This is a genomic window from Williamsia sp. MIQD14 (assembly GCF_051025635.1).
GTDB lineage: Bacteria > Actinomycetota > Actinomycetes > Mycobacteriales > Mycobacteriaceae > Williamsia_A.
Genome location: NZ_JBPFDG010000004.1, coordinates 451,953 through 567,295, shown reverse-complemented (window position 1 = coordinate 567,295; position 115,343 = coordinate 451,953). Strand labels below are relative to the sequence as shown.

The window sequence follows — 115,343 nt, the reverse complement described above, 5'->3', positions numbered from 1 at the left end:
GCATCGACATCCTCTCCGAGTGCAACTTCTATCTCGACGACGGCGAGATCGTCGGCATCATCGGACCCAACGGCGCAGGCAAGTCGACCCTGCTCAAGGCGCTGTTCGGACTGATCCCGATCCGTAACGGCTCGGTTCGCCTGCGCGAGAAGGACATCACCTCGGCCAAGGCGCACACCCTGGTCCAGGCCGGGGTCGGGTACGTCCCACAGACACAGAACGTGTTCCCCGCCTTGACCATCGAGGAGAACCTCGAGATGGGGATCTACCTACGACCCAAGAAGTTCGCCGAACGGTTCGACGTGGTCGCCGACCTGTTCCCGCTCCTGTCCGAACGACGCAAGGTCAAGGCGGGATCGCTCTCGGGCGGTGAGCGCCAGATGGTGGCCATGGGCCGGGCACTCATGATGGAACCGTCAGTGCTGCTGCTCGACGAGCCGTCGGCGGGTCTCTCACCGATGTTCCAGGACCAGGTGTTCATCCGCTGCAAGGCCATCAACGCCACCGGGGTCTCGATCATCCTGGTGGAACAGAACGCTCGGCGCTGCCTGCAGATCTGCGACCGCGGCTACGTCCTCGACCAGGGGCGCAACGCCTACACCGACACCGGCGAGCGGCTGCGCAACGACCCGAAGATCATCGAACTGTACCTGGGCACCCTGGCGGGTAGCTCCGAGAAGTGATGCGCGGCAGGGCTTGTCTGCCTTCCCGCGTTCACCCCGTGACACGACACGACCCCGCACCCCCTCTCGGGGATGCGGGGTCGTGTGTACTCGTGGGTTACTTGCCGGCGACCGAGACGTACTTGCGGACGGGGCTGAGCAACTTGTTCGAACCGTCGAACTCCAGGATCCCGTAGGAGCCGATCGACGGTTCACCCGCCTCGTTGAAGTCGAGGGTTCCGGTGACACCGTCGTAGTCGATGTCGCGGCCCTGGTTCACCAGGTCGAGGCACGCCTTGTACGAGGTGCACTTCTCACCGCCGGAGGTGACCGAGTTGATCTGGGCGGCGATCGCCCGACCGTTCGTCGACTTCGCCTGTGCCGCAGCCAGAGCCGAGATGACGGTGGCGTCGTAGCTCTCACCGCCGTAGTTGAAGTCGATGAGCGACGGGTCGACCGACTTGAGTCGCTGCTCGAACTCGGCGCCGGTGTTGGTCAGCGGTGTCGTGCCCTTCATGCCCTTGAGCACGCCTGCGCCCACGGCCTTGCCGAGTGCGTTGCCCATGTTGCCGTCGACGCCGTAGACCGACTTGCCGTCCGTCGGTCCGATGCCCACCTCGTGCATGCGGGTGATGATCTTCGCGCTCTCGTCGAATCCGATGACGGCGATGCCGTCGGGGTTGAAGTTCTTCACCTGGTCGACCTCGGCGTTGAACGACTGCGCGTTGGGGTCGTAGATGATCTTCTGGATCTGATCGGCCGGGATGCCCGCGGCCTCGAGGTTGCTGATCGCCTCGGCCGCGAGCCCGGTGCCGTAGGGGTCGTTGAGAGCCAGCACCGAGACGCGCTGGACGCCGTCGGCCGCCATGGTCTGCGCGAGCGCCTGTCCCTGCAGGGTGTCGGCGGGGGCGGTACGGAAGTACTGGCCCTTGTCGCGGTAGCAGGTGAACTGGTCGGAGGTGTTGGCCGGGGAGAACATGACGACGCCCGCGGTCGCGACCTTGTCGATCACCTTCAGCGACACCGACGAGGAGGCGGCACCGATGATGACCTGTGTGCCGGCACCGATCTCGCGGTCGACGGTCGCGTTGGCGGTGTCGGTGGTGGTGTCTCCGGAGTCGCCGGTGACCTCTTCCACCGGCTTGTTCAGCACGCCGCCGTTGTCGTTGATGTCCTTCACCGCGAGCTTGACGCCGGCGAACTCCGGCGGGCCGAGGAAGGCCAGGCTGCCGGTGGCGGGCAGGAGGGTGCCGACCTTGAGCGCCGCGGTGCTCACCGGGCCCGGTGTCGCCTTCTCGACCGAGGGGCAGCTCAGTTTCTGCGCGAGGCCGAGGCCGGCGGGTGCCGGTGTCGACTCGATGCTCACACTCTCCGACGGTGCGCCCGAGGACTCCCCGGAACTCCCGCTGTCACTGCTGCTGCACGCGGCCAGTGTCATCACCGACACCGCCGCGACCACTGCACCACTCATGAGATGGCGACCCGACATCAAAATGTTCTCCTTGCGACAAGACGGCCGAGGAGGCATGCATCAGCATCCGGACCTTCCCTCGGTCCGGTAAAGCTAGCGCGGTCGTGTTGCCCGTGAGTAACATTCGCCGAAAACCGGCGGTCTACCCCTGAGCCGCGGTGTCGAGGGTCTCGATGACGACCACCGCGACGGCCTTCATGGTCGTCCTCCGGTCCATCGCCGCACGTTGGATCCACGTGAACGCCTCGGGCTCCGTTAATGATTGACTGCTCATCAACAATCCTTTGGCGCGCTCGACGAGCTTGCGTGTCTCCAAACGCTCGGCCATGTCGGCGATCTCGCCCTCGAGCGTCGTGAGCTCGGTGTAGCGACTCACCGCCACCTCGATGGCGGGGACCAGATCGGCCTTGCTGAACGGCTTCACCAGATAGGCGAGAGCCCCGGCGTCACGGGCCTTCTCGACGAAATCACGTTGCGAGAACGCGGTCAGCATGACGACCGGCGCGAGGCGTTTCTGCGCGATCTCGGCCGCGGCGTCGATCCCGTCGCGCACCGGCATCTTGATGTCCATGATGACGAGGTCGGGACGGAGCGACTCGGTGAGCTCGACCGCGATCTGTCCGTTCGGCGCCTCCCCGACGACGTCGTACCCCTCCTCGCGGAGCATCTCCATCAGGTCCATCCGGATCAGCGAATCGTCCTCGGCGACCAGGACCCGGTGCGCCGGACGACTGCGTGCCGCACGCTGCTCGGGAGCGGTGGGACGGGCGGGTTCGGCGGGCGACGCTGATGTCACAGGAGGACCTCCACGTGGTTGCACCCGGTCGACGCCGGGGCGGACCCGATCACACGACGGGTCCGATTCCCCAGGACAGTACCGGTTGGCAGGTGCGGTCGCCGATCCACTACCGTGGTCCCTCGTGCCACCGGCCGCCCTGCGGCGGCCACGGCACCGACGCGCCCCCGTAGCCCAATTGGCAGAGGCAACGGATTCAAAACCCGTCCAGTGTCAGTTCGAGTCTGACCGGGGGCACACACACCGACTCACGACGGCGAGTTCGGACGCCCCTGTACCGCCTCGATGCCGCCCAGGATGATGTCGACCGAGGTTTCGATGACCTTGTCGTCGGGTACCTGCCCGTGCATCAACGCCGGACAGACCACCACACCCGAGAGCAGATGGATCGCCGACTCGGCGATCACATCGTCGGCGATGCGCGCGAACATGGCGCGGGCGACGCCCTCGCCGTCGGCGATCAGCCGCGTGCGGATGTCGGCGATCTCCTCGACCGAGGTGCCCCACTGCGCGAGCACGATGAGGATCCGGTCGAGCTTGATGTCGACCACGGCCGCCCGGAACTCCCGCAGTTCGTTGATCAGATCGGTACGGATGTCACCGGTGGGCACCGAATGCGGCATGTCGCCCAGCGCGTCGAGGGCGAGACCCACGAGGTCGATCTTCGAGGGCCAATGGGTGTACAGCGTCGTCTTCGAATACCCCGCGACCCGCGCGATGTGGGCGTGGGAGACGGCGTCCCACCCCTGCTTGGTCAGGACCTCCAGAGCAGCGCGCGACACGTCACCCCGGGTGCGCGCGACACGCGCGTCCTCAGATGTGTCGGTCATGTCCTCAGCTCTGTCGGTCGATGTCGGTCCCTCCACTGTCTCACCCGCGTGGAGTGTCGCCCTTCCACCGTCGCACGTTTTTCCGATGCAAACCTATTGAACTGAGAGACCGTTACTGTACTGTTGGATCAGAAGCAACGGGTCTGGCGTGGAAACCCAACGGCGCCAACACCTTTGGTTTGGTGTGCCGCCCACACCCATTCACATCGTTTCACGCGCCGGCCGCCGGGACCCCCGCTTTCGGGTCACACCGCCGCCGAGTCCTCGCCCACACCCCTCGAAAGGCCACCATGCCCGCAATCCTCTTCGGCTCCATCAGCACCCTCGCCGACACCTCTGAGCTGCAGCGACAGGCTTTCAATCAGGCCTTCGCCGAGCACGATCTCGACTGGACCTGGACCCGTGACGACTACGTCGGCATGCTCGGCTCGAACGGCGGTGCCGACCGCATCGCCCAGTACGCCTCGGCGCGCGGCGACGACGTCGACGCCGGAGCCGTACATGCGACCAAGTCGCGGATCTTCCAGACGCTCATCGGCGACGCCGGCCTGGCGCCCCGTCAGGGAGTCGTCGAGACCGTGGAGGCCGCGAAGTCCGACGGCGTGAAGCTCGGGTTCGTCACGACGACCTCCCGGGAGAACATCACCGCGCTGCTCGACGCACTCGCCCCGGCCATCAGTGCCGACACCTTCGACATCATCGTCGACTCCGACAGCGTCGACACCCCCAAGCCCGACGCGGCCGCCTACCGCTTCGCGCTCGACGAGCTCGGTGAGCAGGCGGACCAAGCCGTGGCCATCGAGGACAACGAGGGTGGCGTCGCCTCCGCGGGTGCCGCAGACGTGCGGTGCATCGCCTTCCCCAACGAGAACACCGCCGACGGCGACTTCGGCTCCGCCGTGGAGGTCGTCGAGGTCCTCGACGCCGCCCGCGTGCGCGAGCTCGCCGCCGGCACCGCCTGACCTCTCCCTTCCCCGTCAACCCGCCGCCGATGACCTCGCGCGGCACACATCCTGGAGCACCACTGTGAGCAATCTGCAAGCACAGGTCACCTCGACCGACCGCGCCTTCCACGTCGAGGGCTACGAGAAGATCGAATACGACCTGATCTACGTCGACGGCGTGTTCGCCGTCGACAACACCGAACTGGCCGACAGCTACCGCCCCTACGGCCGGGCGCTGATGGTCATCGACGAGACCGTGCTGTCGCTGTACGGCGACGCGATCCGCACCTACTTCGACCACCACGGCCTCGACCTCACCGTGGTACCGGTGCAGATCCGCGAGACCGCGAAGTCGTTGGAGACCTTCGAGACGATCGTCGGCGAGTTCGATGCTTTCGGCCTGGTCCGCACCGAACCGGTCCTCGTCGTCGGCGGCGGTCTCACCACCGACGTCGCCGGGTACGCATGCGCGAGCTACCGCCGCAACACGCCCTACATCCGCATCCCCACCACGCTGATCGGCCTCATCGACGCCAGCGTGTCGATCAAGGTGGCGGTCAACTACGGCAAGCACAAGAACCGCCTCGGCGCCTACCACGCGTCGCAGAAGGTGCTTCTCGACTTCTCCTTCCTCGCAACACTTCCCGAGGATCAGGTCCGTAACGGCATGGCCGAGCTGATCAAGATCTCCGTGGTCGGGAACTCCGAGATCTTCGACATGCTCGACGAGCACGGTCCCGATCTCCTGCGCACCCGTTTCGGTCACCTCGACGGGTCGGCGGAACTGCGCGCGGTGGGTGACCGGCTGACCTACGCCGCGATCGCCACCATGCTCGATCTCGAGGCTCCCAACCTGCACGAGATCGATCTCGACCGCGTGATCGCGTTCGGCCACACCTGGAGCCCGACCCTCGAGCTCACTCCCCCGGCGCCGTTCTTCCACGGTCACGCGATCAACATCGACATGGCACTCTCGACCACCCTGGCCGAGCAACGTGGACACCTCACCGTGGCCGACCGCGACCGCGTGCTCGGCGTCATGAGCCGACTCGGTCTCGCCCTCGACAGCGAGTACCTCACCGCCGACCTGCTCGCCGAGGCAACCGGTTCGATCCTCAAGACCCGCGACGGGTCGCTGCGGGCGGCCATCCCCGACCCCATCGGCAGCTGCCGGTTCCTCAACGACGTGACGACCGACGAGTTGGCCGACGCGCTGCAGATGCACAAGAAGCTGGTGGAGGAATTCGATCGGGCCGGCGACGGTGTCGACATGTTCACCGGTGCGCATGACTGATACCCACCCCGTGGAGGTGTCGACACCGGCCGCCCCGCGGCCGGTCACACCGTCGACGATCCTCGCCGAGGTGGTGTGCGACATGCGGACCCGTCTGGAGGGTGTCGACGGGCTCGACCGGTCGATCCTCACCGCGGCGGCACGCGCCGAGGCGCTCGCCGCGGGACTCGATCCGTACCTCGACCTGTGCACGACCGCCGAGACGCCGGCACTGGCCGATCTCGCGCTGCGGACCGCCCACCGTGACTGGGACGCGAACCCGTCGTCGATCCCCGAGGTACGACTCGAGCAGGAGATGCTCTCCGGGCACGTGGAGGGCCAGGCGCTGAAGTTCCTGGTGTTCGCGTGCGCGGCGCGTCGGGTGCTCGAGATCGGGATGTTCACCGGCTACTCGGCGCTGGCCATGGCCGAGGAACTCGACGACGGCGGCGAGGTGGTGGCGTGCGAGATCGACGCCGACGTCGCCGCGTTCGCACGAGAGTGTTTCGACCGGTCGCCGGCGGGGAAACGGATCTCGATCGAGGTCGGGCCGGCGGGTGAGACGCTGCGGCGTCTCGACGACCGATGCCGCTCCGGCGACGTTGCACCGTTCGACTTCGTCTTCATCGACGCCGACAAGCCCGGATATCTCGGCTACCTCGACCTCCTGTTGGAGGGGTCGTTGCTCGCCCCCCGGGCCCTCATCGCCGTCGACAACACGCTGTTGCAGGGCGAGCCGTACGCGGTGGACGCCGTCCCGTCGACGAACGGGTCGGCGATGGCGACGTTCAACGCCGCACTCACCTACGACGACCGTGTCGAACAGGTGGTGCTGCCCCTGCGCGACGGGCTCACCCTGATCCGGCGGGTGCCGGACCGCACGCGGTGACGTCCCTACGTGAGGCCGACGCCGCGCGCACCCTCGGGGTGCTCGCGGCGTTGACGGTGACGCTGCCGATCGACGCGGCCGTCGTGGGCGTCGCCTGGGCGGCCGGTCGTCTCCGTCCCGGGGACACCGCCCACCCGAGTCGCCGTGCACAGCGCAAGACCGTCCTGGTGACCGGCGGCAAGATGACCAAGTCGCTGGCGCTCGCACGCGCGTTCCACGCCGCCGGCCATCGCGTCGTGCTCGTCGAGTCGACGAAGTACCGCTGGACCGGACACCGGTTCTCCCGCGCCGTCGACGCCTTCCACTGCACGCCCGAGCCGACCGCGCCCGGTTACGCAGAGGTTCTGCGCGACATCGTCATCGCCGAGGATGTCGATGTCGTGGTGCCGGTCTCGAGTCCCGCGTCGAGCATTCACGAGGCCGCCGCACACACGCTCCTCGACGCGCACTGCGAGGTCGTCCACGGCGACGAGAAGACGGTCCACATGCTCGACGACAAGGACGAGTTCTCCGCGCACGCAGCATCGTTGGGATTGGCCGTCCCGCATTTCGCACGGATCACCGATCCGGCGCAGATCGACGACTTCGACTTCCGTCCGGGCAGCGAGTACATCCTCAAACGGATCGCCTACAACCCCGTGGGACGGATGGACCTCACCCGGTTGCGCCGCGAGACGCCGCGCGAGAACGCAGCATTCGCCTGCAGCCTCGGGATCACGCGCGACGATCCCTGGATTCTCCAGGAGTTCATCGACGGTACCGAGTACTGCACGCACGGCACGGTGCGCGACGGTCGTCTGCAGGTGTACGCCTGCTGTGAGTCGTCGGCCTTCCAGATCAACTACGCGATGGTCGACAAACCCGACATCCGGCGCTGGGTCGAGACGTTTCTCGAGCCGCTGGATCTGACCGGGCAGGCCTCCTTCGATTTCATCGAGGCCTCCGACGGCACCGTCTACGCCATCGAGTGCAACCCGAGGACGCATTCGGCGATCACGATGTTCTACGACCATCCGGACGTGGCGGCGGCCTACCTCACCGACGACCAACCCACCGTGGTCCCCACGGCGTCGTCGCGCCCGACGCACTGGATCTATCACGAGCTGTGGCGCCTGCTGACCGAGCGCGGACGTCGTGCACGGCTGGCCAGCATCCGCCGCAGCACCGACGCCATCTTCGACCGCGACGACCCGCTGCCGTTCCTGATGGTGCACCACCTGCAGATCCCGTCGCTGCTGGTGCGCAACCTGCGGGCCCGACGTGGTTGGAGCCGCATCGATTTCAACATCGGCAAGTTGGTGGAGAACGGTGGTGACTGACCCCGTGACCGCGCCCGAGCGCACCCTCGTGCTGCACCTCGTGGGGTCGCCGGTCGACGAGGCGTTCGCCGACCTGTCCCGCCTCTACGCGTCGGGCTGTCTGTCTGCCCTGCGCGCCGACGCGCGATACGACAACCGGATCGCCCACGTGTCGCCCGGGGGCACGTGGTCGTTCCCCGACGACCTCACCCCGTCCGCGATCGCCGCCGCCGACGAGCTGTCGGCCGGGCGTGCGCTGGCGATGATCGAGTCGTGGGGTGTCGACGTCGTCGTCCCGCAGATGTTCTGCCGACCCGGGATGACCTCGTACCGTTCGGTGTTCGATGTGCTCGGCATCGGGCGGCTCGGCAACTCCGGCGAGGTGATGGCCATCGCCGCCGACAAGGCGGCGACGCGTGCGATCGTCGCGACGGCGGGTGTCGCCGTACCCGACGGGGAGGTCGTGCGGCGCGGCGAGATGCCCACGGTGTCGTTGCCCGTGGTGGTCAAGCCCGTCGATGCCGACAACTCCGACGGCGTGACTCTGGTGCGGGACGCCGCGGACCTGCCTGCTGCCCTGGATGTCGCTCTGACACTGGGGGATTCCGCCCTGGTCGAGTCCTATGTCGAGCTGGGGCGCGAGGTGCGGTGCGGCATCATCGTCCGCGACGGCGAACTGGTCTGCCTCCCGCTCGAGGAGTACGCGGTCGACCCGGAGACGAAACCGATCCGCGATCGCGCCGACAAGTTGGCGCGGTCCGACGACGGGGACCTTTTCCTCGTCGCGAAGGACGCCGAGCACGCCTGGATCGTCGACGACGACGATCCGATCGTCGCCGTGGTGCACGAGGCCGCGCGTCGCTCACACCGCGCACTGGGGTGCCGGCACCACAGTCTGTTCGATTTCCGGATCGACCCCGACGGCACACCGTTCTTCCTGGAGGCGGGGCCCTACTGCTCGTTCGCCCCGGGAAGCGTGATCGCGGTGATGGCGAAGGCCGCCGGTATCGGGCTCGACGAGGTGTTCGCCATCGCGCTGGCAGAACTGCGCGCCGAGGAGGAGAGACGATGAAACACACCACTCTGACGCCCCTGGGCGCCGAGGTGACCGGCGTCCGCGTGGGGCCGCTCGGCGCCGCGGACACCGACGAACTCCGATCGCTGCTCGCCGAGCACGGTGTGGTCATCCTGCCGGACCAGGACGTCGACGACGACGACTTCCTGGCGTTCCTGCGCAGCTTCGGCGAGACGGTGTTCACCGTCGGGGAGACACCCGTACCGGGGCGTCCCGAGTTGAACGTGATCAGCAACGTGGGACGGTCCACCCCGCCCCGATCGCAGTTCCATGTCGACACCAGCTACATCCGGAACCCACCCGTGTACACCGCGTTACGGGCGGTCGACGTGCCCGCCGAGGGTGGCCAGACCCTGTTCAGCAATCAGTATCGCGCGTTCGAGTCGTTGCCGGAGATGGTGCGCGAGGACCTGTCCGAGCGCACGGTGACCCATGTGGTGTCCGGTCTGGAACTGGACGACGACGCCGAGACGTCGGCGGTGCACCCGCTGTGCGCGACACACCCGATCTCGGGCCGGACGTCGCTCTACCTCTCCACACCCCAGCGGTGTGCGGAGGTGAGTGGCCTGAGCGAGGAGGAGGCCGCCGACACGGTGGCATCGCTGCTCGAGCACAGCACGCGTCCCGACAACGTCCTCGCTCACCGCTGGTCGCCGAACGATGTCGTGATGTGGGACAACCGCTGCGTGATGCACAAGGCGGACCACTCGGGTGTGGTGGGTGATCGCGTCATGCACCGCGGGATGGTGGGCGGGTAGGACCACCGGACATGGTGGGTCGGTGGCGCGTCGGGGATGTTTGAGCCGGGGGACGCCGGGTACTCCGAGCACACGGGTGTCGGCACAACGGCACCGCGGACGTCGACGTCAGAGGTGACAGTGCTCCTCAACTCCCCCCTCCTCCATTTCCCCACACAGATGACCGGTGTGCTGCCGCCCGCGCGGTCGGTGCGGCGTGCGGCCGCGACGCCGGCGACGGAGGGGTTGCTCCCCCACCGGTTCACGCTGGGTGATTCGGTGTATGCGCCGCAGGAGGATTCGTTTCTGCTGATCGAGGTGATGCGCGCGGAGGTCGCGGCGATCGCGGGTCGGCGGGTTCTCGATCTGTGCTGCGGCAGCGGCGTCATCGGTATCGCCGCGGCACGTCTCGGTGCACGGGAGGTCGTCGCCTTCGACATCAATCCCGAGGCCGTCCGCAGTACGGCGGTCAACGCGGCGGACGCCGGCGTCGTCGTCGATGCGCGGCAGGGTTCCATCACCGATGCGCTCGCCGCGGGGCCTTTCGACGTGGTGCTCAGCAACCCGCCGTACGTCCCGGCACCGGATGGCGCGACCGGCGTGGTCGCCGGGGGCGGTGACATGACGACCACCGCGTGGGACGCGGGCTCGGATGGCCGCTCGGTTCTCGATCCGTTGTGCCGGGCCGTTCCCGATCTCCTGGCGCCGCAGGGTATGTGTGTGTTCGTGCATTCGGAGACGTCAGGTGTGGACACGACCGTGGCGATGTTGGCCGCGGGCGGTATCGCCGCGGAGACCGTGGCGTCCGGTCACATCCCGCTCGGACCCGTCCTGCGGGAGCGGGCCCAGTGGCTCAGCGCCCGCGGACTGCTCCCACCCGCGGCGCAGTCGGAGATGCTCGCGGTCGTGCGTGGCCGACGATGACCGATCGTCGAACGGTGCGGATGGTGCCGGGCGGTCCGATCATGGTGCAGGGCCCGGTGCGCATCGAGATGCCCGACGGTGCGGTGGTCGAGTCGGACCGGTTCCTGGTGGCGATCTGCGCCTGCAAGCGCAGCAAGACCTTTCCGCTGTGCGACACCAGTCATCGGCGTCGGGCGCGCACCGCGGAATGACGCACATGTCGCATGCGGTGCGCGGCACGGACTGACCTCAGTCGAGGTCGATCGCCCGCTCGCCGCGCTGCCACGACTCCATCATGTGGTCGGCCAGACGCCTCTCGACGAGGTCGAACGCCCGCATGCCGAACAGCACGTCGTCGTGGAGTTCCGGTTCCGTGGCGACCAGATCGCCGACCACGTCGGTGCGCATCACCTGTTCGTGGACCGCGTCGGCCTCGACGTGCTCTCGGTAGAACGCCGCACACGCGGGCGGCGCATCGAGGCGTTCGAGAGCCTCGGCCAGACGTCGTGAGCCGGGCGATGAAGTGATCTCGGTGGCGGCGAGGTGTCCCACCGCCGCCCCACGCAGGGTGCGGTGCAGCCCGATCATCGACATCAGGTTCACCGTGACCAGGGCCTGCGCCGGGGCGCGGTCGAGGTATCCGAGGTACGTCGAGTCGAGGTCGGCGGCCTCCATCAGGTCGGCGAAGAGTTGCTGATGCATCCGGTCACCCCGCCCGCCGCCGTATTCGTCGAACTCGACGGCGACGAACGCCGCCTTGCTGCGACCCCGCAGACGCGGGATGGCCCAGGCATGCGGATCGGCCTCTTTGAGGTGGTAGAGCGACCGAACGGCCAGGTACTCGCGCATCTGCGCCCAGGTCCCCTCGTCGCGGAGAAAATACGAGGGGCCGGTGCCGTCGATGGGTTCCACCGACATCGCCGACATCTCGCGAGCGACGTCGTCCTCGGGACCGATGGTCGCGATGTCGGCCTCGAGAGCCGCGTGAAACCGTGTCTCGAGCCGACGCCGGACGTCGAGCAGCCCGGGCTCCCATTCCCACTCGGGGTCGACGTCGGCGAAGCCCCGGTAATGCAGCTCGTAACAGGTGTAGAGCGCGAGGTGCAGGTCGATGCCGTACGGGTCGGCGTCGGCGACGGCGGCAAGCGCTGTCGACGACACCGCGGCAGGCCGGTCGCTGCTCGGTCGACCGCCGGCGAGCAGGTCGACGACCGTCGACGACAGGACGCCGCGCCCCCTCGGCAGCGGCGGGCCGGCGAACCGAACCGGTTCCTGGATCGCGATGCTCACGGACTCTCCTGACGTAGCGGACACAGGTTTCCCGGGTAGCCCGTACGACGACGACTCAAACCTCGCGCACGTCACGGCGACGGCGCGTCGGAATCGGTCTCGATCGAGCGCACCTTCGCCAGTCGCACCAGCACTTGGCGATCGGGGGCGACCCCGGCCATGTCGATGGTGACCGAATCGGCGACGGATCGCACGACGTGCCATCCGAATCCGTCGGTCGAGATCGTCAACCCCGACCGCAGGACGCCGCGCATCTGCACGGCCACCCCCGCCGGTCCGGCGAGCAGCGAACACTCGACCACGTCGGTGTCATGCGAGCGCGTGATGATCTGGGTCGCGATCTCGTCGACGCCGAGGAGCACATCGGCGACATCGGTGATCGAGAAGTCCTCCGTGAGCAGGACGCTCTCCACCAACGATCGGATGACGGTCAGGCTGGTGAGTGTTGCGCCCACGACCAATCGGACCGGGACGCCCTGCTGCGCAGAGACCTGATCGATGTCACTCGTGCGAACCACCGATCACCTCCTGCTGTTCCGACCTGCTGGTCCGGCCAACGATCACCGCGCCCCGAGTAGCCCGATGTGGTCGGCCCCAAACGCCCGGACCGGCTCACCGCCTCGCGGCCGCGGTCACCCCCGTGGCCGTTTCGTCGGTGCCCGTCGAGGGTAGTCGGGGTGCCAGGACTCGAACCGTGAGAGGAATCCGATGACGTCATTGTGGTTGCAGGACAGGTCCCCGGGGCCGACGACGGAGCTTCCCCAGGGGGCGCGGTACGACCACGTCGTCATCGGCGCCGGGATCACCGGCCTGGTGACGGCGGTTCTCCTCGCGCGATCGGGTGCGACGGTGGCGGTGCTCGAGGCACGTCACCGGGGCGCGGTGACCACCGGCAACACCACCGGGAAGGTCAGCCTGCTGCAGGGGACGCGGCTGTCCTCGATCGCGTCGCATCACGGGATGCGCGCGGTGGACGACTACGTGACCGCCAACCGCGAGGGTATGGACTGGCTGCTGCGCTACTGCGCCGACCACGGCGTGAAGGTGGATCGTGAGTCGGCGATCACGTTCGCCGCCGGCACCGAGGGCGCGCAGTCGGTCCGATCGGAGTTCCGCGTGGCGCGCGAGGCCGGCCTCGACGTCGAGCTGATCGACGACACCGAATTGCCGTTTCCCGTGCAGGCGGCCGTCGAACTCCCCGACCAGGCGCAACTCGACCCCATGCCGCTGCTCGATGCGTTGGCCGACGATCTCCGTGCTCGCGGCGGGACGATCGTCGAGGGAGTGCGCGTGACCGGGGCCGGTCTCGTGCGTCCGGCGGTGCCGCGCGGCGGCGACATCACCGTCACCACCGAGCGCGGGCAGGTGACCGCGGGGGCGGTCGTGGTGGCGACCGGCATGCCGATCCTGGACCGCGGCGGGCATTTCGCACGTCTCACCGCACAGCGGTCCTACGCGGGCGCCTTCGAGATCGATGAGCCGATGCCCCGGTCGATGTACCTCGGGGCCGACTCGCCGTCGGTGTCACTGCGGTATGCCCGACGCGCCGACGGGACGACCTACCTGCTCGTCGGCGGTTTCGGTCACGAGGTCGCGCGAGGTGGATCCGAGCGTTCGCACGTCGACGATCTGCTCACGTGGACGCGCCGGGCGTTCCCGTCCGCGCGGCTCCACGCGCGCTGGTCGGCCCAGGACTACAGCTCCTTCGACCAGATGCCGTATGTGGGTCCGATACTGCCCGGCGTGGACCGGGTCCTGGTCGCGACCGGGTACGCGAAATGGGGCATGTCCAACGGCGTCGCCGCAGGACTCGCCATGTCGGCCCATCTGTTGGGCGGCGACATCGCCTGGGCGCGCTCGTTCCGCAGTTCCCGGCCCTCCCAGGCGTTGTCGCTCCCCTCGGCCGCGTCGGCCAACGCCTCGGTTGGCCTGCACATGGCCCGCGGGTGGATCAAGGTGGTCACCTCCACCGATCCGGGCACGCCCCGCGAGGGCGAGGCGCTGACCGGGCACCGCGGTGGTCGGCCGGTCGCGTCGTGCACCGTGGAGGGCACGACGCACACGGTCTCCCCCGTCTGCCCCCATCTGTACGGGATCGTGGAGTGGAACGACGCGGAGAAGTCGTGGGACTGCCCGCTGCATGGTTCACGGTTCAGCGCCGACGGCGAGGTGCTCGAGGGGCCGACGACGTCGCCGCTGCGACCGATGTGAGTCCATCGGGTGGTCAGACGCCGTCGAGCGCCGCGTCGTCGAGGTCGGCGCGCAACGCGGCCAGCGTCTTGGACAGGATGCGCGACACGTGCATCTGCGAGATGCCCACGCGCGCGGCGATCTGGGATTGCGACATCGAACCGAAGAACCGCAAGCCCACGATCTGACGTTCGCGATCGGTCAGGCGCGCCAGCGCGGGCCGCAGCGTCGCGACGTGCTCCACCGTGCCCATGTGGGCGTCGAGGTCACCGAGGGTGTCCTGCACGCGCATGGTGGACGCATCACTGGTGATCTCGGCGTCGATCGACGCCGCGTGGTACGCCGAGCGGGCGACGAGCCCGTCGACCACGGCGTCGAGGTCGAGATCCATCTCGGTCGCGATCTCACTCGGCCGAGGAGCACGACCCAGACGCTGCAGCATCGCGTCGGAGACCTTGGCGATCTGCAGGTAACTCTCCTTCGTCCGCCGGGGCACCCGTAGCGACCACGTGGCGTCCCGGAAATGCCGACGTACCTCGCCCATCACCGTGGGCACGGCGAAGGACAGGAAGTCCGAGCCACGCGTGGGGTCGAACCGGTCGACCGCGTTGACCAGGCCGAGTCGAGCGACCTGGACCAGGTCGTCGAAGGCCTCGCCTCGTCCGCCGAAACGGCGAGCGATGTTGTCGGCCAACGGCAGGCAGCGAGAGATCACATCGTCTCTGCCGCAGGTGAACTCGCGCGACGAGCCGTCGAGCTCGGCCAGAGCGGCGATGGATTGCGCGACGTCGGTGTAGTCGTCGTCGCGGCGCGAACGCCGGGGATCGGGTCGTCGTCCGGGTCCGGCCGGCTGGGGAGATGTCGTCGATGAGGGGAGATTGTCGGGGTGCATGGATCACCTCGTCACACAGAGAGGGAGGTGGGCACATCCGCGTCGAGGTCTACGAAGCAGGACGGGGGGGTCGTGGAGATCGACGCCACCGAGGGCCCTGAGCTGTACGAAGGGGCTCATGCCTCAACCGGTCCGCACGTGGTGTTGATCGTGCCATGCCCGTGCCGAGATGGCCACCCCCTGCGACCGGTGGGCGCGTCGGCGCATGGCGATCCACCGGTGTTGAACAGCCACATCGGTTCGCCGTACGGTTGAGGTGTCGCGGTCGAGCTCGAGCTGCGCGTCGACGTACATGTCGACCGTGTCGGCGTTCAGATATCCACGCCCCCGCTCCCGGCACGAACCCATCTCGCAGGAGTCGCCGTGACCGAGATCGCCGATCCCCCGTCCCCCATCCGGGACCAGCCCCTCCCTCTCGTCGAGCACTACGACGGAAACATCGATCTCACCGACAGCGTCGAGCTCTCCGTCTCGCTGGATCGCATCGTCAATCACGGCGGCACAGTCGTTCTCGACATGACGACGGTGGAGTTCCTCTCGACGTCCGCACTTTCGCTGCTCTCGCGGTTCGGTCGCTCCCGTCGTCGCAGCGGCCTCGTCACCCGGGTCGCCGCCGGGCCACGGCTGCGCCGTTCTCTGGAGATCTCCGGCGTGACCGACTGGATCTCGGCTGCCGATCACAGCGTCTGAGACCAGTTCCGTTCCGGCACAGCCGATGTGTGATCACGGCCGGCCGCAGTGGGGCACCGCGACGGCCCCGGCGTGTTTGACCGGCCTTACACCCGGGTACATCGGCTGACCGATGGTGTCCGGCGACGACGTCGGCGGCGGCGATGCGACGCGATCGCGACGTACCTGCGCCGACCATCACCCCACGAGGAAAGGGCATGCACATGAGAGCAGTCACCTGGCAGGGACGGCGACAGGTGTCGGTCGACGAGGTCCCCGATCCGACCATCATCGATCCGACCGACGCCATCGTCCGGATGACGACGACGAACATCTGCGGGTCGGATCTGCATCTGTACGAGGTGTTGGGCGCCTTCATGAACCCCGGCGACATCATCGGGCACGAACCGATGGGTGAGGTGGTCGCCGTCGGGTCGGCGGTGTCGACGGTGAACGTCGGCGACCGTGTGGTGATCCCCTTCCAGATCGCCTGCGGGAACTGCTTCATGTGCGGGCACGGATTGCCCACGCAGTGCGAGACGACGCAGGTGCGTGACCAGGGGATGGGCGCAGCCCTGTTCGGGTACTCCCAGCTCTACGGGTCGGTTCCCGGCGCGCAGGCGGAGTACCTGCGTGTGCCGCATGTCGACTTCACCCACATCACGGTTCCGCAGGGTCCGCCGGATTCGAGGTTCACCTATCTGTCGGACGTCCTCCCGACGGCGTGGCAGTCGGTCGTCTACGCCGACATCCCCGACGGGGGCACGGTCGTGGTCCTCGGCCTCGGCCCCATCGGCGACATGGCCGCGCGCATCGCCGCGCACAAGGGATTCCGCGTGATCGCGGTGGACCTGGTGCCCGAACGTCTGGCGCGGGCGGCCGCCCGCGGCATCGAGGTGATCGACCTGTCGACGGAGTCCGGCGAGCCGGGTGATCTCATCCGCGAGATGACCGACGGGCGTGGGCCCGACTCGGTCATCGATGCGGTCGGGATGGAGGCTCACGGATCACCGGGTGCGAGCGTCATGCAGCGTCTGGCGGCGCACCTGCCCGACGCCGTGGCCGAACCGTTGATGAAGCAGGCCGGCGTCGATCGCCTGGCCGCGGTGAACTCGGCGATCGACATCGTCCGACGCGGCGGCACGATCTCGTTGATCGGCGTCTACGGCGGGGCCGCCGACCCGCTGCCCCTGATGACCATGTTCGACAAGCAGATCGCGTTGCGCATGGGCCAGGCCAACGTCCGCCGCTGGGTCGACGACATCATGCCCTTGCTCGGCGACGACGACCCCCTCGGTGTCGACACCTTCGCCACGCACGAGTTCCCGCTGTCGGAGGCTCCCCACGCCTACGAGATCTTCCAGAAGAAGCAGGACGGAGCGGTCAAGATCCTACTCAAACCCTGATCGGTCAGCGGTCGCCGATGATCGCGGCGACGGGTCGCAACATCCGACCGGCGGGACCCTGCCAGGTCCCGCCGGTCAGTCGCGTCAGCACGTCCAGCAACCGGCCGTCCACACCGACGACGATGCGCCGGCGACCTCGCATCACACCCGCGAGGATGGTGCGGGCCGCCCTCTCGGGTCGGGTCGCCGGGATCACGTGGTCGAACACCGTGGTGACGCGGCGGCGCACCCGCGAGTCGGTGTAGCGGGCTGTGCGAGCGATTCCGGTGCGCACCGCACCGGGGCACACACAGTGGACACCGACCGGTGACCGGTCGCGCAGGAGGTCCAACTGGATCGACTCGGTGTACCCCCGTACCGCGAACTTCGATGCGCTGTAGGAACTCTGGAGCGGTGCGGCGCCGAGACCGAAAGCGCTCGACACGTTGATCAGGTGCCCCGAGCCCGCGCGTCGCATCTCGGGCAGGAACGCGTCGGTGCCGTTGACGACGCCGTCGAGGTTGACCTCGAACACCCGTCGGCCGTCGGCATCACGTTCGTTCTCGATCAGCGCGATCGTGGTCAGGCCCGCACAGTTGACCACCAGCTGCGGCACGCCGAGCAGGTCGACCACCGACCGGGCGTGGGCGTACACCGCGTCACGATCGGAGACGTCGAGTCGGTGATTATGCGCGTTCGTCCCCCGCGCACGACACCGGCGTGCGGTCTCCTCGACACCTGCCTCGTCGATGTCGCTGACCACCACCTCGACCCCGTACCCGGCCAACGTCTCCGCCATCGCGCGACCGATCCCCGAGGCCGCCCCGGTGATCACCGCCGGCCCCCGGTGCGCCCAGCTGTCCACCGTCTCCCGCAGTCGGTCACGTTCCATCATCGATCGGAGTACGTCCATGTGCGCGGTGTACCCGTCGGACGCGGAACGCAATCCTCCCCCGGCGGTCGCTGCGACCATGTTTGACCGTTCCGACGGTGGGTACACCGCCGCGTGATGGACACACTTGTGGCGGTGCAGACCGCGTGAGCGCTGTGGACGCCGTCGTCATCGGCGCCGGACACAACGGGCTGGTCGCCGCGATCCGCCTCGCCGACGCGGGGTGGGATGTCGTGCTGCTCGAACAGCACGAGTCCGTGGGTGGGGCGGTGCGCAGCGCAGAACTGACGCCGGGATACGTCTCCGACCTCTACAGCGCGTTCTACCCGCTGGCCTCGGTGTCACCGGCCCTGCGCGGCCTCGATCTGGGCCACCACGGACTGACGTGGAGCCGTGCGCCGATCGCCTTCGGCCATCCCCTCTCACCCGACGACACCGGCCCGGCTGTCGTCCACCGGGACGCCGGGGTCACGGCGGCCGCGCTGGCCGCTCACGACGCCCGCGACGGTCGGACGTGGGTCGAGTTGACCGAGCAGTGGCGGACGATCGGCCCCGCACTGATCGACACCCTGTTCCGGCCGTTCCCACCCGTCCGCGGGCCGTGGGGTCTGCTGCGCGCGCTCGAGGCAGGCGACCTGCTCCGACTGGCCCGCTTCCTCACCCTGCCCGCATCGCGCATGGTGACCGAACTCTTCCGGGATCCTCATGCGCAGATCCTGTTCCTGGGCAACGCCATGCACGCCGACATACCCCTCGACGCGCCCGGCAGCGGTCTCATGGGCTATCTGCTCACCATGCTGGGACAGGACACGGGATTCCCGGTGCCGGTCGGCGGCGCGTTTGCGCTGTCGGAGGCGCTGGCCTCCCGCGCCCGTGCCGCCGGGGTCGAGATCCTCACCGGGACCGCAGTCGACCGCATCGACATCGAGGACGGTCGGGCACGGGGTGTCCGCACCCGTGACGGACGTCGGTTCCGCGCCCGGCGAGCGGTTCTCGCCGACGTCGATGCCCCGACGCTCCTGACGCACCTGGTCGGTCCCGCGAACCTGCCCGCCCGTGTCGTCGCCGATCTCGAGCGGTTCGACTGGGACATGCCGGTCGTCAAGGTGAACTACGCGGTGCGCGCGCCGATCCCCTGGACCGGTCGCGCGCTCTCCGAGGCGGGGACGGTGCACCTCGGTGCCGATCGCGACCAGATGGTGCGATGGATGGCCGACCTGACGACCGGCGTGGTGCCGCGCACCCCCTTCCTGCTGTTCGGGCAGATGACCACCTCCGACCCCACCCGCTCGCCCAGCGGAACCGAGAGCGCCTGGGCCTACACCCATCTCCCGCGGGGGATCACCGACGAGGCGGCGGCGCAGACACTCGCCGATCGCGTGGACGAGGTCGTCGAGGCACATGCGCCCGGCTTCACCGATCTGCTCGAGGGGCGACACGTACAGACTCCCCGCATGCTCGCCGACGACGATCCCAACCTGCACGGAGGCGCGGTCAACGGCGGAACCGCACAATTGCACCAGCAGTTGGTGTTCCGTCCGGTACCCGGGACCGGCCGGCCCGAGACCCCCGTCGACCGGCTCTACCTCGCCGGCGCGTCAGCCCACCCCGGGGGCGGCGTACACGGCGCATGCGGCAACAACGCAGCCCGCGCCGCGCTCGCCGCCCACGGCATCCGAGGGCTCCCCCGTAGGACGGTCATCTCGCTGCTCGACCGACGGCTGACGAACTGACCCCCATCCCCGCACACCCACCGCACGACGATCAGGAGGCCCCATGCCCGCAGTGTCCACCCACACCACCGCCACCCCCGCCCAGGTGTGGTCGGTCCTGTCCAACGGATGGTTGTACGCGTCGTGGGTGGTCGGCGCCTCACGCATCCGGGGCGTGGACCCCGATTGGCCCCAGGAGGGTTCGCGGATCCATCACTCGGTCGGCGCCTGGCCGCTGCTGCTCGACGACGAGACGCGGTCGCTGTCCTCGGGCGCCGGCACTCTCGTCCTGTCGGCGCACGCGTGGCCCTTCGGAAGGGCCCGCATCGAGATGGCGGTCGTCAAGCACGAGAACGGTTCGATCGTCACGATGGACGAGACGGCCGAGACCGCTCCCGCGCGATGGGTGCCCGACGACGTACAGCGGGTGACGATGGCGCCGCGCCTGCGCGAGTGCCTGCAGCGCCTGGTCTACCTGGCGGAGAACGACGGCGCGTGACACGGCGGCCGTCGACTCACCCGGGCAGGGTCTCTCCCCCGATCGGCGCCAGCACCTCGCCGCTGTAGTACGACGAGTACAACTCAGAGGCGAAGAAGACGTACGACGGCGCGATCTCGTCGGGTTGCGCCGCCCGGCCGTACGGCACCTGCGCACCGAACTGTCCGACCTGTTCCGGGGGCATGGTCGCCGGTATGAGCGGGGTCCACACGGGTCCGGGCGCGACACAGTTGACGCGGATACCCCTGTCCATCAACGACTGTGCGAGCGAATATGTCAGCGCGGTGACCGCGCCCTTGGCGGCGGAGTAGTCGATCAGCGACTTGTTGCCGCGCAGACCGTTGATCGACCCGGTGTTGATGATGACGCCGCCGCGGCCGAGGTGGGGAACCGCGGCCCGTGTGGTGTGGAAGAAACTGTCGATGTTGACGTCGAAGGTCCGTCGCCACTGCTCGGGGGTCAGCTCCATGAAGTCCTCGACCGGGTTCTGGAACGCCACGTTGTTCACCAGGATGTCGATCCCGCCGAGGTCGGCGACCGTGGACTCGACGATCTGCGCGCAGTGCGCGGGGTCGGCGAGGTCGCCGGGATAGAGCACGCCGCGGGTACCCGCCGCATCGACGAGGTCGCAGGTGTGGGTCGCATCGTCGGTTTCGTCGAGGTACGCGATGGCCACGTCGGCGCCTTCTTTGGCGAAGGCGACCGCGACGGCGCGACCGATACCGGAATCGCCTCCGGTGATCAGCGCCCGACGTCCACGCAGGAGGTCGCGTCCGCGATAGTCGCGCATCTCGTCGCGTGGCCGTTCCGACATCTCGGCGGTCTCGCCCGGGTAGGAGATGTTCTCCGACGGGTGGTCACTCATCTCGTGGCTCCTCTGGTGGTCTCGAATTTGTTGATGATGTTGGTGCTCAACGGGTCCCGACGATGTCCGACGCGATCGAGGCCAGCCGCGTCTGCGCCGCGGAGACGACGCCGTGACGGTTCCTGTGGGCTTCCTCGTAGGCGACCACGGCGCGGATCGACCTCGGATCGTCCAGTTCGCGGATCGCGGCCACCACCTCGGGGACGGTCAGGTCGTCATAGCCCTCGATGGGGAGGTCCTCACCGATGGGACCGCGCCGGCCGCGGACGGCGGACACCGCCTCGGAGGCGCCACGCAGCATCTCCACGACCCTGTCCATCCCGCCGACCGCCACCGACGCGGGCGCCGATGCGGCCCGCAGTGCGACCCCCGCGCCCCACTGTCCAGGGCCACGCCGCAGAGCGACCGGTCCCCCGAGTGCCTCCTCGGCCAGAACGGTGGTGAGCCAGTCGACGGTGGCCTCGTGTGCACCGACGAGGCGTTGCGCGAGGTCGCGGACGGTGTCGTCGCCGGCCGACGTGGCGAGTGCGAGGAGGTATCGCGAGCGATCGAGCAGCTGGTGCTCCAGCGCGAGGTCACCGAGCAGTGCCTCGTCGAGGGGTGCGACCTGCTCGGCGAGGGCCTTGCCCAGGGCCGCGAGGCGACCGATCAAGGGTCGCAACGCCGTCCGAGATGCACCCTGGTCGCGGAGCACACGCTGGATGGACTCGGCACGCCCTCGGGCGTTGTCCGCGTTCTGGGTCAACTCGCGGCGCACCGCGTCGGTGCGGGCCTGCGCGACCCGCGTCTGGGCCACCTGGATCTCGGTGTGGGTGAGGGCGAGGATCGCACGGAGCTGATCGGGGATGGTCGACGTCGAGACCGTCATGGGGGACTTCCTTTCGTCTGAGAACAGGACGTGGTCGTCGGGTTCCCGACGTCCGGCGGGCCCAAACCACCGCCCCGGGAGGGTTTGAGCCCCCGCACGGGTGGGGCACCCCGATCGCGAACGCCCGGCAGAGACCGTCGCCGAACCCCACACCGCGTGACACGCCGGTTCCCGGCTGTGCGCAACGGATTCCGGGGGCGCGCGCTCCCCCGTCAACGAGAGGTCTCCCATGTTCCGACACACCGACCATCTGCAATTCGACGTCGCCCCGGAGAAGCCGGACCCGGTCTACGCCCACAAACTGCAGGAACTCATCGGCGGCACCTTCGGTGAGATGACCGTGACCATGCAGTACCTCATGCAGGGTTGGAACTGCCGTCTCAAGGGCAAGTACAAGGACCTCATCATGGACGTCGCCACCGAGGAGATCGGTCACGTCGAGATGATCGCCACGATGATCGCGCGCCTGCTCGAGGGCGCTCCGGCCACCGACGCGACGAAGAACGCGGCGGGCGATCCCGTGGTCGCCGCGGTCATGGGTGGCATGGATCCGCAGCAGGCCATCGTCGCCGGCGGCGGGGCGATGCTCGCCAACAGCAACGGTGTCCCCTGGAACGGCGGTTACATCGTCGCGAGCGGGAACCTGTTGGCGGACTTCCGATCCAATGTGTCGGTCGAGTCCCATGGGCGGCTGCAGACCGCTCGGCTCTACCACATGACCGACGACCCCGGCGTGAAGGACATGTTGAAGTTCAACCTCGCTCGCGACACCTACCACCAGAATCTGTGGCTGGCCGCGATCGAGGAACTGAAGGCCGACGGGCTCGAGGACACGATCGTCCCGAACGACCTCATGGACACCGAGCACGCCGAACACGCCACCAGCCTGTGGCACCTGTCCGACGGCGCCGACGCGGACAAGGGCCGGTGGGCGTACGGCGTGGCGGCCGACGGGCGTCACGAGAACGGTTTCCTCGCCGACCCGGTGCCGCTGGGTTCCGCCCAGGCCGGACCGCCGCCGGATCCCAAGCTGTACGCAACGTACGACGGGGCGATGGGCGAACCGCGCACGCCCGCCTTCGGCACGGAGAAGGGCGTCATCGGCAAGCTCAAGGACGTCGTCGACCCGGACGCGAACTGAACCGGTGCTGACCGAGGTGGCCGGCGCCCCGTTCCGGTGGGCGGCCGCCGCACGTCGCGCCCGCGCATTCCATCCCACCGGGGTGGTCTGCGCGGGTTCGGCGCGGTTCTCGCGGCCCGCGATGGATCTGGTGACGCTGTCCGGGGCCGACGTCACCATCCGGATCTCCAAGGGGGTCGGCACGCCGCGCGGCCTCCCCGACGTCGGGGGTGTCGCCCTGCGTCTGACGGTCACCGACCCGAGAACGGATCGCGAGACCCTCTGGGATCTGCTGCCGGCGACGTCGAGTCGACAGGCGGTACGACTGGCGATCCCGCTACCGGCGATGGCGTGGACCTCTGCCACGTTCTCGAGTCTCACCCCGTTCCGGGTGGGATCGCACCTGTGGTGGCTGCGCGCGGAACTCGTGGGCGACACCGCTCTGACGGACATGGCGCCGGACACGGTGCGCTCCACCGTCGACGCCGGTGACCGGCTCCGTCTGGTCCTGTCCCACGCCCGGGGGCCCCTCGGCCGCTTCACACCCTTCGGGTCGGTCGACCTGACTGCCGCCAGACACCCCGATCACGTCGACTTCGACCCGATCAGGAACGCGCCCGGGGGTGTGTCGATGTTCCCGGACTGGCTGGCGACGCTGCGACGGTCGAGTTACGACCAGAGCCGGTCGGGGCGACCGGACACCGCGATCAGTCCCGTGCCGGGAAGTGCTTGATCAGTGCCTCCTGCACGACCGTGGTCGCCAGTGTCCCGTCGAGGGTGAAGAAGCGTCCCGAGGCGAGACCGCGGGAGCCGGCCGCGACCGGGGACTCGGTGGCGTAGAGCATCCACTCGTCGAACCGGAAATCGCGGTGGAACCACATCGAGTGGTTGACCGTCGCCGCGAACAGTCGGTCGATGCCCCAGGACAGTCCGTGTGTGGTGATGATCGAGTCGAGCACGGTGGTGTCGGACGCATAGGCCATGGTCGCGACGTGCAGCAGCGGGTTGTCGGGCAGGGTCCCGTCGGCGCGCATCCACACGCGGTTCTGTTCCAACCGCTCGCCGGTCTCGCGGGCCTTCCACGTCGGATCGTTGGCGAACCGGATGTCGATCGGGTGCAGCGCGTCGACGAATGCGGCGATGCGGTCCTCGTATCCCTTGAAGTGCTCGCCGAGGGGTGGCAACTCATCGGGGTAGGGCACCTCGGGGGTCGACACGGCGTGCTCGAGACCGGCCGAACTGTCCTGGAACGCGACGAGCATCGTGAAGACCTCCGCGTCGCCCTGCATGGCGGTGACCTGCCGGTTGGCGAAACTGCGGGCGTCGCGGGAACGGTGCACGTGATAGTGGATGGGTCGCTCGACGTCGCCGCCGCGGATGAAGTGCGCGTGCAGCGCGTGGACGGGCGGTGTGCCCTTCACGATGGTGCGGCCGGCGGCGATGACGCCCTGGGCGAGCAACTGTCCGCCGAAGGTGCGGGCGGTCTTCTGTTCGGGGTGCTGCCCCACGAACACGTCGTCGCCGGCATCGGTCAGGTCGAACAGGCCGAGGAGTTTGTCGAGATCACTCTGCATGGTCACTTCCACTGCCCGGCCCCCTCGTCGATGCATCCCGCTCGGCGCCGGCTCGGGCCGGACCGAGTTCCCCCGGGATGGAGTTCAGGTCAGAACTCAGTGATCCTCTTCACCGATGCGGTGCACGTGGATCAGGTTGGTGGATCCGACCGTACCGGGAGGTGCTCCGGCGACGATGACCACCTGATCGCCGACGCTGAGCCGACCGATCTTCAGCAGGGAGGAATCGACCTGCCGGATCATCGCGTCGGTGCTCTCGACGGGGTCGACCAGGAACGTCTCGGTCCCCCAGCTCATCGCCAGCTGGCTGCGGACCTCCGGCAGCGGAGTGAACGCCAGCAACGGCAACCGCGTGTGGAGGCGGGCGAGTCGGCGGACGGTGTCGCCGGACTGCGTGAACGCCACCAATGCCTTGGCGTCGAGACGTTCGCCGATGTCGCGGGCGGCGTAGGAGATGATGCCGCGCTTGGTGCGCGGGACGTGGCTGAGCGGCGGGACCGCGCGGGTGCTGTTCTCGACGGCGTTGACGATCCGGGCCATCGTGCGGACGGTCTCCATCACGTACTTACCGACCGACGTCTCACCCGACAGCATCACCGCGTCGGCGCCGTCGAGGACGGCGTTGGCGACGTCGGACGCCTCGGCGCGGGTGGGCCGCGAGTTCTCGATCATCGACTCGAGCATCTGCGTCGCGACGATGACCGGCTTGGCGTTCTCGCGTGCCATCTGAATGGCTCGTTTCTGCACCAGCGGCACCTCCTCGAGCGGCAGTTCCACACCGAGGTCGCCGCGGGCGACCATCACCGCGTCGAACGCCAACACGACGGCCTCGAGGTTGTCGATCGCCTCGGGCTTCTCCAGCTTGGCGATGACGGGAACCCGCCGACCGACCCGATCCATCACCTCGTGGACCAGCTCGATGTCGGACGGTGAGCGCACGAACGACAGGGCGATGAGGTCGACGCCGAGCGACAGCGCGAACTCGAGGTCGGCGGTGTCCTTGTCGGACATGGCCGGCACCGACACGTTCATGCCGGGCAGCGACACGCCCTTGTTGTTGCTGACCGGACCACCTTCGGTGACACGGCAGACGACGTCGTTGCCGTCGACGTCGACGACGGTCAGGCCGACCTTGCCGTCGTCGACGAGGAGTCGGTCGCCGGGCTGGGCGTCCACCGCGAGTTCCTTGTACGTCGTCGACACACGATCGTGGGTTCCCTCGATCTCGTCGACGGTGATCCGGACCTGCTCGCCGGTCGCCCACTCGGTGCGGCCCTGGGCGAAGCGCCCGAGACGGATCTTCGGTCCCTGGAGGTCGGCGAGGATGCCGACGGCGCGTCCGGTGATGTCGGAGGCCTCACGGACCCGCTCGTACATGGCCTGGTGGTCGGCGTGCGTGCCGTGGCTGAAGTTGAGGCGCGCGACATCCATGCCGCTCTCGACGAGTTCTCGAACGCGCTCCGCCGAATCGGTCGCAGGGCCCAGGGTGCAGACGATCTTGGTACGGCGATTCACCCGGCCGAGCCTAGTCTCCCCGTCCGGCCAACTCCATCACAGCGCCAACTTGTCATCTCGCGGAAAGACGCGCGGTCGACAGCGGCAGCGCACCCGGATGCACCGGGGCCGGCAGATCCGAGGCGCCCATGAGGAATTCGTCCACACCCCGTGCCGCCGCCCGTCCCTCGGCGATCGCCCACACCACCAACGACGCGCCGCGATGGGCGTCGCCGCAGACGAAGACGCCCTCCGCCGTGGTCTGCCACCCGCTCCCACAGGACAGGGTTCCGCGGGGTGTCGTCGACAGGCCGAGGTCGTCGAGCAGCGCCATCGGCTCCACCCCCTCGAAGCCGATCGCGAACAACGCGAGATCGCATGTGATCTCGAAGTCGTCGCCGACGGGCACGACGGTGCGTCCTCCGCCCTCGTCGCGCCGCACCTCCACCTCGGCCAGCACGAGGTGCGTGACGCGTCCCGCGGCGTCGCCACGGAACCGTTGCACGGCGACCTGATACCTGCGCTCGCCGCCCTCGTGATGCGATGACGACGTCCGCATCACCAACGGCCAGGTGGGCCACGGCGAGAGTCCGTCGTCGCGGCTGCGCGGCAGTTCGGGGTTGTAGTCGAGCTGGGTCACCGACGCGGCACCCTGGCGGTGGGCGGTGCCCAGGCAGTCGGCGCCGGTGTCGCCGCCGCCGATGATGACGACGTGCTTGCCGCGGGCGGTGATCGGGCTCGGTCCGTCACCCTCGCATTCGCGGTTGGCGGGCACGAGATGCTCCATCGCCAGATGGACACCGTCGAGCTCGCGGCCGGGAACCACGTTGTCGCGCGCGGCGAGCGCACCGACGGCGAGCACGACCGCGTCGTGTCGGGCTCGCAGGTCGGCGACACCGAGATCGACGCCCACGTCGACCCCGGTCCGGAAGTCGGTGCCCTCGGCGCGCATCTGCGCCAGCCGTCGGTCGATGTCGGATTTCTGCAGCTTGTACTCGGGGATGCCGTACCGCAGCAGGCCGCCGAGGCGGTCGTCGCGTTCGTAGACGGTGACGTCGTGCCCGGCACGGGTCAGCTGCTGGGCGGCGGCGAGACCGGCGGGACCCGAACCGACGACGGCGACCGATCGACCCGTTCGCACCGCGGGCATCTTCGGCTCGACCATGCCCTCCTGCCAGGCCACCTCGGCGATCGTCTTCTCGATGCGTTTGATGGTGACGCTGCCGCCGGTCGTCTCGTCCGAGATCGACAGGACGCACGCCGATTCACACGGGGCGGGGCAGATCTTGCCGGTGAACTCCGGGAAGTTGTTCGTCGCGTGCAGACGGTCGGCGGCGGCATCCCACCGACGGCGACGGACGAGGTCGTTCCATTCCGGGATGAGGTTGCCCAGCGGGCACCCCGCCCCACCGGAATGACAGAACGGGATACCGCAGTCCATGCATCGCCGCGCCTGCTCGGAGACCTCCTCGCGCTGCTGGAGCGGGTCGGGATGCTCGTAGACGTCGGCCCAGTCGTGCACCCTCTCCGACGCGGGGCGGGCGCGGTCCTCCCGCTTGCCCACGGTCAGGAATCCGCGTGCGTCAGCCACGTGCCGCCTCCATGATCGCCGAGTCGACATCGCGTCCCTCGGCCTGCGCCATCCGCGCGGCGTCGAGCACGCGCTGGTAATCGGTCGGCATCACCTTCGTGAACGCCTGGGACCGGCGCGGCCAGTCGGCGAGCAGGGACGCGCCGACGCCGGACCCGGTCAGTGCGGTGTGTCGGCCGATCGTCTCGCGCAACCAGGCGAGGTCGTCGGGGTCGGGTCGCTGGAGAGAGACCATCGCGGGGTTGACCTTCGCCGGGTCGAGATCGTGCACGAACGCGATGCCCCCGGACATGCCCGCGGCCATGTTGCGTCCGGTGGGTCCGAGGATCACGACCCGCCCCCCGGTCATGTACTCACACGCGTGGTCGCCCACACCCTCGACGACGGCGGTGGCACCGGAGTTGCGCACCGAGAACCGCTCCCCGACGCGGCCGCGCAGGTACACCTGTCCCGAAGTGGCCCCGTAGAGCAGGGTGTTGCCCGCGATGACCTGATCCTCGGCGACGAACGTCGCGTCGGGATCGGGTCGCACGATCACGGTGCCACCGCAGATGCCCTTGCCCACATAGTCGTTCGCGTCACCGCGCAGGTCGATGGTGACACCCGGCGGGAGGAACGCACCGAGCGACTGTCCGGCCGACCCGGTGAGGTTCACCCGGATGGTGTCGGCGGCGAGTCCCTCGGCACCGTAGCGGCGGGTGACCTCGGCGCCGAGCAGCGTGCCCACGGTGCGGTTCACGTTGCGGACCGGCAGGTCGAGGGTGACCGGGTGCGCGTCCTCGAGGGCACCCTCGGCGAGCTGGATCAGTGTCTGGTCCAGGGCCTTGTCGAGGGCGTGGTACTGCTCGGTGACGCGGCGACGGGCGCCCGGGACGTCGGGCACCGCGAAGATGGGTGACAGGTCGATGCCGCGGCTCTTCCAGTGCGCCACACCGGCTGCGGTGTGCAGCGCGTCGGCCCGCCCGACGGCCTCGTCGATCGACCGGAAGCCGAGCATCGCGAGGTGTTCGCGGACATCGGCGGCGATGAACCGGAAGAAGTTCACGATGTGGTCGGCCTGTCCGGTGAACCGCGCCCGCAACACCGGGTTCTGCGTGGCGACCCCCACCGGGCAGGTGTCGAGATGGCAGACGCGCATCATGATGCAGCCCGCCACGATGAGCGGCGCGGTGGAGAACCCGAACTCCTCGGCCCCGAGCAGAGCGGCCACCATCACGTCGCGCCCGGTCCGCAGGGCGCCGTCGCACTGGACGGTGATGCGATCACGTAACCCGTTGAGCATCAGCGTCTGCTGCGCATCGGCCAGACCGATCTCCCAGGGCGTGCCGGCGTGTTTGAGGGAGGTCAGCGGCGACGCACCGGTACCGCCGTCGTGGCCGGAGATCAACACCACGTCGGCGTGCGCCTTCGACACCCCCGCCGCGACGGTGCCCACACCGACCGCGGAGACGAGCTTCACGTGGACGCGCGCGTTCGAGTTCGCGTTCTTCAGGTCGTGGATGAGTTGGGCGAGGTCCTCGATCGAGTAGATGTCGTGATGCGGGGGCGGCGAGATGAGCGCGACACCGGGCGTGGAGTGCCGGGTCTTGGCGATCCACGGATACACCTTGTAGGCCGGGAGTTGTCCACCCTCACCGGGTTTGGCGCCCTGGGCCATCTTGATCTGGATATCGGTGGCGTTGGTGAGGTAGTCGCTGGTCACCCCGAACCGTCCGGAGGCGACCTGTTTCACCGCGCTGCGGCGCTGCGGGTCGTAGAGGCGGTCGGTGTCCTCGCCGCCCTCCCCGGAGTTCGACCGCCCGCCGATCCGGTTCATCGCGATCGCCATCGTCTCGTGCGCCTCGGCAGAGATGGAGCCGTAACTCATGGCCCCGGTGTTGAACCGGGTCATGATCGACTCCACCGACTCGACCTCGTCGATGGGCACCGGCGACCGCCCAGCGGTGTCGTCGTCCGCGGCGACGAAGTCGAACAGTCCACGGAGCGTGCCGCCCTCGGCCGACAGACGGTTGACCTCGTCGCAGTACCGGCGGTAGACGTCCTCCCTGCCACTGGCGGTCGCGTGCTGCAGGAGGAACACGGTCTCGGGGGTGAACAGATGCAACTCCCCCTCGCGACGGAACTGGTACTCGCCACCGACGTCGAGCCGGCGGAAGACCTGCTCGGTGGGGTTGTCCGGGAAGGCCCGGCGGTGTCGGATCGCCACCTCCTCGGCGAGCTCGGCCAGCCCCACACCCTCGATACGCGACACGGTGCGGGTGAAGTACTCGGCGACGAGGTCCGACGACAGTCCGACGGCCTCGAAACACTGTGCGCCGGTGTAGGAGCTGACGGTGGAAATGCCCATCTTGCTCATGACCTTGAGCACCCCCTTGCCCAGGGCCAGGAGGTAGTTGCGGACCGCCCCGGTGGGGGCGACGCCGGTCAGCTCACCCTCGCGGATGAGGTCCTCGATGGACTCGAAGGCCAGGTACGGGTTGACCGCCGCGGCGCCGAAACCGATCAACAGCGCCACGTGGTGCACCTCGCGCGCATCACCTGTCTCGACGACGAGCGCGACCCTCGTGCGCTCTTTCGTTCGCACCAGATGGTGGTGGACCGCCGAGACCGCGAGCAGTGACGGGATCGGGGCGTGGTCACGATCGGCCTCGCGATCGCTGATCACCAGGGTGGAGTGACCGTCGGCGATGGCCTGGGAGGCACGCGCCCGCAGATCGTCGAGCGCGTGGGCGAGTGCCTCACCTCCCCCGCCGACCTCGAAGTGCGCGCGCAGGACACGGGCCGACAGACCGCGGTGATTGCCGTCGTCGTCGATGTGGACGATCTTGGCCAGCTCGTCGTTGTCGAGGACCGGCCACGGCAGAACGATCTGTCGGCACGACGCCGCCGAGGGAGCGAGCAGGTTGTGTTCGGGCCCCATGACCCGCGCCATCGACGTGACGATCTCCTCGCGGATCGCGTCGAGTGGCGGGTTGGTGACCTGCGCGAACAGTTCGACGAAGTAGTCGTAGAGCAGCCGTGACCGGCGCGAGAGGACCGCGACCGGGGTGTCGGTGCCCATCGACCCCAGTGGCTCGGTGCCACCGGCGGCCATCGGCGTCAACAGGATGCGCAGATCTTCCTCGGTGTACCCGAACGACACCTGCCTGCGCACCACCGACTCGTGGGTCGGCACGAAGCGCGGTCGGTCGGGCAGCGTGGCGATCTCGAGCAATCCGGCGTGCAGCCATTCGGCGTAGGGGGCGGCGGCGATGAGATCGGACTTGATCTCCTCGTCGCCCACGATGCGTCCGATCGCGGTGTCGACGAGGAACATCCGTCCGGGCTCGAGGCGTCCCTTCGCCACGACGTCGTCGACGCCGATGTCGAGCACCCCGGACTCCGACGCGAGGACCACACGGCCACCGCGGGTCTGCCACCACCGCCCGGGGCGCAGCCCGTTGCGGTCGAGCACCGCACCGACGACGGTGCCGTCGGTGAAGGTGACACACGCCGGGCCGTCCCATGCCTCCATCAGCGATCCGTGGAACTGACAGAACGCCCGCCGGTCGGGATCCATGTCGGCCACGTTCTCCCACGCCTCGGGGACCATCATCATCACGCTGTGCGCGACGCTGCGGCCGCCGAGGTGCAGCAGTTCGAGGACCTCGTCGAGAGACGCGGAATCGGACGCATCGGGTGTGCAGATCGGGAACAGGCGGCGGAGATCACCGGGGATGAGATCGCTGTCGAGCATCGCCTCCCGGGCGCGCATGCGGTTGCGGTTGCCGCGCACGGTGTTGATCTCGCCGTTGTGCGCGACGTAGCGGAACGGATGCGCGAGGGGCCACGACGGAAAGGTGTTGGTGGAGAAGCGCGAATGGACGATGGCGATGGCGCTCTCGCACCGCTCGTCGCGCAGGTCGGCGTAGTAGAGCGGCAGCTGGGTGGTGGTGAGCATGCCCTTGTACACCATGGTGCGACTCGACAGCGACGCGAAATAGACTCCGCTGCCCTCGGATTCGACATGGGCGTCGGTCTGTTCGGCGCGTTTGCGCAGGGGGTACACGATGCGGTCGAGATCGATGCCCGCCGGCCGGGGTGTGCCGTCGTCGGTGTCGACCGTGACGAACAGTTGCGCCATGTGCGGCATACAGCCGCGGGCGGTGGCGCCGAGGTCGGCTCCGTCGGCGTCGGTCGGCAGGTCGCGCCAGCCGAGGACGGTGACGCCCTCGTCGGCGGCGATCGACTCGATTCGCGCGGTCGCCGCCGCGCGTGCGGACGCGTCGACGGGCAGGAAACAGACGCCGGCCGCGTAGGAGTGGTTGCCCGACAGGTCGGGATCGGGCAGGTCGAACGATGTCTGCGCGCGCAGCAGGGCGTCGGGCAGTTGGATCAGGATGCCGGCGCCGTCGCCGCTGTTCGTCTCGGCGCCCGCCGCGCCGCGGTGGTCGAGGTTCTCCAGCGCCAACAGTCCGTCGGCGACGACGTCATGGGAGCGTCGGCCGTGGATGTCGCACACCATCGCGACGCCGCAGGAATCGGCCTCGGCGTCGGGATCGTAGAGGCCCTGCGCGGGCGGGAATGCGGAGAACAGCACCGGTGACAACCTCCACGACAGGCCTGGCGGCCATCAGCGATGGGTCCTCAGGACTGCACCGGCCTGCGGGAGATACGGGTTCGCGATCGACGCACCGTCACGCGAAATCCGATGCTAACACCGTGGTCGCGAGCCCGTCGGGTGTGTTTCCGGCGGGTGGACTCTCCGGTCGGTCAGGACGGCGTGCGTGCACCGTTGGTGTCGTCGCCGTCGGACCCGGGCTCGTCGGGTTCGGCCTTCCCGGCGGCGGAGGTCACCGGCTCGGGTGTCCCGGACGCCGCGTCACCCGTCGCGGTGTCGTCGGTGCCGGTGTCGTCGGCGTCGGCGTCGGCGGCGGTGTCCTCGATGTCACCGCCCCGGACGTCGGCGTCGGGGGCCGACTCGGGACCGGCGCCGTCCCGGTAGATCTCGGCGGGGGACTCTCGACCCTTGCGGGCGAGGATCACGTAGGCGATCGCGCAGCAGAAGACGATGACGGCGGTGAAGACGTTGATGCGGACACCGAAGATGTGGGTGGCCTGGTCCTCACGGAGCAGTTCGATGACGAACCGACCCGCGCAGTATCCGGCGACATAGAGGGCGAACAGGCGGCCGTGACCGATGCGGAACCGTCGGTCGATCACCACCAATGCGATGACGACGAGGACGTTCCAGATCAGCTCGTACAGGAACGTCGGCTGCACCACGTCGACGACGGTGCCGGTGGAGGTGCCGTCGATGAGGCCCGGCCCCACGTTGCCGTTGCGGTCGACGCGTTCGTAGATCTCCAGGCCCCACGGGAGCGAGGTGTGCGCGCCGTAGAGCTCCTGGTTGAAATAGTTGCCCAGCCGACCGATGGCCTGTGCCAACAGGATCGGCGGGCCGATGGCGTCGCCCATGGCCGGCAACGAGATGCCGGCGCGACGCGCCCCGATCCAGGCGCCGAGCGCGCCGAAGAGCACCGCGCCCCAGATGCCGAGGCCGCCGTCCCAGATCTTGAACGCATCGATCGGGGTCTTCGGGCCGTCGCCGAAGTAGGTCCGCCAGTCGGTGGCCAGGTGATAGAGACGGCCTCCGATGAGGCCGAACGGCACCGCCCAGATGGCGATGTCGAGGACTTCACCGTCGCGGCCGCCGCGCGCCTGCCACCGCTTGCTGCCCCACCACACCGCGACGACGATGCCGACGATGATGCACAGCGCGTACGCCCGTAACGGGAAACCTCCGAGGTACCAGACACCCTGTGAGGGACTCGGGATGTAGGCCAGGACAGCGGGGTCGGTCACCGTGCCACAGTAGCCGAACGCACTCCCGCGGCCAGTTCCTCCACCAGTGCGGAGACCGCCTCGACACCCTCTGCGGCGGCACTGACGAGAGCGGATCCGACGATGACCCCGTCGGCGTAGGCGGCGATCTCCGCGGCCTGGGCTCCGCTGCGCACGCCGAGTCCGACCCCGATCGGGATGTCGGAGTGTTCCCGGATCCGCCTGCAGAGGCCGGGGGCGGCGTCGGAGACGGCATCGCGCGCACCGGTGACGCCCATCGTCGAGGCCGCGTAGACGAACCCGCGGCTCGAGTCGACGGTCATCGCCAGGCGTTCCTCGGTCGAGGAGGGCGCGACCAGGAAGATCGGGTCGAGAGCGTGATCGTCGGCCGCGGCCAACCAGCCGTCGGCCTCCTCGGGGATGAGGTTGGGGGTGATCAGCCCACGACCGCCCGCCGCGGCGAGATCACGGGCGAACGCGTCGACGCCGTAGCGCAGCACGGGATTCCAGTACGACATGACCACCGGCGCTCCCCCGGCGTCGGCGACCGCCTCGGCGGCGGCGAACACGTCGCGGACGCGGGTGCCCGCACGAAGCGCGGTGTCGGCGGCGTCCTGGATGGTCGGGCCGTCCATCACCGGGTCGGAGTACGGGATGCCGAGTTCGACTATGTCGCACCCGGACTGCACCAGTGCGCGCACCAGCTCCAACGAGGTGGGGACGTCGGGATAGCCGACGGGCAGATATCCGACGAGCGCACTGCGGTTCTCGGCCGAGCACTGCGCGAAGACCGGGGCCAGGCGCGAGGAGCTCACGGGGTGATACCCGGGGCGGGCGGCTGCGTGGTCGAGGTGTCGACCCCAGAGGAGTCGGCTGTCGAGGGGTCACCGAGTGTGGTGCCGCTGCCGTCGCTGCCGGCCGGTTTGTCGAGCAGACCGAACCACCGAGCGGCGGTGTCGACGTCCTTGTCGCCGCGTCCGGACAGGTTGACCACGATGACGGCCCCCTCGCCCAGTTCCGCACCGAGGTCGATGGCGCCCGCGACGGCGTGGGCGGACTCGATGGCCGGGATGATGCCCTCGGTCTTGCTCAACACCGACAGTGCGTCCATCGCGGCGGCGTCGGTGACCGGGCGGTACTCGGCCCGACCGGTCTCGAGCAGGTGTGCGTGTTCGGGGCCGACACCGGGGTAGTCGAGACCGGCGGAGATCGAGTGCGATTCGATCGTCTGGCCGTCGTCGTCCTGCAGCAGGTAGGAGTAGGCGCCCTGAAAGGCACCGGGAGTGCCGCCGGAGAAGGTGGCCGCGTGCCGTCCGGACTCGACGCCGTCACCGGCCGCCTCGAAACCGACCAGGCGCACCTCGGCATCGGCGATGAACGGGTGGAAGATGCCGATCGCGTTCGATCCGCCGCCGACACACGCCACGACGGCGTCGGGCAGCGCGCCGGTCTGCTCGAGGATCTGCGCGCGGGCCTCCAGTCCGACGATGCGCTGCAGATCGCGCACCATCAGCGGGAACGGGTGTGGACCGGCCGCGGTGCCGAAGCAGTAGTAGGTGTTGTGGGCGTTGGTGACCCAGTCACGCATGGCCTCGTTGATCGCGTCCTTGAGCGTCGCCGAACCGTTGTCGACCGCGATGACCGAGGCACCGAGCAGTCGCATGCGGGCGACGTTGAGTGCCTGCCGTTCGGTGTCGACGCGGCCCATGTAGACGATGCACTCGAGGCCGAGCAGTGCGCAGGCGGTGGCGGTGGCGACACCGTGCTGACCGGCGCCCGTCTCGGCGATGACCCGCGTCTTGCCCATCCTCTGGGCGAGCAGGGCCTGACCGATGACGTTGTTGATCTTGTGCGAACCGGTGTGGTTCAGATCCTCGCGCTTGAGGAAGATGCGGGCGCCACCGGCGGCGGCGCTCAGCCGTGTCGCCTCGAACAGCGGCGACGGGCGACCGCTGTAGTCACGCTGCAGGCGGTCGAGTTCGGCCAGGAACTCGTCGTCGCTGCGGACCTTCTCGTAGGTCGTCGTGACCTCGTCGATGACGGCCATCAGGGCCTCGGGCACATGGCGGCCGCCGAAGCTTCCGAAGTACCCGCGGGCGTCCGGATCGAACTCGGTGCGCTCGGACAGTCCCACGCTGGCGGTGGGGAAGGGACGGGAGGCGTGATCGATGGACACGCTTCAGCGTACCGGTTTGGGGCAGGACGGATGCGTCCCGGCGGTGACGAGCTCACGTACCGCTGCACGAGGATCGCCACTGGTGACCAGACCCTCACCGACGAGAACCGCGTCGGCACCGGCGCCGGCGTAAGCGAGGAGATCTGCCGTGCCGCGCACACCCGACTCGGCGATGCGGATGATCTCGGTGGGCAGTCCGGGGGCGATGCGCGCGAAGCTGTCCCGGTCGACCTCGAGGGTCTTGAGGTTGCGGGCGTTGACGCCGACCACCGAGGCACCGGCCTCGAGCGCGCGGTCGGCCTCCTCCTCGGTGTGCACCTCGACGAGTGCGGTCATGCCGAGTGATTCGGTGCGATCGAGCAGCGAGGCGAGGACGTTCTGTTCGAGCGCGGCGACGATGAGCAGGATGACGTCGGCGCCATGCGCCCGTGCCTCGTGGATCTGGTACGGCCCGACGATGAAGTCCTTGCGCAGCACGGGGATCTGCACGGCCGCGCGGACGGCGTCGAGATCGTCGAGGGAGCCGCCGAAGCGGCGCCCCTCGGTGAGCACGCTGATGATGCGGGCGCCGCCGCTCTCGTAGGCCTCGGCCAGGGCGGCCGGGTCGGTGATGTCGGCGAGCTCGCCTCGAGACGGGCTGGCGCGCTTGACCTCGGCGATGACGCCGATGCCGGTCTCGCGCAACGCGGCTGCGGCGTCGCGCGGATCGGGTGCGGCGGCCGAGGCGGCCTTCACGGCGGCGAAATCGAGGACCGCCTCACGGGCGGCGACGTCGGCCTTCACCCCGTCGATGATCGAGTCGAGGACGTTCGGCGTACTCATGGGTGCGCGGCCCCCTTCCGGCGGTGACGGACGGAAGTCGGTGGGTGGTCCACGTCATCCCTGTTCGCCACAGGGTAGCCCGGCAACCGGTGTCGGCCCTCAGGCGGGGTGGGCTCGGCGCGCGGGTGTCACCGGGTCGTCGACCCGGGGTCGTCGTCGCTGGTGGACGGCCCGTCACTGCGACCATCCGGGCGCATCCGGGTCGGGTCGGCGCCGTTGTCGAGGGCGTCCCACAGCATGCGTTCGGTGAGATCGTCCGGCGCGCCGTCGGTGGTCGCGGGCGACTGCGTGCCGGGCGTGGCCGCGGGGTCGGCCGGGCGGTCGCGATCGGCGAACACCTTCTCCTCGAGTTCGGCGCGGCGCGCGGCCGGCGAGCGGTACTTCGACGACATCGGCGCGGCGCCGCGCGCGCCGCGCAGCAGGACGACCGCTGCGGCGACGGCGATCACGCCACCGACGAACACGACGATCGCCGCCTGGTCGTGGGTCTCGACCGACACCACCTGATAGCGGCCGGGGACGTCGACGGCCTTTGCGGCGTAGGCACCGGGGTTGTTGCCGGTGAGCAGCGAGATGGCGGGCAACACCCCGAGGATGCCGATGAGCGCGACGATCAGCGCCGTGATCCGCAGCGCCCATCCGCGCAACGACACCGCCGCCGCGATGGCCGCGACGAGCACGATGGCCACGGGCGTGAGCCACGGACTCCAGTCCGATCCGTGGACGGTGAACCCTCGTTCGGGGCCGAGTCCGTCGCTGGTGGACAGCGACGCCCACGTCAGCCGCGACGCCGCCCACAGTGCCGCGGCCGCCGCGGCCAGCAGGATCGACGCGGTGGTCAGCGTCCGACGTCGGTGCAGGCGCTCGGCGGCCGCGACGTCGACGGTGCCGGACCCGGCGCGCGAGGCGGGCTCGTCGGTCGGCTGCCGGTCGGAGGGTGTGGGCTGGTTCGGCGTCTCGGTCATGGCGTGTGGTCGTGCTCCTCTGTGGTGGTCGTCGGGTCGGGGTCGGTGCCCGTGGCGTCGCCGCGGGCGCCGTCGACGCGACGCATGGTCTGCGCGGCGGCCACCGCCGAGAGCACGGTGCGCGCCTTGTTGCGCGCCTCGTTGAACTCGTAGACGGGGTCGCTGTCGGCGACCACGCCCCCGCCCGCCTGCACGTAGGCGGTGCCGTCCGCCATCACCGCGGTGCGGATGGCGATGGCGGTGTCGGCGTCGCCGGCGAAGTCGAGATAACCCACGATGCCGCCGTAGAGACCGCGCCGGGTCTGCTCGTGTTCGTCGATCAGTTCCATCGCCCGGACCTTCGGTGCGCCGGTGAGGGTCCCCGCGGGGAAGCACGCCGACACCGCGTCGAGGGCGGTGGTCTCGTCACGCAGGCGTCCGGTCACCGTCGACACGAGGTGCATCACGTGGCTGTAGCGCTCGATGTGTCGGTAGTCGTGCACGGTGACCGTGCCCGGCTCACACACCCGACCCAGGTCGTTGCGTCCGAGGTCGACGAGCATCAGGTGCTCGGAGTTCTCCTTCTCGTCGGCGAGGAGGTCCTTGGCCAACAGGACGTCCTCCTCCTCGGTCGCACCGCGCCACCGCGTGCCCGCGATGGGATGGGTGGTGGCGATCCGGTCGTGGACGGTCACCAGCGCCTCGGGGCTCGAGCCGACGACGGTGAACGGTTCGCGCCCGCCCTGCTCGGCGCCGATACCGGGCACCCGCAGCAGGTACATGTACGGGCTCGGGTTCGAGGCCCGGAGCACCCGGTAGACGTCGATGGGGTCGGCGTCGGTCGTCATCTCGAACCGCATCGACGGCACCACCTGGAAGGCCTCGCCCGCCTCGATCTCGCCGACCAGCGCGGTGACGACGGTGCCGTACTCCTCCTGGGTGCGTTGGCTGCGGTACTCCGGGTCGGGGGTCGCGAAGGTCGACACCGTCGACGGTGTCGGCGCGGCGAGATCGGCGGTCATGCGATCGAGCCGCGCGACGGCGTCGTCGTACGCGGCATCGACGCGGTCGTCGGACCCGTCGAAGTTGATCGCGTTGGCGATGAGGGTGATCGCACCCTCGTGGTGGTCGACGGCCGCGATGTCGGCGGCGAGCAGCATCATCATCTCCGGCAGATGCAGGTCGTCGACGGTGGTGTCGGGCAGCTTCTCGAGCCTGCGGACCGCGTCGTAGGCCAGGTAGCCCACGAATCCGCCGGTGAGCGGCGGCATGCCCGGCAACCGATCGGTGGCGAGCAACCGCAACGACTCCGCGAGCGCGACGAGGGGGTCGCCGTCGCGGGGTGCGCCGTCGGGGACGGTGCCCCACCAGTGCGCCTGCCCGTCGACGACGGTCAGTGCCGCCGGCGAACCGGCGCCGATGAACGACCACCGCGACCACGACCGCCCGTTCTCGGCCGACTCCAGCAGGAACGTGCCGGGCCGGTCGCCGGCGAGTTTGCGGTACGCCGACAGCGGCGTCTCGGAGTCGGCGAGCACCTTGCGGGTGACGGGGACGACGCGGTGGTCGCGCGCGAGCTCGACGAACACCTCCCGCGGGGTGGTCCCGTCGGTGGGTGGACGTCCGGCGGTCGGGTGAACGGAGGTGGGCACGCCCTATTGTCCCAGCGGTTCCCCGCCGACGCCCCAGTGGGACCGGGGGACCTCGGTGATGGTGACCCACACCGAATCGGGGTCCTTGCCGGTGGCCTTGGCGTAGGCCTCGGTGACCGCGGCGATGGTCTCGCGCTTCACGCGGTCACTGGATCCGGGGGTCTGCGAGATCTGGATGAGGGGCATCAGGGGCCTTTCACGTCGAGGGCGCGCGACGGGTCGAAACAACTGTGCGTCCCGGTGTGACAGGCGGGACCGGTCTGGTCGACGATCACCAGCAGGGCGTCACCGTCGCAGTCCAGGCGTACCTCGTGCACGGCCTGGACGTGTCCGCTGGTCTCCCCCTTCACCCAGTATTCCTGCCGTGACCGCGACCAGTACGTGGCGCGACCGGTGGCCAGGGTCCGCCCGAGCGCCTCGGCGTCCATCCACGCGAGCATCAACACCTCGCCGGTGGAGCGCTCCTGCACGACCGCTGCGACCAGTCCGTCGTCGGTGCGGCGCAGCCGCTGCTCGATCGCCGGGTCGAGGCCGCTCATCGGACCACCACCCCGTCGTGACGCATGGCGTCCTTCACCTCACCGATCCGCAGGTCGCCGAAGTGGAACACCGAGGCGGCCAACACCGCGTCGGCCCCGGCGCGGACGGCGGGGGTGAAGTGCTCGACCCGTCCGGCGCCACCGCTGGCGATCACCGGGACGGTGACCGCGGCGCGCACGGCACCGATCATCGTCAGGTCGAAACCGTTCTTGGTGCCGTCGGCGTCCATGGAGTTGAGAAGGATCTCCCCCACCCCGAGGTCCTGTCCGCGACGGGCCCACTCGACCGCGTCGATGCCGGTGCCGCGTCGCCCGCCGTGGGTGGTGACCTCCCAGCCCGACGGTGTCGGGGCCTCGCCGTCGGGGACGGTGCGCGCGTCGACCGACAACACGATGCACTGCGATCCGAAGTGGCGGCTCATCTCCTCCAGCACCTCGGGGCGTGCGATGGCCGCGGTGTTGACGCCGACCTTGTCGGCGCCGGCGCGCAACAGGGTGTCGACGTCGGCGACCGTGCGCACGCCACCACCGACGGTCAGCGGGATGAACACCTGATCGGCGGTGCGACGCACGACGTCGAGCATCGTCGACCGTCCCGAACTCGAGGCGGTGACGTCGAGGAAGGTCAGTTCGTCGGCGCCCGCGGCGTCGTAGGCCGCGGCGAGTTCGACCGGGTCACCGGCGTCGCGCAGGTCGACGAAGTTGACACCCTTCACAACCCGACCGGCGTCGACGTCGAGGCACGGGATGACCCGGACGGCGACGGTCATGACCGTCCCCCCGGGGGACCGACCTCGGCGATGATCGCCGCGAGTGCACCGTGCACCCCGGGTGCTCCCACCAACATCGACGGCGACGACACCGTCCACGGGTCGCCGGCGAGATCGGTGACCTCTCCCCCGGCCGCGAGGACGAGGGCGGCACCGGCCGCGTTGTCCCACGCGTGGTGGCCGAAACAGACTGCGCCACCGATGTTCCCGGCAGCACACAGGGCCATGTCGATGCCGGTGCTGCCCAGCAGGCGTAGCCGCGACACCCGTCGGGAGAGCTGTCCGAGGATGTCGATCCGCCACTGTCCGGGGTAACGGCCCGCGCTGTCGACGTTGAACGCACCGAACGCGATCATCGAGTCCTCGAGGCGGGTGGGGCGCAGCGGTGGGAGTTCCTCGCCGTTGCAGACGACCGGGCCGTCGACGAACGCCGAGTAGCGGCGGTCGAACAGCGGGAGCCAGGTGAGACCGAGGACCGGCGCACCGTCGTGCAGCAGGGCCACCAGGGTGCCGGCCAGCGGGAGGCCGGCCGAGTAGTTGGCGGTGCCGTCGATCGGGTCGACCACCCACACCGTCCCGGAGGTGACGTCGGGTCCGCCGTACTCCTCACCGTGGACGGCGATCCCGGTGGCGTCGGACAGCCGCGCGGAGAGCAGTCGTTCCAGTTCGAGATCGAGCTCGGTTGCGAAGTCGTTGCCGCCCTTGTCGACCGCACTCGGGGCGCCGAGTCCCTCGAGGAAACGCGGTGTGATCTCGTCGAGCAGACCCGTGGCGATCGACAGCAGTCGCGGCGGGTCGAGATCGGCGGGCAGGGTCCCGACGACGGTCGGGGCCATCACCGCCCGGCCACTGCGGCCAGCGCCTCGGGCAGCGTGAACCGCCCGGCGTAGAGCGCCTTCCCGACGATCGCCCCCTCGACGCCCGCGTCCACCAGGCCGGCTATCGCGACGAGATCGTCGACGGTCGAGACGCCACCGGAGGCGACGATCGGCGCCGACGCACGCTGGGCGACCTCCCGCAGCAGGTCGAGGTTCGGGCCGGTGAGTGTGCCGTCCTTGCTCACGTCGGTGACCACGTATCGCGAGCAGCCGTCGCGTTCGAGACGCTCGAGCACCTCCCACAGATCGCCGCCGTCGGACACCCAGCCGCGTCCGCGCAGCCGCCACCCGCGGTCCTCGTGGACGGCGTCGAGACCGATCGCGACGCGGTCGCCGAACTCGCCGACGATCCGCGAGCACCACTGCGGGTCCTCGAGCGCGGCGGTCCCGATGTTGACGCGTGTGCACCCGGTGGCCAGGGCCGCACGCAGGGAGTCGTCGTCGCGGATACCGCCGGACAGTTCGACTTTCACGTCGAGTTCACCGACGACCGCCGCGAGCAGTTCGCGGTTGTCCCCCCGGCCGAACGCGGCGTCGAGATCGACCAGATGGATCCACTCGGCGCCGTCGCGCTGCCAGGCCATGGCGGCCTCACGCGGCGACCCGTAGGACGTCTCCGACCCCGCCGCCCCCTGGACGAGCCGGACGGCCTGGCCGTCGGCGACGTCGACCGCGGGCAGGAGTTCGAGCGTGGACGGCATCTGGTGGGGCCTTTCGTCGGGAGTCACCGCGGGACGCGGGATCTCAGTGTTCGTCATCGGTGGGCGTCGGCGGTGTCTGCGCGGTGGGCGTCTGGGGAGACGAGGTCCGGGATGTGGATTCGACGGAGCGCGCGGCCGCGTCGACCATCCGGTTGGCGACCACGCCCATGACGGCGATGGCGACCGCGACGGCCAGCAGAGCGACCACGAGCGCGGCGGGCGCCGACACCCGCGTCACCCCGTAGATGATCGGGACCGAGACGACCAGCACCAGGGTCCCGGCGCCGAGCACCGCGAGCGCCAACCGCGCGAAGGAGAACGGGCGGGGGGCCGGTCGGTCCCGGTCGCCGCTCACAGCGACCGGACCCAGTTCTCGAGCAGCGCGGCACCCGCGTCACCCGATTTCTCGGGGTGGAACTGGGTGGCGGAGAGGGGTCCGTTCTCGACCGCGGCGAGGAACGGGGCGCCGTGTTCGGCCCAGGTGGTGATGGCCGGCGCGATCCGGGAACCGTCGCTGTCGAGGTCCCACGACTGCGCGGCATAGGAGTGCACGAAGTAGAACCGGGTGTCGGCGTCGAGACCGTCGAACAGCACCGATCCGGCACCTGCGTCGACGGTGTTCCATCCCATGTGTGGCAGGACCGGCGCGGGCAGTTGCGTGACGGCGCCAGGCCATTCACCGCAGCCCGCCGCCTGCACACCGAACTCGACACCCTCTTCGAACAGGATCTGCATGCCGACGCAGATGCCGAGCACCGGACGTCCCCCGGCCAGCCGCTGATCGATGATCCGGTCACCGCGGGCGGCGGTCAGGCCCGCCATGCATGCGGCGAAGGCGCCGACCCCGGGGACGACGAGGCCGTCGCACCCGAGGGCGTCGTCACGGTCGGCGGTGACGGTGACCTGCGCGCCGGTGCGTTCGAGCGCGCGTTGTGCCGAACGGAGGTTGCCCGACCCGTAGTCGAGGATCGTGACGCGGGGACTCACGACGGCCCCCGCATCTAGAGCGCACCCTTGGTCGACGGCACACCCGTGGCGCGGGGATCCGGTTCGGAGGCGGCGCGCAACGCACGGGCGACCGCCTTGTACTGGGCCTCGGTGATGTGGTGCTGGTCGCGTCCGTAGAGTACGCGGACGTGCAGGGCGATCCGCGCGTTCGTCGCCAACGTCTCGAACACGTGGCGGTTGATCACGGTGTTGTAGGCGACCCCGGGGTTGCCGCCGATCACCGAGGTCAGCAGGTGTTCGGGCTCGCCGGTGTGCACGAAATACGGTCGCCCGGACAGGTCGACCGCGGCGTGGGCCAACGCCTCGTCCATGGGGATCCAGGCGTCACCGAACCTCCGGATGCCGCGCTTGTCACCGAGAGCGAGATCGATGGCCTGACCCAGCACGATCGCGGTGTCCTCGACGGTGTGGTGCGACTCGATGTCGACGTCACCGGTCGCTGAGACGGTGAGATCGAAGCTGCCGTGGGCGCCGAACGCCGTCAGCATGTGGTCGTAGAACGCGACGCCGGTCGAGATGTTCGTCTTCCCGGTCCCGTCGAGGTCGATCTCGACGGCCACCGAGGACTCTCGGGTGACGCGCTCGACGCGCGCACTCCGTCGGGAGGCGCCGGGATCGGTGTCGGTGTCGGTCATCGCAGTACTCCGTCGGTTCGGGGGTCGGATGCGAGCAGGCCCTCGGCGGCCACCTCGGCGGCGGCACGCAGGAAGGCATCGTTCTCGGCGGCCAGGCCGATCGTGGCACGCAGGTGTCCGGGGACGCGGAGGTCACGGATCAACACGCCGCGGTCGAGGAAACGCTGCCACGCGATCGCCGCATCCGTGAGATGCCCGAACAACACGAAGTTCGCATCGGAGTCGACGACGGAGTAGCCGAGCGCAGTCAGCTCGTGGGTGACCCGACCACGTTCGGCGACGATCGCGGCGACGGTTGCCAGCGTCTCGTCGGCGTGGCGCAGGGCCGCCCGCGCGGCGGCCTGCGTGATGGCCGACAGGTGATAGGGCAACCGCACCAGCAGGAGCGACTCCACCAGGGCCGGGGACGCGACGAGGTAGCCGAGACGGCCCCCGGCGAACGCGAACGCCTTGCTCATGGTCCGGGTCACGACGAGGCGGTCGCCGAACTCGTCGATCAACCCGATCGCGCTCGGGCGATCGGAGAACTCGCCGTAGGCCTCGTCGACGATGACGATGCCCGGCGCCACCGACACCACCGCGCGGATGTCGTCGAGCGCCAGCGATTGTCCGGTCGGGTTGTTCGGCGAGGTGAGGAACACGACGTCGGGTGCGCGACGACCGATCTCGGCGACCGCGGCGGTGACGTCGAGGCTGAAGTCGGTCTCGCGGAGCATCTCGACCCAGGTGGTGTCGGTGCCGCCGGTGATGATCGAGTGCATCGAATACGACGGCACGAAGCCGATCGCGGTGCGGCCGGGACCCCCGAAGGCCTGCAGCAGCTGCTGCAGGATCTCGTTGGAACCGTTAGCCGCCCACAGATTCTCGACGCCGAGTTCGACGCCGGTGCGGCCGCTCAGGTAGCGGGCGAGGTCGGCGCGCAACGCGACGGCGTCGCGGTCGGGGTACCGGTGCAGCACCGACGCGGCGTCGCGTACCGATTCGGCGACGTCGTCGATGAGCGCCTGCGACGGCGGGTGCGGGTTCTCGTTGGTGTTCAGCGCGACGGGGACGTCGAGTTGCGGTGCACCGTAGGCGTGTTGCCCGCGCAGGGCCTCGCGCAGCGGGAGGTCGGCGAGGGAGAACCGCGCCCCGGGGGCGGTCACACCGGACTCCCTGATGCCGGGACGTCGGCGAACCGCACCGACACCGCGTCGCCGTGGGCCGGCAGGTCCTCGGCGTGGGCGAGCGCGACGACGTGGGGCGCGACCTCCTGCAGGGCCGAGCGGTCGTAGTCGACGATGTGCACCCCGCGCAGGAAGGTCTGCACCGACAACCCGGAGCTGTGCCGGGCCGAACCGGAGGTCGGCAGAACGTGATTGGAGCCCGCGCAGTAGTCGCCGAGGCTCACCGGCGAGTACCGGCCGACGAAGATGGCACCGGCGTTGCGGACACGGTCGGCGACGGCGGGGGCATCGGCGGTCTGGATCTCGAGGTGCTCGGCGGCGTAGGCGTCGACCACCGCGATCCCGTGGTCGATGTCGTCGACGAGCACGATGCCCGACTGCGCACCGGACAGGGCGGTGCGCACCCGTTCGGCGTGCCGGGTCGTGCCGACCTGTGCGGCCACCTCGGCGTCGACACGGTCGGCGAGCTCGACGCTGTCGGTGACCAACACCGAGGCGGCGAGGACGTCGTGTTCGGCCTGACTGATGAGGTCGGCGGCGACGGAGGTGGCGTCGGCGTCACCGTCGGCGAGGATGGCGATCTCGGTGGGCCCCGCCTCCGAGTCGATCCCGACGACGCTGCGACACAGGCGCTTCGCCGCGGTCACGTAGATGTTGCCCGGACCGGTGATGAGATCGACCGGCGCCAGCTCGGTCCCCGCGTCGGCGTCGGTGGCGAGGTCGGTGCCGCCGTAGGTGAGCAGCGCGACGGCCTGGGCGCCGCCGACCGCCCACACCTCGTCGACACCGAGGAGCGCGCATGCGGCGAGGATCGTCGGGTGCGGCCATCCCCCGTGGGCGGCCTGCGGAGGTGAGGCGACGACGAGCGAGGACACGCCGGCCTCCTGCGCGGGCACCACGTTCATGATGACGCTCGACGGGTAGACGGCATTGCCGCCGGGGACGTAGAGACCGACCCGGGCCACCGGGATCCACTTCTCCGTGACCGATCCGCCGGGGACGACCTCGGTGCGCGTGGTGGACCGACGCTGGTCGGCGTGCACGATCCGCGCGCGGCGGATGGACTCCTCCAGCGCGGTCCGCACGGTGGGGTCGACCGATGCGAGGGCGTGGGCGAGCACCGGCGCGGGCACCCGCACCGACGAGGGCGTCACGCCGTCGAACCGGGCTCCGAACTCCAGCGCCGCGGCGACGCCGTCGTCGCGGACCGCGGCCACCACCGGGGCGACCGTGGAGAGCACCGAGTCGATGTCGGTGCCCCCGCGCGGGAGCGCACGCCGGAGTTCCGCGGCGGTGTGCGCACGGCCGCGGAGGTCGGTTCGGGACAACATTGCGCGGGTCTCCTGCAGGTCGGGTGCGGGGTGGTCGGTGACGGCCACCCTCGACGGTCCACTCAAGGATATGGGGTCCGGCCAGCCGTTTTCGACGCCGGGTACCCGCCGCGAGACGACGACGTCGGCCGCCGGTCACCACCGCGAGGGTGGTGCCCGACGGCCGACGGCAGTCGTTCTCAGGTCACGTCGTGACCCGTTTCACAACGATCAGGCGGACGCCAGCGTCGCGGTGTCGATCACGAAGCGGTACCGGACGTCGGAGGAGACGGCGCGGTCGTAGGCCTCGTTGACCTGATCGGCCGAGATCGTCTCGATCTCCGCGGCGATGTCGTGCTCGGCGCAGAAGTCGAGCATCTCCTGGGTCAGGGCGATGCCACCGACCATGGAGCCCGACAGCGAGCGACGGTTGGTCAGGAGGGCGAACGCGGCGACCTCGAGCGGGTTCTCCGGCACACCGAGCTCGACGAGCGCTCCGTCGATGGCGAGCAGACCGATGTAGTCGGTGAGCGGCAGGTTCACCGACACCGTGTTCAGGATGAGGTCGAACTGACCGGCCAGATCCTTGAACAGCTGCTTGTTGTCCTTGGTGGCGTAGTAGTGGTCGGCACCGAAACGCTTCCCGTCCTCTTCCTTGCTCGTGGTCTGGCTCAGAACGGTGACCTCGGCGCCGAGCGCGTGGGCGATCTTGACGCCGACGTGTCCGAGGCCGCCCATGCCGATGATGGCGACCTTCTTGCCCGGGCCCGCGCCCCACTTCTTCAGCGGTGCGTAGAGGGTGATGCCGGCACACAGCAGGGGTGCGGCGACGTCGAGCTCGATGCCCTCAGGGATCTTCAGGACGAACTTCTCGGTGACGACGACCGACTCCGAGTACCCGCCGTGGGTGAACTCACCCTCGTAGGTCTTCGAGTTGTAGGTCTGGACGACACCCTTCTCGCAGTACTGCTCGTCGCCGTTCTTGCACGGCGCACATTCGCCGCAGGAGTCGACGAAGCAGCCGACGCCGACGCGGTCGCCGACGTTGTGGAGGGTGACCTCGGAACCGACCTCGGCGACGATCCCCGCGATCTCGTGGCCGGGGACGACCGGGTACTTGGTGCCCTTCCACTCGTTACGCGCGGTGTGGATGTCGGAATGGCAGATTCCCGCGAACTTGATGTCGATACGGACATCCTTGGGTCCCAGTTCGCGGCGTTCGATGGTCGAGATGGTGAGCGGGTCGGTCGCTCCGGTGGCGACCACAGCGTTCACAGTTGGCACAGAAATCGTGTCCTTTCGGCCTTGCGGAGCGCGCTGTTCAGCGCGCCGGGACCTCCGGGTCAACATCAGCGTGCGCGAAAATATGCCCAGGTATGCATCCGCGCACGGTTTGTCCGGATCCGCGAGGTGGCGCGGCCGGTCGGGTGTCTACAGGTCGAGGCCGAGATCGAGCACCGTGACCGAGTGGGTCAGCGCGCCGACCGCCAGAAAGTCGACTCCGGTGCGGGCGTAGTCGCCGGCGACATCGATCGACAGGCCCCCGGAGCTCTCGAGCTTCGTGTTCGGGGCACGGGTGTTGCGGCGTTGCACCGCCATCTGTGTCTCCCACAGCGCGAAGTTGTCGAGCAGGACCAGCTGCGCGCCGAGACCGAGGGCCTCGTCGAGCTGGGTCAGGGAATCGACCTCGACCTCCACGGGGAGATCGGGGGCGGCGGCCCGCACGGCCTCCCAGGCCGCGGTCAGTGATCCGGCCGCGGCGATGTGGTTGTCCTTGATGAGGGCCGCGTCTCCCAGGCCCATGCGGTGGTTGACCCCGCCACCGGCGCGTACGGCGTACTTCTGCAGCGCCCGCAGCCCGGGCAGGGTCTTGCGGCTGTCGCGGACCAGCGTGTCGGTGCCGTCGACCTCGGCGACCCAACGTGCGGTCGTGGTGGCGATCCCCGAGAGGTGGCACAGCAGGTTGAGTGCGGTGCGCTCGGCGGTGAGCAGTCCGGAGGTGGGTGCGACGAGCCGCAGCACCACCGTTCCGGGCTCGACGGCGGATCCGTCGGCCACGCGGTCGACCACGGTGAGGTCGGAGCCGATGACGGTGTCGAACACCGCCAGGGCGACGTCGAGCCCCGCGATCACACCGCGGTCGCGGCTGGCGACGACGGCGGTGGTCCGGGCGCCCGCGGGCACGGTCGCGGCGGTGGTCACGTCGGGGCCGTATCGCAGGTCCTCATCGAGTGCGGTCCTGATGACACGGGCGATGTCGTCGGCGTCGAGACCCTGGGCGGCGAACGGATCGGTCATTCACCGCCTCCACCGGGGGTACCGATCTCGATCATCCGGGCCACGCTGGCCCGCGCCGCGTCGGCGACACCACGCTCGAGGTGGACCTCGTCGGTGCCGTCACGCAGGCACCGCAGGAGCGCTTCGGGGGTGATCATCTTCATGTACTTGCACGAGGCCTTGGGGTTGACCGCCTGGAAGTCGATCTGCGGTGCGGCACGACGCAACTGGTGGAGCATGCCGATCTCGGTGGCGACGAGGACCTCGCGGGCACCCGAGGCGCGTGCGGTGTCGAGCATCCCACCGGTGGACAGGATGTGCACCCGGTCCTTCGGTACCGCCCCCTCGCCCGCGAGGTACAGCGCCGATGTCGCGCAACCACATTCGGGGTGCACGTACAGGTCGGCGTCGGGGTGCGCGTTGGCTTGATCGGTGAGTTCGTCACCATTGATCCCGGCGTGGACGTGGCACTCCCCGGCCCAGATGTGCATGTTGGTGCGGCCGGTCTCGCGCTTGACGTGGGCGCCGAGGAACTGGTCGGGCAGGAACAACACGGTGCGGTCGGGATCGATCGAGGCGACCACCTCGACGGCGTTCGACGACGTGCAGCAGATGTCGGTGAGTGCCTTCACCTCGGCCGTGGTGTTGACGTAGGAGACCACCACGGCGTCGGGGAAATCGGCCTTCCACTCGCGCAGCTCGTCGGCGGTGATGGAGTCGGCCAGCGAGCACCCGGCGCGGGCGTCGGGGATCAGGACGGTCTTCTCCGGCGCGAGGATCTTCGCCGTCTCGGCCATGAAGTGGACCCCGCAGAACACGATGGTGTCCTCGGGTGCCGAGGCCGCGATCCGTGACAGGGCCAGCGAGTCGCCGACGTGGTCGGCGACGTCCTGGATCGCCGGGAGCTGGTAGTTGTGCGCCAGCACGGTCGCCCCGCGCAGTGTCGCGAGTCGACGGACCTCGGCGGCCCACCCCGGACCGGGATCGCCGGACGGGTCGACGAGAGGCGTGGTGTCTGCGGCGGGTGCAACAGCGGTCATGACCGCTCTCCTTCGGGACGGGATCTCGATCGCGGGCCGGCGTCGAGCGGTTTTCGACTGTAAGTCGAAAACCTGTCCTCAATGTAGCACCCGCGTCCCGGCGGACGGCGCGGCACGGGACGGGACTCGACATAGACTGTGCGCCATGGAGGCGCCGGGCATCATTCACGAGGTGCTCAGCGCCGTGTTCGCGGTCCGGACCCCGCTCGACCGGTGCACCCCCCACCTCTCGGTCCTGCTGTGGCAACGGGCACGCGACCCCGCGCAGGGCACCTGGTCACTGCCCGGCGGGGTCCTGGGAGTCGACGAGGATCTCACGGCATCGGCACGTCGTCAGCTCGCCGAGAAGGTCGATCTGCGCGAGGTCGCCCACATCGAGCAGTTGTCGGTGTTCTCCGCGCCCGACCGCGTCCCCGGCCCACGTGTCATCGCCTCGACCTATCTCGGTCTGGTGCGGTCGGATTCGACCGCGAACCTCCCCGACGACACCCGGTGGCACGCGGTCCACGACCTCCCCGAGATGAGCTTCGACCACCGCGCGATCGTGACCCAGGCACGCAGCAGGCTCGCCGCCAAACTCTCCTACACCAACATCGCGTTCGCGCTCGCGCCGCGCGAGTTCTCGATGTCGACACTCAGCGACATCTACTGTGCGGCGCTGGGCTATCCGGTCGACGCGACGAACCTGCTGCGCATCCTCAGTCGACGCGGGGTCGTCGGGGCCACCGGTACCACCGGCCGCACAGGTCGTTCCGGCGGTCGTCCGCCCGCTCTGTACCGGTTCGCCGAGAACGGGTTACGCGTCACCGACGAGTTCGCCACCCTGCGTCCGCCCGCCTGAGACCGGCACCCCGAGGTCGGGTTCACGGTCGCAGAGCAGCAGCACCAGACACACGACGAGCGCACCTATGGGGGCGACGACGACGAGCGCCCACGACAGGTCCAGCCCGCCGAACATGTCGAGTCGTGCCGAGGTCAGGCGCAGCGAGGGCGCCGTCTGGAAGTAGTCGCCGACGGCGGTGTCCCCCGGTCCCGCGTGTCGGACACCGGCGACGAGGCCGCCGAGCCACATCCCGACGCCGGCACCGGCCATGGACGCGACGGCGGCGAGGACCGCGGCCGCCGGTCCGCGCAGACGGCGGTCCCACCAGGCGACGACACCGCTGATGACGCCGACGACGCCACTGACGCAGGCGAACAACGCGACGGCGTCGAATCGGTGCACCGTGTCGGCGCCCAGCGATCCGGCCCGGCCCTCGCGGACCACGACCCCGGTGACGCCCGGGGTCAGCAGGCCCCACACGATGCCTCCGACCGCCCCGAGGGCGACGACGACGAGGGCGATCGGCAGGGCTCGCAGAGCGAGTGCGCGCACATCGATGCGTTCGGTGTGGGTGCGCTCGTCGACCGCGACCGGTGCCACCGGCGGGTCGGCGTTCGGGTCGGCGGTCATGCGACACCGAGGGCGTGGGAGTCGACGGTGCCGTGACGGGAGCACCGGGCGGTCCACCCGTCTGGGACCACCTGGACGACCATGCGACGCCCGCACTGCCCGCAGTAGCGCGGCGGCTCGAGTCCGAGTTGCGCTGCCGCGGGCACCTCCTCGGCGCCGGGGGTGTCGAGACGGATACCGGTGTAGACGGCGTAGGACAGCGGCTCGGTCAGCGGCGACGGCGTCGCCGCCCCCGCGTCCCGTTCATCGTTCACCACGGCCATCTCGTCGGATCGCGCTCAGATGCTGTCGTTGAGCGCCTTGATCGGCATCTGCAGATCGACGAGCAGGTCGAGGTCGGCCTCGGCAGGCCGGCCCAGGGTGGTCAGGTAGTTGCCCACGATGACGGCGTTGATGCCACCGAGGATGCCCTGCTTCGCGCCGAGGTCACCGAGGGTGATCTCGCGTCCACCGGCGAAGCGCAGGATGGTGCGTGGCAGGGCCAGACGGAAGGCCGCGACCGCGCGGAGCGCGTCGGCGGCGGGCAGGACGTCGAGGTCACCGAAGGGGGTGCCGGGCCGTGGGTTGAGGAAGTTGAGCGGGACCTCGTCGGGCTCGAGCGCCGCGAGATCGGCCGCGAACTCGGCACGCTGCTCGAGCGACTCACCCATGCCGAGGATGCCGCCGCAGCAGACCTCCATGCCGGCCTCGCGCACCATGCGCAGGGTGCCCTCGCGCTCCTCCCATGTGTGCGTGGTGACCACGTTCGGGAAGTGCGACCGGGCGGTCTCGAGGTTGTGGTTGTAGCGGTGCACACCCATCGCGGCGAGTTCGTCGACCTGCTCCTGGGTCAACATGCCCAGGCTGCAGGCGATCTGGATGTCGACCTCGTTGCGGATGGCCTCGATACCCGCGGCGACCTGGGTCATCAGACGCTTGTCGGGACCGCGGACGGCGGCGACGATGCAGAACTCCGTCGCACCGGTCTTCGCGGTCTGCTTGGCCGCCTCGACCAAGGAGGGGATGTCGATCCACGCGCTGCGCACGGGCGAGGTGAACAGACCCGACTGCGAGCAGAAGTGGCAGTCCTCGGGGCATCCGCCGGTCTTCAGCGAGATGATGCCCTCGACCTCGACCTCCGGGCCGCACCACTTCATGCGCACGTCGTGGGCGAGCTGCAACAGCTCGGTCAGCCGGTCGTCACCGAGACGCAGGACCTCGAGCACCTGATCCTGGCGCAGCGCCTCACCGGCCTCGAGGACCTGTGCACGCGCCACCTCGAGGATGTCGGCCACACCTCCAGCGGCCGCGGGAGCGGCGCCCGCGGGCGTCTGGGGAACTTCTTGGCGGACAGGAGCCTGGGTCACAAGCCCTCCTCGATCACGTCGTACGGACAGCGGATGTCTGGTCAGTGTGCCCTATCCCGACACGAGTCCTGTGACCCACTCGGTGTCGAACCAGGACGGCGCCCGTGACGTGAACTCCGGTCGCGTCATCGCGCCCGCCCCCGCGGGGACGACACCCGCGACGGCCACACCGGTCAGACGAGGCAGGTCATCGCGGTTGCAGCGGGTGGCGAGGTCGGGGTCGGTGGGCCATGACCCGATCACGATCCCGGCCGCGGTGAGGCCCCGGCCGCGCAGCGCGTCGACTGTGAGTTCGGTGTGGTTGAGCGTGCCCAGACCCCCGTCGGCGACGACGACGACCGGCGCGTCCAGCGCCGCGGCGACGTCGAGCAGCGTGAGGTCGGTGGCGAGGCGGACGAGCACGCCACCGGCCCCCTCGACGAGGACGAGGTCGTGATGGCCGGCGGCCTCGGTGACGGCGGCGGTGATGTCGTCGAGGGCCACCATCGCCATCCCGGCGCGGGTCGCCGCGGTCTCCGGGGCCAGCGGTTCGGGGTATCGCGCGCACTCGACGAGGGTGGCGACCCCCGCGAGCCGCTCGACCTCGGCGAGGTCGCCCGGCTCGTCGGCGCCGACACCGGTCTGCACGGGTTTGCACACCGCGACCGTCAGGCCGGCGTCGAAGGCGATGGCGGCCAGCGCCGCGGTCGCGACGGTCTTGCCCACATCGGTCGACGTGCCGGTGACCACGACGACGGTCACCGGTCACCCCGGGTGGGGGTGCCGGCCACCTCGGCGCGGGCCTCGTGGAGCACCTGCGCGACGCGGTCGATCTCGGCGTCGGTGAGGTCGGCGCGCACGGTGAGCCGGATGCGTGAGGTGCCCGGGGGTACCGACGGAGGGCGGAAACACCCGACGAGCACTCCCCGATCGCGACACGCGGCGGCGACGGCCACCGCATCGGCGGGCTCGCCGATGACGACCGACACGACGGCGCCGTCGGGAACGGGCGCGCCGCACCGCTCGGCGAGCCGTCGGGCCGCGGCACGCACGCGGTCGGGCAGTGTCGGTTCGGCGCGCAGCACCCCCAGCGCGGCGGCCGCGGCACCGACGGCGCCCGGGGCGAGCCCGGTGTCGAAGATGAAGCTGCGCGCACGGTCGACGAGGTGGTCCCGGACGGCTGTCGAGGCGGCCACCAGACCGCCCTGCGACCCGAGCGACTTCGACAGCACGGCGGTCACGACGAGATCGGGGGCCCCGGCGAGGCCGAGCTCGTCGACGACTCCCCTGCCGCCGCGGCCGCGGACACCGAGGGCGTGCGCCTCGTCGACGACGAGCACCGCGCCGTGGGCCCGTGCGGCGTCGTGGAGTTCGGCGACCGGGGCGACGGCACCGTCGATGCTGTAGACGGAGTCGGTGACCACCATCGCGCGGGCCTCGGTGCGCGTGGCGAGGATCTCGGCGACCGCTCGGTGGTCGCCGCGGTCGGTGACCACCACCCGCGCCCGCGACAGCCGGCACCCGTCGATCAGGGAGGCGTGGGCACCCCCGTCGCTGACGATGAGATCGCCGCGGCCCATCAGCGAGGAGATGACCCCGACATTGGCGAGATATCCCGAGGAGAACACCAGCGCGGCCTCGGTGCCGAGGAAGTCGGCGAGATCGGCCTCCAGCGCGGTGTGTGCGCCGGTGGTCCCGACCACCAGTCGCGACGCCGTCGCGCCCGCGCCCCAGCGCGTCGTCGCCTCCACGGCGCCGGCGACGACGCGGGGATCCGCCGACAGCCCGAGGTAGTCGTTCGAGGCCAGGTTGAGGGCCGTGTCGTCGGCGGCGCGGGGTGTCAGGACGCGGTGCAGACCGGCGGTCTCGCGGACCTGCGCAGCCTCGGTGAGCCAGTCCAGCGCCGAGGCGGTCCGGACGGTCGGGTCGGAGATCTCGCCGGCGGTCATCGCCCGTCAGCGTCTCACATCACGCGGGCGCCGACGCCGCCTCGTGGGCGTCGACCACCGCGGTGACACCGGCGATGATCGTGGCGAGGTCGGCGTCGTCGCAGATGAACGGCGGCATGGTGTAGACCAGCCGCCCGAACGGTCGCAGCCAGGCTCCCGCGTCGAGGGTGGCGGCGGTCGCGGTGGCCATGTCGACGGGTTCGTCGAGTTCGACCACCCCGATCGCGCCGAGCACCCGGACGTCGGCGACGCCCGGCCGCGACCGCAGCGGTTCGAGACCGGCGGCCAGGACCTCGGCGATGTGGGCGACACGCGTGCGCCAGTCGCCGTCGAGCAGCAGCTGCACCGAGGCGACCGACACAGCGCACGCGAGTGGATTGGCCATGAACGTCGGCCCGTGGGCCAGGACCCCCATCTCGCCCTCGCTGATCACCGTCGCGACATCGGCGGTGCACAGGGTGGCCGCCATCGACAGGTAGCCGCCGGTGAGCGCCTTGCCCACGCACATGATGTCGGGCGCGACGCCGGCATGGTCGGCGGCGAACAGCTCACCGGTGCGGCCGAACCCGGTGGCGATCTCGTCGAAGATCAGCAGCAGGCCGTGGTCGTCGCAGATGCGGCGCAGTTCGACGAGATACCGCGGGTCGTGGAGTCGCATCCCACCGGCGCCCTGGACCACGGGTTCGACGATGATCGCCGCGAGTTCGTCGCGGTGGGTCTCGACGAGGCGCTCGATCTCGGCGACGTGGGCGGGATCGAACCGCGCGGGCGGTGCGGGCGCGAAGACCTGGTCGGTGAGGACACCGGTCCACTGGGCATGCATCCCGCCGTCCGGGTCGCACACGCTCATCGGCGTGAACGTGTCGCCGTGGTAGCCGCCGCGCCACGTCAGCAGTCGTCGCCGTCCGGTGACGCCCTGCCCGCGCCAGTACTGCAGCGCCATCTTCACCGCCACCTCGACCGACACCGAGCCCGAATCGCAGAAGAACACCCGTTGTAGCGGGGCGGGGGTGATGTCGACGAGCAGACGGGCCAGCCGCGCGGCGGGTTCGTGGGTGAGGCCGCCGAACATGACGTGCGCCATCTTCCCGATCTGCGTGCGCACCGCCTCGTCGAGCACGGGATGGGCGTAACCGTGGACCGCGGCCCACCACGAACTCATCCCGTCGACGACCTCGCGGCCGTCGGCCAGATGCAGTCGGGTGCCGCTCGCGGAGTCCACCACCACCGGCGGGGTCGCGGTCGCCGTCATCGAACCGTAGGGATGCCAGATCAGTTCCCGATCGGTCGCGACGATGGCGTCGGCGCTCAAGGGGGTGACGGTCGGGGGGGTGACGGTCAGGGGGTTCACGGTGGTCGGCGATTCGGCGATGGCGGGGGGTGGATCGGCGGGCATCCGTCGAGCGTATCGGTCCGTTTCGCCAGGTCCGACCGGCGTGCCCCGGGGCCGTCGACGTGGAATTCACGCGTCCGAAAGGTACATTGCAACGCGAAGAACAGTTGTGTGGATCGGCGAGAGAGCAGTGGGACTGACGACGTGGTGACCGCCCCGGCACGCTCAGAGGAGCGGACGCAGCGCGACGCCGATCCGGCGTCGGCGTACCGCACCGACCTCGACGGGCTGCGCGGCATCGCGATCGCGCTGGTGGCCTGCTTCCACATCTGGTTCGGCCGGGTCTCCGGCGGTGTCGACGTGTTCCTCACGCTGTCGGGATACTTCTTCGTCGGTTCGCTCCTCAAACACGTGATCGTCAGCCAGAGCCCGTCGGTGTCGCTGGCGACGGCGGTCAACCCGGTGCGCCGCCTCACCCGCCTGGCCCGGCGCCTGCTGCCCGCACTCGTCACCGTGCTGTTGGTCGTCACCGTCCTCACGGTGGTCGTTCTGCCGCAGACCCGGTGGGTCGCCACCGGCCGCGAGGTGATCGCGAGCGCGCTGTACTACCAGAACTGGTTCCTGGCGTTCAATTCGCAGGACTACACCGCGGCGAGCTCGGCGAACAGTCCGCTGCAGCACCTGTGGTCGATGTCGGTGCAGGGCCAGTTCTTCGTCGTCACCATCCTCACCGCACTCGCGTTCGCCGGACTCCTCAAGCTCGCGTCGTCGGTGCTGCCCGCGGTGCGCAGGCCCGCGGTCATCCGGGCGATCGTCGCGCTGGCGATCCTCGCCGTCGCGGCCGTGTCCTTCTACTGGGCGCACATGCGGATGCCGATCAACCAACCGTTCAACTATTACGACACGATCGCGCGGACCTGGGAACCGCTCGCCGGCGGGCTCCTCGCGGTCTGGATGCCCCGCGTGCGCGTCCCGGCGTGGATCCGCAACACCGTCGCCGTCGCGGCGCTCGGCCTCATCGTCACCTGCGGGTGGTGGATCGTGGGTGTCGATTCCTACCCCGGACCGCTCGCCCTCGTGCCCGTACTGGCGACGCTGGCCATCATCTGGTCGGGTGCCACCGCCACCCAGCGCGGCGACCGGGTCGCCATGCCCGTCGTCAACCGAGGCCTGGCCTCGCGTTTCCCGGTGTGGCTGGGCTCCATCTCGTACGCGCTGTACCTGTGGCACTGGCCGCTGCTGATCTTCTATCTGGCCTGGCGCCAGAAGAACTCGGCGTCGTTCGTCGAGGGTGTCGTGTTGATCGCCGTCTCGATCGGTCTGGCGTGGTCGACGAAGCGGTGGGTCGAGGACCCGCTGCGCGCACCGCGGTCGGCGAACGCCTCGGGAAAGACAGGTGTGCCCGATCACCGTCTCGCCGACGGCGCGGGCACCGCCGCCTCGCTGCGCGATCCGGTGCTCGCCGGCCGGGCCCGTCACCGACGCGTACGTCGAGCTGTCTCCTATGCGGGCGTGCTGACCTCGGTACTGGTGGTCGGTGTGCTCGTCGCCGGGGTGGGGATCACCGCGTGGCAGAAGCACGTCGACGGCATCACCGTCGACACCCGCAACCTCGACCCGACGATCTATCCCGGCGCACGGGCATTCCTCGAGGGCGCTCCGGTCCCCCACGTCGACCCGGCGCCGAAGGCACTCGAGGTCCTCAAGGACCTGCCCGAGACGTCGTACGACGGGTTCATCAGCAACTTCACCGACCCCGCGCTGCGCGTCGGGGTCTACGGCGACCCCACCGCGACGCGCACGATCGCCCTCGCCGGCGGATCGCACGCCGAGTACTGGATCTCCGCGCTCGACCTGTTGGGCAAGCAGTATCACTTCAAGGTCACCACCTACCTCAAGATGGGCTGCCCGCTCTCGACCGATCCGGCGCCGGAGGAGAACGGCGTCCCCTACCCGCAGTGCGCCGAATGGGTGCGCGGCACCATGCGTCGCATCATCGCCGACCGTCCCGACGCGGTGTTCACCAACTCGACGCGCCCCCGCGACGGCATCATCGGCGAGTGGGTGCCACCGGACTACATGGGCATCTTCGATCAGTTCAACCGGGCCGGCATCCCGGTTCTCGGCGTGCGCGACAGCGTGTGGCCGCACAACGGCAAGGGCGCCATCGACAGCCCCACCTGCCTGGCCAACGGCGGTAGCGCCAAGAGTTGCGGGACCTCCCGTGCCACCGCCTACGGGGCGGTCAACCCGACCGACGCCGTCGTCGCGCAGTTCCCCAACCTGCACCCGATCGACCTGAGCCGCGGCTGGTGCGACGACACCTTCTGCCCCGCCATCATCGGCAACGTCACCGTCTATCACGACTGGCACCACCTCAGCGCCACCTTCGTCCGCAGCCTGGCTCCGGAGCTCCAGCGCCAGCTGCAGGCCGTGTTCCCCTGGGCCTGAGCCTGTTTCGGCGACATCGCGACCCACGCCCGCGGGAACGCCGCCTGTGATGCACCCCGTCCCGAGATGAGCGCACCGCCGGTGGCGGCTAGTGTCGGTACATGAACTCGCGAGGGTGGGAATGACCGAAGCTCCCGGCACCACCGACACCGGTGCCCCGGCCCCGGCCCCTGATCAGCTGATGGTCTGGCCCGGGACGGCCTATCCACTCGGCGCGACCTACGACGGCGCGGGGACCAATTTCTCGGTGTTCTCCGAGGTGGCGACCGCGGTGGAGCTGTGCCTGATCTCCCCCGAGGGCGCCGAGACCCGCGTACGTCTCGACGAGGTCGACGGCTACGTGTGGCACTGCTACCTGCCGTCCGTCGCGCCGGGCCAGCGCTACGGCTTCCGCGTACACGGCCCCTACGACCCGGCGAACGGCCTGCGGTGCGACCCGTCGAAACTCCTCGTCGACCCGTACGGCAAATCGTTCTTCGGTGAGTTCGACGGCGACCGGTCGCTCTACTCCTACGCGATCGAACTCCCCGGCGACGAGGCCGCGGACACCGCGGCCGGTGACAGCGGCGCCGACGAGGCCACGGAGGTCGCCGACGGTGTCGTCACCGCGCCGGAACAGCAGCAGAAGCAGGCCGCCACCGCCGCCCCGGCAGAACCCGAGCCCGTCCCCGAACCGGTCGAGCCCGAGGAGGAATCGGTGCACGACGGCAACGCCATCGACGCCGACTTCGCCGACCCCGAGGTCCCCGGCCTCCCGGGACTGGACTCCCTCGGCCACACCATGACCTCGGTGGTCATCAACCCCTTCTTCGACTGGCAGCACGACCGCGCGCCGAATCGGCCGTATCACGAGACCGTCATCTACGAGGCGCACGTCAAGGGCATGACCGCGACCCATCCCGAGGTGCCCGAGCAACTCCGCGGCACCTACGCGGGCCTCGCGCATCCGGCGATCATCGACCACCTCACCGATCTCGGTGTCACCGCGATCGAGCTGATGCCGGTGCACCAGTTCCTGCAGGACCAGACGCTGCTCGACCAGGGGCTCCGGAACTACTGGGGCTACAACAGTTTCGGCTTCCTCGCCCCGCACGGCGGGTACGCGTCGAACACGCGCGCCGGCGGCGAGGTCACCGAGTTCAAGGCCATGGTGCGCTCGTTCCACGAGGCGGGCATCGAGGTCATCCTCGACGTGGTCTACAACCACACCGCGGAGGGCAATCACATGGGCCCGACGATCTGTATGCGCGGCATCGACAACGCCGCCTACTACCGCCTCGTCGACGGCCAGCCCGAGATGTACATGGACTACACCGGGACCGGCAACAGCCTCAACGTGCGCCACCCGCACACGCTGCAGCTCATCATGGACTCGCTGCGCTACTGGGTGCTCGAGATGCACGTCGACGGTTTCCGTTTCGATCTCGCCTCGACGCTGGCCCGCGAGCTGCACGACGTCGACAAGCTCTCGGCCTTCTTCGATCTCGTCCAGCAGGACCCGGTGGTCAGTCAGGTCAAACTGATCGCCGAACCGTGGGACGTGGGCGAGGGCGGGTACCAGGTCGGCAACTTCCCGGGCCTGTGGACCGAGTGGAACGGCAAGTACCGCGACACCGTGCGCGACTACTGGCGCGGCGAGCCCGCGACACTCGGCGAGTTCGCCTCCCGGCTCACCGGGTCGTCGGATCTGTACGAGGACACCGGGCGCCGGCCCGGCGCCAGCATCAACTTCGTCATCGCCCACGACGGTTTCACGCTGCGGGACCTGGTGTCCTACAACGAGAAACACAACGAGGCGAACGGCGAGGACAACCGCGACGGGGAGAGCCACAACCGGTCGTGGAACTGCGGCGTCGAGGGTCCCACCGACGACCCGCAGATCGAGGAGTTGCGCGGACGCCAACAGCGCAACATCCTGGCGACGCTGGTGCTCAGCCAGGGCACGCCGATGATCGCCCACGGCGACGAGATGGGCCGCACCCAGCAGGGCAACAACAACGTCTACTGCCAGGACTCCGAGCTGTCGTGGATGGACTGGTCGCTGGCGGAGAAGAACTCCGATCTCGTCGCCTTCACCCGCGCCGCCATCGCTTTGCGCGCCGAACACCCCGTGTTCCGACGTCGACGCTTCTTCGCCGGACGTCCCATCCGCTCGGGCGATCAGGCCCGCGACATCGCCTGGCTCACCCCGGCCGGCGCGGAGATGAACGAGGAGGACTGGGACTCGGGCTTCGGCAAGAGCCTCGCGGTGTACCTCAACGGAGAAGGTATCGGCGAGAAGGACGTTCGCGGTCGTCCCGTCGTCGACGACACCTTCCTGTTGTGCTTCAACGCCCACCACGAACCGCTCGACTTCGTGTTGCCGTCGAGCTACTACGGGTCGGAATGGGTCGGCGTCCTCGACTCGGCGTCGGCGACCGGTGCCACCACCGTGGCCGCCTCGAGCGGGCACACGGTGACCGTGCGCGACCGCTCATTGCTCGTGCTCCGCAAGGCCGGCTGAGCGGTGTCGGGAACACAGACCGCGGACGGTGCCGAGATGACCTCTCCCGCATCGCGACCGGCCTTCGTCGCGACCTACCGCCTGCAGCTGAACGCCGACCTCACCTTCGCCGACGTCGTCGACCTGCTGCCCCACATCGCCGCCCTGGGCGTCAGTCACCTCTACCTGTCGCCGATCGGCACCGCGATGGCCGGGTCGACGCACGGATACGACTGGGTGCCACCGCCGGAGGTGTCACCGGTCCTCGGTGGGATCGACGGCCTGCGTGCACTGCGTGGCGCCGCCCGGGCGGCGGGGCTGGGGATCATCGTCGACATCGTGCCCAACCACACCGGTGTGGAGGACCCGCGACAGAACCCGTGGTGGTGGGACGTGCTCACCCACGGTCGCGACTCGGCCTACGCCCCCTACTTCGACATCGACGTCGCGAGCGACAACGGCGCAGACGGGCGTATCGCGCTGCCGGTGCTCGGTGACGCCGCCGACCTCGACGCCCTCACCATCGACACCAGCTCGGGCACAGCGGAACTGGCGTTCTACGAGCACCGCTTCCCGCTGACGCCGGGCACCGACACCTCCGACGCGCGCGCCGCCCACGACGCCCAGCACTACCGTCTGGTGCCCTGGGACGTCGGCCTCATCGGCTACCGGCGGTTCTTCGCCGTCAACGGTCTCGCCGGGATGCGGCAGGAGGAACCCGCGGTCTACGACGCGACACACACCCTGGTGCGCACGTTGATCGCCGACGACCTCACCGACGGCCTGCGCGTCGACCATCCCGACGGCCTGACCGACCCGGTCGGCTACCTCGCGCGCCTCCGGGCCGACATCGGCGAGGACCGCCTGCTGCTGATCGAGAAGATCCTCTCCACCGACGAGGACCTCGATCCGTCGCTGCCGGTCGACGGGACCACCGGCTACGAGGCGCTGCGCGTGCTCGACGGTGTGCTGATCGACCGCTCGGCGGCCGAGTCGTTCACCGCTGTCCACCAGGCGATCACCGGCAACTCCGGCGATCGCGCCTGGATCGACGAGCACGAACACGCCGTCAAGCTCGACACCCTGCGGGAGATGTTCGGGGCTGAACGCGCCCGCCTGCGCCGCGCGATCGTCGCGACCATCGACAGCGGGGCGCCGCCCGTGGACGCCGCGGACCTCGATGCCGCGATCGGCGAGGTGGTCGCGTCGCTCGGCGTGTACCGCGCCGACTACCCGACCCTGCGCCAACGCCTCATCGACACCTTCGCCGAGGTGGAACGGCGTCGCCCCGACCTGTCGGCGGCACTCGACGCGATCGAGTCCGCGGTGGCCGTCGACGGCGAGGCCTCGGCGCGCCTGGCCCAGGTCTGCGGTGCGACCACAGCGAAGAGTGTCGAGGACTGCCTGTTCTACCGCACCGCGCGGCTGGTGAGCCTGCAGGAGGTGGGCGGCGACCCCGGACTGTTCGGGACCTCCGTCGCCGACTTCCACGCCTTCTGCGTCGCCCGCGCCCGTGACTGGCCCTCGGCGATGACCACGCTGTCGACCCACGACACCAAGCGCGGCGAGGACGTCCGCACCCGTATCGGTCTGCTCACCCGCCATCCCGACCGGTGGCGGGCGCTGGCCGATCGGATGGTGTCGACCACCCCACCGCCGGACGCGACCACCGGACTGTTCCTGCTGCAGAACATCATTGGTGTGTGGCCGCTCGACGGCGCACCGGTGTCGGCCGGACTGCGCGAGCGTCTGCACGACTACACGACCAAGGCGATCCGCGAGGCCGGGATGATCACCACCTGGACCGGGGTCGACACCGAGGTCGAGGAGCGGGTCCACGCCTGGGTCGACGCGGTGCTCGACGGACCCGTGGGCGCCGACGTCGCGACGCTGGTGGCCGATCTGCGGACCGAGATCGTCGACGCCTGCGTGGTCCACAAGGCGCTCGGGCTGTTCATGCCCGGCTTCGGTGACGTGTATCAGGGCACCGAGTGGTTCGAGGACAGCCTCGTCGATCCCGACAACCGTCGACCCGTCGATTATTCGCAGTCCCTCGACCACCCCAAGACCGCGATGGTCACCGTCGCATTGGCCGTGCGGCGCGGCCACCGCGAATCCTTCGGGCCGGGTGGGCGTTACGTGCCGCTGGCCGCCCATGGCGCCGCCTCCGACGAGGTGATCGCGTTCGCCCGCGGGCACGCCGAGGAACTCGACGTCGTCGTGGTGGCCGCACGCGCCGCGGTCGAACGCCTCGGCGATCCGACCGGCACGACCGTCGAACTCCCCGAGGGCAGATGGCGTTCCCCCATCACCGGTGCGGCCGCGGTCGGTACCGTCGACGTGGCGACGCTGTGGTCCGCCGGACCCGTCGCCGTTCTCGAACGCGTCGCCTGAGAGGAACTGCCGTGGGTCTCGTCGCCGGAATCGACTCCTCGACCCAGTCGTGCAAGGTCGTCGTCCGCGACGCCGACGACGGAACCCTTGTCCGGTCCGGGCGTGCCGACCACCCTGCAGGCACCGAGATCGACCCGCGCGAGTGGGCGCAGGCGATGGACGCGGCGATCGCGGACGCCGGCGGCATCGACGATGTCGACGCGGTCGCCGTCGGGGCGCAGCAGCACGGCATGATCTGCCTCGACCGCGACGGCGAACCGGTTCGGGATGCGCTGCTGTGGAACGACACCCGCTCGGCACAGGCCGCGAACGACCTCATCGACGAACTCGGTGGCGCGGCGGCCTGGGCCGAGCGCATCGGGGTGGTGCCGGTCGCGTCGATCACCGCGACCAAACTGCGATGGCTGGCCGACGCCGAGCCGCACCACGCCGACGCGACCGCGGCGGTGTGCCTGCCCCACGACTGGCTGACCTGGCGCCTGCGCGGGAGCACCGACATCGCCGACCTCACCACCGATCGCAGCGACGCCAGCGGCACCGGCTATTTCTCGGCGGAGACCGGCGAGTACGACCATGACCTGCTGTCGAGGGCGCTGCGGGATCGGACACCGACACTGCCCACGGTCCTCGGTCCGCACGACTCCCCCGGTGACACGACCAATGGGGCCCGCCTCGGTGCCGGCGCCGGCGACAACGCCTCGGCGGCACTGGCGTTGGACGCCCAGCCCGGCGACGTGATCGTCTCACTGGGCACCTCGGGAGTCGTGTCGGCGGTGACCGACGTCGGCTCCCACGACGCGGCGGGCTACGTCGCCGGGTTCGCCGACGCCACCGGGCGTCAACTCCCGCTGGTGTGCACCCTCAACGGGGCCCCGGTACTCGCATCGATCGCCCGGATGCTCGGCGTCGATCTCGACACCTTCTCCGACCTCGCCCTGTCGGCACGTCCGGGATCGGAGGGGGCGACGCTCATCCCGTATCTCGAGGGCGAACGCTCCCCGAATCTCCCCGACGCGCGCGCGACCCTGTCCGGCCTCACGATGGCCAACACCACCCCGGCGACCATCGCGCGTGCCGCCGTCGAGGGTCTGCTCTGCTCGCTCGCCGACGGACTCGGTTTCATCGTCGCCCAGGGCGTGTCGGCCCGGCGCATCATCCTCGTCGGCGGCGGTGTCCGCTCCCGCGCGGTCCGCGAGATCGCCCCGGCGGTCTTCGGCCTGCCCGTGCTGGTGCCCGAACCGGGTGAATACGTCGCCGACGGTGCCGCACGCCAGGCCGCGTGGGCGCTCACCGGGGACGACACCCCGCCGCGGTGGGCGCTGTCGGCGACCGAGCGGTTCGAGGGCGATCACGACCCGTCGATCCTCGAGCAGTACCGCGCCGCACAGGCACAGACCTACCGCTGACCCGCCGACCGTGCACGTCGCCGCGTCGACGGCGTGGTCAGCGGTCGTGGAGGAGGGTCTCCAGGGTGGCGCGGGCGCCGTTGTCGCGCAGACTGCGCAGCGCCCACGTGTACGGCTCCATGAAGTCGTCGCGGTCGGCGAGATCGCCGAAGAGGTCGGTGACGCCGACGAACGCGCGGGGGTCGTCGCGACTGGCCTGCGCCAGGGGCATCAGGAGATCCCGTCGCTGGTCGACGATCTCGATCGGCGCGCCCTGTTCGTCGACCCCCTCGGCATACCGGGTCCAGGCCGCCACCACCGCGGCCGAGCACGCGACCGAGCCGCCGTCGTCGAGACGTTCGGCGATCACCGGCACCAGCCACTGCGGGATGCGGTCGGAGGACTCGGCACACAGACGGGCGATGGTGTCCCCGATGGCGGGGTTGGCGAAGCGTTCGATGAGGGTGTCGATGTAGTCGTCGAGATCGACACCGGGCACGGCGGCGAGCGTGGGTCGCCCCTCGGTCTGCATGTAGGCCCGCAAGAGTTTCTCCAGCAACGGATCCCGCGCCGCCTCGTCGACGAGCCGGTATCCCATGAGGTGCCCGAAGTAGCAGAGCGTCTGGTGGCCCGCGTTGAGCAACCGCAGCTTCATCAGCTCGTAGGGCGCGACGTCGGCCACCATCTGCACACCCACCGCCTCGAATGCCGGCCGCCCGTCGGAGAACTCGTCCTCGAGAACCCACTGGGTGAACGGTTCCGCCACCACCGGCCACCGGTCGGTGACACCGGTGCGCGCGGACACCTCGTCGGCCAGACCCGCCGGGGTGGCGGGGGTGATGCGATCGACCATCGAGTTGGGGAACGCGGTGTGCAGTTCCATCCACTCGGCGAGCTCGGGATCGGCGGCGCCGGCGAAGGCTGTGAACACCCGGCGCGCCATGTGGCCGTTGCCGGGGATGTTGTCGCACGACATCACCGTGAACGAGGCGACGCCCCGGGCGCGACGTCGCCGCAGTGCCTCGGTGATCAGACCGAACGTCGTGCGCGGGATCGCGTTCGGGACGAGATCGGCGGCCACGTCGGGCGCCGACAGGTCGAACTCGCCCGTCGAACTCGAGATGTTGTACCCGCCCTCGGTGACGGTCAGCGAGACGATGCGTGTGGTCGGCGCCGCCATCGTCTCGATCACCTTCTCCGGGTCGTCGGGGGCGAAGAGATAGTCCACGATCGACCCGATGACGGAGGTCTCGACGACGCCGTCGGGGTGTTTCAGTGTCAGCGTGTAGAGGCCGTCCTGCGGTCCGAGCGCGTCTCGCATCCGCGCGTCACCGGGGAGCACACCGACGCCGCAGATCGACCACGGCGGCGTGGGTGTCGCGGCGAGCAGCCGGTCCACATACATCGCCTGGTGCGCGCGGTGGAACCCGCCGACCCCGAAGTGGACGATGCCGCAGGGGTTCTCGTGCCGCGGATAGCGAGGCACCGAGACCGACCCGATCCGAGCGAGGTGCTCGTCGTCGAGGGGGGTGATAGGTCCCACCGATGCACTGTCGACCGTCTGCGTCATGACGCCTTCTCCTCTTCGGTGTGCCCGTGATCCTGGTGTCCGGTCCCCTGCTGCCCCGAGAGACGCTGGGGGAAGACCACGGCCTTGATGCTGCCCTCGACGCGGTCGGCGTCGAGGGCGTCGGCGACCTCGTCGAGGGCGAACTGTCCGGTGACCATCGCGTCGAGGTCGACGAGCCCCGCGGTCACCAGGGCGGTGGCGGTGGGCCACGTGTTGGCGTAGCGGAAGACGCCGGTCAGGACCAGTTCGCGGTTCTGGACCGTCGACACCGGGATGGTGAGGGCGGAGGCCCCCATGCCCACGAGGACGACCCGTCCGGCCGGGCGTACGACACCGATGCCGGCGGTGATGGCCGAGGGCGCCCCGGAGGCGTCGACGAACGCGTCGAACGGATCGAGTCCTGCGACCTCGTCCGGACCGACGACGGCTGTCGCACCGAATCGCGCGGCTGTCTCGAGCCGGGCGGCGTCGATGTCGGACACCACGATCCGTGTCGCCCCGTGGGCGCGCGCGACCTCCGCACAGACCAGCCCGATCGGTCCCGCGCCGGCGATCAGCACCGACCCACCGACGGTGACGCCGGACTTGCGGATCGACGCGATCCCGACCGAGAGCGGTTCGAACAGCGCCGCCGCGACGTCGCCGACCGAGTCCGGGACCGGGTGGGCGAAGGCTGCGCCGATGGTCGCGTACTGGGCGAGGGCACCGTCGATCGGAGGGGTCGCGTAGAACTCCATGTGCGGGCAGAGGTGGTAGTCGCCTCGCCGGGACTCCACCGAATCCGGGTCGGGCCGTTGGGGTTCGATCGACACCCGCTCGCCGATCCGTGACGGCGACACCCCGTCGCCCACCGCGACGATGCGCCCCGACGCCTCGTGGCCGAGCACGATCGGTCCGGTCACGACGTGATCGCCGATGCGGCCGTGGCGGTAGTAGTGCGCGTCGGATCCGCAGACCCCGACCGCGGCGATCTCGACGAGCACGTCGCCGGGAACCGGCGTCGGCACCGGCCGTGTCTCGGTCTCGACGCGACCGGTCTCGACCAGCACCGAGACGGTCATCGTGTCGGGAACTTCCGGTTTCCGCGGCGAAAGTGTTGTCTGCGTCACATTCGAGATGCTAGCGTACTGAACATATGAACCGCCAGTGAGCATCTGCTCACCCTCGATGTGGAGGAGGTCGACGATGACCGCACCGCAGGCACCGCGCCGATCGCCCCCGTCGGGGAACGTCGGGAACGAGCCGGGCCACGACGTGCGTCTGCTGCTGCGCGCAGCGACGATGTACCACCTCGAGGGCGCCACCCAGGCCGAGATCGCCGCACGCCTGGGCGTCTCCCGACCGACGGCCGGACGCCTCGTGGCCCGGGCCCGCGCGCAGGGGCTGGTCACGGTGACCGTCGCGGCGCCCGCCGGTGTGGCGGCATCGATCCACCCCGAGACCGAACGCGCGGTCGAGAAGGCGTTCGGTCTCGACGAGGTGTTCATAATGGACGAACCCGCCGACGGCACGGCGTCGGGTGACGCCGCCCTCGGCCGGGCCGGGTCGTCGGTGTTGGCCCGCCGCATCAACCCCACCGACACTTTGGGTTTCACCTGGGGACCCGAGCAGGTGGCCGTCGCCGACGGCCTCGCGAATCGCACCGCATCGTGTCGGCGGGTGGTGCAGATGGACGGCTCGATGACGTCGGTCGAGTACCACACCGGCGTCGACCACGCGCTGTCGCGATTCGCCGAACAGCTGCGCGCACAACCGATGCGGCTCATCGCCCCGCTCTACGCCGATGTCGACACCGTCTCCGCCATGCAGCGCGACTCCATCCTGTCGCAGCCGCTGCGCGCGGCCGAGAACGCCGAGGTGATGCTGTTCGGCGTCGGTTCGGTCTCGACGTCGACCACCCTCTTCGAGGGAGCGTTCATCGACGCGACCGTGCTCGACGAGTTGACCGAACTCGGGGCTGTCGGCGAGATCGGGGGCCGCTTCTACGACGTCGACGGTGTCCCGGTCGCCTCCTCGCTGGTGGGACGCACGGTGTCGGTGCCACTGCCCTGCGTGCACGACTGTCCGACCACCATCCTCGTCTCCGGCGGAGCCCATCGCCAGGAATCGATCCTCGGAGCACTGCGCGGCGGGTTCGCGACCATCCTGGTCACCGATCTCGACACCGCCCGGTGGCTGCTCACAGAACAGAAAGGTCAACGGTGACTGATCGACTCACGACCGAAGGAGCGGGCCGCCGATGGCGTCCGCGCCGTCTGACGGCGGGCGTCGCCATGGCGGTGACGATCGGCCTCGCGGCCACCGGATGTGCGGGCGCCGGCTCGTTCACCGACGGCGGCGGCGAGTCGGTCACCATCGCCCTGGTTTCCAATTCGCAGATGACCGACGCCATCTCGCTGTCGGGCCAGTTCGAGAAGGAGAACCCCGGGGTCAAGCTCAAGTTCGTCACCCTGTCGGAGAACCAGGCCCGCGCGAAGATCACCGCCTCGGTGTCCACCGGCGGCGGCGAGTTCGACGTGGTGATGATCAGCAACTACGAGACCAAGCAGTGGGCGGAGAACGGGTGGTTGGTCAACCTCACGCCGTACATGAACTCCGTACCCGACTACGACGCGAACGACTTCATCCCCACCCTGAAGGACGCCCTGTCCTACCAGGGCGGGATGTACTCCGCACCGTTCTACGGCGAGTCGTCGTTCCTCATGTACAACAAGAAGATGTTCGCCCAGGCCGGCGTCAGCCTGCCCGCGAAACCGACCTGGCCGCAGGTCGCCGAGGTCGCCGCGAAACTCAACCGCGGCAACGTCTCCGGGATCTGCCTGCGCGGCAAGCCCGGCTGGGGCGAGGTCCTCGCCCCGCTCGACACCGTGATCAACGCCTTCGGCGGACGGTGGTACGACGAGAACTGGAACGCGCAGCTGACCAGCCCGCAGGTCACCGCGGCGGTGAAGTTCTATGTCGACACCGTGCGCAGGTACGGCGAGCCCGGCGCGGCGTCGTCTGGCTTCCAGGAATGCGGAAACCTGTTGTCGCAGGGGCAGACCGCCATGTGGTACGACGCGACGTCGGCGGTGTCGGTGCTGGAGAGCCCGGATACCTCGACCATCGCCGGTGACGTCGGGTACGCGCAGGCGCCGAGCATGGCCAAGGGTGACAACGGGTGGCTCTACACCTGGTCGCTGGGCATCCCGTCGTCGAGCAAGAAAAAGGACGACGCCTGGAAATTCATCAACTGGATGACCAACAAGCGCTACATCGCCTACGTCGCCGAGAAGCTCGGTGCCAGTCACGTCCCGCCCGGCAGCCGGCTCTCGACCTATGAGCTACCCGCCTACAAGGCGGTGTCGACGGCCTACGCCGAGCCGACGCTGTCGGCGATGAAGGCGGCCGACCAGCTCAAGCCGTCGTTGCAACCCGTTCCCTACACCGGGGTGCAGTTCCTCGCGATCCCGGAGTTCCAGGACCTCGGAACGCGGGTGAGCCAACAGATCTCGGCCGCCATCGCGGGGCAGATCAGCGTCGAAGACGCACTGAAGCAGTCGCAGACCTACGCCGAGACCGTCGGCAAGACTTACCAGAAGGAGAGGTGACCGTGGCCACCGCACTCGTCGAACCGGCACAGGCACCGCGCGACTCCGCGCCGTTGACCTCCGGTCGAGATCACATCAGCCGCGCCGAGGGGTGGCGACGACGGGGCCCGCTGCTACCGGCGCTCATCTTCATGGTGATCGTCACCCAGATCCCCTTCGTGGTGACGCTGTACTACTCCACACAGTCCTGGAACCTGGTCCGCCCGGGTTCCCGGGAGTTCAACTGGCTCAACAACTACGTCCAGGTGTTCCGCGACACCCAGTTCTGGACGGTCACCCTGAACACCGTGCTGCTGATCGTCGGGACGGTGATCATCTCGGTCGTGTTCGGGCTGATCTTCGCGCTGCTGCTCGACCGCAAGTTCGTCGGCCGCAGCATCGTCCGCACCCTGTTGATCACCCCGTTCCTGGTGACCCCGGTGGCGTCGGCACTGCTGTTCAAGACCAGCCTGCTCTCCCCCACCAGCGGTCTGCTGAACTACGCGCTCAGTCCGTTCGGTGTGAAGACCGACTGGCTCAGCGAGTATCCCCTCGCGAGTGTGATGGGCGAACTCGTCTGGCAGTGGACGCCGTTCATGATGCTGCTGATCCTCGCCGGTCTGCAGTCGATGCCCAAGGACATCTCCGAGGCCGCGAAGGTCGACGGCGCCACCAGCTTCCGACTGTTCCGTGAACTCACGCTGCCCCACCTGCGTCGGTTCATCGAACTCGGGACCGTGCTCGGCGCGATCTACCTGGTGAACACCTTCGACGCGGTGTACATGATGACCTCCGGCGGTCCCGGGGTCGCGAGCTCGAACCTGCCGTTCTACATCTATCAGCGCGCGTTCCTCGGCTTCGACATCGGCCAGGCCGCCGCCATGGGCGTCGTGACCGTCATCGGCACGATGGTCGTCGCGACGTTGGCGCTCCGTCTGATCTTCAAGTCCTTCAGCGCAACCGAGGAGTCGGTCTGATGGCCACCAGCACCCCCACCCGTCCCGCCACCGCCGACACGACGTCGACCCCGGTGATCCGCCGTCGGCGGCGACCCCAGGCCGGTCTGCTGACCGCCTTCACCTGGATCCTCGCCATCGGGTTCTTCTTCCCGGTGCTCTGGATGGTGCTCACCGCGTTCAAGAAGGAGGCCGATGCGAACACCAACCCGCCGACGTTCTTCTTCACCCCGACCCTCGAGCAGTTCCGCAACGTCTTCGACGCCGGTATCGGTACCCCTCTGCTGAACTCGGTGTTCGCGACCGTCGCCTCGACGATCCTGGTCCTGCTCCTCGGCGTGCCGGCGGCCTTCGCGTTGTCGCTGCGCCCGGTGCGCAAGACCTCCGACGCACTGTTCTTCTTCCTCTCGACGAAGATGCTGCCGATCGTCGCGGCGATCATCCCGCTCTACGTCATCGTCGGGAAGATCGGGATGCTCGACAACGTGTGGACCCTCGTCGTCCTCTACACAGCGATGAACCTGCCCATCGCGGTGTGGATGATGCGGTCGTTCTTCATGGAGGTCCCGAAGGAACTCCTGGAGGCGGCGAGCATCGACGGTGCGAGCCTGTGGACCTCGGTCCGTGAGGTCATCCTGCCGCTGATCTCCCCCGGGATCGCCGCCACCGCCCTGATCTGCGTCATCTTCTCGTGGAACGAGTTCTTCTTCGCCGTCAACATGACCGCGGTGAACGCCCAGACCATGCCGGTGTTCCTGACCGGGTTCATGTCGGGCCAGGGACTCTTCTGGGCGCAGTTGTCGGCCGCATCGGTGCTCGCGGCACTGCCCGTGGTCATCTGCGGCTGGATCGCCCAGAACAAACTCGTCCGCGGCCTGTCCTTCGGTGCCATCAAGTGACCGTCACCACCACCTGATCCCTCCCCTCACACCTTCCTCCCAACCCAGGAGATCACCATGGCTTCCATCACCTACGACAAGGCGTGCTGCGTCTACCCCGGCGCCGACAAGCTCGCCGTCGACTCCCTCGACCTCGACATCGCCGACGGCGAGTTCGTGGTCCTCGTCGGGCCGTCCGGCTCGGGCAAGTCCACCGCGCTACGCATGCTCGCCGGCCTCGAAGAGATCGACAGCGGCGCGATCACCATCGGCGGCGCCAACATGGTCGGCGTCGCACCGAAGGATCGCGACATCGCGATGGTGTTCCAGAACTACGCGCTGTACCCGAACAAGACCGTCGGCGAGAACATGGGTTTCGCCCTCAAGATGCGCGGGATCGGCGTCGAGGAGCGCAAGCAGAAGGTCGCCGAGGCCGCGAAGCTGCTCGACCTCACCGACTTCCTCGACCGCAAGCCGGGCAAGCTCTCCGGCGGCCAGCGCCAGCGCGTCGCCATGGGGCGCGCCATCGTCCGTGATCCGCAGGTGTTCTGCATGGACGAGCCGTTGAGCAACCTCGACGCCAAGCTGCGCGTGCAGACCCGCACCCAGATCGCCGCGCTGCAGCGTCGTCTGGGCACCACCACGGTGTACGTCACCCACGATCAGGTGGAGGCGATGACGATGGGTGACCGCGTCGCGGTGCTCCGCGACGGGAAGCTGCAACAGTTCAGCTCGCCGACCGAGCTGTACGACCGTCCCGTCAACGCCTTCGTGGCCGGATTCATCGGCTCGCCCGCGATGAACCTGTTCACCGCGCCGCTCACCGACGACGGTGTCTCGATCGGCGGCGCCACCGTCGCCGTCCCCCGCACCGCGCTGGCCGAGATCGGTCGTCTCGGACTCGACTCGGCCATCGTCGGCGTGCGCCCGGAGGCGTTCACCCTCGGCGACTCCGGCGACGGCGTCCCCGCCACGGTGAGCCTGCTGGAGGAGCTGGGCAGCGAGACCTACGTCTACGCGACCGTCGACGATCCCGCCGTCCGCACGATCGACGGTGGAGAGGTCACCCTCGTCTCGCGGACGTCGGTGCGGGGCCCGGCCAAGATCGGTGAGCAGATCCGACTGCGGCAGACCGAACCGACCGTGCACCTGTTCCACCCGACGACCGGCGAGCGCCTGGGCGACTGAACCGCACCCCCGACCTCCGGGGCGGCTACGGTGCAGACGTGGCACAGCAGCAGACGTACGAGGTGTGGGCACCGGACGCGACCAGTGTGTCGGTGGTGATCGACGACGGTCATCCCGTGGTCATGCAGCGCGACGGCCACTGGTGGCGGACCACCACCGCGACAACGGGTCCCGGTCGGTACGGGTTCGTGGTCGACGGTGGATCCGACTCCGACGGAACCGTCCTGCCCGACCCGCGCTCACCACGTCAGCCGGACGGGGTGCACTCGACCTCGGCACCGTTCACCGTCGACGACGCGCAGTGGACCGATCAGGACTGGGCCGGGCGCGCCATCGCCGGCGCCGTGATCTACGAGCTCCACATCGGGACGTTCACCCCCGACGGCACCTTCGACTCCGCGATCGGACGACTCGACCACCTCGTCGATCTCGGCGTCGGGTTCGTCGAGGTGATGCCCGTCAACGGGTTCAACGGCACGCACAACTGGGGTTACGACGGCGTCGCGTGGTACGCCGTCCACGAGATCTACGGCGGGCCCGCGGGATTCGCACGGTTCGTGGACGCCTGCCACACCCGTGGTCTCGGGGTGGTGCTCGATGTCGTCTACAACCACCTCGGGCCATCGGGCAACTACCTCCCCCGCTTCGGGCCGTACCTCACCGACGGCGCCAACACCTGGGGCCAGTCACTCAACCTCGACCAGGCGCTCTCGGATCCGGTACGGGAGTACATCCTCGACAACGCCCTGCGCTGGCTGCGCGAATTCCACGTCGACGCACTGCGATTGGACGCGGTGCACGCCCTCGTCGACCACACCGCCATCCACCTGCTCGAGGAACTCGCGGTCCGGACCGATGCCCTCGCAACCGAGCTCGGCCGCCCGCTGTCGCTGATCGCCGAGAGCGACCTCAACGACCCCCGGCTGATCACCGACCGCGGCCTCGGCGGCTACGGCCTGGCCGCCCAGTGGGTCGACGACGTGCACCACGCGATCCACACGACGGTCTCGGGCGAACGGCAGGGCTACTACGGCGATTTCGGCAGCTACGAATGCCTGGCCACCGTTCTCACCCGGGGTTTCTTCCACGCGGCGACCTACTCCTCGTTCCGCAAGCGCCGCCACGGTCGACCCATCGACCCGGCGGTGGTGCCGTCGACGTCGCTCGTGGTCTACACCTGCAATCACGACCAGATCGGCAACCGCGCCATCGGTGACCGTCCGACCGCCTACCTGACGCCGGGACAGCTCGCCATCAAGGCGGCGCTGGTGCTGACGTCGGCCTTCACGCCGATGCTCTTCATGGGCGAGGAATGGGGCGCGAGCACCCCCTTCCAGTTCTTCACCTCCCATCCCGAGCCCGAACTCGGCGAGGCCACGGCGACCGGACGCATCAAGGAATTCGCCGATCACGGATGGGACGCCGCAGAGATACCCGATCCACAGGACCCGGCCACCTTCACCCGGTCGAAGCTCAACTGGTCCGAGCTCGGAGAGCCCGCGCACCGCCGCATACTCGATTTCTACCGGTCCCTCATCGCGCTCCGGGCCGGCTCGCCGGACATCGCGGCGAACTCGCTGACCTCGGTGGAGGTCGACTTCGACGCCGACGCCGGCTGGTTCGCGATGCACCGGGGCGCGTGGTCGACGGTGGTCGTGCTGTCCGCCGACGACACGGCCGTCCCCATCACCGTCGAGCCTGTGCTGGTCTGGGACCCCGTCACCACCACCGACACCGGGTTCACCTCGACAGGGCACAACGTCGTCATAGGCCGACGGGTCGGCCTATGACGACGGGTCGACGATCCGGTCGGGCGAAATAGCCACATGACCGCGGGCGTTGAACCCCACATGACCGTTCCCTACTCCGTCCTGGACATCGCACCCGTCGTCGAGGGCACCACCGTCGGACAGGCCCTGCGCAACGCCGTCGATCTCGCCGTCGCCGTCGAGGGGTGGGGGTACCGACGGTTCTGGCTCGCCGAGCACCACAACATGCCCGGCATCGCCAGCTCGAGTCCCGCCATCGTGATCGGACAGGTCGCGCGGGCGACCCACACGCTGCGGGTGGGATCGGGCGGGATCATGCTGCCCAACCACGCACCGCTGGTGATCGCCGAACAGTTCGGCACCCTCGACGCCCTGTTCCCCGGTCGCATCGACCTCGGCATCGGTCGCGCGCCGGGCACCGACCAGGTCACCGCACACGCGCTGCGCCGAGCCCCCGGGGCGCTCTCCGCCGACGACTTCCCGCAGGAGCTCGCCCAGCTGCGCGCGTTCCTCGCCGGCGCGTTCCCGGAGGAGCATCCCTACTCGGCGATCACCGCCGTACCCGGCGAGGGCGCGTCGCCGGACATGTGGTTGCTCGGATCGTCCACCTACAGCGCACAACTCGCGGCCCTGCTGGGACTGCCGTTCGCGTTCGCCCGCCACTTCGCGCCGCGTGAGACCTTCGCCGCCTTGGCGACCTACCGCGACAACTTCCGGCCGAGCGCCGTCCTCGACGCCCCGTACGCGATGGTCACCGCCACCGTCGTCGCCGCGTCCGACGACGAGACGGCCCGCTACCACGCCGGCCCGCAGCGGCTGGCGATGGCGCGTCTGCGCAGCGGCACCGCCGGGCGTTACCCGACCGCCGAGCAGGCCGCGGCGACACCGTTGACGCCGATGCAGGAATCCGCGGTGGCCGAGACCAGTTCGGCCTGGATCGTCGGCGGCCGCGACCGTGTGGCCGACGAGTTGCGTGGTCTCGTCGACTCGACCGGCGCCGACGAGATCATGATCAGTTCGACCCTGGCCGACTTCGACGCCCGTCTCGAGTCGCACCGCATCGTCGCCGACATCCTCGGCGCGGCCGTGCCGGCCGCCTGACCGCGGACCGTTGGGCTCAGGTCAGGTAGCGGTAGGCCGGGGAGCCGGGTACCAGGCGCTCGGCGGTGAGCCGTGACGCCTTCATGCGGTCGAGAAGCGACGACAGTCCGTCGGCGGAGCTCAACTGCACACCGACCAGCGCGGCGCCGGTCTCGCGGTTGTTGCGCTTGACGTACTCGAACAGGGTGATGTCGTCGTCGGGACCGAGGACCTCGTCGAGGAAGCCCCGCAACGCGCCGGGCTCCTGCGGGAAGTCGACGAGGAAGTAGTGCTTGAGGCCCCGGTGCACGAGCGAACGTTCGATGATCTCGCCGTAGCGGGAGACGTCGTTGTTGCCGCCGGAGAGCAGAGACACCACCGTGCTCCCGGGTGCGAGACGCAGCCCGTCGAGACCCGCGACCGCCAGTGCGCCGGCGGGCTCGGCGATGATGCCGTCGTCCTGGTACAGCTCCAACATCACCGAGCACAACGCGCCCTCGTCGACATGGACGATGTGCGCGCTACCGGGACTCAGGATGCGTGCCGACGGCGAGGTCGTCAGTGCCGTGGGCAGATCGGGATGATCACCGACCGTCGGGGACAACGGCGAGAGCACGCGGTGCGCGAGATCGCCGACACGCTTGACCGCCGCGCCGTCCACGAAGGGGTCGATCACGTCGAGCGTCACCGGACCGCCGTGCACCAGCGCCGCGGCCAGTGACGCCGCCCCGGTCGGCTCGACACCGACGAGCACGACGTCGGGGTCGAGCGCACGGAGGTAGGTCGCCATCCCCGCCAGACAACCGCCACCCCCGACGGGCGCGAGCACCACGTCGGGCACACGGCCGAGTTGCTCGACGATCTCGAGCGCGATGGTGCCCTGGCCGGCGGCGGTGCGGACGTCGTCGAACGCGTGGATCCAGGTGGCGCCCGAGGTCATGACGTCGGCCTGCGCCGCGGCGGCGGCCGCGTCGTAGGTGTCGCCGACGGGGATCAGCTCGATGAATTCGCCACCGTGCCACAGGATTCGGTCACGCTTCTGCTTCGGTGTGGTCGTGGGGACGTAGATCCGCCCCCGCACACCCATGGCCTTGCAGGCGTAGGCGACACCCTGCGCATGATTGCCCGCGCTCGCCGCCACGACACCGGCCGCCAGTTCCTCGGCGGTCAGCAGTCCCATCGTGTTGTGGGCGCCGCGGATCTTGTACGACCGCACCGACTGCAGGTCCTCACGCTTGAGGAACACCTGCGCGCCGGTCGCCGCCGACAGACGCGCATTGCGCTGCAGCGGCGTGCGGTCGACCACGGCCTTGGCGCGCTCGGCGGCATCGCGGATCGCGTCGACGTCCAGGGTCGGCGCGGAAGGCGCGGTGCTGGACGGGCCGGGGACGTGCGGCGAACTGCTCACGCCTGCCATCGTCTCACCATCGCCGCCGATCACGGCGGTCAGCTCTCGGGCGTGGCCTCGAGAACGAAGACCGGGATCTCGCGGTCGGTCTTCTCCTGGTAGTCCGCGTAGGGCGGGTAGGCCTCGACCGCGCGATCCCACCAGATCTGCTTCTCTCCGCCGAAGACCTCGCGGGCGACCATGTCGAACACCTTCTCGCCGTCGCGGAGCTCGACGTTCGGGTTGGCGGCGATGTTGAAGTACCAGACCGGATGCTTCGGGGCGCCGCCGAGCGAGGCCACCACCGCGTAGGCGCCGTCGTGCTCGACACGCATGAGGGGCGTCTTGCGCAGCTTCCCGGACTTGTTGCCGACGGTGGTCAGCAGGACGACGGGCATGCCCTGCATGTCCGTGCCCTCGGTGCCGTTCGACTTCTCGATCTTCTCGGCCTGCTCACGAGCCCAATCGCTGGTGCTCGGTGCGTAGTCACCTTCGAGCGGCATGGCATCTCCTCTTCAGTCGGGTCGGGTCGGCGTACGGCCGAGCACCTCTGACTCTAGCGAAAGACCGATGGCGGCGAGGGCGTCCGCACGACCGGCCATGAGCTGCGGCGACACGCCGTCGCGCGCATGTTTTCGGGTAGCCGAAAACTTTTGCTCGTTCCGGCGGTAGACTGGTGTTCGCACACCCCGACACCATGCGTCGCGTTCGCATCCAGGAGGTTCTCGGCCATGACGACGATCAGCGTGAACACCGCACCCGATCGATCCGAGCGTGCCGTGGTGCCCACCGTCTCGATCGCCGGCGTCGCGTGGCCTCTCCACAAGCTCGCCGCGGTGCTCGTGGCCGTTGTCGTCGCGGTCGTCGTCGGAGTGGTCTCGGGGTCCGGCGAGGTCACGGCGTGGGCCGTCACGGTCGCCGCCACCGCGGTCTGGTGGACCGGGCGGCTCGGTACGGCCCGCCGCGCGATCAGCCGGTGAGGCAGGTCGGCCCGAGGAGCGCCTTCAGGTCGCCCATCAGCGCCGAGCTCGGCGTGACCCGCAGGTTGTCGTCGAGACGCAGGGTGGTCGCCGACTCGCCGCTGATCAGCCGCACGTGGACGTCCGAGGTGCCCGGATGACGGATCAGCACCTGCTTGAGCGCACTCACCCGATCCTGCGTGCACAGTCGCGTCGACATCGTCAGTGCCAGCGGCCGCGCCTCCCCCACGTGTGACAGATCCGGCACCGCGAGATCGTTGGCGCTGATCATCATGTTGTCGTCGTCGCGGATGTTGACCCGCGCCTTGATGAGCACGACCGCGTCGGCCACGATGTCCATCCCGTAGGCCTGGAACGCGCGGGGGAAGAAGTACACCTCCACACCACCGACGAGATCCTCGAGGGTGACCACCGCGTACGGCTCGCCCTTCTTGTTCACCCGTCGCGTCACCGCGGAGATGATGCCGCCGATGACGATCTGGGCGCCGTCGGAGACGTTCTTCTCGAGCAGGCTGGTCAGCGAGGTGTCGGTCTGGGCCGAGATGACGTGCTCGATGCCACCGAGCGGATGCCCGGACACGTAGAGCCCCAACATCTCCCGTTCGAGCGCCAGCTTGTGCTTGGTGTCCCATTCCTCGTCGGGCACCCGCACCGCGAAGACGTCGTCGATGACCGCACCGGCGTCGTCGGCACCGCCGGCGTCACCGAACAGGTCGAACTGGCCGACGGCCTCGGCCTTCTTCGTGCCCAACACCGCGTCGACGGCGTCGACGTGCACCAGGAACAGACCCTTGCGGGGATGTCCCAGCGAGTCGAAAGCGCCTGCCTTGATGAGAGATTCGGTGACCTTCTTGCTGCAGGCGGTGACGTCGATCTTGCCGAGGTAGTCCGAGAAGCTGTGGAACTTCCCCTTCTCCTCACGCGCGGCGAGGATCGCGGTGACGACGTTGGTCCCCACGTTGCGCACCGCGACCAGGCCGAAACGGATGTCCTCGCCGACGGCGGCGAAGTACCGCTGCGACTCGTTGACGTCGGGCGGCAGGACGGTGATGCCGAGCTTGCGGCAGTCGGCCAGGTAGATCGCGGCCTTGTCCTTGTCGTCGCCGACCGATGTGAGCAGTCCCGCCATGAACTCGGCCGGGTAATTCGCCTTGAGGTACGCCGTCCAGTACGACACCAGCCCGTAGGCCGCCGCGTGGGACTTGTTGAACGCGTAGCCGGCGAACGGGAGGATCGTGTCCCACAGCGCCTTGATGGCCGCCTTGGAGAAGCCGTTGGCGACCATGCCCGCCTCGAAGCCCTCGAACTCCTGGGCCAGCACCGACGCCTTCTTCTTGCCCATCGCGCGACGCAGGATGTCGGCTCGACCCAGCGAATATCCGGCCACCTTCTGAGCGATCTGCATGATCTGCTCCTGGTAGACGATGAGGCCGTAGGTGTCGCCGAGTATGTCCTTGAGGGGTTCGGCCAGCTCGGGGTGGATCGGCTTGACGTCCTGACGACCGTTCTTGCGGTCGGCGTAGTCGTTGTGGGCGTTCATGCCCATCGGGCCGGGCCGGTAGAGCGCACCGACGGCGACGATGTCCTCGAAGGTGGTGGGCTGCATACGTTTGAGCAGTTCGCGCATCGGCCCACCGTCGAGCTGGAACACGCCGAGGGTCTGTCCGCGGGCCATCAACTCGTAGGTGGTGGTGTCGTCGAGCGGCAGCGTGTCCATGTCGATCTCGATGCCGCGGTTGGTGGTGATGTTCTCGAGCGCGTCGTTGATGACCGTCAGGTTGCGCAGCCCGAGGAAGTCCATCTTGAGCAGCCCGATGGCCTCACACGACGGGTAGTCCCAGCCGGTGATGATGGCGCCGTCCTGGGCGCGTTTCCACACCGGGATCGCCTCGGTGAGCGGCTCTGAGGACATGATCACCGCGCAGGCGTGCACGCCGGCGTTGCGGATCAGTCCCTCGAGACCCAGTGCGGTGTCGTAGATCTTCTTGACATCGGGGTCGGTCTCGATGAGCGCACGGACCTCGGAGGCCTCACCGTAGCGATCGTGGTCGGGGTCGGTGATTCCCGCGACCGAGATGTCCTTCGCCATGATGGGCGGCGGCAGCGCCTTGGTGATCCGGTCGGCGATGGCGTAGCCGGGCTGACCGAACTGCACGCGCGCAGAGTCCTTGATCGCGGCCTTGGTCTTGATGGTGCCGAAGGTGATGACCTGGGCGACCTTGTCGCTGCCCCAGCGTTCGGTGGCGTAGCGGACCATGTCGCCGCGACGCCGGTCGTCGAAGTCGATGTCGATGTCGGGCATCGACACACGCTCGGGGTTGAGGAACCGCTCGAAGAGCAGACCGTGCGGGATGGGGTCGATGTTGGTGATGCCCAGGGCCCACGCGACGAGCGATCCGGCGGCGCTGCCGCGGCCGGGGCCGACGCGGATCCCGACCTCGTGGGCGTGGCGGATGAGGTCGCCGACGACGAGGAAGTAGGCGGGGAACCCCATCTGGATGATGACGTCGAGTTCGTAGTTCGCGCGGTCGGTGTAGTCCGCCGGCACGGGGGCGTCGGGGAAGCGCCGCGCCAGGCCCGCGGTGACCTCCTTGCGCAGGAACGTCTCCTGGGTGTCGCCCTCGGGCACCGGGAAGATCGGCATCCGGTCGCGCGGGGTGAACACCTCGGCGTAGCTCTGTACCCGCTCACCGATCTCGACGGTGTTGTCGCAGGCGCCGGGCACCACGTCGTCCCACTGCTCGCGCATCTCCGCGGCCGACTTCAGGTAGTAGCCGTCGCCGTCGAACTTGAAGCGTGTGGGATCGGACAGCGTCTTGCCGGTCTGGATGCACAGCAGCGCCTCGTGGGTCACCGCATGACCCTTGGTCACGTAGTGGCAGTCGTTGGTGACGATCGGCTTGATGCCGAGCTGCCTGCCGATCTCGAGCAGGCCGTCGCGGACCCGGCGTTCGATCTCGAGGCCGTGCTCCATCAGCTCGAGGTAGAAGTTGTCCTTGCCGAAGATGTCCTGCCACTTCGCCGCCGCCTCGAGGGCCTCTCGCTGGTGACCGAGCCGCAGCCGGGTCTGGACCTCACCCGACGGGCAGCCGGTGGTGGCGATGATCCCCTCGGCGTGCGCGGCGATGAGGTCGGCGTCCATGCGGGCCCACTTGCCGAGCTGCCCCTCGATCGACGCGAGCGAGCTGAGGGTGAACAGGTTGCGCAGGCCGGTCGCGTTCTCGGCGACCATCGTCATGTGGGTGTAGGCGCCGCTGCCCGAGACGTCGTCGCTCTTCTGGTCGCGGTCGCCCCAGAGGACTCGCTTGGTGTCGAAGCGTGAGGCGGGAGCGATGTAGGCCTCGATGCCGATGATCGGCGTGATGTCGTGATCCTTGGCGACGTTGTAGAACTCGCTCGCGCCGAACATGTTCCCGTGGTCGGTCATGCCGATGGCGGTCATCCCGAGCCGCTTGGCCTCGGCGAACATCGGCGCGACCTTCGCGGCCCCGTCGAGCATGGAGTACTCGGTGTGGTTGTGCAGATGGACGAACGACTCCGACACTTCAAACGACCTCTCGACGAACGCTGCTCCGAACATTGCGGGAGCACGGGCGCGACCACCGGCTCATCGAGTTCCGACGCCGCCCGACGTGGTGCCTGATCGAGTTTAGGTGGGGGCACCCACACGACCTCCGACGCCACACGGGCGCGTCGGCGCGATCATCGACACGCCGCCGACACGCCGTTACCGATGGGACCGGTGGTGCAGATGTGACCCGCCACGGGTCAGCTCGACGGCACCGGCGCGGTGTCGGGCAACGGACCGACCCGATCGGACTGCTCGGGGAGCAACGCATGCACGACGAACCGTCCGCCCGCGTCGGCGGGGAGAACCTCGACCGCGCGTACCCGGCGATCGGCGGCGAGTGCGCGCAACCGGTCGGCGTCACCGCGCACCACGAGGGCGACCACGCACGCGCAGCCCGCGGTGAGCCGTGACCGGACGAGGGCCGCGATCTGGCCGTCGCGACCGACAGCATCGGGTCCGACCGTCCGCGCGATCTCATCGACGGCGAGGTCGCGTGCGGTGCGCAGCGATCCCCCGTCGCGCGTGAGGGGTTCGAACGTGGTCGGTGTGGCCACGGCGTCCACCGTGACGTGGAAGGCGACCTGCGACGGACCGGTCCCGGCGATCAGCGACCACGCCGTGTCGTCGTCGAGGGGTGCCCGCGGCGACACCAGCGCCCATCGGGTCCCCGTGGCCCGCGCGACACCGGCCGAGGCGGCGGCGATGTAGGCGGCCACCGACTCCCCGCCGGTGGGGCCGAGGCGATCGGTGGTGACCGCGGGACGTCGTGGCGGGTGCGTCGCACCGAGGGCGTAGAGACCGCCGACGACGAGCAACACGACGATCGCGCCGACGGCGACCGACCCGAACGCGCGCCGCAGACCGTCAGGTCGCACGCAGCAGTTCCAACGCGCCCCGGAGATCGTCCGGGTAGGGACTGGTGAACTCGACGAGCCGCCCGTCGGAGGGGTGGGCGAACGACAACGCCCGGGCGTGCAGCCACTGGCGCTCGAGCCCGAGGCGGGCGGCCAGCGCCGGATCGGCACCGTAGGTCAGGTCGCCGCAGCAGGGATGGTGCAGCGCCGAGAAGTGCACGCGGATCTGGTGGGTACGACCGGTCTCGAGGTGGACGTCGAGGAGGCTGGCCGCGGCGAACATCTCGAGGGTGTCGTAGTGGGTGACGCTGGGCTTGCCCGCCGTCGTGACGGCGAACTTCCACTCGTTGCCCGGATGGCGGCCGATCGCGGCGTCGATCGTGCCGCTCGACGGATCGAGGTGGCCCTGCACCAGGGCGTGATATCGCTTGTCGACGGTGCGTTCCTTGAAGGCCCGCTTGAGCAGTGTGTAGGCGCGCTCGGAGGTCGCGACCACCATCACCCCCGACGTGCCGACGTCGAGGCGGTGCACGATGCCCTGCCGCTCGTGGGCGCCGGAGGTGGAGATGCGGTAGCCGGCGGCGGCCAGGCCACCGATGACCGTCGGTCCGGTCCATCCGACCGAGGCGTGTGCGGCCACCCCGACCGGCTTGTCGACCACGACGATGTCGTCGTCGGCGAACAGGATGTCCATGTTCTCGATCGGCTGCACGAGGTTCTCCACCGGACGCGCGGGTTCCGGGAGCAACACCTCGAGCCAGGCGCCGGCGGCGAGTCGATGCGATTTGCCGACGGCGGTGCCGTCGACGCTGACGTCGCCGTTGTCGGCGAGTGCGGCGACCGCGGTGCGCGAGAAGCCCATCATCCGCGAGACCCCGGCGTCGAGTCGCATGCCGTCGATGCCGTCGGGGACGGGCATCGACCGGCTCTCACGCATCCGGCGCCACCGGGGTGCGGGCGTCGTCGCGCGTGCGGGTCGACGCGCGGGTCCCGTCGAGTTCCACGCCGAACAGCGTCAGCCCGACCAGCAGGATCGCGCCGCACACCACCGCGGAATCGGCGACGTTGAACACCGGCCACCAGCCGATGGACACGAAGTCGACGACGTGACCGCGCAGGGGGCCCGGATCGCGGAACAGCCGGTCGACCAGGTTGCCCAGTGCGCCGCCGAGGATCAGCCCGAGGCCCAGTGCCCACAGGGGCGACCGCAGCCGCGAGCTGTACCGGATGATGCCGACGACGACCGCGAGCGCGACGATCGTCAGGATCCACGTGTAGCCGGTGGCCATGGAGAACGCGGCGCCGGAGTTGCGGACCAGCCGCAGCGTCACGGTGTCGCCGATGATCGAGATGGGACGCAGCGGATCGATCGTCGCGACCACCACGATCTTCGTCACCAGATCGGCCACCAGGATGACCAGCGCGACCGCAGGCAGCAGGGCGATCATCCGCGTCGACCGCGGTGCCGTCCCTGTCGCCACAGCGCGATCGGCGCCCTCACCGACCCCGGCGGGGGCATCGGGTCCGGCGGGTTCATCGGTGGGGTCGTTGCTCACGCCGACCATTGTCCCTCACCGGGGTCGATAACCTGAATGCGTGCCCGACGCCCTCATCACCCGCCCCCACGTCCGTCGAGCGCAGGCGGTGGGGGCGTGCGCGGTGATCGCGGCGGTCGTCGCCGCCTGCGGCTCCGCAGATCCCGGTCCCGGCGGTGCGAGCAGTTCGTCGGCGGCCGCGGGATGCACCACCGATTCGACGGTCGGGGCCTCCGGCGCGTCGCTGCTGCCGGTGCCGCCGGCCGCGGTCGAGGTGCTCGACTCCGGCGCCGCACCCCTGATCGCGCCGGTCGGGTCGCCGACCACCACCTCGGCCCAGCAGGTCCGCCTGGTCACGACATCGTCGTCGACGAGCCTCTCGCAGGGGCAGGCGCCGAGCGACGACGCCCAGACCGTCGACCTGCCGATCACCGCACAGGTGCTGTGCGGTGACCCGACCGACATCGAACTCACCCTCGGCGCCGCGTCGTCGCCGTCGCCGGACCTGTCGGCATCGCTCGCCGCGGTCCGCGGCTCGCGTGCCGGTCTCGCGGTCGCAGCGGGTTCGGTGCCTATCGCCCTGCGCATCGTTCCCGCCGCCGGGGCCGACGATGCCGCACGCTCGGCGATCGAGCAGACACTGGTGCAGGCCCTGCAGCGGTCGGTGACGCTGCCCCGCGACCCGATCGGGGTGGGGGCGCGGTGGCGGTCGGTCCGCACCATCACCGGTGCGGCCACGCTCCGGCAGACGATCACCTCGACACTGCGCGCCCGCACGGGCTCGACGCTGCAGATCGACGTGACCGTCGACGAGGAACCGGTGAACGCGGTGTTCACCATCCCGGGGTCCGATCAGACGCTCACCATCGCGTCCTACTCGATGGCCGGTGCGGGGTCGATGACCCTCGACCTGTCACGAGGGTTGCCCATGAGCGGCGAGCTGTCGATCGACGGTGGACGATCTCTGGTCGGGTCCGACGCCGCGCGGCCGCTGGTCCAGAAGACGGGCGTCGACATCCGCTGGGAGACGACCCGCTGAGACACGACTGCCCCCGAACCGAACGGTTCGGGGGCAGTCGCCTCCAGCGATGTCGTGCGTGGGGCTCAGTTGGCCGCCGGGCACATGGCGCTCTGCACGTTGTTGGCCAGCAGCAGCGGGCACACCGTGGTCTTGGCGAGCTTCCACTTACCGCTGTCGTAGACGATCGCGGCGTCGACGGTCTGCTCGGGAACGTTGGGCAGCTTCACCTTGACCTTGACCGTGGCCTGGCCGTTACCGGTCGCGATGACCGGCGCCTGCAGCGAGTAGGTGATGTCGGGGTTGTCCTGCTTCGCCTTCACGAGCTTGTCGAACAGCTGCGGGTCGGCGTCGGAGCCCTGGACGAGATCGGTCTTCTCGCTCGCCGGCACGTTCGCGTCGAGGGCCTTCTCCAGCAGTCCGTTCAGCGTCGCGGCGCTCGGCGGCTTCGAGGGGTCGGAGACGCCACCGCCACCGGTGCCGGTTTCGGTCGACGCGACCGACGAACTGGTCGTCGGTGTGGCCTGCGTCCCGTCGTCGGAGTTGTCGCTGCACGCGCCGATCATGAACACGGCCGCAACGGCCAGGCCTGCGGTGGCGAACTTCTGGAGCTTCACGAAATGTCCTCTTCTCGTCTGTCGTCCGGGCTGTCGAACCCGGGGCCGGCGGCTGCGGGCCACCGACCTGTCGGGCCCACGTCTTCGGGTCGGTGTACCCGAAGCCCTGGGACTCATGTGTACCGATGGGGGCGGTCGCGGACGACCACGTTCCCCCCGGATCGGACACCACTATGCCAAACCGATGTGTGGGCGAACGACGATCGGGCGATCCGCGCGCTCTCGGCGACCCGGATTTGACCGCGACCACCCAGGTCAGCAAGCTGACGTCCCATGTCCGTCACACCTGTGATCGCCGTGCTCGGCACCGGCGGGACCATCGCGTCGCAGCACCGGGCGGGCGGTGTCGTGCCCGCGGTCGACGTCCGCGATCTGCTGCGCCCCGACCTCGCCGGTCCGCACACCGGCGGCGTCGACGTGCGTCCGCGCACGGTGCTGTCGCTCGACAGTTCGGCGATGACACCCGACGACCAGTGGACGCTGGTGCGCGCGATCGCCACCGAACTCGACGACCCCACCGTGACCGGCGTCGTCGTCACCCACGGCACCGACACCCTCGAGGAGTCGGCGATGCTCGCCGATCTCGTCCACGACGATCCCCGACCCGTGGTGTTCACCGGCGCGCAGCGGCCGTCGGATGCCGACGGCGCCGACGGTCCCGGCAACCTCGCCGCGGCCGTCGCCTGTGCCGCCGACCCGGACTCACGGTCGCGCGGGGTGCTGGTGGCGTTCGGCGGCCGCGTTCTCCCCGCCCGCGGGACGGTCAAGGTCAGTACATCGGACCTCCGCGCCTTCGACTGCCTCGCCCCCGACCTCCCGCGCCGACGGATCGACACAGGCGGGCACTCCCCGGTGAGTGCCCGCGTGGACGTCGTCACCGTTCATCCCGGCTTCGTCCCCGAGGTGATCACCCACCTCGCCGCGACCGGGGCGCGCGGGCTCGTTCTGGCCGGCCTCGGGTCGGGCAACGTCGGTCCGGGGGTACGTGACGTGGTGGGCGACGCGATCGCCCGCGGCACCCCGGTGGTCGTCTCGACCCGCGTCCCCCTCGGCGAGGTGGTCGCGACCTACGGCGGTGGTGGCGGTGCGGTGGATCTCGTGGCCGCGGGAGCGGTCCTGTCGCCGTGGCTGCGTCCGCCGCAGTCGCGGATCGCGCTGGCGGCGCTGCTGTCGGTCGGCACCGGCCACGACGGCATCGCGGAGTTCTTCGCGACCGGCCCGGAGGCGGCGGGCGCCTGACCGACCGATCAGGTCCAGTCGAGGCTGGCCAGCGGATCGGCGGCCGTGAGGTCGGCGGTGTCGGAGGGGAACGTTGCAGTGCGTCCGGGCCCCGTCGCGCGCGTCTCGAATCGCACCGACACCACACCGTGGCCACTCCCCTGCACCCAGCCGTGCCCGAACTCGGGGTGTGTCACGTCGGTGCCGGTCGCCCACGTCACCGCACCGTCGGCATCGACGGCGCGACCCGACGCCTTCTGCACCCCGACCTCGGCGACCGGACCCTCCGGCACCGGGTCGACGGGGTCGAGTACATCGACAGCGGTGACGATCGTCGGTTCCTCCGGGGTGTCGGTGACGGCGACCGCGCGGTCGGTCGCGTCGCCACCGAACAGCAGGAACTGCTCGTCGGTGGTGAGACCGGAGAAGCCCACGCCGACGAGACGGACGGGTCCGATGTCGACCGGGTCGAGGGCGAGGCGCTGGGCCGCCGCGGCCAGGGTCGCGAGGTCGGTCGTGGCGGGGGCGAAGGTCGTGGACCGGGTGAGCACCGACATGTCGGACTTCTTCAGTTTCAGGACGACGGTGCGCGCCCCGCGGCCGTCATCGAGGAGTCGACGATGTGCCGAGGCGGCCGAGGACGCGATCGCCTCCCGAAGTCGCGGCATCGACACGACGTCGTCGGCGAACGTCGACTCGGCACTGATCTGCTTCGCCGATGTCCGCTCGGCGACCTGTCGATCGTCGAACCCCTGCGCCAGGCGATGCAACGCGGGACCCACCGTCGATCCGAGGACCGAGGCCACCTCCATCGGCGACAGGTCCGCGAGGTCGCCGATCGTGTCGATGCCCAGCCGGTGCAGCCTGTCCCCCGCCACCGGTCCGATACCCCACAGTTTCCGCACCGACAGCGGGCGCAGGAACTCTTGTTCGGCTCCCGGCGAGATCACCGTCACGCCATCGGGTTTGGCCATACCCGAGGCGATCTTGGCGATCTGCTTCCCGCTGCCCGCACCGATGGACGCGGCCAGACCGAGCTCGTCGGCGATCCGCGACCGGATCTGCTCGGCGAAGGCGATCACCTCGGTCCGGGTGGCGCCGACGAGTGCCTCGGGTTCGCCGAACGCCTCGTCGAACGACAGCATCTCGATGACGGGTATCGCCTCGCGGATCATCGCGAACACCCGCGCGCTGACCACGCGGTAGACCGCGCCGCGGGGCGGCACGACCACCGCCGAGGACCCGATCAGCCTGCGCGCCTGATGCATCGGCATCGCAGAATGGGCGCCGAAGCGTCGCGCCTCGTAACTCGCACCGGCGACCACCCCGCGACCGCCGACCCCGCCGACGAGCACCGGGCGGCCGCGCAGGGTCGGACGGGTCAGCTGCTCGACCGATGCGAAGAACGCGTCCATGTCGATGTGCAGAACCCACCGCGCTCCGCGTCGATCACCGGTGCCCGCCACCCGTCGAGCCTATCGACTCGCCGTGTCGTGCCGACGGTGTGGAAACGGCCATGCGGCCCGCACGGACCGCAACGTGCCGATTGTGTGGAAACGGCCATCGAGTGTGCTCCACACCTTGCGCGACGGACCTCGACGACAACGCACACTCGATGACCGGCTTCCGCACCGTCGGCGGCTCCAGACATTCGCGGCACCGTTCTCACGCCGCTGACGGTGCGGAAGCCACGCCCCGAGTGTGCGCCCTTCCCAGCGCACCTCAAGTGCCACCGCCAGCACACTCGACGCGCGTTTCCACACAGTCAGCATTACGGTCGCGTTTCTGGACAACCAGCACCATGGTCGCGTTTCCACGCGGTCAACTGATGGTCGCGTGGAGCTCGAAGACGGGGACGGCCGGGGCGATGGCGGCGAGTTCGGCGTCGGTGGAGGTGTGCGAGACCTTCGCCGGCAGGTAGCTCGCGACCTCCCAGCCCCAGCGCTTCAGATAGGGACGCAGCAGCGCGACCTTGGCGGCATCGGCGACCTCGGTGGCGCGGTACTCGTCGCTGCGACGCCCGTGACCGATGGTCGCGACGCCCGCGGCGCGGAGGTTGCGCGACCACTGCGTGTTGCCACGCGGGGAGATCAGATAGGTGCGGCCGTCGATGACCAGCGGGTTGACCGGCGTGGTCTGCGGGGTGCCCGACTTCCGTCCGACGACGGTCAGCGTCCGCGCGCCGGCCAGACCGATCCCCCGCGCCGACAGCCGGCGGACGAGGTCGTTGAAGCCGCGCTGCATGCGGCCGCTGGGCTCTGCGTAATGGGTGGTGGTCATGGCTACTCCTCGTCTGGATCGGAACGAGAGCACTGCTCTCGTTTCTCACGATGACACGGCGGCGGCCAGAATGCAAGAGCACTGCTCTCATTTCTGGCACGATGGTGTCCATGCAGTCAGACGCACCGTCGACCCCCCGCGCTGCGGCACGGGCTCAGACCGAGCAGGACATCATCCGGGTGGGTCGGGAACACCTCGCCGCACATGGCGCCGCGTCGCTGTCGTTGCGTGCGGTCGCCCGCGACCTCGGCATGGTGTCCTCCGCGGTGTACCGCTACGTGCGCAACCGCGACGACCTGCTGACGTTGCTGGTCGTCGACGCCTACGACGAATCCGCCGACCGCGTCGAGGCCGCCCTCGCCGCGACACCCGCCGACGCCGGGACGCGGGAGCGCATCCGGGTGGCCGCGCATGCACTGCGGACATGGGCGGTCGCCGAACCGTCGCGGTACGCGCTCATCTACGGCAGCCCGGTCCCGGGCTACTCCGCCCCGGGCGAGCAGACCACGGGCCCGGGCACCCGCTTCGTCGCGCTGCTGCTCCGGGAACTGCGCGACATCGTGGTCGACGCACCGTCACCGATCTCCGCGGGACTGGCCGCCGAATTCGACGCCATCAACACCGAATTCGGCCTCGGACTGGATCACACGACGCTGGCCGTCGGCACCTGCCTGTGGTCGGTGGTTCTCGGCGCGATCAGCCTCGAGGTGTTCGGCCAGTACGGCGCCGACACCTTCGCGCGGCCGGAGGATCTCTTCGACCTCCAGCTCACCACCGTGCTGACCCGGCTACTGCCCTGACCGGCTGATCGACGCGACGACGCCGTCGCCCAGCTCGACCGACGAGCCGCGCACCTCCTCGGGTGCGACGACCTCGAGCGCGGTGGCGAGCACCTCGCCCGCGATCAGGTCGCGGTGACGCTGCGCCCATGCATTGCGTTCGGCAGGCACCCCGAGTTCCACGCTGATGCGGTCGGACACGTCGAGCCCCATGGTCCGCCGCGCCTCCTGCAGTTCGCGCACACGGTCCTTCGCCCAACCCTCGGCCTCGAGGTCCTCGGTCACCGCGGTGTCGAGCACCACCAGTCCCCCGCCGGACGGCAGTTCGGCGGTCGAACTCGGCTCCACCGCGACGAGTTTGCGGGTGAACTCGCCACCGGTCAGCTCGATGCCGTCGGCGACGACCTTCTCCGACACGATCCCGTCGGCATCGCTGACGGTGGCCAGCGACCAGTTCCCCGACTTGATCGCCTTGATCGCCTTCTGGACGTCCTTGCCCAGTCGGGGTCCCGCGACGCGCGCGTTGACGACCACCTCGACCCGACCGTAGGCGTCGGCGTCATCGGCGAGGTGCACCGCCTTGACGTTCATCTCGTCGGCGATCAGCGCGGTGTAGTCGGCCAGACGCGCCGCCGATGGGCCGGCAACGGTCAACGCGGGCAACGGGAGTCGGACCCGCAGGTTGTTCGCCTTGCGCAGACTCGACGCCGTCGAACACACACCCTGCACCTCGTCCATGGCGGCGACGAGCTCGGCGTCGGCGGGGAGTTCGTCGGCGCGCGGCCAGTCCGCGAGGTGCACCGACCGCTCGCCGGTGAGCCCGCGCCACATGGCCTCGGTCATCAACGGCAGCAGCGGAGCGGCGAGTCGGCACGCCACCTCCAACACCGTGTAGAGCGTGTCGAAGGCGTCCGATTCGGTGTCCTGCCCGGCCCAGAACCGTTGGCGTGAACGCCGGACGTACCAGTTGGTCAGCGCCTCGCAGAGCTCGCGGAACGCGTCGCACGCACCGGACACGTCGTAGGTCTCCAACGCGGTCGTCATCGCCTCCCGCGTCGCGGCCAGCTTCGCCAGGATGTAGCGGTCGAGCACGTGCGTCGAATCGGTCCGCCACGTCGCGGGCCGGTCGGCGTAGAGCGCGAGGAAGCTGTAGGCGTTCCACAGCGGCAGCATGGCCTGGCGGACACCCTCGCGGATGCCACGCTCGGTGACGATGAGGTTGCCGCCCCGCAGGATCGGCGACGCCATCAGGAACCACCGCATCGCGTCGGAGCCGTCGCGGTCGAACACCTCGTTGACGTCGGGGTAGTTGCGCTTGGACTTGCTCATCTTCTGACCGTCGTCGCCCAGCACGATGCCGTGGGCGGCGACGGTGCGGAACGCCGGACGGTCGAACAACGCGGTCGCGAGCACGTGCAGGTTGTAGAACCACCCCTTGGTCTGGCCGTTGTACTCGACGATGAAGTCGCCCGGGTTGTGCGGCTCCAGACCGGCCTCGGGGTTCCCGTCGAACCAGTCACGGTTCTCGAACGGATAGTGCACCTGGGCGTACGGCATCGAGCCCGACTCGAACCAGCAGTCGAGAACCTCGGGCACCCGACGCATGGTCGAACGCCCGGTCGGGTCGTCCGGGTTGGGTCGCGTCAGCTCGTCGATGTGCGGTCGGTGCAGGTTGGTCGGACGCACACCGAAGTCACGCTCGAGGTCGTCGAGCGACCCGTACACGTCGACACGCGGGTACGTCTCGTCGTCGGACATCCACACCGGGATCGGTGCACCCCAGTAGCGGTTGCGACTGATGTTCCAGTCCTTGGCGCCCTCGAGCCATTTGCCGAACTGTCCGTCCCGCAGGTGCGCGGGCGACCAGGTGATCTCCTGGTTCAGCTCCAGCATCCGCGGTTTGAACGTGTTCACCGCGACGAACCACGACGGGACCGCCATGTAGATCAACGGCTTACCCGACCGCCACGAGTGCGGGTAGGAATGCTCGATGGTCTCGTGCCGCAGGATCCGGCCGGTCGCCTTGAGGTCTTTGATGATCACCGGGTTAGCGTCGAAGACCATCAGGCCCTCGTACGGCGGGACCAGTGACGTGAACCGTCCGCCCGGGTCCAGCGGCTGTACCACCTCGATGCCGTTGGCGGTGGCGAGTTCCATGTCCTCCTCACCGAAAGCCGGTGCGAGGTGGACGATCCCGGTACCGCTGTCAGTGGTGACGTAATCGCCGAGCAGCGTCCGGTGCGCCTTCGGATGGCCGACGAAGAAGTCGAACGGCGGCGTGTAGGAGGCGTCGGCGAGGTCGCGACCGAGATAGGTGCCGAGCACTTCGGGATCCTCGCCGAGTTCCCGTGCGTAGGTTCCGACACGGGCGGTCGCGAGCAGGTACTGCTCGCCGTCGGAACCGCGGACATGGGAGTACTCGACGTCGGGATTCACGGCGATCGCCAGGTTGGACGGCAGGGTCCACGGTGTGGTCGTCCAGATCAGTGCGTTGACGCCCAGCAGGGTGTCGGGCACACCGCCGGTCAGCGGCATCGACACCGTGACGGCCGGGTCCTGGCGCATCTTGTAGGCGTCGTCGAGCTTGCTCTCCTGGTTGCTCAGCGGCGTCTGTTCGTACCAGCTGTAGGGCAGCACCCGGTAGCCCTGGTAGACGAGTCCCTTGTCGTGCAGCGTCTTGAACGCCCACATCACCGACTCCATGAAGTCGATGTCGAGGGTCTTGTAGTCGTTGTCGAAGTCGACCCAGCGGGCCTGGCGGGTCACGTAGTCGCGCCACTCACCGGTGTAGCGCAGCACCGACTCCCGGCAGTAGTCGTTGAACGTTGAGACACCCATGGTCTCGATCTCGGACTTGTCGGTGATGCCCAGCTGCCGCTCGGCCTCGAGTTCGGCGGGCAGCCCGTGGGTGTCCCACCCGAAGCGGCGGTCGACCTTCTTGCCGCGCATGGTCTGGAACCGCGGGATGAGGTCCTTGACGTAGCCGGTGAGCAGGTGGCCGTAGTGCGGCAGACCGTTGGCGAAGGGCGGACCGTCGTAGAAGACGAACTCCTCGGCGTCGGACCGCTGCTGCACCGACGCGACGAAGGTGTCATCGGCAGCCCAGTAGTCGAGCACACGCGTCTCGAGGTCGGGGAACGACGGCACGGCCGAACCGGTACCCGCGACGTCGACGATCGGGTAGACGCGACGGTGCTGGGGGGTCGATGCGGGGTCGGTGCTCACTGCAGTTCTCCTCGTGCCGGTGGGCGTCGCGTACGACGCTGGGCACGGGGACGACGATCGCTCGCCGCGGTACCACCCCGCTTGCACCGAGAATCCGGTGCCTCTCGCCGGCTCATCGCGTGTCGATCCGCTGAGCCTGCGGCTGTGTCGGGCCGCTCCCGTCCGGTTCTACTGCGACCCACCGTCACGATGGTGTCGGTTCTTCCGGATGCTCCCCGGTGATGGCCGGATCGTCGCGGGTACGAGTGTAGACGGTCTGCGACGCCGGTCAGTCCGCCGCGTGGCGGTGACGGCGAGGTGTCGTCGTGTCGGTGTCTTGCTCGGTGACCTCTGCGGGCCCGGCCTCGGTGTCCCCGGAATGACGGGTGTGGCGTCGCGGGGTGGCGGGGGTGAGCCAGGGCATCGCCGCGGGCGGATCGGTGTCGCGGCGGACGTGCGCGTGTGTGTCCGCGGGCTCGTCGTCGGGGCTCTCGTGCCTGCCGTGATGCGCGGCCGCGTATGCCGCGGCGGCCTGGGCGTCCGCGGTCGGCACCGGCGACCCGGGGAGATCGGTCGAGAGGTCGGGAACCGGCTCGTCGACGACGCGGGCCATCTCGGTGGTGATCGCGGTGTCCGGATCGTCGTCGATCGCTGAGGGCTCGTCGACCGCAGACGCGGGTCGTGCGGATCTGCGGGGCCGCAGGCGGGCCAGAGCGGGGCTGAGTCCGAGGATGTCGGCCACGAGGAGCAACGCCCCGAGGACACACACCACGATGCAGGCGACGGCCAACCACAGGGTGCCGGTGACGAGTGCCACCACGAGGAGGCCGAAGCCCACCAGCGTGGCGACCAGCGCCGAGACGAGCACCGCGTTGACCTTTCCGACGACTACCGACGGCGAACCGACATCAGTCGATCCCGGCCCGCCACGGTTCTCCCGACGGACCTACTGGTTCGCGGGCTTGGAGAATCCACCCGAGTTGGTGAACCCACCGTTGCCCGGATCCGAGGAGAACGCGTCTCCACCGGAGCGTGCGTTGTCGACCGGTGCCGCGCTACCCCGCTGCTGCAGCTCCTCGAGCTGCGACTCCAGGTAGGTCTTCAGGCGGGTACGGTACTCGCGCTCGAAGGTCTTGAGCTGCTCGATACGACCCTCGAGGACCGAACGCTGCTGGTTGATGGTGCCCATGATCTCGGTGTGCTTGCGCTCGGCGTCGGCCTGCAGGGCGTCGGCCTTCTCCTGCGCCTGGCGCGTGGTGGTCTCGGCGCGGGTCTGCGAGTCGGCCAGGATCGCCTCCGAGCGCTGACGCGCGTCGGTGAGCATCGACTCCGACTTCGACCGGGCGTCGCTGATCATGGCGTCGGCGCGGGTCCGCGCGTCGGAGAGCAGAGCCTCCGACTCGGTGTTCGCGTTGGCGGTCAACCGGTCGGCGGTGTCCTGGGCCAGGCTCAGGACCTTGGCCGCGCGGACGTGGTGATCCTCGCCGACGGGGGCGGCAGGGGCCGCAGGGGCTGCCTGCTCGGAGTACGCGGGGGCCGGAGCGGCGCTGAAGGCCTGGGTGGGCGCGGGCGCCTCCTCCTCGCGTGGTGCCGAGGCGGCACTCGAACGGGCCTGCGACAGATCGCCTTCGAGATCCTCGACGCGCTGCTTGAGCTCGGTGTTCTCCTCGAGGAGCCGCGCGAGCTCGGCCTCGACGAAGTCGAGGAACTGATCGACCTCGTCCTCGTTGTATCCGCGCTTACCGATCGGCGGTTTGCTGAACGCGACGTTGTGCACATCAGCCGGTGTGAGCCGCATGTCGGTCCCCTTTAACAATTGTGTGGCGAGTGGTGGCCAGGTCTCGATGCGATCTCTCGCGGGACCCCGGTGACGATGCGTTGTGGAGGTCCACAGCCCCGTCAGTGTAACTGGCGTCCCATCCTGTCACACGAGAACCGTTCGTCGCACTTCGTCGAGCGTCTTCGCCGACAACACCGGATCATCATCGCCGACGTGATCGGACGATCGTCTCCGACGCTGTCGACCCGATGCGCCGACGCGGTTCTCGCTGTGTCCCTCCAGGATGACGGACTCCGGTCACAATATCCGGCGCCTCGCGCTGTGCGATCACCCCGGTGGACCCCGGGGCGATACGGGCTCAGACCGGCGACACCAGAGACATGGCGATCAACACCACGATCATGGTGATCATCAGCGACAGGTCGAGGCGTACCGGCCCCAGCGGGATGGGCGGCAACACGCGCCGCAGCGCCTTGATCGGCGGATCGGTGGTGGTGAACACGCCTTCGATGACGACGACGGACACCCCCGTCGGGCGCCATTCGCGCGCGAACGTCCGCACCAGCTCGATCACCAGGCGCCCCAGGAGCAGCAGCCAGAAGATGAAGAGCAGGTAGTAGATGACCTCTCGGGCTATCGTCACGCGTCAACTCTGCCTGATTCGGTCACCGGATGAGAAAAGCCCAGCTCGCAGGGGTGTCAGCTGTGGTTGTAGAAACCGGTCTCGGCGAGCTTGCGACGATCCTCGGGCGAGACGTCGACGTCGGCGGGTGAGAGCAGGAACACCTTGGTGGCGACTTTGTCGAACGTGCCACGCAGAGCGAATGCGAGTCCTGCGGCGAAGTCGACGAGGCGCTTGGCGTCGTCGTTGCTCATCTCGACGAGGTCCATGATGACCGGGCTGCCGTCGCGGAACCGCTCGCCGATCGTCCGGGCCTCGCTGTAGTCGCGCGGACGCAGTGTGGTGATCTTCGCCAACGGGTTCCCCTCCTCGAAGACGCGATCCATCGTGTCGATGGCCAGCGCGCCGCGGGTGGTGACCCGGCCGGCCGACGCACGAGAGACTCCACCACGGGCGCCGAGCGGCTCGAGCCGCCCCGACCGGCCGAGTCGCTCCATGGGCACACCGCGGTCGACCGCGACCGACGAGTGACCCGCCGAGGAGCGGACGGGGCCGGCGTAGGCGTAGTCGGGAACGTGGTCGTAGGCCTGATCGAACTGGGCGCCACCCTCGTAGTGCGCCATCTCGTCCTCGTACTCCCGCATGCCGTGGTCGACGCCGGCGAACCCGCGCTGCGGAGAGCGACCGTAGTACTCGTCGCGGTACTCGCGCTCGTAGCCGTCGCGTCGGGTCGAGCCGGGCTCGTCGAGGTAGTCGTCCTCGTAGTCGCCGGGCGGGACCATGCCGAAGTACGCCTTGAACCGCTGCATCGTGGTCATGTTGCTGCCTTCCTCACCGTCGGCGCGCCGTACGAGAGCGATTGTGAAAAGTGGTGTCGCTGGTTCTCATGTGGCTCATGTGGTTTAGCTACGGGGAGCGTATCGGCCGCGCGCCCATGATCGCGGTACCGACACGCACGCAGGTCGAACCGTGGCGGACGGCCTCGTCGAGGTCGCCGGACATCCCGGCCGAGAACTCGACGGCGTCGGGACGCCGGGCGAGGAATCCCGTCCGGATCGACGCGGCCCGCTCCATCCACAACGCGGGCGTCTCCGACTGTGGCGCGATGACCATCAGCCCCCGCAGCCGCAGATGGTCGAGCGCGTCGACGTGATCGGCCAACGCCTCGAGGTCGTCGACGACGACGCCACCGCGGTCGGGATCGGAGTCGAGGTTGAGCTGCAGCAGCACCTCGAGCGGGTCGTGCCGGTCGCCGTCGTCGAGCGCGACGGCCACGGCGGCGTCGAGCGCGTCGGCGAGCCGGTCGGAATCGAGTGAGTGGACCCTGTCGGCCCACCGACCGACGGTCTTCGCCTTCTTGCGTTGGATCTGACCGATCATGTGGAACGCCAGGGGCTCCTCGGTGCCGGCGCGCAGCTCGGCGGCCTTGCGACCGGCCTCGGGCTCGCGCGATTCGCCGAAGGCGCGCACGCCCAGTCCGATCAACGCGCGGACGTCGGCGGCCGGGAAGAACTTGGTGACGACGAGCAGGTCGACGTCGTCGACGGCGCGGCCTGCCGCCGTGCACGCCTGCGCCAGCCGGGCGCGCGCGGCGTCGAGGTTGTCGGAGAGTTCGCGCACACGCTCGGGCGAGGCGGTCTCCAATCCCCCGGCGTCGGTCCCGTCCTGCGCTCCGGTCACGGCGTGCCGCCGGACGTGTCGGTCCAGATCACCGAGGCCAGTCGTCCGGTGGGGGCTCCGCGACGGTGGCTGAACAGCGTGCGGTCTTCGATGGTGCATCGGGGATCGACGGCCACACCGGAGATGCCGGCCTCGAGCAACTGACGTCGGATCCCCGCGCGCAGGTCGAGTCCCGGGGTGCCCTTCGCGGTGCGTGATGCGCTGCCGGGCAGATGCTGCTCCACATCGCGCTGCATCGCCGCGGGCACCTCGTACTGCCGACCACTCGCCGCGGGACCCAGGAACGCACCGATCCGGGAGAGTTCGGCACCCTGGGCGGTCATCGCCTCGAGGACCTTGCGCATGATCCCCACCCGAGCGCCGACGCGACCGGCGTGCACGGCCGCGATCACGCCTGCGGTGTCGTCGCTCAACAACACCGGGACGCAGTCGGCCGTGACGACGACCAGCGCCAGATCGCTCGCGGTGGTGACCAGTGCATCGGTGGCCGGGACCGGCCCCTCGACGGGGCCGTCGACCACGGTCACGGTCGGGCTGTGGATCTGTTCCATCCACACCATCCGCGCGGGGTCCACACCGATCCGCTCGGCCAGACGCAGACGATTGGCGCGGACGGCGTCGGGATCGTCGCCGACATGATCACCGAGATTGAACTCGTCGTACGGCGCGAGCGACACACCGCCGCGGCGGGTGGTGGTCACCCGACGGACCCGGCCGACCCGACCCGGGGCCGTCGTCACGTCAGCGCTTCATGAAGGGCGGGACGTCCACATCGTCGTCGTCGTCGAGGGTGACGGCGTTGCGGCGTGGTGCCGGCGCGTCGGCGAACGGGTCGCCCGACGCGCGATCGGCGAACGCCGAGTCGGCGGCCGGCGCTGCCGGCGACGAGACGGTGCCCGCGGTCGCCGAACCGACGGCTCCCCGGCCCGCGGTGGAGCGGATCCGCGAGGGCGCCCCGGCGTCGAAACCGGCCGCGATCACCGTCACCCGGACCTCGTCTCCGAGGTTGTCGTCGATCACGGTGCCGAAGATGATGTTCGCGTCCTCGTGCGCGGCCTCCTGGACGAGGGTCGCGGCGTTGTGGATCTCGAACAACCCGAGGTCACTGCCACCGGCGATCGACATCAGCACGCCACGGGCGCCCTCCATCGACGCCTCGAGCAGCGGCGAGTTGATCGCGGCCTCGGCGGCCTTCTTCGCGCGGTCGTCGCCGCGGGCCGATCCGATGCCCATGAGCGCGCTGCCCGCGTCCTTCATGACGCCCTTGACGTCGGCGAAGTCGACGTTGATCAGGCCGGGGGTGGTGATGAGGTCGGTGATGCCCTGGACACCGTTGAGGAGGACCTCGTCGGCGCTGCGGAACGCATCCATCAGCGACACGGCCGCGTCACCGAGCTGCAGCAGACGGTCGTTGGGGATGACGATGAGGGTGTCGCACGACTCGCGCAGTGACGAGATGCCGTCGTCGGCCTGGCCGCCGCGGCGCTTGCCCTCGAAGGAGAACGGGCGCGTCACGACACCGACGGTCAACGCGCCGAGCTTGCGGGCGATGCTCGCGACGACGGGCGCGCCACCGGTGCCGGTGCCACCGCCCTCACCGGCGGTGACGAACACCATGTCGGCACCCTTGAGGAGCTCTTCGATCTCATCCTTGGCGTCCTCCGCGGCGCGACGACCCACCTCGGGGTCTGCGCCGGCGCCGAGGCCGCGGGTGGAGTCACGACCGACGTCGAGTTTGACGTCGGCGTCGCTCATCAACAGCGCCTGGGCGTCGGTGTTGATCGCGATGAACTCGACACCCTTGAGGCCCTGCTCGATCATGCGATTGACGGCGTTCACGCCACCGCCGCCAATGCCGACGACCTTGATGACGGCCAGGTAGTTGTGCGGTGGCGTCATGTCACTCGCCTTCTGTGCGTGGATTGCTCCGCCCCCGTGCGGGAGCGGATGTCTGCCACAGACCGTCACCGGCGACACCGGGGGAACCGGATCGCGAAACTCTCAACCTCAACCACAGGCTTAGAGTTATGTCAAGTAGCGGACTGCTGGGTCAAACGGTAGGCACCCAACCCAGCTCCGGCCAGCAAGCGCTCGGCGTGTCGCGGTCGCAATCCGCCACCGACGCCGGCGACGGGGTCAGCGGAACGTCGGGTACTCGGGTGAGGAGACGTTGAACGAGGTGCCGTCGCGCGGCAGCAGGTACATCAGGGTCCGCGCCTTGTCGGCGGTGCGGTCGGCATCGCCCCACACCACCGTCCGGCGATCACGCAGGGTCATGCGGACGTCGGCGGCCGACTGGGCCCCGATCTCGATGACCTGACGGCGCAGCACGTCGGGCAGCTCCGACACGACCTTCAGCGCGGCGAGAGTGGCGCGGTCCGACGGCGACGGATCGGCGATGGTCATCCGCGGGACCGGCGGCAGCTGCTTCTGCGACGCGAAGTCGACACCGGTGACGTCGATCAGGTGTGAGGCGCCGTCGCGGATGACGAAGGCCACCGCCACACGTTCGACGACGTCGATGTCGATCCCCGACGGGTAGCTGCGTGTCACCCGGACGGACTTGACGCGCGGGATCGCGGCGATGCGCTGTGCGGCGGGTCGCGTGTCCACCTGCAACAGGGGCGTGCCGAGCGCGATGCGCGAGGCGGCGACGATGCTCGCCGGGTCCACGGCGGACTCGCCGCTGACCGAGATCGACCGCACCGACATCAGCGGGGTCGTGTAGGCGACCACGCCGCCGGCGATCACGAGCACGATCGCGGCGATGGTCCCCAGGAGCTTGCGGGTGCCGCGGACGGGCCGTCGACCGCGTCGTGTGCGGGGCGGCCGCCCTCGGTCGTCGACGTCACCGTCGTCGAACTTGTCGTCGGCATACCCGTCGTCGTACTCGTCGTGGTCGTCGACGTGGGCGTCGGGAGCGTAGGTGCTGGTGGTGCGGCTCATGGTGTCTCTCCTCGCCTGCGCAGCGCTTCGACGATCTCGGGGCCCTGCATCGTGATGTCGCCGGCCCCGAGGGTCAACACCACGTCACCCGGCGCCGTCAGGTCGGCCACCAGTGCGGCGACCTGCGACAGGTCGGGCGCGAAGACGACCGGGACGGTGACGAGATGGGCGATGGTCCGTCCGCTGATGCCGTCGAGCGGTTGTTCCCGGGCGCCGTAGACGTCGAGAACCACCACCTGATCGGCGAGATCGAGCGCCTCGGCGAATTCGGCAGCGAATGCCGCTGTGCGCGAGTAGAGGTGGGGCTGGAACACCGCGACGACGCGACCGGATCCCGCGGCGGCGACCAGTTCGCGGGCGGCGGTCAGCACCACCCTGACCTCGGTCGGGTGGTGGGCGTAGTCGTCGTACACCGCGACGTCGCCGACACGGCCGCGCAGCTGGAACCGACGGTGGACCCCGGTGAAGCTCTCCACGCCCGCGATCACACCGTCGGTGGGGGCGCCGACCGACACCGCCGCCGCGATCGCGCCGAGTGCGTTGAGCGCCATGTGGATTCCGGGGACACCGAGGGTCACCAGGTGATCGGACGCCTCCCCCGGCGCCGACGTGCCGGCGGCGAGCATTCCTCCCGAGCCGGAGGCGAGCGTTCCCACCAGGGTGATCGCGGCCTGTCCCCCGACGCCGTGGACGTGCCAGGAACGCAGGACCGCCGCGTGCTCGACCTCGGGTACGCGATCGGCGAATGTGCCTGCCCCGTATCCGATCACCCGCACCCCGCGCTCGAGAAGGCGGTGCACGCACCGCGCGGCGAGGTCGACCGAGCCGGGGTCGTCGAGGCAGACGACCACCACACCACCGGGCTCCACCCGGTCGAGGAACTCGTCGAACACCGCCACGTAGGCCTCGGTGGTCCCGAAATGGTCGAGGTGGTCGGACTCGACGTTGGTGATGATCACCACGTCGGGTCGGTACTGCAGCAGCGAGCCGTCGCTCTCGTCGGCCTCGGCCACGAAGACCGCACCGGTGCCGTGGTGGGCGTTGGTCCCGGATTCGTTGAGCTCGCCGCCGACGGCGAACGACGGGTCGAGCCCGCAGTGCTGCAGCGCGACGACCACCATCGACGTCGTCGAGGTCTTGCCATGGGTGCCCGCGATCAACGCGGTGCGGTAGCCCTGCATCAGCGTCGCGAGCACCGCGGGCCGCAGTGTCACCGGGATGCCGCGCCGATGTGCTTCCACCAGTTCGGGATTCGTCTTCGGGATCGCCGCATGCGTGGTGACGACGACGGTGGGGCCGCCGTCGAGCTGGTCGAGTGCCGACGCGTCGTGGCCGATGCGGACCATCGCTCCGCGGGTGCGCAGCGCCTGCACGCCCCGGCCGTCCTTCGCATCGGACCCCGACACCTGTGCGCCCCGGGCGAGCAGGATGCGCGCGAGCCCGGACATGCCCGCGCCGCCGATCCCCACCATGTGGACACGGGCGAGTTCGGCGGGCAGCGGGGGCACGGTCGACGTCGCGGTCGTCACGACGACCCCCGCCGCGCCCGGGCGGCGTCGAGTCCTGCCTGTGCGACGGCGGCGGCAGCGTCGCGATGCCCGACCTGGCGGGCACCCTGCGACATCACGGCCAGCCGCTCGGGATCGCCGAGGAGGTCGGGGACGGTGTCGGCGACCCACTGTGCGGTGAGCTCCGCGTCGTCGAGCAGCACACCGCCGCCCGCCTCGACGACGGGCAGTGCGTTGAGGCGCTGTTCACCGTTGCCGTGCGGCAGCGGCACGTACACCGCGGGCAGGCCGGTGGCGGAGATCTCGGCGACCGTCATCGCGCCGGACCGGCAGATCACGAGATCGGCTGCGGCGTAGGCGAGATCCATGCGTTTGAGGTAGCCGACCGAGACGTAGGGCGGGGCCCCGGGCGGTGACGACGGCGCCACGGTGTTCTTCGGGCCGTGGGCGTGCAGGACACCGATCCCGGCTCGTCCGAGGGCGTCTGCGGAGTCGGCGACCGCCTCGTTGATGGTGCGTGCGCCCTGCGAACCGCCGAAGGCGAGCAGGGTCGGGGCGTCGGGGTCGAGTCCGAAGTAGTGACGCGCCTGGTCGCGGGTCGCGGCCCGGTCGAGGCTCGCCAGCGATCCCCGGACGGGGATGCCGACCACCTCGGCGTCGAGGCCGGAGCCGTCGACGGCGGCGAGGACCCGGTCGGCGAACCGCGCGCCGACCTTGTTGGCGATGCCCGCGCTGGCGTTGGCCTCGTGGATCACCACCGGGATCCGTGAGCGGCGCAGGACATGTCCCCGCGCGGCGAGATACGCGGGCAGTGCCACGTACCCGCCGAATCCGATGACCACGTCGGCCTCGACGGCGGCGAGGATGCGTCGTGTGGCGCGCACCGACGACCGCAACCGCAACGGGACCGAGAACAGATCACGATTGACCTTCCGCGGCAACGGGACCGGCGGGATCATCTCCAGCGTGTAGCCGCGGTCGGGCACCAGGGTGCGTTCGAGTCCGCGCGGGGTGCCCAAGGCCGTGATACGGGCGTCGGGCTCGATCGCCCGGATCGCGTCGGCGACGGCGAGTGCCGGCTCGATGTGACCGGCGGTGCCACCACCGGCGACCACGACCGAGATCGGTCCGTCGCGGTCGGTGCGGGTCACCGGCGATACCTCGGACTCATCGTGTCGTCGTGACGCGATGTCCGGGCCGTCGTCGCCTCGGGATAGGTGCGGTACCGCACGCGGGGAGCCGAACGGCCCTGTCCCCCGGTGTCGTATCGGCGGGGGCGATCCGCGTCGTGGACGTCGCCCGCATACGCGCTGTGGGCGTACCCCGAGCGAGCCGGGACGCGGCGGCTCTCCGGCGCTCCACGCCGACGCGAGGGCGCGGGATCGGGCGCGTGCGCACCGAACCCGAAGTATGCGGCCGGGCCGCGGCGGGCGGTGCGGCGGTCGCCGGTCCGTGGATCGTTCGCGGCGGACCGGACCCGCGGGGGTGCGGTGCGCGACGGCAGACCCGACGGGTCGGCCAGGCGGTCGCGACGCGCACGCCAGGCCTGTGCGCGCGGTGGTGCGTAGGACTCCGGTTGCGGCAGACGCAGGAACCGACCGATGCGTCCGTCGCCGCCTGCGGCGAGGGCGGCGACCGCCTCGGGTTCGTGGCGGGCGGCGTTCGCGAGCAGACCGAGCATGACCAGGACGGTGAACGTCGACGTTCCTCCGGCCGAGAGCAGGGGTAGCTGGATCCCGGTGACTGGCAGCAGGCCGATCACGTAGCCGATGTTGATCAGGGCCTGGGCGCTGATGAGCACGGTGATCGTCGCGGTCATCATCCGCAGGAACGGGTCGACCGCGCGCAGGGCGATGCGCAGACCGACGAACGCCAGCAGCACGAACAGCCCGATGACGAGCAGCCCTCCCAGCAGGCCCAGTTCCTCGCCGATGATCGCGAAGATGAAGTCGTTGTGGGCGTTGGGCAGGTAGTTCCACTTCGCGCGGCTTTGTCCCAGCCCCTGACCGAACAGGCCACCGTTGGCCAGCGCGTACCGGGCCTGGCGTGCCTGGTAACCGGCGCCCTGCGGGTCGTCGATGTTGCCCAGGAAGCTCTGCACACGCTCGGAGCGGTAGCCCTCGACCATCGCGAGCGCGATCGCCATGGCGGCACCGGAGATGACGAAGATGGCGAACACCTTGAGATGCAGACCGGCGAACCAGAGCAGGGTGCCGACGATGATGGCGATCGTGATGGTCGTCGAGAGGTTCGGCTCGAGGATGATCAGCGTGCAGATGAGGATGGCGACCGGCACCAGGGGGACCAGGAGCTCCTTGAGCGATGCGTGGTCCCGCAGCCTCGCCGAGAGCAGGTGGGCCCCCCACACACAGAGGGCCAGCTTCACCAGTTCGGAGGGCTGGATCGACAGTCCGCCGACCACGAACCAGCGTTGTGCGCCCTGACTCTCGGTGCCCACGCCCGGTATGAGCACCAGTGCGAGCAGCAGTGTGGTCACGAAGATCGAGGGCACCGCGAGGCGACGCATGAACCGCACCGGGATGCGCAGTGCGACATAGAACAGGACGGTGCCGAGGATCGCGAACACGACCTGGGTGGTGAACAGGCCGTAGGCCGACCCGCTCTTGGAATACCCCTCGACCGACGACGCCGAGAGCACCATGACCAGGCCGAAGACGGTGAGGATCACCGTGAGCGTCACGATGAGGTGGAACGACGCGAGCGGTCGGCGCAGTACGGCGTCGATGACGCCGCGGGGACCGTCCCACCACGCGCCGGCGCGGCGGACGCCGTCGGATGCCGCGGTCATCGACGGCCCGCTGCGTCGGCCGGACCCGCCGGGGCGGCACCGATGGCGACCGCGGCACGGGCGAAGGAGTCGCCCCGCACGCCGTATCCGGCGAACATGTCGAGAGAGGCCGCGGCCGGGGCGAGCAACACGGTGTCGGGTTGGCCACCGGCGGTCCGGTCGGACTCGAGCAGCGACCACGCCGCGACGAGGGCCGCGTCCATCACCCGGTCCGCCGCGGGGGTCCGGTGGTCCTGTCGTGCATCGGCGTCGTGGGCCGCGCGGGCGGCGGTGCGGGCGCGATCGACGCTGTCGGGAAGTGCGGTGGCGACACCGTCATCGGCGGGCGGCTCGAGCGGCGTGGCTGTCACCCGGTCATCGTCCCCTGTGAACAGTGTGACTGTTGGGATTGTAGGGGCGTGTCGCGCAATCGCCGCGGCCACCAGCTCCCGGTCGGTGCCGATCGCGACCACCCCGGCCAACCGATCGGCCGTCGCGGCGAAGAGATCGTCGACCGCGGCGCCTTTCAGCAGTCCCCCGGCCACCAGCACGACACGGTCGTGCGCGTCGATCGAGGCCCGTGCCGCGTGGGGATTCGTCGCCTTCGAATCGTCGACGAACGTGACCCCGTCGAGCGTGGCCACGACCTCGCCGCGGTGACGACCCGGGACGAAACCGGCGAGCCCCGTCGCGACGGCGTCGACGTCGATGCCCACGGCCAGGCAGAGCGCCGCGGCCGCGGCGGCGTCGACCACACCGGACGGACCGGCCGGGCGGATGTCGGAGACGGGCAGGATCGGCCGTGGCGGCTCGCCCGGCGCGGTGAACGCGTTGTCGACCAGGACGCCGGCCTCGACGCCGATGTCGTCGCCGATCGGCGTGCCGGTGCGGACGCCGACCGTGCGGGCCCCGGGTGTCGTGGCCGCCAGGGCGCCGGCGACCGGGTCGTCGGCGCCGATCACCGCGATCGGGCCGCGCAGGGCACCGACCTTGGCCGTGACGTAGGCGTCCATCGACCCGTGCCAGTCGAGGTGGTCCTCGGCGATGTTGAGCACGACACCGGCGTCGGGGACCACCGACGGCGCCCAGTGCAACTGGAACGACGACATCTCGACGGCGAGGATGTCGACGTGCGGTGACCGGGTGAGGGCGTCGAGGACAGGCAGACCGATGTTGCCGCACGCGGCCACGGTGTGGGTCGATGCCTCGACGACGGCCTCGACCATCGAGGTGGTGGTGGTCTTGCCGTTGGTGCCGGTGATCACGATCCAGGTCCGCCGGGGGCCGAGGAGGCCGGATGCGTCGACGCGCCAGGCGAGTTCGACCTCGCCCCAGATCGGGATCCGGGCGGCGCGGGCGGCGAGGACGAGGGGCGAGTCGGGCCGGAACCCCGGCGACACGACCATCAGGTCGGCCCGCAGGTCGGTGACCGCGGCGTCGACGCTCACCACCTCGACACCGGCGTCGGAGAGCGCCGCACCCGCCGCGGGTCGGCCGTCGGCGACGGTGACCACCGCGCCGCGTGCCGCGAGGAACCGGGCGGCCGACGCCCCGGCGGTCCCGGCTCCGGCGACGACGACCCGCAGGCCGGGGAGGTCGGGCAGCATCGCGGGATCGGCGGTGCCTGCTCGGCTCACCTCACCCACCGTTGGACGTCAGGAACTCGCTGTAGAAGAGCGACAGGCCCAGCGCGCAGGCGATCGCGGTCAGCAACCAGAATCGGATGATGACCGTGGTCTCCGCCCAGCCGCCGAGTTCGAAGTGGTGGTGGAAGGGCGCCATGCGGAAGACCCGTCGCCCGGTGGTGCGGAAGAACGCGATCTGCATGACCACCGAGACGATCTCGGCGACGAAGAGCGCACCGACGACGACCATGAGCAGTTCGGTGCGGGTGGTGATGGACAGGCCGGCGAGCATGCCGCCGAGAGCGAGCGAACCGGTGTCGCCCATGAAGATCTTCGCCGGTGCGGCGTTCCACCACAGGAATCCCAGACAGGCGCCGCCACCGGCGACCGCGATGAGCGCGAGGTCGAGGGGATCGCGCACGTTGTAGCAGCCCGCACTGACCTCGGTGCCCGCCTTCGGGCCACCCGAGCAGGCGTTGCGGTACTGCCAAAAGGTGACCAGCACGTAGGAGCCGAGCACCATCGCCATCGACCCCGCGGCCAGGCCGTCGAGACCGTCGGTGAAGTTCACCGCGTTCGACCAGGCGGCGACGACGAGCCAGCAGAAGATGACGAAGGCGACCGAGCCGAGGGTGACGGCGTTGATGTCGCGGACGTAGGAGAGCTTCACGCTCGCCGGTGCATCGCCGTTGCCGTTGCGGAACTGCAGGGCCAGCACACCGAACAGCAGGGCCGCGACGAGCTGTCCGACCGATTTCGCGGTCTTGTTGAGGCCGAGGTTGCGCTGCTTGCGGATCTTGATGAAGTCGTCGAGGAATCCGACACCGCCGAGGACGGTCGCGAGCGACAACACGAGGATCCCCGAGGCGCTGGGACCCTGGCCGCCGTTGATGAGCCCGGTGAGGTGCGACGCCCAGTAGCCGGCCCAGAGGGCGGCGATGATGGCGACACCACCCATCGACGGGGTACCGCGCTTGGTCTGGTGGCTCTGCGGACCCTCGACGCGGATCTCCTGCCCGAAACCCTGACGCGAGAACACCCGGATGAGCACCGGGGTCAGCAGGATCGACACCGCGAGCGCGACCGCACCCGCTATCAGGATCTGCGTCACCTTCTCGTCTCCATCCGGGGTCGTCTCGCGGGTCGGGGCGTGCGGTGGGTGATCAGTCGTCGGTCCCGACCGGGAGCTCCACGAGCGTGGCCACACACCGTTGGTCATCCAACAGGTTGCGCGCGACCGCCGACAAATCGGATCCGTCGCCCGCGACGAGGACCACATCGCCGTCCCCGATCTCGCCCAGCAGCATCTCCACGGCGGAGTCCGCGTCGGCGACCATCCGCGCCTCGTCGCCCCACGAACCCTCCATCACCGCGCCCTGGTGCAGGGCGCGGACGATCCGGGTGGTGCCGACGGCGATCACGATGTCGACGGCGAGTCGCACGGCCAGCCGACCCACCCGGTCGTGGGCGACCGCGCGGTCGTTGTCGGGTTCGGTACCGCCGAACTCGCCGAGCACAGCAAAGCTGCGGCCGCGACCCGCGTCGCGACCGCCCTCGCGGGCGGTCTGCACCAGGGTCCGCAGCGCGCCACGGACGCGGTTCGTCGCCTCGTCGGTGCCCGACGCCGTCGTGTCGGCGGCCGCGGCGAGGTCGATCACGCGGATGTGGGGGGTCATGTCGTCTCCTGACGGTCGGCGAGTGCCCGCCGCAGCACGTCTCGATCGTCGAAGGGGTTCTTCACGCCGGCGATCTCCTGCCCGCTCTCGTGGCCCTTGCCCGCGACGAGCACGGTGTCGCCGGCCCGTGCCCACGCGACCGCGTGGGCGATGGCGGCGGCGCGGTCGCCGATCTCGACGATCGCCTCCGATCCGGTGGGTCGCTCACCACGGGGCACCTGTTCGGCGCCGGCTCGCACCTCCGCGCGGATGGCCGCGGGATCCTCGTCGCGAGGGTTGTCGTCGGTCACGATCACCAGATGGGCTCCCCTCGCGGCGGCCTCCCCCATGAGTGGACGCTTACCGGTGTCGCGGTTGCCGCCGGCGCCGACCACCACCGCCAGCCGACCCCGTGTCTGCCCGCGCAGGGTCGCGATGACGGCCTCGACGGCGGCGGGCTTGTGGGCGTAGTCGACGACGGCGAGGAAATCCTGCCCCTCGTCGACGAGCTCGACACGTCCCGGCACCGCGACCCCGGCGATACCCGCGACGGCGTCGGTGATCGACACCCCGGCGGCGTCGGCGATGGCCAGGGCGATCAGTGCGTTGGCCACGTTGTACCGGCCGGGCAGGGGCACCCGCAGGGTGTGCGGTGCGCCCTGTGGGTCGCGGACGGTGACGACCTGCGACCCGTCGTCGCGGAGTCGGGACGGGCCGGCGTACCAGTCGGCCGCACTGTGGCGCGTCGACACGGTCACCACGCCGTGACCGACGATCTCGGCCATCCGGGCGCCCCACTCGTCGTCGACGCAGACGACCGAGCGGAGGGCGTGCTCGGGCGAATCCGGCCGGAACAACCGCGCTTTCGCCTCGAAGTAGTCGACCATCGTGGGGTGGAAATCGAGGTGGTCCTGCGACAGGTTCGTGAAACCGCCGATGGCGAACGAACTCCCGCGAACGCGTCCGAGCTCGAGGGCGTGGCTCGACACCTCCATCACCACGGTGTCGACCCCCTGTTCGCACATCGCGGCCAGCATCCCCTGCAGCGCCGGCGCCTCCGGGGTGGTCAACGAACTGTCCTGTCGCACACCGGCGACCCGGGTCTCGACGGTGCCGATGAGTCCCACGGTCTGTCCCGCGGACATCAGCGCGGCCTCGGTGAGATAGCTCGAGGTGGTCTTCCCCGAGGTCCCGGTGATACCGATCAGGCGCAGTCGGAGCGAGGGGTTCCCGTAGACGCGGGCGCTGAGTTCGCCGAGGACGCTCCGCGGGTCGGGGTGTACGAGCAGGACGAACGAGGGTGAGGGCGTCGGCGCGGTGGCGATCGCCTCGGTGATGAGCGCGGCCCCGGCGGCGTCGGTGAGCACGGCCGTGGCACCCGCGGAGATGGCCTGGGCTGCGAACTGCGCGCCATGTGCGCGTGCACCGGGCAGTGCGGCGAACAGGTCACCCGGTCGGGTGTCCTGCGCCCGCAGGGTCACCCCGGTGACGCCCACGTTCGACGAGGACGATCCGACGAGGTCGAGACGGGCGCCCGCGGCGGTGGCCAAGGTGTCGACACCACACGGTTCCACCCGACCCGGACGGGTCGGGTCGGGGGTCGCGGTCGGTTGCGGGTGTCGCGTTCCCGATTCGGCCATCGCGCACCCCTCTCGTCTCTCGTCCTGTCCGGCGGGCGACACCGTGCGATCGCGCCGCCCGGTCGAGCGACCGCCCGGCAGATCACCCTACGCGGGAACCCCACCGCCCCGGACCGTCGGCGACGGCGTGGCCGGACGGTCAGGCGGCCTGCAGGATCATCTTCGGCGTCGGGCTCGTCGAGAGCGGGACGCGATCGCGCTGCAGCATCCACGCGGCGATGCTCTCGAACAGCGGCGCCGCCGACTGCCCGCCCGATCCGTCGGTGCTGCGGGTGGGGCGGTCGAGCATGATGCCGACGACGAAGCGCGGATTGTCGGCCGGGGTGATGCCGGCGAAGGTGATGTTGTAGTTCGAGTTGGAGTAGCAACCGCAGTTGGGATCCACCTGCTGGGCGGTACCCGTTTTGGCGCTCACCTGATACCCCGGCACCGCGCCCTTCGATCCGGTGCCCTGCTGTTCGCCGGTCGGATCCGACTGCACGATCGCGCGGAACATGTTGCGCACCGTGGTCGCCGTCTGCGGACTGACCACCCGCACGCCTGCGGGCGGATCGGCGGCGTCGTCGCCGGCCGACTTGATGATCCGCGGCGCAACGCGCACGCCGTCGTTGGCAATCGTCTGGTACATGCTCGTCATCTGCAGCAGCGTCATCGAGAGGCCCTGTCCGATGGGGAGGTTCGCAAACGTGCCACCCGACCACTGGCTGCGCGCGGGCACGTCGCCGGCGCTCTCACCGGGCAGGCCGACCTGCGTGCGCTGGCCGAGCCCGAAGCGCTGCAACATGTTCGCGAACCGGTCCTGGCCGACCTGCTTGGCCAACATCAGCGTCCCGACGTTCGAGGACTTACCGAAGATGCCGGTGGTCGTGTACGGCGCGACGCCGTGCACCCACGCGTCACGCACGGTCACCCCGGCGAGGTCGATGCTGCCCGGGACCTGGTGCACCTGCGTCGGATCGGTCAGGCCGTATTCGATGGCCGCAGAGGCGGTCACGAGCTTGTTCACCGAACCCGGTTCGAACGGCGACGTCACCGGCAGGTCACCGAGCTGGGCGCTTCCCTGCTCGGCCAGAGGCTTCGCGGGGTTGAAGGTGTTGTCGTTCGCCATCGCGACGACCTCACCGGTCTTCGCGTCGAGCACCACCGCCGAGGCGTTGCGGGCGCCGGAGAGCTCCTTGGCCTTCTGCACCTGGTTCTGCACGAACCACTGCACGTCGGAGTCGATGGTCAGCTCGACGGTCTTGCCGTTCTCGGCCGGGTGCACGTTCCGGGTGCTACCGGGGATCACTGCTCCGTCGGAGCCGCGGTCGTAGGTCTGTGAGCCGTCGGTACCGGCGAGCGCCGAGTCCATCGACGACTCGAGCCCGATCAACCCGTTCCCGTCGAAGTCGACGTCGCCCACGATGTTCGCCGCCAGCGGACCACCGGGGTAGAGACGGATGTCCTGCCGCTCGGCGCCGACCTCGGGGAACTCGTCGGTGATCTTGCCCGCCACCTCGGGGCTGACCGACCGCGCGAGATAGACGAACGGTTCGGAGCTGGCCAACTGCTGCTGCAGCGACTCCTGCGACACCGCACCGCCGAGGAGATCGTGGACGCCGGAGGCGATCTGGCGGATCCGGGTCGAGGAGTCCGGCACCGACGGGTCCTTGGCGTGGGCGGCGTCGATCGCCGCCCGCTCCCGGACCGGCTGGAAGGTCAGTGCCCGCGCCTCGTCGGTGTAGGCGATGGGCTTGCCGTTGCGGTCGACGATGGCTCCCCGCTTCGCGGGCAACGTCTCGACCACCGCTCGCTGATCGGCGGCCTGCGCCGAGAGCGACGACGACTCGACGGTCTGCAGCATCAACAGTTTTCCCGCGACGAGCGCGACGGCGAGTCCCATCACGAGCGCACCGAGACGGGTACGGGTGATGAACTGACGTGCACCGTCTCCGCGTGCGGTGACACCCGCGTCGTCACGGATACCCGCCGAGTACGCACGACGGGGCCGTGCCCGCGAGTCGGCGCGATTCGCGACTCCCGACGCCGATTTCCGCGCGGCCGCCGGCGGCCGCCTACGCTTGTCGGCGCTCATCGGAGACCACCGCGGACACCCGACGCGATCACGCCGTGGACCAGTGCGTTGGTGACGCACATGCGAGAAGCTGACATGACCCAATTCTCCACTGTGTGAACGACATCGACCCGCATCACCGTCGGCGTGGCGCGGTCGCGATCAGCGGGGGATCTGCGAATCGGCCGAACCGGACGTGCCCTGGCCCGCTCCGGACGGCACGGTACCCGCGCTCGGTGTTCCGGTCGGGGCGGTCGAGTTCGTCGACGGAGCAGATGATCCCGGAGATGTGGTGCCCTGGTTCGGGGTCGAGGGGTTCGGGGACGCGGCGGTCCCGGCGGTGCCGGGCAACACGTTCGAGGCCATCGGTTGGTCGGCCGGCGCCGCGGCATCCGGTGTCCCGGCCGATGCGGGCAGTGCGGCGGTGTTGCCGCCGGTCGACGAACCCGGTTGCGGGGTCACGGCGGTGGGACGACCGGCGTTCATCGACGGGGCCGCGGTGCCGGTGGCAGGGGCGATCTCGCCCTCGACACGGGTGCGACCGTCGGGTGCGACCACCAGTCGCGGCACATTGCTCGCCGGGATCATGCCCAGAGCGGTTGCCTTGTCGGACAGTTCGGGTGCCGAGTCGCCGGACTCGAACGACTTCTTCAGGGCGTCCCGGCGGTCGATGAGCGTCTGGTTCTCCTGACGCTTCGCCGAGAGTTCGTAGGATGTCTGCGCCGCGGTCGTCGAGAGCCACAGCGTGAGGCCGAGTCCGACGGCGAGGATCGCGATGACCAGGACGGCGAAAGGCATCCGCCGCAACAGATCCGCGGGCGATGCGACGATGCGGGCGACGACACCGCCGGCCGGGCGTTCACGGTGGTCGACGAGTGTCGTCGTCGACCGCTGGGTCGCACGACGACGGCGTCGATCGATGGCGCGCTGCGCGGCCGGCGACCGGTTCTCCCGCGGGCGGTCGGCGGCACCCGTGCGATCACGACGACGCCGCGTACCCGACGCCGACCCACCGGCCTCGTCGAGATCGGGATCCCAGTCGGTGTCGATCGGATCGGAGTCCACCAGATCGCCCGGTGCTGCACCACTTTCGGATCCGGCGACCATCGCGCCTCGGTCTGCCACGGTCATCGCGGTACCTCCCTCGTCACGACATCCGTCGCAGTCTCGTCCGTTTCGTGCAACGCCTGTCCCCCGCCGGCCACCCGGGTCATCGCGGCGCCAGTCGTTCGATCGCCCGCAGTCGGACCGGCGCCGACCGTGGGTTCGACTCGATCTCCGCGTCATCGGCGCGCTCGGCCCCGCGGGTCACCAGGCGGTATTCCGGCGCGGTCCCGGGGAGGTCGAACGGCAGTCCGGGAGGCGTCTTCGAGGTGACCCGATGCGCGAACTCCCGCTTGACGATGCGGTCCTCGAGCGACTGGTAGCTCATGACCACCAGACGTCCACCGACGGCCAGGCGGTCGACCGCCGCGGGCATCGCCCGCTGCAGCGATTCCATCTCCCGGTTGACCTCGATCCGCAGCGCCTGGAAGGTGCGCTTGGCGGGGTGCCCACCGGTGCGCCGTGTGGCGGCGGGTATCGCGCGGTAGAGCAGCTCCACCAACCGGGCGCTGGTGTCGAACGGCTGGTGCTCCCGCTCCCGCAGGACGGCCGAGGCAATCTTCCCGGCGAACCGCTCCTCGCCGTACTCCGAGAGCACACGGGCGATCTCGCCGTGTGAGTAGGTGTTGAGGATGTCCGCGGCGGTGAGCGTGTCGGTGTCGTTCATCCGCATGTCCAACGGGGCGTCGACGGAGTAGGCGAAACCACGGTCGTGTTGGTCGAGCTGCATCGACGAGACCCCGAGATCGAACAGCGCCGCGTCGTACCGCGTCCGCCCGAGATCGTCGAGAATGTCGGCGATCTCGTCGTAGCGGCGCCGGACGATGGTGACGCGATCGGCGAACGGCGCCAGCCGCTCCGACGCCGAGGACACCGCGTTGCCGTCGCGGTCGATGGCGATGATCGCGACGCCGGGGAATCGGCTCGCCACGAGTTCGCTGTGCCCGCCGGCTCCCAGCGTCGCGTCGACGAACGTGGCACCGGTGCCGTCGGGTGCGGTGTGGGTGAGGGCGGGGGCGATGAGGTCGATCATCCGGTCCGCCATCACCGGGATGTGTCCGTGTTCGCCCGACTTGTGCTCCACCAGGGGCCTTTCGGAGTGGCTGCGCACTGCGGTGCGGGTCGATCGGACCGGTCGCCGGCAGCACGACGCGGCGTCGTGCTGTCGGCGTGGCCGGTGGGTCGCTGCGGTGAGTCCGGGTCCCTGCCCGATGACGGACCTGGCGCTGGGGAAGTGCGCCAGGGACATCTCGGGCAGAGGCCTGAGCTCGCCGAGGCGAACCGGGCCGTGCGGTCCCGCCGAGGTCCTCCGGCGGCGGGACTGCGTGATCACAGGATGTTTTCCAGGGACGGGTTGTCGGCCCGCGAGAAGCTCTCCTCGTGCTGGGATTCGTACTGCTCCCAGGCCTGTGCATCCCAGATCTCGACGTAGTCGTAGTTGCCGATCACCGCGCAGTCCTTGGTGAGGCCTGCGTAGTCCCGGTGCTTCGACGACAGGGTGATCCGTCCCTGTGCGTCCGGCACCATCTCCTCGGTGCTGGAGTTGAGATGGCGCTGGTACATCCGCGCCTTCTCGTCGACCTTCGACGCCGCGGCGGCCCGCTTCGCACGCTCCACGAAGTCCTCGGGCAGATAGATCGCGAGGCTGTGGTCCTGACCGCGAGTGACCATCATGCCTCCTGCCAACTGCTCTCGGAACTTCGCGGGAAGCGTGAGCCGCCCTTTGTCGTCCAGCTTGTGCAGGTGTGTGCCGAGGAACATGTTCTCCCCACACCTCCTGCCGGGCGGAGTCGCGAGTCCGGCACTCTCTCCTCCGTGCACCACAGTACCCCACTTCCCCCCACTTTCCACCCCCAGATGACCAACGAGTTGCCGCTCGACCGCAAACTCACTGGTCAGAGGAGAGAAATGTGGTGGGGCATGTATGCGCCGCCGGGTCGATCACCGACATGGCGACCTGGGCTTTTGCCACGAAGAAGCATCGTCCGCGGCCATCTAACGCGCGGGGACGTGTGTGGTGGAGGGAAGTGGGGAGAGGTGGATGCGGGGGGCGAGCCGGCGCATCCGGCGCCGTCGACCGCCCCCACGACGACGAGACCGCGCACCGGGAGTCGGTGCGCGGTCTCGTGTGTCTGTGGTCAGTGCGGGACGGACGGCGTCCCGCCGGGGGTCATTCCTGCTCGAACCGTCGGTTGAAGCGCTCTTCCATCCGCTCGCTGAACGACCGGGACCCGTTGCCCCGCGAGCGACGTCCCGAGGACGCCTCGGAGGTCGATCCCGACGCCGGCGGCGCGGACGATCCGATACCCCAGAGAGCGATGAGGCCGGCGGCGAACATCACGAGGAATCCGACCAGGCTGAGGATCGGGAACCCACCGACCGTGACGTCGACGACCAGACCGCCGATCAGCAGCAACAGCCCGACGACGAACAGCACTGCCGCCTGCAGGCGTTTACGCGTGGTGGAACCTCCGCGGACCCGACGACGCCGGACATTCGACGCGAACTTGGGATCTTCGGCGTACAGCGCGTTCTCGATCTGTTCGAGCATTCGCTGCTCGTGCTCCGAGAGTGGCACCGCCCCTCCTTACAGCACTTCGGTCCGGTGACCGGACGGTGTCGAACGCATACCCGCGGCAGGTGTGTCGGGGTCGGTGGGCTCGTGTCGCGAGCCCTGTTGACGATGATACGAGGTGATCGAGAAACCGACCACCATTACCCGGCTGAGAGTTCGGCCAGAGTCGCCGATCGATGACCCGCGGGCACTCGCGTCCCGTGTTCGAACGCGACGACCTGCGCCTGCACCTCCGCCAGGAAGTCGGCGAGACGGGCCTGCGTGGCCTGGACCCGTGCGGGTTCGATGTCGCGGACGACGCCGAGTTCGATGTCGGCGCGCAACCGCGACAGCCCCGCGAAGTAGGTGGCCCAGGTGGTCAGCTCCGGCAGGGCACGGGGAAGGCGCGCCCAGGCGCTCACCGATCCGCGACGCGGGCGGACGGTGGACTTCTCCCCGATCACCAGCGCGGCACCGGCCGCACGCAGGGCGGCCAGGTAGAG

103 protein-coding genes and 1 tRNA gene (2 of these 104 cut by a window edge) are annotated in these 115,343 nt (G+C 69.6%); 33 read left to right on the top strand and 71 right to left on the bottom strand.

From position 1 onward, the window contains the following. Window positions 1-683: the 3' portion of an ABC transporter ATP-binding protein gene (locus tag ACQ7HM_RS17250; RefSeq protein ID WP_434217443.1), read on the top strand. The gene continues 145 nt to the left of window position 1, outside the view; the window shows 683 of its 828 coding nt (coding positions 146-828); its start codon lies beyond the left edge, outside the window; it ends in the stop codon at window positions 681-683. Between the two features lie 97 nt (window positions 684-780). Here ACQ7HM_RS17250 and ACQ7HM_RS17245 read toward each other — a convergent pair whose 3' ends face one another. Next, a complete protein-coding gene (locus ACQ7HM_RS17245; RefSeq protein WP_434217442.1) occupies window positions 781-2,151 on the bottom strand; it encodes an ABC transporter substrate-binding protein in 1,371 nt (456 codons plus the stop codon). Window positions 2,152-2,275: 124 nt separating this feature from the next. Further along, on the bottom strand, window positions 2,276-2,845 hold the full coding sequence (locus tag ACQ7HM_RS17240; RefSeq protein ID WP_434217513.1) for an ANTAR domain-containing response regulator: 570 nt from the start codon (window positions 2,843-2,845) through the stop codon (window positions 2,276-2,278). A 247-nt stretch (window positions 2,846-3,092) separates the two neighbouring features. Here ACQ7HM_RS17240 and ACQ7HM_RS17235 point away from each other — a divergent pair. Continuing rightward, window positions 3,093-3,166 (top strand) — tRNA-Leu (locus ACQ7HM_RS17235). 11 nt (window positions 3,167-3,177) lie between these two features. On the opposite strand, the gene ACQ7HM_RS17230 is transcribed toward ACQ7HM_RS17235, so the two are convergent. Further along, entirely contained in the window at window positions 3,178-3,759 is a 582-nt protein-coding gene (locus tag ACQ7HM_RS17230) for a TetR/AcrR family transcriptional regulator (RefSeq protein WP_434217441.1), read from the bottom strand. 290 nt (window positions 3,760-4,049) lie between these two features. On the opposite strand from ACQ7HM_RS17230, the gene ACQ7HM_RS17225 reads away from it, so the two are divergent. The 8 genes from ACQ7HM_RS17225 (at window position 4,050) to ACQ7HM_RS17190 (ending at window position 11,090) form a co-directional block, all read left to right on the top strand. After that, window positions 4,050-4,721 carry an HAD family hydrolase gene (locus ACQ7HM_RS17225; RefSeq protein ID WP_434217440.1) on the top strand — a complete coding sequence of 224 codons (672 nt, stop codon included), beginning with the start codon at window positions 4,050-4,052 and terminating at the stop codon, window positions 4,719-4,721. A 64-nt stretch (window positions 4,722-4,785) separates the two neighbouring features. After that, on the top strand, window positions 4,786-5,997 hold the full coding sequence (locus ACQ7HM_RS17220) for a sedoheptulose 7-phosphate cyclase (protein WP_434217439.1): 1,212 nt from the start codon (window positions 4,786-4,788) through the stop codon (window positions 5,995-5,997). Next, window positions 5,990-6,865 carry an O-methyltransferase gene (locus ACQ7HM_RS17215; protein ID WP_434217438.1) on the top strand — a complete coding sequence of 292 codons (876 nt, stop codon included), beginning with the start codon at window positions 5,990-5,992 and terminating at the stop codon, window positions 6,863-6,865. The genes ACQ7HM_RS17220 and ACQ7HM_RS17215 overlap by 8 nt, the downstream gene beginning before the upstream one ends. Continuing rightward, window positions 6,862-8,184 (top strand): ATP-grasp enzyme, encoded by a 1,323-nt coding sequence (locus ACQ7HM_RS17210; RefSeq protein WP_434217437.1) that lies wholly within the window; start codon window positions 6,862-6,864, stop codon window positions 8,182-8,184. The genes ACQ7HM_RS17215 and ACQ7HM_RS17210 overlap by 4 nt, the downstream gene beginning before the upstream one ends. Beyond that, window positions 8,177-9,235 (top strand): D-alanine--D-alanine ligase family protein, encoded by a 1,059-nt coding sequence (locus ACQ7HM_RS17205; protein WP_434217436.1) that lies wholly within the window; start codon window positions 8,177-8,179, stop codon window positions 9,233-9,235. Before ACQ7HM_RS17210 ends, ACQ7HM_RS17205 begins: the two co-directional genes overlap by 8 nt. Further along, window positions 9,232-9,996, top strand: a complete 765-nt coding sequence (locus ACQ7HM_RS17200; protein WP_434217435.1) for a TauD/TfdA dioxygenase family protein — start codon at window positions 9,232-9,234, stop codon at window positions 9,994-9,996. The genes ACQ7HM_RS17205 and ACQ7HM_RS17200 overlap by 4 nt, the downstream gene beginning before the upstream one ends. 114 nt (window positions 9,997-10,110) lie before the next feature. Next, entirely contained in the window at window positions 10,111-10,899 is a 789-nt protein-coding gene (locus tag ACQ7HM_RS17195) for a HemK2/MTQ2 family protein methyltransferase (protein ID WP_434217434.1), read from the top strand. After that, a complete protein-coding gene (locus ACQ7HM_RS17190; protein WP_434217433.1) occupies window positions 10,896-11,090 on the top strand; it encodes a CDGSH iron-sulfur domain-containing protein in 195 nt (64 codons plus the stop codon). The genes ACQ7HM_RS17195 and ACQ7HM_RS17190 overlap by 4 nt, the downstream gene beginning before the upstream one ends. Window positions 11,091-11,127: 37 nt before the next feature. Here ACQ7HM_RS17190 and ACQ7HM_RS17185 read toward each other — a convergent pair whose 3' ends face one another. Both ACQ7HM_RS17185 and ACQ7HM_RS17180 read right to left on the bottom strand, forming a co-directional pair. Beyond that, window positions 11,128-12,168: an iron-containing redox enzyme family protein gene (locus ACQ7HM_RS17185; protein ID WP_434217432.1), complete on the bottom strand. Its 1,041-nt coding sequence runs from the start codon at window positions 12,166-12,168 to the stop codon at window positions 11,128-11,130. A gap of 71 nt (window positions 12,169-12,239) precedes the next feature. Continuing rightward, window positions 12,240-12,686, bottom strand: a complete 447-nt coding sequence (locus tag ACQ7HM_RS17180; RefSeq protein WP_434217431.1) for an anti-sigma factor — start codon at window positions 12,684-12,686, stop codon at window positions 12,240-12,242. Between the two features lie 190 nt (window positions 12,687-12,876). On the opposite strand from ACQ7HM_RS17180, the gene ACQ7HM_RS17175 reads away from it, so the two are divergent. Then, a complete protein-coding gene (locus ACQ7HM_RS17175; RefSeq protein ID WP_434217430.1) occupies window positions 12,877-14,379 on the top strand; it encodes an FAD-dependent oxidoreductase in 1,503 nt (500 codons plus the stop codon). Window positions 14,380-14,392: 13 nt separating this feature from the next. On the opposite strand, the gene ACQ7HM_RS17170 is transcribed toward ACQ7HM_RS17175, so the two are convergent. Then, on the bottom strand, window positions 14,393-15,250 hold the full coding sequence (locus ACQ7HM_RS17170) for a SigB/SigF/SigG family RNA polymerase sigma factor (RefSeq protein WP_434217429.1): 858 nt from the start codon (window positions 15,248-15,250) through the stop codon (window positions 14,393-14,395). Between the two features lie 363 nt (window positions 15,251-15,613). Between ACQ7HM_RS17170 and ACQ7HM_RS17165 the strand changes: the two genes are divergently transcribed. Both ACQ7HM_RS17165 and ACQ7HM_RS17160 read left to right on the top strand, forming a co-directional pair. Continuing rightward, on the top strand, window positions 15,614-15,940 hold the full coding sequence (locus ACQ7HM_RS17165; protein ID WP_434217428.1) for an STAS domain-containing protein: 327 nt from the start codon (window positions 15,614-15,616) through the stop codon (window positions 15,938-15,940). A 203-nt stretch (window positions 15,941-16,143) separates the two neighbouring features. Further along, on the top strand, window positions 16,144-17,325 hold the full coding sequence (locus ACQ7HM_RS17160; protein WP_434217427.1) for an alcohol dehydrogenase catalytic domain-containing protein: 1,182 nt from the start codon (window positions 16,144-16,146) through the stop codon (window positions 17,323-17,325). Window positions 17,326-17,329: 4 nt separating this feature from the next. On the opposite strand, the gene ACQ7HM_RS17155 is transcribed toward ACQ7HM_RS17160, so the two are convergent. Next, a complete protein-coding gene (locus ACQ7HM_RS17155; RefSeq protein ID WP_434217426.1) occupies window positions 17,330-18,277 on the bottom strand; it encodes an SDR family NAD(P)-dependent oxidoreductase in 948 nt (315 codons plus the stop codon). 65 nt (window positions 18,278-18,342) lie between these two features. On the opposite strand from ACQ7HM_RS17155, the gene ACQ7HM_RS17150 reads away from it, so the two are divergent. Next, window positions 18,343-19,929: a phytoene desaturase family protein gene (locus ACQ7HM_RS17150; protein WP_434217425.1), complete on the top strand. Its 1,587-nt coding sequence runs from the start codon at window positions 18,343-18,345 to the stop codon at window positions 19,927-19,929. Between the two features lie 43 nt (window positions 19,930-19,972). Then, entirely contained in the window at window positions 19,973-20,407 is a 435-nt protein-coding gene (locus ACQ7HM_RS17145) for an SRPBCC family protein (protein ID WP_434217424.1), read from the top strand. 16 nt (window positions 20,408-20,423) lie between these two features. Here the strand turns inward: ACQ7HM_RS17145 and ACQ7HM_RS17140 are convergent, their stop codons facing one another. Together ACQ7HM_RS17140 and ACQ7HM_RS17135 are read right to left on the bottom strand one after the other, a co-directional pair. Next, complete coding sequence (locus ACQ7HM_RS17140) at window positions 20,424-21,272, bottom strand: SDR family oxidoreductase (RefSeq protein ID WP_434217423.1); 849 nt, start codon at window positions 21,270-21,272, stop codon at window positions 20,424-20,426. 46 nt (window positions 21,273-21,318) lie between these two features. Then, on the bottom strand, window positions 21,319-22,140 hold the full coding sequence (locus tag ACQ7HM_RS17135) for a DUF892 family protein (protein WP_434217422.1): 822 nt from the start codon (window positions 22,138-22,140) through the stop codon (window positions 21,319-21,321). Between the two features lie 229 nt (window positions 22,141-22,369). On the opposite strand from ACQ7HM_RS17135, the gene ACQ7HM_RS17130 reads away from it, so the two are divergent. Further along, on the top strand, window positions 22,370-23,281 hold the full coding sequence (locus ACQ7HM_RS17130; protein ID WP_434217421.1) for a manganese catalase family protein: 912 nt from the start codon (window positions 22,370-22,372) through the stop codon (window positions 23,279-23,281). 4 nt (window positions 23,282-23,285) lie between these two features. After that, on the top strand, window positions 23,286-23,993 hold the full coding sequence (locus ACQ7HM_RS17125; protein ID WP_434217420.1) for a hypothetical protein: 708 nt from the start codon (window positions 23,286-23,288) through the stop codon (window positions 23,991-23,993). Here ACQ7HM_RS17125 and ACQ7HM_RS17120 read toward each other — a convergent pair. The 23 genes from ACQ7HM_RS17120 to nadA form a co-directional block, all read right to left on the bottom strand. Continuing rightward, window positions 23,968-24,834, bottom strand: coding sequence for an acyl-CoA thioesterase (locus ACQ7HM_RS17120; protein WP_434217512.1), 867 nt, complete (start codon window positions 24,832-24,834; stop codon window positions 23,968-23,970). The genes ACQ7HM_RS17125 and ACQ7HM_RS17120 overlap by 26 nt on opposite strands. Before the next feature lie 96 nt (window positions 24,835-24,930). Then, complete coding sequence (gene pyk / locus ACQ7HM_RS17115; RefSeq protein ID WP_434217419.1) at window positions 24,931-26,349, bottom strand: pyruvate kinase; 1,419 nt, start codon at window positions 26,347-26,349, stop codon at window positions 24,931-24,933. Between the two features lie 52 nt (window positions 26,350-26,401). Then, a complete protein-coding gene (locus ACQ7HM_RS17110) occupies window positions 26,402-27,919 on the bottom strand; it encodes a glutamate synthase subunit beta (RefSeq protein WP_434217418.1) in 1,518 nt (505 codons plus the stop codon). Then, entirely contained in the window at window positions 27,912-32,498 is a 4,587-nt protein-coding gene (gene gltB, locus ACQ7HM_RS17105; protein WP_434217417.1) for a glutamate synthase large subunit, read from the bottom strand. Before gltB ends, ACQ7HM_RS17110 begins: the two co-directional genes overlap by 8 nt. Before the next feature lie 173 nt (window positions 32,499-32,671). Then, the gene (gene lgt / locus ACQ7HM_RS17100; RefSeq protein ID WP_434217416.1) at window positions 32,672-33,763 is read right to left on the bottom strand and encodes a prolipoprotein diacylglyceryl transferase; all 1,092 of its coding nucleotides are present in this window, start codon (window positions 33,761-33,763) and stop codon (window positions 32,672-32,674) included. Beyond that, entirely contained in the window at window positions 33,760-34,557 is a 798-nt protein-coding gene (gene trpA, locus ACQ7HM_RS17095) for a tryptophan synthase subunit alpha (protein ID WP_434217415.1), read from the bottom strand. Before trpA ends, lgt begins: the two co-directional genes overlap by 4 nt. After that, window positions 34,554-35,918: a tryptophan synthase subunit beta gene (gene trpB / locus ACQ7HM_RS17090; protein WP_434217414.1), complete on the bottom strand. Its 1,365-nt coding sequence runs from the start codon at window positions 35,916-35,918 to the stop codon at window positions 34,554-34,556. Before trpB ends, trpA begins: the two co-directional genes overlap by 4 nt. Window positions 35,919-35,921: 3 nt before the next feature. Further along, on the bottom strand, window positions 35,922-36,740 hold the full coding sequence (gene trpC / locus ACQ7HM_RS17085) for an indole-3-glycerol phosphate synthase TrpC (RefSeq protein ID WP_434217413.1): 819 nt from the start codon (window positions 36,738-36,740) through the stop codon (window positions 35,922-35,924). Between the two features lie 128 nt (window positions 36,741-36,868). After that, entirely contained in the window at window positions 36,869-37,705 is an 837-nt protein-coding gene (locus ACQ7HM_RS17080) for a TIGR02234 family membrane protein (RefSeq protein WP_434217412.1), read from the bottom strand. After that, window positions 37,702-39,336: an anthranilate synthase component I gene (locus ACQ7HM_RS17075; RefSeq protein WP_434217411.1), complete on the bottom strand. Its 1,635-nt coding sequence runs from the start codon at window positions 39,334-39,336 to the stop codon at window positions 37,702-37,704. The genes ACQ7HM_RS17080 and ACQ7HM_RS17075 overlap by 4 nt, the downstream gene beginning before the upstream one ends. A gap of 3 nt (window positions 39,337-39,339) precedes the next feature. After that, window positions 39,340-39,522, bottom strand: a complete 183-nt coding sequence (locus ACQ7HM_RS17070) for a tautomerase family protein (RefSeq protein WP_045823037.1) — start codon at window positions 39,520-39,522, stop codon at window positions 39,340-39,342. Continuing rightward, a complete protein-coding gene (hisI, locus tag ACQ7HM_RS17065; protein ID WP_434217410.1) occupies window positions 39,522-39,875 on the bottom strand; it encodes a phosphoribosyl-AMP cyclohydrolase in 354 nt (117 codons plus the stop codon). Before hisI ends, ACQ7HM_RS17070 begins: the two co-directional genes overlap by 1 nt. Beyond that, complete coding sequence (gene hisF / locus ACQ7HM_RS17060) at window positions 39,872-40,645, bottom strand: imidazole glycerol phosphate synthase subunit HisF (RefSeq protein ID WP_434217409.1); 774 nt, start codon at window positions 40,643-40,645, stop codon at window positions 39,872-39,874. The genes hisI and hisF overlap by 4 nt, the downstream gene beginning before the upstream one ends. Further along, entirely contained in the window at window positions 40,642-41,481 is an 840-nt protein-coding gene (locus tag ACQ7HM_RS17055) for an inositol monophosphatase family protein (RefSeq protein WP_434217408.1), read from the bottom strand. The genes hisF and ACQ7HM_RS17055 overlap by 4 nt, the downstream gene beginning before the upstream one ends. Beyond that, a complete protein-coding gene (priA, locus tag ACQ7HM_RS17050; protein ID WP_434217407.1) occupies window positions 41,481-42,224 on the bottom strand; it encodes a bifunctional 1-(5-phosphoribosyl)-5-((5-phosphoribosylamino)methylideneamino)imidazole-4-carboxamide isomerase/phosphoribosylanthranilate isomerase PriA in 744 nt (247 codons plus the stop codon). The genes ACQ7HM_RS17055 and priA overlap by 1 nt, the downstream gene beginning before the upstream one ends. Window positions 42,225-42,267: 43 nt before the next feature. Continuing rightward, the gene (locus ACQ7HM_RS17045) at window positions 42,268-42,579 is read right to left on the bottom strand and encodes a hypothetical protein (RefSeq protein ID WP_434217406.1); all 312 of its coding nucleotides are present in this window, start codon (window positions 42,577-42,579) and stop codon (window positions 42,268-42,270) included. Then, entirely contained in the window at window positions 42,576-43,211 is a 636-nt protein-coding gene (hisH, locus tag ACQ7HM_RS17040) for an imidazole glycerol phosphate synthase subunit HisH (protein WP_434217405.1), read from the bottom strand. Before hisH ends, ACQ7HM_RS17045 begins: the two co-directional genes overlap by 4 nt. A gap of 14 nt (window positions 43,212-43,225) precedes the next feature. After that, entirely contained in the window at window positions 43,226-43,867 is a 642-nt protein-coding gene (hisB, locus tag ACQ7HM_RS17035) for an imidazoleglycerol-phosphate dehydratase HisB (RefSeq protein WP_434217404.1), read from the bottom strand. Then, window positions 43,864-45,012, bottom strand: coding sequence for a histidinol-phosphate transaminase (locus tag ACQ7HM_RS17030; RefSeq protein WP_434217403.1), 1,149 nt, complete (start codon window positions 45,010-45,012; stop codon window positions 43,864-43,866). The genes hisB and ACQ7HM_RS17030 overlap by 4 nt, the downstream gene beginning before the upstream one ends. Further along, entirely contained in the window at window positions 45,009-46,364 is a 1,356-nt protein-coding gene (hisD, locus tag ACQ7HM_RS17025) for a histidinol dehydrogenase (RefSeq protein ID WP_434217511.1), read from the bottom strand. Before hisD ends, ACQ7HM_RS17030 begins: the two co-directional genes overlap by 4 nt. A 210-nt stretch (window positions 46,365-46,574) precedes the next feature. Further along, window positions 46,575-47,627, bottom strand: a complete 1,053-nt coding sequence (locus ACQ7HM_RS17020; RefSeq protein ID WP_434217402.1) for an NAD(P)-dependent alcohol dehydrogenase — start codon at window positions 47,625-47,627, stop codon at window positions 46,575-46,577. 147 nt (window positions 47,628-47,774) lie between these two features. Further along, window positions 47,775-48,641, bottom strand: coding sequence for a carboxylating nicotinate-nucleotide diphosphorylase (gene nadC / locus ACQ7HM_RS17015; RefSeq protein ID WP_434217401.1), 867 nt, complete (start codon window positions 48,639-48,641; stop codon window positions 47,775-47,777). After that, a complete protein-coding gene (gene nadA, locus ACQ7HM_RS17010) occupies window positions 48,638-49,660 on the bottom strand; it encodes a quinolinate synthase NadA (RefSeq protein WP_434217400.1) in 1,023 nt (340 codons plus the stop codon). Before nadA ends, nadC begins: the two co-directional genes overlap by 4 nt. 145 nt (window positions 49,661-49,805) lie before the next feature. Between nadA and ACQ7HM_RS17005 the strand changes: the two genes are divergently transcribed. Beyond that, the gene (locus ACQ7HM_RS17005) at window positions 49,806-50,501 is read left to right on the top strand and encodes an NUDIX hydrolase (RefSeq protein WP_434217399.1); all 696 of its coding nucleotides are present in this window, start codon (window positions 49,806-49,808) and stop codon (window positions 50,499-50,501) included. Here ACQ7HM_RS17005 and ACQ7HM_RS17000 read toward each other — a convergent pair. Genes ACQ7HM_RS17000 through ACQ7HM_RS16975 form a run of 6 tightly spaced genes read right to left on the bottom strand, consistent with a single transcriptional unit; the run spans window position 50,457 to window position 55,699 of the window. Beyond that, window positions 50,457-51,113, bottom strand: coding sequence for a DUF2567 domain-containing protein (locus tag ACQ7HM_RS17000; protein WP_434217398.1), 657 nt, complete (start codon window positions 51,111-51,113; stop codon window positions 50,457-50,459). The genes ACQ7HM_RS17005 and ACQ7HM_RS17000 overlap by 45 nt on opposite strands. Further along, on the bottom strand, window positions 51,110-51,367 hold the full coding sequence (locus ACQ7HM_RS16995) for a hypothetical protein (RefSeq protein ID WP_434217397.1): 258 nt from the start codon (window positions 51,365-51,367) through the stop codon (window positions 51,110-51,112). Before ACQ7HM_RS16995 ends, ACQ7HM_RS17000 begins: the two co-directional genes overlap by 4 nt. A 24-nt stretch (window positions 51,368-51,391) precedes the next feature. Beyond that, entirely contained in the window at window positions 51,392-52,459 is a 1,068-nt protein-coding gene (bioB, locus tag ACQ7HM_RS16990; protein WP_434217396.1) for a biotin synthase BioB, read from the bottom strand. Between the two features lie 51 nt (window positions 52,460-52,510). Then, the gene (bioD, locus tag ACQ7HM_RS16985; RefSeq protein ID WP_434217395.1) at window positions 52,511-53,200 is read right to left on the bottom strand and encodes a dethiobiotin synthase; all 690 of its coding nucleotides are present in this window, start codon (window positions 53,198-53,200) and stop codon (window positions 52,511-52,513) included. After that, a complete protein-coding gene (locus ACQ7HM_RS16980; protein ID WP_434217394.1) occupies window positions 53,197-54,387 on the bottom strand; it encodes an 8-amino-7-oxononanoate synthase in 1,191 nt (396 codons plus the stop codon). Before ACQ7HM_RS16980 ends, bioD begins: the two co-directional genes overlap by 4 nt. A 19-nt stretch (window positions 54,388-54,406) precedes the next feature. Continuing rightward, window positions 54,407-55,699, bottom strand: coding sequence for an adenosylmethionine--8-amino-7-oxononanoate transaminase (locus tag ACQ7HM_RS16975; protein ID WP_434217510.1), 1,293 nt, complete (start codon window positions 55,697-55,699; stop codon window positions 54,407-54,409). A 225-nt stretch (window positions 55,700-55,924) separates the two neighbouring features. On the opposite strand from ACQ7HM_RS16975, the gene ACQ7HM_RS16970 reads away from it, so the two are divergent. From ACQ7HM_RS16970 to ACQ7HM_RS16955, 4 genes are all read left to right on the top strand, one after another. Continuing rightward, window positions 55,925-58,171, top strand: a complete 2,247-nt coding sequence (locus ACQ7HM_RS16970) for an acyltransferase family protein (RefSeq protein WP_434217393.1) — start codon at window positions 55,925-55,927, stop codon at window positions 58,169-58,171. Window positions 58,172-58,292: 121 nt separating this feature from the next. After that, window positions 58,293-60,674: a glycogen debranching protein GlgX gene (gene glgX / locus ACQ7HM_RS16965; RefSeq protein WP_434217392.1), complete on the top strand. Its 2,382-nt coding sequence runs from the start codon at window positions 58,293-58,295 to the stop codon at window positions 60,672-60,674. A 36-nt stretch (window positions 60,675-60,710) separates the two neighbouring features. Next, window positions 60,711-63,047, top strand: coding sequence for a malto-oligosyltrehalose synthase (gene treY / locus ACQ7HM_RS16960; RefSeq protein ID WP_434217391.1), 2,337 nt, complete (start codon window positions 60,711-60,713; stop codon window positions 63,045-63,047). Between the two features lie 11 nt (window positions 63,048-63,058). After that, the gene (locus ACQ7HM_RS16955) at window positions 63,059-64,453 is read left to right on the top strand and encodes a xylulokinase (RefSeq protein ID WP_434217390.1); all 1,395 of its coding nucleotides are present in this window, start codon (window positions 63,059-63,061) and stop codon (window positions 64,451-64,453) included. Window positions 64,454-64,490: 37 nt separating this feature from the next. On the opposite strand, the gene ACQ7HM_RS16950 is transcribed toward ACQ7HM_RS16955, so the two are convergent. Continuing rightward, window positions 64,491-66,002 carry a mannitol dehydrogenase family protein gene (locus ACQ7HM_RS16950; RefSeq protein ID WP_434217389.1) on the bottom strand — a complete coding sequence of 504 codons (1,512 nt, stop codon included), beginning with the start codon at window positions 66,000-66,002 and terminating at the stop codon, window positions 64,491-64,493. After that, window positions 65,999-67,063, bottom strand: coding sequence for an NAD(P)-dependent alcohol dehydrogenase (locus tag ACQ7HM_RS16945; RefSeq protein WP_434217388.1), 1,065 nt, complete (start codon window positions 67,061-67,063; stop codon window positions 65,999-66,001). The genes ACQ7HM_RS16950 and ACQ7HM_RS16945 overlap by 4 nt, the downstream gene beginning before the upstream one ends. Window positions 67,064-67,187: 124 nt before the next feature. Between ACQ7HM_RS16945 and ACQ7HM_RS16940 the strand changes: the two genes are divergently transcribed. From ACQ7HM_RS16940 to ACQ7HM_RS16910, 7 genes are all read left to right on the top strand, one after another. After that, the gene (locus ACQ7HM_RS16940; protein WP_434217387.1) at window positions 67,188-68,207 is read left to right on the top strand and encodes a sugar-binding transcriptional regulator; all 1,020 of its coding nucleotides are present in this window, start codon (window positions 67,188-67,190) and stop codon (window positions 68,205-68,207) included. A 68-nt stretch (window positions 68,208-68,275) separates the two neighbouring features. Then, window positions 68,276-69,592 (top strand): ABC transporter substrate-binding protein, encoded by a 1,317-nt coding sequence (locus ACQ7HM_RS16935; protein WP_434217509.1) that lies wholly within the window; start codon window positions 68,276-68,278, stop codon window positions 69,590-69,592. A gap of 2 nt (window positions 69,593-69,594) precedes the next feature. Further along, entirely contained in the window at window positions 69,595-70,548 is a 954-nt protein-coding gene (locus ACQ7HM_RS16930) for a carbohydrate ABC transporter permease (RefSeq protein WP_434217386.1), read from the top strand. Then, window positions 70,548-71,426: a carbohydrate ABC transporter permease gene (locus ACQ7HM_RS16925; protein WP_434217385.1), complete on the top strand. Its 879-nt coding sequence runs from the start codon at window positions 70,548-70,550 to the stop codon at window positions 71,424-71,426. Before ACQ7HM_RS16930 ends, ACQ7HM_RS16925 begins: the two co-directional genes overlap by 1 nt. 57 nt (window positions 71,427-71,483) lie before the next feature. Next, entirely contained in the window at window positions 71,484-72,593 is a 1,110-nt protein-coding gene (locus ACQ7HM_RS16920; protein WP_434217384.1) for an ABC transporter ATP-binding protein, read from the top strand. Between the two features lie 38 nt (window positions 72,594-72,631). Further along, a complete protein-coding gene (treZ, locus tag ACQ7HM_RS16915; RefSeq protein ID WP_434217383.1) occupies window positions 72,632-74,383 on the top strand; it encodes a malto-oligosyltrehalose trehalohydrolase in 1,752 nt (583 codons plus the stop codon). A gap of 36 nt (window positions 74,384-74,419) precedes the next feature. Further along, complete coding sequence (locus tag ACQ7HM_RS16910) at window positions 74,420-75,463, top strand: LLM class flavin-dependent oxidoreductase (protein ID WP_434217382.1); 1,044 nt, start codon at window positions 74,420-74,422, stop codon at window positions 75,461-75,463. A 16-nt stretch (window positions 75,464-75,479) separates the two neighbouring features. Here the strand turns inward: ACQ7HM_RS16910 and ilvA are convergent, their stop codons facing one another. Together ilvA and ACQ7HM_RS16900 are read right to left on the bottom strand one after the other, a co-directional pair. Next, window positions 75,480-76,859, bottom strand: a complete 1,380-nt coding sequence (gene ilvA, locus ACQ7HM_RS16905) for a threonine ammonia-lyase IlvA (protein ID WP_434217381.1) — start codon at window positions 76,857-76,859, stop codon at window positions 75,480-75,482. Between the two features lie 29 nt (window positions 76,860-76,888). After that, window positions 76,889-77,332 carry a nitroreductase family deazaflavin-dependent oxidoreductase gene (locus ACQ7HM_RS16900; protein ID WP_434217380.1) on the bottom strand — a complete coding sequence of 148 codons (444 nt, stop codon included), beginning with the start codon at window positions 77,330-77,332 and terminating at the stop codon, window positions 76,889-76,891. Window positions 77,333-77,560: 228 nt separating this feature from the next. Between ACQ7HM_RS16900 and ACQ7HM_RS16895 the strand changes: the two genes are divergently transcribed. Beyond that, entirely contained in the window at window positions 77,561-77,809 is a 249-nt protein-coding gene (locus ACQ7HM_RS16895; protein ID WP_434217379.1) for a hypothetical protein, read from the top strand. On the opposite strand, the gene dnaE is transcribed toward ACQ7HM_RS16895, so the two are convergent. The 4 genes from dnaE to lspA all read right to left on the bottom strand — a co-directional run bounded on the left by dnaE (window position 77,799) and on the right by lspA (window position 83,799). Beyond that, window positions 77,799-81,353, bottom strand: a complete 3,555-nt coding sequence (gene dnaE, locus ACQ7HM_RS16890) for a DNA polymerase III subunit alpha (RefSeq protein ID WP_434217378.1) — start codon at window positions 81,351-81,353, stop codon at window positions 77,799-77,801. The genes ACQ7HM_RS16895 and dnaE overlap by 11 nt on opposite strands. A 224-nt stretch (window positions 81,354-81,577) precedes the next feature. Further along, window positions 81,578-82,255 (bottom strand): hypothetical protein, encoded by a 678-nt coding sequence (locus ACQ7HM_RS16885; RefSeq protein ID WP_434217377.1) that lies wholly within the window; start codon window positions 82,253-82,255, stop codon window positions 81,578-81,580. Continuing rightward, window positions 82,245-83,171, bottom strand: coding sequence for an RluA family pseudouridine synthase (locus ACQ7HM_RS16880; protein ID WP_434217376.1), 927 nt, complete (start codon window positions 83,169-83,171; stop codon window positions 82,245-82,247). The genes ACQ7HM_RS16885 and ACQ7HM_RS16880 overlap by 11 nt, the downstream gene beginning before the upstream one ends. Then, entirely contained in the window at window positions 83,164-83,799 is a 636-nt protein-coding gene (gene lspA / locus ACQ7HM_RS16875) for a signal peptidase II (protein WP_434217375.1), read from the bottom strand. Before lspA ends, ACQ7HM_RS16880 begins: the two co-directional genes overlap by 8 nt. Window positions 83,800-83,830: 31 nt before the next feature. Between lspA and ACQ7HM_RS16870 the strand changes: the two genes are divergently transcribed. Further along, window positions 83,831-84,808: a hypothetical protein gene (locus ACQ7HM_RS16870; RefSeq protein WP_434217374.1), complete on the top strand. Its 978-nt coding sequence runs from the start codon at window positions 83,831-83,833 to the stop codon at window positions 84,806-84,808. A gap of 65 nt (window positions 84,809-84,873) precedes the next feature. On the opposite strand, the gene ACQ7HM_RS16865 is transcribed toward ACQ7HM_RS16870, so the two are convergent. After that, window positions 84,874-85,404, bottom strand: coding sequence for a hypothetical protein (locus ACQ7HM_RS16865; RefSeq protein ID WP_434217373.1), 531 nt, complete (start codon window positions 85,402-85,404; stop codon window positions 84,874-84,876). Window positions 85,405-85,677: 273 nt separating this feature from the next. Here ACQ7HM_RS16865 and ACQ7HM_RS16860 point away from each other — a divergent pair, with 273 nt between their 5' ends. Further along, complete coding sequence (locus ACQ7HM_RS16860) at window positions 85,678-86,643, top strand: asparaginase (protein WP_434217372.1); 966 nt, start codon at window positions 85,678-85,680, stop codon at window positions 86,641-86,643. Between the two features lie 8 nt (window positions 86,644-86,651). Here the strand turns inward: ACQ7HM_RS16860 and ACQ7HM_RS16855 are convergent, their stop codons facing one another. Both ACQ7HM_RS16855 and ACQ7HM_RS16850 read right to left on the bottom strand, forming a co-directional pair. Beyond that, window positions 86,652-88,037, bottom strand: coding sequence for a DNA polymerase IV (locus tag ACQ7HM_RS16855; RefSeq protein WP_434217508.1), 1,386 nt, complete (start codon window positions 88,035-88,037; stop codon window positions 86,652-86,654). Window positions 88,038-88,443: 406 nt separating this feature from the next. Next, window positions 88,444-88,902, bottom strand: coding sequence for a nitroreductase family deazaflavin-dependent oxidoreductase (locus tag ACQ7HM_RS16850; RefSeq protein ID WP_434217371.1), 459 nt, complete (start codon window positions 88,900-88,902; stop codon window positions 88,444-88,446). A gap of 110 nt (window positions 88,903-89,012) precedes the next feature. Between ACQ7HM_RS16850 and ACQ7HM_RS16845 the strand changes: the two genes are divergently transcribed. Then, a complete protein-coding gene (locus tag ACQ7HM_RS16845) occupies window positions 89,013-89,702 on the top strand; it encodes a TetR/AcrR family transcriptional regulator (RefSeq protein WP_434217370.1) in 690 nt (229 codons plus the stop codon). On the opposite strand, the gene ileS is transcribed toward ACQ7HM_RS16845, so the two are convergent. From ileS to ACQ7HM_RS16735, 22 genes are all read right to left on the bottom strand, one after another. Then, window positions 89,691-92,906 carry an isoleucine--tRNA ligase gene (gene ileS, locus ACQ7HM_RS16840; RefSeq protein WP_434217369.1) on the bottom strand — a complete coding sequence of 1,072 codons (3,216 nt, stop codon included), beginning with the start codon at window positions 92,904-92,906 and terminating at the stop codon, window positions 89,691-89,693. The two genes, ACQ7HM_RS16845 and ileS, sit on opposite strands and share 12 nt — an antisense overlap. A gap of 268 nt (window positions 92,907-93,174) precedes the next feature. Next, on the bottom strand, window positions 93,175-93,753 hold the full coding sequence (locus tag ACQ7HM_RS16835) for a hypothetical protein (protein ID WP_434217368.1): 579 nt from the start codon (window positions 93,751-93,753) through the stop codon (window positions 93,175-93,177). Window positions 93,754-93,831: 78 nt separating this feature from the next. Next, on the bottom strand, window positions 93,832-94,683 hold the full coding sequence (wag31, locus tag ACQ7HM_RS16830) for a DivIVA-like cell division protein Wag31 (protein WP_434217367.1): 852 nt from the start codon (window positions 94,681-94,683) through the stop codon (window positions 93,832-93,834). 340 nt (window positions 94,684-95,023) lie between these two features. Then, window positions 95,024-95,308 (bottom strand): YggT family protein, encoded by a 285-nt coding sequence (locus ACQ7HM_RS16825; RefSeq protein WP_434217366.1) that lies wholly within the window; start codon window positions 95,306-95,308, stop codon window positions 95,024-95,026. 56 nt (window positions 95,309-95,364) lie between these two features. Further along, the gene (locus ACQ7HM_RS16820) at window positions 95,365-96,105 is read right to left on the bottom strand and encodes a cell division protein SepF (RefSeq protein ID WP_434217365.1); all 741 of its coding nucleotides are present in this window, start codon (window positions 96,103-96,105) and stop codon (window positions 95,365-95,367) included. Window positions 96,106-96,193: 88 nt separating this feature from the next. Then, window positions 96,194-96,967 (bottom strand): YggS family pyridoxal phosphate-dependent enzyme, encoded by a 774-nt coding sequence (locus ACQ7HM_RS16815; RefSeq protein ID WP_434217364.1) that lies wholly within the window; start codon window positions 96,965-96,967, stop codon window positions 96,194-96,196. Next, entirely contained in the window at window positions 96,964-97,707 is a 744-nt protein-coding gene (pgeF, locus tag ACQ7HM_RS16810; protein WP_434217363.1) for a peptidoglycan editing factor PgeF, read from the bottom strand. The genes ACQ7HM_RS16815 and pgeF overlap by 4 nt, the downstream gene beginning before the upstream one ends. 1 nt (window position 97,708) lies before the next feature. Next, on the bottom strand, window positions 97,709-98,866 hold the full coding sequence (ftsZ, locus tag ACQ7HM_RS16805) for a cell division protein FtsZ (protein WP_434217362.1): 1,158 nt from the start codon (window positions 98,864-98,866) through the stop codon (window positions 97,709-97,711). Between the two features lie 237 nt (window positions 98,867-99,103). Then, entirely contained in the window at window positions 99,104-99,913 is an 810-nt protein-coding gene (locus tag ACQ7HM_RS16800) for a cell division protein FtsQ/DivIB (protein ID WP_434217361.1), read from the bottom strand. Next, complete coding sequence (murC, locus tag ACQ7HM_RS16795; protein WP_434217507.1) at window positions 99,910-101,385, bottom strand: UDP-N-acetylmuramate--L-alanine ligase; 1,476 nt, start codon at window positions 101,383-101,385, stop codon at window positions 99,910-99,912. The genes ACQ7HM_RS16800 and murC overlap by 4 nt, the downstream gene beginning before the upstream one ends. A gap of 53 nt (window positions 101,386-101,438) precedes the next feature. Beyond that, window positions 101,439-102,572, bottom strand: a complete 1,134-nt coding sequence (murG, locus tag ACQ7HM_RS16790; RefSeq protein WP_434217360.1) for an undecaprenyldiphospho-muramoylpentapeptide beta-N-acetylglucosaminyltransferase — start codon at window positions 102,570-102,572, stop codon at window positions 101,439-101,441. Next, entirely contained in the window at window positions 102,569-104,230 is a 1,662-nt protein-coding gene (gene ftsW, locus ACQ7HM_RS16785) for a putative lipid II flippase FtsW (RefSeq protein ID WP_434217359.1), read from the bottom strand. The genes murG and ftsW overlap by 4 nt, the downstream gene beginning before the upstream one ends. Beyond that, a complete protein-coding gene (gene murD / locus ACQ7HM_RS16780) occupies window positions 104,227-105,816 on the bottom strand; it encodes a UDP-N-acetylmuramoyl-L-alanine--D-glutamate ligase (RefSeq protein WP_434217506.1) in 1,590 nt (529 codons plus the stop codon). Before murD ends, ftsW begins: the two co-directional genes overlap by 4 nt. A gap of 31 nt (window positions 105,817-105,847) precedes the next feature. Further along, complete coding sequence (mraY, locus tag ACQ7HM_RS16775; RefSeq protein ID WP_045823080.1) at window positions 105,848-106,945, bottom strand: phospho-N-acetylmuramoyl-pentapeptide-transferase; 1,098 nt, start codon at window positions 106,943-106,945, stop codon at window positions 105,848-105,850. Between the two features lie 52 nt (window positions 106,946-106,997). After that, window positions 106,998-107,510: a glutamate ligase domain-containing protein gene (locus tag ACQ7HM_RS16770; RefSeq protein ID WP_434217358.1), complete on the bottom strand. Its 513-nt coding sequence runs from the start codon at window positions 107,508-107,510 to the stop codon at window positions 106,998-107,000. Next, window positions 107,507-109,129, bottom strand: coding sequence for a UDP-N-acetylmuramoyl-L-alanyl-D-glutamate--2,6-diaminopimelate ligase (locus ACQ7HM_RS16765; RefSeq protein ID WP_434217357.1), 1,623 nt, complete (start codon window positions 109,127-109,129; stop codon window positions 107,507-107,509). Before ACQ7HM_RS16765 ends, ACQ7HM_RS16770 begins: the two co-directional genes overlap by 4 nt. 139 nt (window positions 109,130-109,268) lie before the next feature. Next, window positions 109,269-111,203, bottom strand: a complete 1,935-nt coding sequence (locus ACQ7HM_RS16760; protein ID WP_434217356.1) for a peptidoglycan D,D-transpeptidase FtsI family protein — start codon at window positions 111,201-111,203, stop codon at window positions 109,269-109,271. A 141-nt stretch (window positions 111,204-111,344) separates the two neighbouring features. After that, window positions 111,345-112,313, bottom strand: a complete 969-nt coding sequence (locus ACQ7HM_RS16755) for a hypothetical protein (RefSeq protein WP_434217355.1) — start codon at window positions 112,311-112,313, stop codon at window positions 111,345-111,347. Between the two features lie 79 nt (window positions 112,314-112,392). Further along, a complete protein-coding gene (gene rsmH / locus ACQ7HM_RS16750; RefSeq protein ID WP_434217505.1) occupies window positions 112,393-113,373 on the bottom strand; it encodes a 16S rRNA (cytosine(1402)-N(4))-methyltransferase RsmH in 981 nt (326 codons plus the stop codon). Between the two features lie 242 nt (window positions 113,374-113,615). Further along, window positions 113,616-114,047 carry a division/cell wall cluster transcriptional repressor MraZ gene (gene mraZ, locus ACQ7HM_RS16745; RefSeq protein ID WP_434217354.1) on the bottom strand — a complete coding sequence of 144 codons (432 nt, stop codon included), beginning with the start codon at window positions 114,045-114,047 and terminating at the stop codon, window positions 113,616-113,618. A 409-nt stretch (window positions 114,048-114,456) separates the two neighbouring features. After that, window positions 114,457-114,864: a DUF3040 domain-containing protein gene (locus ACQ7HM_RS16740; RefSeq protein WP_434217353.1), complete on the bottom strand. Its 408-nt coding sequence runs from the start codon at window positions 114,862-114,864 to the stop codon at window positions 114,457-114,459. A 137-nt stretch (window positions 114,865-115,001) separates the two neighbouring features. Continuing rightward, window positions 115,002-115,343: the 3' portion of an SAV_6107 family HEPN domain-containing protein gene (locus ACQ7HM_RS16735; RefSeq protein ID WP_434217352.1), read on the bottom strand. Its footprint extends 144 nt past the window's final position; the window shows 342 of its 486 coding nt (coding positions 145-486); the start codon falls outside the window, past its right edge; it ends in the stop codon at window positions 115,002-115,004.

Coding starts and splice junctions, on each gene's coding strand:
- ACQ7HM_RS17245 (WP_434217442.1), bottom strand. CDS start 2,151: ATGTCGGGTCGCCATCTCATGAGTGGTGCAGTGGTCGCGGCGGTGTCG.
- ACQ7HM_RS17230 (WP_434217441.1), bottom strand. CDS start 3,759: ATGACCGACACATCTGAGGACGCGCGTGTCGCGCGCACCCGGGGTGAC.
- ACQ7HM_RS17225 (WP_434217440.1), top strand. CDS start 4,050: ATGCCCGCAATCCTCTTCGGCTCCATCAGCACCCTCGCCGACACCTCT.
- ACQ7HM_RS17215 (WP_434217438.1), top strand. CDS start 5,990: ATGACTGATACCCACCCCGTGGAGGTGTCGACACCGGCCGCCCCGCGG.
- ACQ7HM_RS17200 (WP_434217435.1), top strand. CDS start 9,232: ATGAAACACACCACTCTGACGCCCCTGGGCGCCGAGGTGACCGGCGTC.
- ACQ7HM_RS17190 (WP_434217433.1), top strand. CDS start 10,896: ATGACCGATCGTCGAACGGTGCGGATGGTGCCGGGCGGTCCGATCATG.
- ACQ7HM_RS17175 (WP_434217430.1), top strand. CDS start 12,877: ATGACGTCATTGTGGTTGCAGGACAGGTCCCCGGGGCCGACGACGGAG.
- ACQ7HM_RS17170 (WP_434217429.1), bottom strand. CDS start 15,250: ATGCACCCCGACAATCTCCCCTCATCGACGACATCTCCCCAGCCGGCC.
- ACQ7HM_RS17160 (WP_434217427.1), top strand. CDS start 16,144: ATGAGAGCAGTCACCTGGCAGGGACGGCGACAGGTGTCGGTCGACGAG.
- ACQ7HM_RS17155 (WP_434217426.1), bottom strand. CDS start 18,277: ATGGTCGCAGCGACCGCCGGGGGAGGATTGCGTTCCGCGTCCGACGGG.
- ACQ7HM_RS17145 (WP_434217424.1), top strand. CDS start 19,973: ATGCCCGCAGTGTCCACCCACACCACCGCCACCCCCGCCCAGGTGTGG.
- ACQ7HM_RS17140 (WP_434217423.1), bottom strand. CDS start 21,272: ATGAGTGACCACCCGTCGGAGAACATCTCCTACCCGGGCGAGACCGCC.
- ACQ7HM_RS17135 (WP_434217422.1), bottom strand. CDS start 22,140: ATGACGGTCTCGACGTCGACCATCCCCGATCAGCTCCGTGCGATCCTC.
- ACQ7HM_RS17130 (WP_434217421.1), top strand. CDS start 22,370: ATGTTCCGACACACCGACCATCTGCAATTCGACGTCGCCCCGGAGAAG.
- ACQ7HM_RS17120 (WP_434217512.1), bottom strand. CDS start 24,834: ATGCAGAGTGATCTCGACAAACTCCTCGGCCTGTTCGACCTGACCGAT.
- trpC (WP_434217413.1), bottom strand. CDS start 36,740: ATGAGTACGCCGAACGTCCTCGACTCGATCATCGACGGGGTGAAGGCC.
- ACQ7HM_RS17080 (WP_434217412.1), bottom strand. CDS start 37,705: ATGACCGAGACGCCGAACCAGCCCACACCCTCCGACCGGCAGCCGACC.
- ACQ7HM_RS17070 (WP_045823037.1), bottom strand. CDS start 39,522: ATGCCCCTCATCCAGATCTCGCAGACCCCCGGATCCAGTGACCGCGTG.
- hisI (WP_434217410.1), bottom strand. CDS start 39,875: ATGAGCGGCCTCGACCCGGCGATCGAGCAGCGGCTGCGCCGCACCGAC.
- hisF (WP_434217409.1), bottom strand. CDS start 40,645: ATGACCGTCGCCGTCCGGGTCATCCCGTGCCTCGACGTCGACGCCGGT.
- ACQ7HM_RS17055 (WP_434217408.1), bottom strand. CDS start 41,481: ATGGCCCCGACCGTCGTCGGGACCCTGCCCGCCGATCTCGACCCGCCG.
- priA (WP_434217407.1), bottom strand. CDS start 42,224: ATGCCGTCCACGCTCGAACTCCTGCCCGCGGTCGACGTCGCCGACGGC.
- hisB (WP_434217404.1), bottom strand. CDS start 43,867: ATGACCGACACCGACACCGATCCCGGCGCCTCCCGACGGAGTGCGCGC.
- hisD (WP_434217511.1), bottom strand. CDS start 46,364: ATGTTGTCCCGAACCGACCTCCGCGGCCGTGCGCACACCGCCGCGGAA.
- nadC (WP_434217401.1), bottom strand. CDS start 48,641: ATGACCGATCCGTTCGCCGCCCAGGGTCTCGACGCCGACGACATCGCC.
- nadA (WP_434217400.1), bottom strand. CDS start 49,660: ATGACCGCTGTTGCACCCGCCGCAGACACCACGCCTCTCGTCGACCCG.
- ACQ7HM_RS17005 (WP_434217399.1), top strand. CDS start 49,806: ATGGAGGCGCCGGGCATCATTCACGAGGTGCTCAGCGCCGTGTTCGCG.
- ACQ7HM_RS17000 (WP_434217398.1), bottom strand. CDS start 51,113: ATGACCGCCGACCCGAACGCCGACCCGCCGGTGGCACCGGTCGCGGTC.
- ACQ7HM_RS16980 (WP_434217394.1), bottom strand. CDS start 54,387: ATGACCGCCGGCGAGATCTCCGACCCGACCGTCCGGACCGCCTCGGCG.
- glgX (WP_434217392.1), top strand. CDS start 58,293: ATGACCGAAGCTCCCGGCACCACCGACACCGGTGCCCCGGCCCCGGCC.
- treY (WP_434217391.1), top strand. CDS start 60,711: ATGACCTCTCCCGCATCGCGACCGGCCTTCGTCGCGACCTACCGCCTG.
- ACQ7HM_RS16950 (WP_434217389.1), bottom strand. CDS start 66,002: ATGACGCAGACGGTCGACAGTGCATCGGTGGGACCTATCACCCCCCTC.
- ACQ7HM_RS16945 (WP_434217388.1), bottom strand. CDS start 67,063: ATGACCGTCTCGGTGCTGGTCGAGACCGGTCGCGTCGAGACCGAGACA.
- ACQ7HM_RS16940 (WP_434217387.1), top strand. CDS start 67,188: ATGACCGCACCGCAGGCACCGCGCCGATCGCCCCCGTCGGGGAACGTC.
- ACQ7HM_RS16935 (WP_434217509.1), top strand. CDS start 68,276: ATGGCGGTGACGATCGGCCTCGCGGCCACCGGATGTGCGGGCGCCGGC.
- ACQ7HM_RS16925 (WP_434217385.1), top strand. CDS start 70,548: ATGGCCACCAGCACCCCCACCCGTCCCGCCACCGCCGACACGACGTCG.
- ACQ7HM_RS16920 (WP_434217384.1), top strand. CDS start 71,484: ATGGCTTCCATCACCTACGACAAGGCGTGCTGCGTCTACCCCGGCGCC.
- ACQ7HM_RS16910 (WP_434217382.1), top strand. CDS start 74,420: ATGACCGCGGGCGTTGAACCCCACATGACCGTTCCCTACTCCGTCCTG.
- ilvA (WP_434217381.1), bottom strand. CDS start 76,859: ATGGCAGGCGTGAGCAGTTCGCCGCACGTCCCCGGCCCGTCCAGCACC.
- ACQ7HM_RS16900 (WP_434217380.1), bottom strand. CDS start 77,332: ATGCCGCTCGAAGGTGACTACGCACCGAGCACCAGCGATTGGGCTCGT.
- ACQ7HM_RS16895 (WP_434217379.1), top strand. CDS start 77,561: ATGACGACGATCAGCGTGAACACCGCACCCGATCGATCCGAGCGTGCC.
- ACQ7HM_RS16880 (WP_434217376.1), bottom strand. CDS start 83,171: ATGCGTGAGAGCCGGTCGATGCCCGTCCCCGACGGCATCGACGGCATG.
- lspA (WP_434217375.1), bottom strand. CDS start 83,799: ATGGTCGGCGTGAGCAACGACCCCACCGATGAACCCGCCGGACCCGAT.
- ACQ7HM_RS16860 (WP_434217372.1), top strand. CDS start 85,678: ATGTCCGTCACACCTGTGATCGCCGTGCTCGGCACCGGCGGGACCATC.
- ACQ7HM_RS16855 (WP_434217508.1), bottom strand. CDS start 88,037: ATGGACGCGTTCTTCGCATCGGTCGAGCAGCTGACCCGTCCGACCCTG.
- ACQ7HM_RS16850 (WP_434217371.1), bottom strand. CDS start 88,902: ATGACCACCACCCATTACGCAGAGCCCAGCGGCCGCATGCAGCGCGGC.
- ACQ7HM_RS16845 (WP_434217370.1), top strand. CDS start 89,013: ATGCAGTCAGACGCACCGTCGACCCCCCGCGCTGCGGCACGGGCTCAG.
- wag31 (WP_434217367.1), bottom strand. CDS start 94,683: ATGCGGCTCACACCGGCTGATGTGCACAACGTCGCGTTCAGCAAACCG.
- ACQ7HM_RS16820 (WP_434217365.1), bottom strand. CDS start 96,105: ATGACCACGATGCAGCGGTTCAAGGCGTACTTCGGCATGGTCCCGCCC.
- ftsZ (WP_434217362.1), bottom strand. CDS start 98,866: ATGACGCCACCGCACAACTACCTGGCCGTCATCAAGGTCGTCGGCATT.
- ACQ7HM_RS16800 (WP_434217361.1), bottom strand. CDS start 99,913: ATGAGCCGCACCACCAGCACCTACGCTCCCGACGCCCACGTCGACGAC.
- murC (WP_434217507.1), bottom strand. CDS start 101,385: ATGGTGGGGATCGGCGGCGCGGGCATGTCCGGGCTCGCGCGCATCCTG.
- ftsW (WP_434217359.1), bottom strand. CDS start 104,230: ATGACCGCGGCATCCGACGGCGTCCGCCGCGCCGGCGCGTGGTGGGAC.
- murD (WP_434217506.1), bottom strand. CDS start 105,816: ATGCTGCCCGACCTCCCCGGCCTGCGGGTCGTCGTCGCCGGAGCCGGG.
- ACQ7HM_RS16770 (WP_434217358.1), bottom strand. CDS start 107,510: ATGACCCCCCACATCCGCGTGATCGACCTCGCCGCGGCCGCCGACACG.
- ACQ7HM_RS16765 (WP_434217357.1), bottom strand. CDS start 109,129: ATGGCCGAATCGGGAACGCGACACCCGCAACCGACCGCGACCCCCGAC.
- ACQ7HM_RS16760 (WP_434217356.1), bottom strand. CDS start 111,203: ATGAGCGCCGACAAGCGTAGGCGGCCGCCGGCGGCCGCGCGGAAATCG.
- ACQ7HM_RS16755 (WP_434217355.1), bottom strand. CDS start 112,313: ATGACCGTGGCAGACCGAGGCGCGATGGTCGCCGGATCCGAAAGTGGT.
- mraZ (WP_434217354.1), bottom strand. CDS start 114,047: ATGTTCCTCGGCACACACCTGCACAAGCTGGACGACAAAGGGCGGCTC.